Raw genomic sequence first — 109953 nt, 5'->3', positions numbered from 1 at the left:
CACGTCGATCCGGAGCGCGAGGTAGAGTCCCGAGAGACCGAGCGCGAAGGGGGTGTGGGCGTGGACGAGGTCGGCGTCGCGCACCTCGTCGGGCACGCCCGGCAGGCCGAACCGGAACCCGTCGTAGAACGGGAAGCCGACGCTCCGGGTCGCGTACTCGCCCTCACCGGGTTCGTAGTCGGGCGCACCGGGGAACACGACGTCCATGCGGCCGCCGCGGTCGCGCCACCGGTCGCGCCACGACTCCAGCGTGTAGGTCACGCCGTTCACCGTGGGCAGGTACGTGTCGGTGAAGGCGGCGACCGTCTGCATCGTTCCCCCGATTCTGGGAGCGGTGGGTAATGCCTTGCGTCTTCGTCCCGCCGGGAACTCCCGTCCCGTCCGGCGGTCGGTTCAGCCGAGCAGTTCGCGGTAGGTCTCCACGAGTTCCCGCCCGACGCGGTCGAGGCCGTGTTCGGCCGCGGTCTCGCGGGCGTTGCTCCCGAGTCGCTCGCGGAGGTCGGGGTCCGCGTCGAGGCGCTCGATGGCGTCGACGAACTCGTCGCGGTTCGAGCAGAGCAGGCAGTCGTGGCCGTCCTCGAAGTACTCGCGGAAGACCGGGATGTCCCGGAGGACGACGGCCTTCCCGCACGCCATCGCCTCGAGCACGACGATGCCCTGGTTCTCTTCCTTCGTCGGGAAGAAGAACACGTCGCCCGCGCCGAACATCCCCGGCTTGTCCTCGACCCAGCCGGTGAAGGTGACGTTCTCGGGCGGATTCCGCATCCAGCGCGTCACGGTCGGCGACGCCTGCGGGCCGGTGTCGTAGGTGCCGAACCAGGCGAACTCGAGGTCGACGCGCCTCGCGACCTCGCAGAAGTCGGTGAGCCCCTTCCGCTCGAACACGTTTCCGACCGCGAAGGCGACGGTCCCGTCGAGGTCGTACCGATCGCGGTACTCGTCTCGATGCACCTCGTGGTCGGCGACTGAGTCGAGGTCGACGCCGTTGGAGAGCGCCCGAATGGGCGCCTCGACCGGGTACGCTTCCAGCTGGCGTTTCGTGTACTCCGAGGGCGTGAGCACGAGGTCGGCCTGCGAGTAGAACCACCGGAGGTAGCGCCGGAGCGCCGGGGCGACCGCGTTCGACCCGCGGAAGCTCTCCCGGAAGTCCTCGCTCGTGACGTGGCAGTGGAGCACGAGCGGGATGCCGTTCCGCCTCGCGTGGCGGGCGACGGCGACGCTCCCCGGCCCGATGAGGTTGCAGTGGGCGAGGTCGTACTCGCGGAACAGCCCCCTGCCGCGGGCGCCGTTGTAGAGGCCGTCGAGGGGGTCGTCGCCGGTCCAGGGGGTCTCGATCACCTCGACGTCGGCGCCGGACTCGGCGGCGCGGTCGAGCGCCTCGACCTGCTGGTCGTGGGCCGTGCCGATGCCGGCGCGGGCGAGCCGCGATTCGAGTTCGAGGTAGTCGAGGACCTTCACTGCGGGGTCGTTCTCGGCTCCGTTTCTTTAGGCTGCTGGAATCCTTTCCGATCTATCGTGCTGGCGTCCGCCTCCGGAGGGCTGTCCCGAGAGTAACCGGGAGTCCACGTCCATCTCGGGGTGGAAGTCGCTCCGAAACCGCTATCCCCCGTCCACCGCCAACTCCCATCCGAGAGCCGACCCAATGCAGGAGATCGCGGAGGAGCGCATCGAGAAGCTCGAGACCCTCGCGCGCGAGGCGGTCAGAGCCGGCGAACCGGACCGCGCCCGTGAGTACGTCCGACTCGCGCGCCGCCTCGCCGAGCGGCATCGCTGTGGCGTCCCGCGCTCCTTCGAGCGGTTCACCTGCGATCGCTGTGACGCGTTCCTCGTCCCGGGGCGCAACGCCAGGGTTCGACTCCAGGAGGGGAGCCACGTCGTCGTCCGGTGCGACTGCGGCGAGACGGCTCGGTACCCGTACCGCTAGGGAGGTTCACCCCTCGCGTCCACTTCGTCACACGTCCCATCCGTAAAGCAAGGCTTCAAACCCGCCCGTCCGTATCTCGTATCCATGACCGACCACGACCTGCGGAAACAGGCCCACGATCTCGACGTGACCGTCTGGGTCGGGAAGAAGGGGGTGGCGTCAGTCGCCGACGAACTCGCCGACCAGCTCGACGACCGCGATCTGGTGAAGGTGAAGTTCCTCCGGGCCGCCCGCGGCGGGAGTAGCACCGAGGAGCTGGCCGTCGAACTCGCCGACATCGCCGGGGTGGACATCGTCGAGACCCGCGGGAACACGGGGGTCTTCACGCGATGACGCAGGGGTTCCTCCAGGTGACGCCCGACGCCGGCGTGGTGACGGAGCCCTCCACGCTGGTCGCGGACTTCCTGGCGACGTTCCTGCCGGCCAACGTCGCCGGCCTGCTCGGCGCGGTGGTGACCTTCCTCGTCGTCCTGTTCGCGTTCTGGTTCGTCGGCCGGGCGTTCGTCGTCCCGCTCGTCGACCGGATGCTCGACAGGAAGGGGCTCCAGTCCCACGCGCGCAAACCGCTGCGGAAGTTGACGACCCTCGTCGTCGTCTTCGTCGGAATCTCCGTCGCGTTCGGACTCGCCGGCTTCGGCAACTTCCTCCAGTCGCTCGCGACCATCGCGGCGGCCGCGACGCTCGCCATCGGCCTCGCCATGCAGGACGTCATCAAGAACTTCGTCGCCGGCGTGTTCATCTTCACCGACCGGCCGTTCCGCATCGGCGACTGGATCGAGTGGGAGGACCAGTCCGGCATCGTCGAGGACATCTCGTTCCGGGTCACCCGCGTCCGGACGTTCGACAACGAACTGCTCACCGTCCCGAACGCGGTGCTCACCGACGACGTCATCAAGAACCCCGTCGCGAAGGAGACGCTCCGCCTGAAGGTTGACTTCGGCATCGGCTACGACGACGACATCGAACGGGCGACCGAGATCATCGTCGACGAGGCCGAGCGCCACCCCGACATCCTCGCCGCCCCGGCGCCCTCGGTCCGCCTGACGGAACTGGCCGACTCGTCCGTCGGCCTCCAGTCGCGCGTCTGGATCGAGAACCCCTCGCGCGCCGACTTCGTGAAGACCCGCGCCGAGTACGTCAAGCGCGTGAAGGAGCGCTTCGACGACGCGGGGATCTCCATCCCGTTCCCGCAGCGCGAGCTCTCGGGCGGCATCAAGACGCTCGTGCCGACGGAAGCGACGACGGCCGACGACTGAGGGGACGGCCGAATCGGTCCGCGGTACGAAAGACCGGTCTCGATGCTCGAGGCGTCAATTTTCGTGCGAGGTGAGGTTCGTACTGCCGCATCTCTACCTAAACGATCCGCAACTCGACGCAACACAAAACATATCCCACCTCGGTATCCACTATCCAAGTACGAAGGTGGGCAGCGGGTAGGGGTACTCGCAATTCTGCCCTCCCATTATCGACCGGCCAGCGACGCGTCCCGGTTCCGTCGCCCATCGCGCGCTCCGCCTCGGGTATGGCTCGCGTTATCCGCACCGACTGCGACCGCTCGAAACCCGTCGACGTTCACTGACTCGATTGGGTCGGGGATTCCGGCAGGCCCGACGCTTCAGTGATTCCCTCCCGACGGCCCGGCTACTCCTCCAGCACCTGCCTCGCGATCGTGTTCCGGAAAGCCCTCACTCGCTCGCGCCACTTCGTGCCGCTCGCTCGCTCGCCCTTTCCATGTCCACCAGGACGGTGTTCGTGCGTCTTACTCGTCGAGCACCTGGCTCGCGATCGTGTTCCGAAGCACCTCGCTCGTCCCCTCGTAGATCTCGTTCAGCTTCGCGTCGCGGTAGTAGCGCTCGACGGCGAAGTCCTTCGTGTAGCCGTAGCCGCCGTGGATCTGGATGGCCTCGTTGGCCACCTCCCGCGATATCTCGCTGGCGTACAGTTTCGCCTGCGCGGCCTCCTTGATGTAGTCCTCGTCGCGCATCTTCAGGTCGGCGGCCTTGTGCATCAGCAACTTCGCCGCCTGCACCTTCGTGTCCATGTCCGCCAGTTTGTGCTGGATGGCCTGGAAGTCCGAGATGGGGCCGCCGAACTGCTCGCGTTCCCCGCTGTAGTCCCGCGCGTCCTTGAGGGCGGCGCGCGCGATGCCGACGCCCCGGGCGGCGATGGTGATGCGGCCGCCGTTGAGCGTCTTCAGCGCGTGGACGAACCCCCCGCCCTCCTCGCCGAGCAGACGGTCCTCGGGGATGCGCATGTCGTCGAACCGGAGTTCGGCCGTCGGACAGCCCTTGTCGCCGAGCTTGTGCTCCGTCCCCTCGACGATGAACCCGTCGTCCTCCTCGGGTCGGACGACGAGCGAGGAGATGCCCTTGTTGCCCGCCTCGGGGTCCGTCTTGGCGAACAGGGTGACGGTGTCCGCGACCGAGCCGTTCGAGATCCAGAGCTTCCCGCCGTTCACCACGTACTCGTCGCCGTCCTTCTCCGCGGTCGTCGTCATGGCGGGCACGTCCGAACCCGCCTCGGCCTCCGAGAGCGCGAAGGCGCCGATGTCCGTCCCCTCGGAGAGGGGCGTGAGGTACTCGTCCTTCTGGGCCTCGTCGCCGAACTCGTACAGCATGTTGCCGGCGAGGGAGGTGTGGGCGGCGACGACGGTGCCGAGCCCGCCCGACCCGCGGGAGATCTCTTCCAGGCCGATGGCGTAGCTGTGGTAGTCGAGGCCGGCGCCGCCGTACTCGGTCGGGAACGGCATCCCCATGAGTCCGAGGTCGGCCATCTCCTGCACGAGGTCGGCCGGGAACTCGTCGGTCTCGTCGATCTCGGCGGCGCGGGGGGCAACCTCCTCGTCGACGAACTCCGCGACCGTGTCGCGAATCTGTTTCTGCTCGGTGTTCAGGCCGAAGTCCATACGCAACGCTGGCGCGTGCCGGGCTTAATGGTGTTCCGGAGGCGGGAGCGTGCCCACACCACTTTTTATCCCCCCTACCCTATGACCGATACCTGAATGTCCGACGCAGACCGCCCGGCCACGACTGCCCCCGACGCCGACCTCGCCTGGTGTCACGACTCCGTGCAGGGCGTCTCGCGAACCTTCGCGCTCACCGTGGACGTGCTCGACGAACCCATGTCCTCGTACATCTGTCTCGGCTACCTCCTCTGCCGGATCGCCGACACCGTCGAGGACACCGACCGCATCGACCCGGACGAGCAGTCGGCCCTCCTGCGCCTGTACGACGAGGCGCTCGACCCCGCGGCCGACGCGACGGCTGCCGACTTCCGCGACGCCGTCGACGAGCACCTCCCACAGGCCGACGAACGCTCGGCCGACTGGGAGGTCGTCGCCGAGACGGAGCGCGTGTTCGCCACGTTCGGGGAACTCCCCGAAGACGTTCGCGAGGCCATCGTCCCGCCCGTCCGGGAACTCGTCGGCGGGATGGCCGAGTTCGTTGACCGCTACGCCGACGAGGGCGGCCTCCGCATCGGCACCCGCGGCGAGCTCGAGGAGTACTGCTACTACGCCGCCGGCACCGTCGGCAACCTCATCACGAACCTCCTCACGCGCGGCGACATCGCCGAGGAGCGCGCCCGCCGGCTCCACGAGACGGCTGAGGAGTTCGGCCTCCTCCTCCAGCTGGTCAACATCGCCAAGGACGTCCACGACGACTACGAGGAGGAGAACAACGTCTACCTCCCCGAGGAGTGGCTCGCCGCGGAGGACGTCCCGCAGGAGGACCTCACCGACAGCGAGCACCGCGACGGCACCGCGGCCGTCGTCGGGCGGACCACCGCGCTCGCACACACCTTCCTCGACGACGCGGAGTCGTACCTCGAACACCTCCCGCTCGTCGACGGCAACACGGTCGACGCCTGGGCAATCCCGTTCCTGCTCGCGGTCGGGACGCTGCGCGAACTCGCCGCCCAGCCCGAGCGGGCCGTCGACGGCCGCGGCGTGAAGGTCAGCAGGCAGGAGGTGTTCGCCGTGGTCGCGGCCATGTCCGAGCACGGCCGCGACTCGCTGCCCGAACTCCGTCGGGCCATCGCGGTCCAGCCGTTCCACCGGACGCCGTCGGCGGCGGACTGACGGTTCGGATGCGGGCTGGTAGTTCCAGCCGTGGGGATGCTACTGCTGACGATTCCTTCGAACGAGCGAGAACGGTGAGCGACCGCGTCAGTCGGGGTTCCCGTAGCCCCGTTCCTCGCGCCACGCCCGCAGGTGCGAGCGGTCGCGCGTGTCGGGCGGCAGCGTCGAGAACCACCGCGCCTCCGAGATCTCTCCGTCCGGGTCGCACACCGCCGGCTCCTCGGTCACCGCCTCGGCCGCGAACACCGGCAGCGTCCCCCACGTGCGGTAGTCGTCGCAGACGATGTCGACGCGGGTGCGGATCGCCAGCCCCTCGTAGTCGACGTCGACGCCGGCCTCCTCCGAGAGTTCGCGCGCGGCCGCCTCGCGGAACGACTCCCAGTCCCGCACCCCGCCGCCGGGGAGCACCCACCTGTCGACGCCCTCGTGGCGGACGAGCAGCAGGTCGCCGTCCGCACGGTGGACGATGGTGTGGGCGCCGTACGGCGCGCCGGAGCGCTTCACACGCTCGGCGAGCGTCCGGAAGCGGCGCCGCGAGACGCGACGGGTCCGCTCGAAGGTGAGGAAGCCGTCGTGTTCCCGGCCGAGCCGATGGGCCTCCCGCTCGGCGACCCGCCGGGCCTCGTCGGCGAGGAATCGGACCTCGTCGAAGCCCCTCACACGCTGTCCCCCGCCGGAATCGGGTGGTCGGTCCGCGGTACGGTCGTCATGGCGCCGGCTACGTCGGCACGTGAAAAAACGCCTTCGGGGTGCGTCGGCGGTCGCGCGTCGAGCACCAGTGGGGAGTTGCGCCGACTCCCCACGAACCCTCTGGACCGAACCCCCGATGTCTCCACAGGCTCACCCCCGACGGCGACTCGCTTTCAGCGTCCTTTTGTGCGACCCCCTCGAACCGGGTTCCATGAGCGAGTTCGAGAAGGACGACCGCGTGGTTCTGACGGACCAGCACAGCGAGTTCGACGGCGAGACGGGGACGGTCACGCAGGTGATGGAGACGATGTTCGGCGACGCGACCTACACGGTCTCATTCGAGGAGGGTCAGGAGCAGGGCGTCCCCGCCGAACAACTCTCGGCGGCCGACGAGGACGCAGAGGGTTCCGAAGCCGACGACGCCGAGGAGTAACTCGCGGTTCTCCCGCGTCCGCCGACCGGCAAGCGACAGCGCCGTGACGCAGGGGGGTTCCGCTCCGCGAGCACGGACGACGTTCACTCGTCGGGCGGGATACCGGGTCGGCGCCGGCGCGGGAAAATCCAACCCTTTTCACGCCCACGTGCAAACTATCGGTTCATGGCGAGCGTCCCCTTCCACTACGTCGACCTCCGGACGTTCTGTTACGCGACGGAGGACGAGAAGCGCGTCGAGCAGGCGCTCCGGACGTTCCTTCCCGACGAGTTCGACGTGAACCGCGTCGCGAACGAGGGGCACCACGGGGACCGCATCGTCGTCCTCTCGGCGCGAGTCGAGAACGCGGACGACGTGCGACACGTGCTCTCGGTGCTCTCCGAGCTGCCCGACATCGACCGGGTGATCGCGGAGCTTGACGAGCGCGTCGACGACAACAACTCCCTGTTCCTCAGGCTGGACAAGCAGGCGGCGTTCGGCGGCGAGGTCCGACTCGGCCCAGGGATGACCCTTCGGGCCAAGGTCGAGGCATACCCGGCCAAGCGCGAGAAGGCCGTGGAGAACGCCCGCGAGGCGCTCTCGGAACTGGCTGCACAGACGGGAACCACCGGGAGGGATGGAGCGACAGTGGCCGCTGGGGATGGCGACGCGGCCGACCCCATCGAGACCACTGACACGACCGGCGACGCGGAGCGGCCGGACGCGAACGAGGCTGCGGACGCCGGGGACTCCTGACCGACCCCGCGGAGTACCTGTTCAGTCGGTCCGTATGATGCGTTCGGGGCGGTCGTCGGCCCCAACACTACGATAGCAGGCAGACGGCAGATACAAGCCCGTGAGCGTCGGTTAGGTCCGACGTGCTACCTCCCGGAGTGCGGTTCGAACACGTCGTTCCCGCACTCGCAGGATCCGGCGGTCCCGACCGGGCGGAGCGCCCCATTCTCCGTTCTCTGGACGGGATACACGCGGCCGCAGTCGGCACACTGGGCGACGGTCTCGGGAACTCCACCGGTGTGCGGTTCTTCCTCCATCGTCTCCCCGTACTACCGGTACGATATATTACCATTTCGCGTCCGGAGGGACGCGTCTCCGCGTTCGAACGGCCGGGTCGGGGCTCTCGACTCACCCGCGCCACTTGATCGAACACCCGCGGCTGGGGAGGTCGTCGTGCGGGACGTACTCGCCGGCCAGGACGGCATCGATGGTGTCGCGGACGTAGATCCGCTCCGGTTTGTCGTCCGGGTTGAGCGCGTCGTCGAGTCGGCCGTGGTAGGCGAGCACGAACTCACCCTCGGCGTTCCCGAACAGGAACGGGTCCGGCGTGCAGACGGCGCCGTAGACCCGCGCCACCTCCTGTGACTCGTCGCGGAGGTACGCGTCGTAGGCGACGCGGCCGTCGGCGACGAACTCCTCCATCGCCTCGAACGAGTCCTCGGGGTACTCCTCGGCGTCGTTGGGGTTGACGCCGACGACCGCGCAGTCGTCGTACTCGGCCGCCAGGTCGTTCAGCAGGTCGAACTTCGCCTGCGCGTACGGGCAGTGATTGCAGGTGAAGACGAGGAGCAGCGCGTCGAACCCCGCGAAGTCGTCGAGCGAGTACGCCCCCCCGTCGACGGCCGGCAGGTCGAAGTCCGGTGCCACGTCGCCGCGGGCGAGTTCGGAGTCGGATTCGGCGAGTACCATACGCGAGGCTCGGGCGCGGACGCGAAAAAACCAGTCCCCGTCCGGGTAGGCTTCGGTGGCCCCCTACTCGCCGGCGACGAGCACGACCGCGATCACGGCGAACCCGACGCCGGCGACCTTCCGGGCGGTGACCGGCTCCTCGAGCGCAAGCACGCCGACGACAGACGAGGTGACGAAGAACATCGCGAACACCGGCGCGACGATGGACACCTGTCCCATCGAGAGCGCGCGGTAGTACGCGAGGATGCCGACCGCGAGGCAGGCGCCGGCGCCGAGGACGTACCGCATCTTGGGGTCGTCGAGGTAGGGGAGGACGCCCTCGCCGCTGACCGCGATGACGCCGAGCGTCACGACGACGAGCACGGCGTTCGCGACGAGGGCGGCGACGTTGCTGGGGATCGGGTTCGCCCCACTGGTGGCGACGCGCATCAGCGGCGCGACCATCGAGTACGAGAGGAGCGCGAGAACGGCCCAGGGGAGGTAGTTCATGGTGGCGTGGGTCGGTTTTCGCGGGATAAATGGGTTCTGACACGTGGCGATGGGGTGTCGGTCGAGGGCGGGGATTCCTGCACCGTGCGAAACCGCTTTCTCGGGGGCGCGATACTCGCACCCATGGACGACGAGACGCGCGCCCTGCTCGACGTGCTGGTCGCCGACGCACGGGAATCCACCGCCGACATCGCCCGCCAGACCGGCCTCTCCGCGGACGAGGTGGACGCGCGACTCGACGACCTTGAGGCCGCGGGGGTGCTCCGCGGCTACACGGCCGTCGTGGACTGGGACCGCACGGACGCCGACCGCGTCGCCGCAGTCGTCGAGGTGAACGTCGAACTCGATCGCGAGACCGCCTACGAGGAGATCGCCCGCCGCATCGCCGAGTCGCCGACGGTCGACTCGCTCCGTCTCGTCTCGGGCGACTACGACTTCGCGCTCGACGTGAGCGCGAACACGATGCAGGCGGTCTCCCGGTTCGTCGCCGAGGAGGTGGCGCCGCTGCCAGCGGTGACCAAAACGGTCACCCACTACGTGATGGAGACGTACAAGGAGCGCGGCGTCGTCTTCGACGACCGCGACGAGGACGACCGGCTCTCCGTGACGCCATGAGCGACGGGGACGACGAAAGGCGGCGGGACCTCCCGGACGGGGGAACCGACGACGTCGCGAGCGCCGGTGACGACGTCCGCGCCGACGACACTGAACTCGACGATACCGAACTCGACGACGTCCGGGAAGGCGACCGGTTCACCCCCGCCGATCGCGTCGACGCCGTGGCGCCCTCGGGCATCCGCGCGTTCTTCGAGGTCGCCGAGTCGCGCGACGACGTCATCTCGCTCGGCGTCGGCGAACCCGACTTCACGGCGCCGTGGCCCGCACGGTCGGCGGCCATCGCCTCGCTCGAGCGCGGACGGACCAGCTACACCGCGAACCGCGGGACGCCCGAACTCCGGCGAGCCATCGCCCGTCACGTCGAGCGGTACGACCTCTCGTACGACCCCGAGGAGGAGATCCTCGTCACGACGGGCGCCAGCGAGGCGGTCGATCTCGCGTTCCGCGCGCTCGTCGACCCCGGCGACGTTGTGGCGCTCCCGACGCCGACGTACGTCTCGTACGCTCCGGGTGTCACCTTCGCCGGCGGCGAGCCGCTCCCGGTGCCCACGTACCACGAGGACGACTGGTCGCTCACGCCCGAGGCGCTCCGGGCAGCCGGGGCCGACGAGGCCGACGTGCTGGTGCTCTGCTACCCGAACAACCCGACCGGCGCGACGATGTCCCGGGAGGAGCTCTCGGGCGTCGCCGAGTTCTGCCGCGAGCACGACCTGCTGGTCGTCTCGGACGAGATCTACGCCGCGCTCACCTACGGCGACGAGCACACGTCCGTCGCCACCCTGCCGGGGATGCGCGAGCGGACGGTGGTCATCAACGGCTTCTCGAAGGCGTACGCGATGACGGGGCTCCGACTCGGCTACGCGCTCGCGCCCCCGACCGCGTCGGCGGCGATGACGAAGGTCCACCAGTACTCGATGCTGTCGGCGCCCACGACCGCCCAGCACGCCGCTGCCGCGGCGCTCCAGCGGTGCGACGACGAGGTCGGGGAGATGCGGCGCGAGTACGACCGGCGGCGTCGCTACCTGACGGCCCGCCTGCGCGAACTCGGCCTGGACGTGGCCGAACCGGGCGGGGCGTTCTACGCCTTCCCCCGCGTGGCGGACGTCGCGCCCGACGGCGACGACGAGGCGTTCGCGACGGACCTCCTCCGGGAGACCGGCGTGGCGGCCGTCCCGGGCAGCGCGTTCGGCGACGGCGGCGCCGGCCACCTCCGGCTCTCGTACGCGACCGGCATGGACGAACTGAAGGAGGCGACCCGGCGGCTGGAGTCGTACCTCGCGGAGCATTGAGTTCGGTCGGTTCGACGGTCGACGTTCCAGTTTGCTGGTCGACACCCCAGTTCGCCGGTCGACACCTGCCGGTCGTCGCTCGATGTACGGATACACTATCTGTACGCCGGGATGGACGGGGACAAACGCGTCGCCCGATGTCCGGGGTTTGCGGAGCTTTAGGTACTCCCCCCTGTGAGGTCACCGCATGGAGTTCGCGCTCTCTGAGGAACAACGGCAGTTGCGGGACGAGGTCAGGCGGTTCGCGGAGAACGAGATCGCGCCCGTCGCGAGCGAGCACGACCAGGAGGAGTCGTACCCCTACGAGGTCATGGAGAAGGCAGCCGAGATGGGGCTCACCGGCCCGCACATCCCCGTCGAGTACGGCGGCGTCGGCTACGACTCCTTCGAGACAGCCATCATCACCGAGGAACTGTTCGCCGTCGACCCCGGCATCGGGCTCTGCATCACCTCCGCCGCGTTCGGGGGCGAGGCGATCATGGGCTTCGGCACCGACGAGCAGAAGGAGGAGTGCCTGACGCCCATCACCGAGGGCGAGGCGGTCATGGGCGCCGCCATCAGCGAGCCGCAGGCCGGCTCCGATGTGACGGGCATCACCACCAGCGCCGAGAAGGACGGCGACGAGTGGGTCGTCGACGGCAACAAGATGTGGATCACGAACGGGTCGGTCGGCGACTACTTCGTCGTGATGTGCGAGACGGACCCCGACCAGGAGGACCGCTACATGGGCTACTCCCAGATCATCGTCGAGTCCGACCGCGACGGCTTCGACGCCGAGAAGATCACGGGGAAGATGGGCATCCGCGCGAGCGACACCGCCGAACTCATCTTCGACGACGTGCGCGTCCCCGAGGAGAACCTCGTCGGCTCCCGCGGGATGGGCTTCCTCCAGCTCATGCAGTTCTTCGACGAGACGCGGACCGCCGTGGCCGCCCAGGGCGTCGGCATCGCGAAGGGCGCCGCCGAGCGCGCGCTGGAGTACACCCAGGAGCGCGAGCAGTTCGGCCGGTCCATCTCGGAGTTCCAGGCGGTCAAACACGAGCTCGCGGAGGCGTTCACCAACGTCCGGGCCGCCCGGAACCTCACGTACGAGTCGGCCTGGGCCGTCGAGAACGATCCCGACGGGCTGACGAAGCTCGCGTCGATGGCGAAGGAGTTCGCCTCGCGGACCGCCGTCGAGTCGGCCGACACGGCGGTCCAGCTCCACGGCGGGGCCGGCTTCGTGAACGACCACGACGTCGAGCGGCTCTACCGCGACGCGAAGATCACGCAGATCTACGAGGGTACCACGCAGATCCAGAAGAACATCATCGCCCGCGAACTCCTCGACGAGGGGTTCTGACCCCAGCGCCTCGCCGCAGTCACCTTACTTCTCTCGATTCTTCGTTGTCCGACCTCAGAACCCGAAGTCTGTTCCGTCGTCGGCCCGCCCGATGTCGCGGAACGCCCGCTCGAAGTCGTCGTGTCGGTCGAGGTCCTCGAGGCTCTCGTCTAGGTTCTCCCGGAGGTGCTCCAGCCGGGCGTCGAGGTCGCGGTACTCGTCGGACTCCTCGAGGGCCGCCCGACCCTTCTCGGACTCGAGCACCGCCTTCTTCGAGGCGAGCGCGAAGTACTCCTGGACGCCGGTGTCGTACTCGCTGCGTCGGAGCAGGCTCTCGACGGTCTCGGTGAGCGCCTCGCGGGTCACCGGCTTCACGAGGTAGTCGTCGAAGCCCATCGCCACGATGTCGAAGTCGGGCTCGACCGCGGTCACCATGGCGACGCGGCACTCGATACCGTGGTCCCTGACCGCGACGAGCACCTCGTCGCCGGATAGCCCCGGCATCCGCCGGTCGAGGAGGACGATGCTCACGTCCTCGTCGAGCTGTTCGAGGGCCTCTTGACCGCCGTAGGCGGTCCGGACGTCGTAGTCGTCGCCGAGCCACGCGGCGTACAGATCCGCCAGATCGGGCTCGTCTTCCACGACCAGTACGACGGGGGGGTCATCACTCATACTACGGGGCTCCGTGTGTACGTCCACCTCTCACGGACCAGTACTTATCAATATACCCCTTGGTCGTCGGGCGTCCGTGTGCCCCCGAGCCACGTACCCCGAGCGGTGACCGCCGTCGAACCATCGTCTGCGGGTGGCACGTGGTGATACTTAACCGTGTCCCGTGGGGTATCACGGGTGCGAACGCGGGTAGAACAGCTCGTTCACCGTCGAGCAACGTCGCTCCCGTCTCCGGGAGCTACTCGTTCGGGCTGTAGTTCGGCGCCTCGTCCGTGATGGTCACGTCGTGGGGGTGGCCCTCGGTCTGGCCGGCCTGGGAGACGCGGACGAACTCGGACCGCTCCTTGAACTCCGCCAGCGTCCCCGCGCCGACGTAGCCCATGCCGGAGCGCATCCCGCCGACGAGCTGGTGGAGCTCCGAGGCGAGGCTCCCCTTGTACGGCGTCGCCGCCTCGACGCCCTCGGGGACGAACTCCTCGTCCTCTTCGGCCTCCTTGAGGTAGCGGTCGCCGCCGCCCTCGCTCATCGCGCCGACCGAGCCCATGCCGCGGTACTGCTTGTAGCGCTTGCCGTTCATCGTGATGACCCGGCCCGGGGCCTCGTCGGTCCCTGCGAAGTACGAGCCGAGCATCACCGCGTCGGCGCCGGCGGCGATCGCCTTGATCGCGTCGCCGGAGTAGCGGATGCCGCCGTCCGCGATGACCGGGACGTCGTGTTCGGCGGCCACGTCGGCGACCTGTGCGACGGCGGTGATCTGGGGCATGCCGGCGCCCGAGACGACGCGCGTGGTGCAGATGGAGCCGGGGCCGATTCCGACCTTCAGCCCGTCCGCGAACCCGACGGCGGCCTCGGCGGCCTCCCGCGTGCCGACGTTACCGACGACCACGTCGGCGTCGACGGTCTCCTTGATGGCCTCTGCCGAGTCGAGGACGTTGAGGTTGTGCGCGTGCGCGCAGTCGATGAACAGCACGTCGGCGCCGGCCTCGTCGGCCGCGACCGCGCGCTCCTCCTCGAAGGGGCCCACGGCGACGCCGACACGGAGCGCGCCGTCCTCGTCGCGGGCGGCGTCGCCGTGCTCGCGGCGCTGGAGGACGCCCTGCATGGTGACGAGGCCGACGAGCCGGTTCTCGTCGTCGACGACCGGCACGCGCTCGATCTTGTGATCGTACATCAGTTCGAGCGCGTCGCGGGCGGTCACGTCCTCCGGGGCGGTGATGACCTCGTCGGTCATCGCCTCCCGGACGGCGTCAGCCTCGCCCACCTCCAGGTACGGGCGGATGTCGGTTCCGGAGATGATGCCGAGCACGGTGTCGTCGTCGTCGACGACCGGGGCGCCGGAGACGCCCGCACCCTCCATCATTGCGTCCACCTCGCTGACGGTCTGGTCGGGCGCGGCCGTGACGACGTTCTCCCGTCGGATAACGAGTTCGTCGGCGCGCTTCACCCGCTCGACCTCAGCGGCCGTCTCCTCGACAGTCATGTTCCGGTGGAGCACCCCGAGACCGCCCTCGCGGGCCATCGCGGCCGCCAGGCCGCTCTCGGTCACGGTGTCCATCGCAGCGGAGAGGACGGGGATTGTCAGTTCGACGTGCCGCGAGACGTGCGTGGACACGTCGGCCTCGTCGGGTTCGACGCGACTCTCCATCGGTCGGAGCAGCACGTCGTCGAACGTCAGCGCCTCGGGCACGGTCAGTTTCTCGGAGAAGGATCCGCGATCGGAAACGTCGTTCGCCATGTTGTCGGTGGTCGCGCTGGTCTCAAAAGCGTTGCGAGGAAGTGCCCCTTCGTCACGGCGTGTCAGGGCGGAGGCGGGACGTTCGTCGCGTTCCTCGATATCCCTGGAACGCGACTCCTCCATCACGTCAGCCCATCCGTCACGTAGACCTCATCCGTCACGTCCGACGGAGCACGATTCCGGGATACAATCACGACCGGCGTTCCCTGATTCTGTACTCCGTTCCGTCCTGCCCGCAAGGGTTGCCCGAACCGACGGTTCGTACCGACGTTCCGTCGGTGACCGGCGGAAGAATCTAACGAATCGTAAAGTGAGTACATATAGGGTGTCGACGTTCTTCGTGCCCCGTGCGCCCGAATCCCACACAACGCTTATTGCCACATCGTGGGTTTGGTGGGGTATGGACTCCGTGTCCCACCTCGGTGCACGCACTGCCGGTCAGGCGAGCGACGTCTCCACGCTCGCGACATTTTTCCGGCAGGCGAAACCGACAGGGGAACGCGGAGCGACGGGCTTCCGGTGGCTCGCTCGATTCGGGTTCCGTACGCACGCGCACACGGACTCGCCTCCAGGCCACTACCGCGCCCCCGGTGAGGCGCACGACTATCGATAGATGAGCACGTCACGACACCCGATCGCCCTCCGCCTCGAGCAGCGCGTCGGCGGTGCGACGCGTCTGCTCGCGACCGTGATGGGCCTCCCGCTGATCGACGGCATCTTCCCCGCGCTCGTCATCGCGGGGGCGCTGACGGTCCCGTTCGGGATCGTCGAGACGGGGCTCCTCATCTTCGGGGGATCGGCGACGATGGCGGTCGTGCTCGCGGAGATGGAGGGGACGCCCCGACAGAAGGCGTTCTCGATCCTCCTGCTCGGCGCCGTGATCGTCCCGGTCGCCGTCGCCGAAGCAGCGCTTGCACATACCATCCAGAGCCTGCTCTCCGAGACGTTTCACCGCTTCGCTGGACTGGTCATCCTCGCAGTCGCGGCCAAGACGGCGAGCGCGGAGGTCGGCGAGTACCTCCCGCGGCCGGGCGCCATCATCGCGCTCGGCCTGGTGGCGAGCTTCGAACCGAGCGGCGCACAGCTTTCGGTGAGTCTCGACCCCGGCCTGCTCGCGCGGGCAGGGGCCGCGGCGGGGGTCGGCGTCGGCTTCGCGCTGGCGGTGGCGCTCGCGGGGGACCACCTGCGCGACAGGGTCGACATCGACCGCTTCCGCTTCGGCTCGGCGGTCGCGCTGGGAATGCTGTCGCTGTCGGTGCTGGGGCTCCTCCCGACCGATCAGCCCGTCGCGCTGGGCGTGCTCTGCGTGACGGCCGTGTTCTCGTACGATCCGGACGCGTCTGGCGAGTCGAGTTCGACGTCCGAACCCGTGTCCGGGCCGGGTGCCGCGACCACCGACCTCGCCGGGCACACCGGTGCCGCCTCGAACACCGACCTCCGCGGGGATGCGGGTCCCGCCTCGACCGCCGACCTCGGCGGAGATACCGGGGCTGCTTCGGCCACTGACCTCGACGGCGGCACCGGTGCCGCCTCGGCCACGGACGGCGGCGCGGACGGTCTCCCGACCGGCGCCCATCCGGCGGGCGGCGCGTCCGCGGGAGCGGGGACCGGGACGGACGACGAGGACTCCACGGCCAGCATCGACCCCGTCGACGGCGGGGGAACCGGCGACGACGGAACGGACTCGGGGTCCGACTCCGACGAGGGGCCGAACCGGGCGCCCTGGCTGTAGTTCGGCTCGTCGGACGGCGGTCGGCGCCGCGGTCGGTCGACGACGGCGCGGAGGGGGCCGACCGCGGGCTTTACCTCGGGCGCCCGTCTTCCACCCGTATGAGCAATCGCGTCGTCGAGGGTCGCATGGTCACGCCGAAGAAGTTGGCCGAGATCGTCGAGGGCGACTCGGTGATGGAGGCGGAGGATATCGAGGACGCGGACCGACAGTGTCCCGAGTGCGGGGGAGACGTGATCTCGGTGGGGTACATGCCCTCGGTTACCGAGTTCGTGACGGGGTTCAAGTGTCAGGAGTGTCCCTGGCACGAGACCGACCGTTGACGAAATCGAAATCCCTTTACGGGATTCGGGGCAAGAATCGGGTGCGAGGGGTCGTGGCCAAGCCAGGCATGGCGACTGACTCCAGAGGCTGACCGCCCGGTGACGAACTCCAGACTGATATACCGAGCGTCCGACTGATCATCGGCCGCGACGACGACCCTCTGGAGAACCGAGGCGCGAACCGGAGATATCAGTCGATCGGGGGTTCAAATCCCTCCGACCCCATGTTGTTTATATATTGAGCGACAGCGGAACTCCGGAGATTCTCGACTCAGACGGTTCGATGGTGCGATCTGGAAACGCGGCTTAGACCGCGTCTCAATTCTTGCGGGAAATATGAGGGGTACGGGTCATCGAGCCGGTTCGACCCCCGATAATCTTCTCGGAGGTGACGTCCGTTGAGCTCCGGCTCATCGGGCGGGGCCCTCGCACACGCGAAGGCGACCTGCCACGATGTCGAGGAGCTCCAACGGTGGAGGCGACGATTGAGACGGGGGTCGTGATCAGCTGGAACAGGGTCCACTCACCGTCGACGGGTGGGGCAGCGAACCAGCTGACGCCGGTACGGCTCGCCACCAGCACCGCCGCCGGAACACCGAGTTTGAGACGGTTCCCCCGGACCGTCCCAATGCGATATAGAAGGTTACCTGCCATACTAGGCCGAGGGCGAGGTAAGCGAGGGTCAACAGTAGTCCGGTCCGGCTTGCGAACCGACGGAATCCGCCAGTCAGGGAGGAACCGATGTTCAGGGACACACCACATCCACCGCACCCCTACCATCTTGAAGTATCGATAGGTTTCTGACACAGAAAACTGGGACAGCGTATATGTCGGCCGACAGGGCGCGGGTGGACGAACTTGCGATGTAAGTTCACCGAGAAGCGTCCGATAGGTCACGATTTCTGGACTTTGGGACACGGAAGGACGACGGCTCCAGCGCCAGCGCCCGTCCGACAAGTGATGCGAACCCCCGGCGAAGGCGAGCGGAAAACGCCTGGTGGGAGATCCCGAGTTCCGCAGCGACGTCGGTGAGATTCGTTTCGCGTGGGACGCTGAAGTAGCCCAGCCTGTCGGCCAGTTGCATCGCCTCCCACTGTTTGGCCGTAAGCCCGTACTTGGCCCCGGCCTTTCCGTCCACCGCACGGATCGATGTGACGTCGAACGTAATTGCGTCCGCGTGCAGCGCGTCAACAGCGGCTGAAACGTGGCTTCGGGACGGATAGAGGATCCGGAACGACCAACCCTCCCTCGTCCCGGTGAGGTTCAGGAGCGAGCCAGACGTCCGCAGCAGTGACCTGAGTACCACCGGAACAGTCGTGTTCCAGTCAATCCAGTAGAGTGACTCGCTCGCCGATTCACTGAGGAGCGTTGCGCGCTCGACGTCCGGATCGGTCGAAAGCGTCGCCTTCAGCGGTGCGGAGCGCGCTCCACGGACCCAGACGAACGGTAGTTCCCTCTCGGAGCATCTGTGGGCGAGCTGTTCGAACACGAATCGCGCGTCGGGAATCTCCCGGAGCGTCCGGTGGAGGACGAACTCCTCGGGGGGAAGGGCGAGAGTGACGATACTGCTCGCTTCGCTCACCGTCCCCTCGCGAACTCGGTTTCCAGCGTTTCCTCGACGGTCCCGTTTTCCAGCGCACCCATTACTGGTCGAAACCGCCGCTGGTGTCCACGTTCACCCGCTGTGGGCGTCTCGGATTACGGTGCTGGGGCTCGTCCCGACAGCAGTTGCGTTCGGTCGTCGCCGCTGGGTTCGAACTCGGTCTCTCGGCAGATTTGAAAGCAATCGGTGTCGATCGGCTGCGGCTGTCTTCTATCTCGTGGTGTGGAGAGACTAGCTCCTCTGCGAGTCCTTCGCTCGCACCCGTCAGCTCACATCTGGAACGCAACACTCCACGAGCCATTGTCGAGTATCCAGCCGGATTTCAATTAAGCGTTTATGCGATATAACATGTAATTATGACGACCCCTTCCATCGACCCGAATGGTGGGACTGGACTCCGGAGAGCCGCCGTCTACTTCCGATGGCGGCAGGGAGACTCGTTCATGCGTTGTCCCGGCGTATGCGGTTGGCCCAGGTAGTATCGGTGACCTGGCGTCGGTCGCTGTATTCTGCTCCCCGCGCGATTTTCTCGCTTCCGTACTCAGCAATTCCCCGTCGAGATGGTGATGAACGCCAGTGTCGGTAGCTGTACGTCTCCTATCCGGGCTAGTTTGGGAATTTCTTTCCCGTGGTTGTCGTTCCCGCTCGTATCCGCTTTCAACTCCATGCAGACAATCCTCGTCTCGGGCGGTGAGGGAACGATGATCGTATCACTTGGCCAGGCGATGACCAACGTTATGAATCTTCGTGGGATACACCTGGTCAATGAATTACAAAGTCGAGCGCAGCAACCATCGGAATGCGCCGAGCCGTGAAAGCGGCCTCGAGGGGCTGCGCCAGGGCCCGGAGTTCCGGGGCCCGGTCGACTCTCCCGACGACCACGAACACTCGAACGACCATTTCGCGCTCGTCTACGAGAACCGCGAAGAGCAGTTCGCGTCCGCGATCCCGTTCATCCGTCAGGGCCTCGAACGCGGTGAGCGTTGTCTGTACGTCGCCGACGACAACTCCAGGGAGGACGTCCTGAAGGCGATGCGGGACCACGGCATCGACGTGGATGCCGCCATCGAATCGGGTGCGCTCACTGTCTCCACGCCGACGGACACGTACCGTCGAACCGGCGAGTTCGATCGAACGACGATGCTGGAATTCTGGGAGGAGTCACTCGAAGAGGCGAAGGCCGAAGGGGGGCACACGGGGCTCAGGGCGGCCGCCGAGATGACCTGGGCCCTCGACGGGGACACGAGCACCGACGACCTGGTCGAGTACGAGGCCGTACTCAATTCGCTCTACCAGGACGAGGACTACGTCGTCCTGTGCCAGTACAACCGAGAGCGGTTCCCTGCTGCGGTCATCCACGACGTCATCAAGACCCACCCACTCGTCATCTCCGACGGGACAGTCTCGCAGAACTTCTATTACACACCGCCTGAGACGTTCTTCGGTTCCGAGGTAATGGAGACGAAAGTCGAGCGCATGATAGAGACGCTGCAGAAACGGACTGAGGTGAAGGTGGAACTGCAGGAGCGACAGGAGTACCTCGAACGGGTGTTCGAGAGCAGTCACGACGCCATCCTGATCGTCGACCCTGGGGCGGACGAGATCGTCGACGCGAACCCGGCCGCGACCGAGATGTTCGGCTACACGCACGACGAATTGCTGACACTCGGTCCCTCCGACGTTCATCCCGACGAACTGGATCGGTTCCAGGAATTCGTCGAAGAGGTGTTCGCGGAGGGCACTGGATGGATAGATGAACTCACCTGTCGCACCAAAGCCGGAGGTCGGATGCCGGCAGAGATCTCCGCGTCACGGATGGAATACGACGGCAATTCGGTCGTAGTCGCGGTGGTTCGCGACATCAGCGAACGCAGGAAATGGGAACAGGCCCAGCGGAGCCTGTACGAGATCACGTCCGATCCAGACCGTCCGTTCACCGAAAAACTCCATGCGGTCCTCGAGCTAGGCTGTGAGCAGTTCGACCTGGACCTCGGTGGGGTCGCCCGGGTTGACCCCGAGACCGACCGGTTCGAGGTGGAGACGATCAGCGGCGAGCACGACCACCTCGTGCCGAACGAACAGTATCCGCTCTCGGAGACCTACTGTCGGTTGACCCTTGGCGAAGGAGAGACCACAGAGGTAACCGATCCAGTCGGCCGAGGATTCGAAGACAAACTCTGCTACGAACGGTTCGGCGTCCGGGCGTACCTCGGAACCTACTTCGAAGTTGAAGCCGGCGACGGCCGGACGTTCTTCTTCCTCTCGGACCGGCCCCGAGAAGAGCAGTTCTCGGATGCCGAACGCACGTTCCTCCGCCTGATGGGGCAGTGGGTGAAGTACGAGCTCGAGCGCCACCAACGAGAACAGGAACTACGCGAGCGTACGGAACACCTGAGTGCGATTGTCGAGACCACGCCCGAGTGCATCAAGACCGTTGCCGCCGACGGGACGTTGCTTCAGATGAACCCCGCAGGGCTGGAGATGGTGGAGGCGGACTCGGACTCCGACGTGATTGGCAGCTGCGTCTATGACCTGATCGCTCCCGAACACCGCGAGGAGTTCCGCGAGTTCAACGAGCGGATCTGCCGGGGTGAACGCGGAACCCTGGAGTTCGATATCGTCGGTCTGGATGGCACGCGCCGGCACATGGAGACGCACGCGGCCCCCCTGCGCAGCTCCGACGGGACGACCTCACACGTGGCGCTGACGCACGACATCACCGCACAGGTCGAACGTGAACGCGAGCTCGAACGGGCACTTGACTTACTCGAGAAGACCGAGCGTATCGCGGACGTCGGTGGATGGGAGATCGACACTCGGACGATGGAGGTGTTCTGGACCGACCACATCTTCGACCTTCTGGAGGTGTCTGCGGATGAGGAGCCGCCACTGGACGATGCGCTCGACATGTACCACCGGGCGGACAGGCCGATCGTCGAGGAGGCTGTCGAGGAGGCGCTCGACTCCGCCGACCCCTTCGACGTCGAGGCGCGGATTCGTACGGACAGCGGCGACGTGCGCTGGCTTCGCATCCAGGGAGTGCCGGAGACCGTCGACGATGATGTCGTTTCGCTCCGCGGGGCAGCCCAGGATATCACCGAGCGCAAACGGCGCGAGCAACGGTTAGAGGTGGTGATCGATAGGCTCGAAGCCTCGAACAGCCGCCTCGAGCAGTTCGCCTACGCCGCGTCCCACGATCTCCAGGAACCCCTCCGGATGGTTTCGAGTTATCTCAAGCTCGTGAGGCAGCGATACGCCGACGATCTCGACGAGGACGGCGAGGAGTTCATCGAGTTCGCCGTCGACGGCGCCGAGCGTATGCGCGAGATGGTTGAGGGGCTGCTCGCGTATTCGCGGGTCGAGACGCAAGGCGGCCCGCTCGAACCCATCGACCTCGACGCCGCATTCGACGACGTGTTGGCGGACCTCCGGATTCAGATCGAGGAGACCAACGCCGAGATTACTGCCGACGAGCTCCCCTGCGTAACGGGTGACGCCAGCCAACTTCGCCAAGTTTTCCAGAACTTGCTCGAGAACGCGATCACCTACAGCGGCGACGAGCCGCCACGAGTCCACGTGTCTGCCGAACGCGATGGCTCCAAGTGGAAGGTGTCAGTTTCCGACGAAGGAATCGGCATCGAACCGGAACACCGTGAGCGCATCTTCGAGGTGTTCCAACGCCTCCACACGAGCGGTGAGTACGATGGGGCCGGTATCGGCCTCGCGCTCTGCGAACGGATCGTCGAGCGTCACGGCGGCGAGATCTGGGTCGAATCCACCCCCGGCGAGGGGGCGACGTTCTCGTTTACGCTTCCTGCGATACAGAACCCCGATCGGTAAGCAGCGCTGGTTACGGGCCAATCGACTCGCGAGATCGTCCGGGTAATAGCGCACGCTCGAATCACGTCGAAACAGTCGACGGAAGGCCACTGGAGTCGGTGCAGATGCCGACGAACGCAGTTTGGCTACGTGGACGAGTTTCACCCCTCGGTAGGCGGCAGGTGGACGATCTGAATCCAGAACTCGCTGATCGTCCGGACGAGATCGATGAACTCCTCCGCATCGACCGGTTTCGTGAGGTACGCGTTCGCGTTCTCCACGTAACTCCTGACGATGTCCTCGTCGGCAGTCGAACTGGTGAGGACGATCACGGGAATGGGTTTCAACTTCGGGGTCGTCCTGATCTCCTCGAGGACCTCCTTCCCGTTTCTCCCGGGCAGGTTGAGGTCCAGGAGGACGATGTCCGGTCGCGTGGCGTCCTCGAAGTCGCCTCGCTGGTGGAGGAAGTCGAGCGCCTCACCGCCGCGCCTGGCGGTGTGTAACTCGTTCTTCACGCAGGCGTCCTTGAACGCCTCTTCGGTGAGTCTGACGTCACCTGGATTGTCCTCGACCAGGAGAATATCGACCATCTCCTCCGAGGGGGCTCGACCCATGGATTAGCTGTGTTGCTGGACTCAATTATAGGCCGAACAGCGTTGCACACTCTACGGACAGTTGGTCTCACTTTCGCAACGAAAAACACCCGCGCAGTCGTGCGATTTCATCTCTTCGCAGATAATGGCTGCCCACTGTCAGACCGACTTCACGACTATGGCGGTTCTGACGCTGTGAAGTGAACAGCATGGTAGCATCCATGTTCGGGGACTCGGTGGCTCGCGGCGAGGGTCGGACGTTCGTTCATACCAGGTGGTCCACCGAAGGCTAGGATGACTCTTCGCACGTCGTATTCCAGCCGTCTTTCTCAGTCGTCCGCCTCGAGCGCATCGACCAGCGAGCGGAGTTCCGCGACGGCGGCGTCGACGAGCGCCTCCCCCTTCGCTTCGGTCGCGACGGTCGGATCACCGATGTTGCCCGTGTCGGTGAGTTCGGCCATCCGTTCAGCCGTGAGCGCCCAGCCGACCTTGTTGTCGCCGAGTGCGTCGTAGTCGGTTAGCGGGAGCGACTCCTCCGGGGGGTCCACGCGCTCTGCGCGGTCCATGCGAACGAGTTCGGGCAGGAGTTCGAGCATGATGCTGGTCTCGAACTCAGAGGCGTGAAAGGACACCTCGCCGGTCCGGATCTCCTCGGCGACCTCCGCGAACAGCTCCACCAGCGGTGCGTGGAAGGCCTCGATATCGTGTTTCGTCCGGAGTTCGCGGACGACGACCTCCAGTTCGGGGTCCTGGGCGAGGTAGTGGCCGTTGAGCAGGACGACGTTCTCGATCCCCCACTCGCCGGCGGACGCACAGATATCGGTCACGAACCGCTGGAACGTCTCCGTCGACACGGTGAACGTCCCGGGTTTGAACATGTGGTGCGGACTGACGCCGTACCAGATCGGCGGGGCCAGCAGTGCGGGGCTCCGCTCGGCGACTCGCTCCCCGACCGCTTCGGGCATGTAGACGTCGACGCCGAGTGGAAGGTGATGGCCGTGTTGCTCCGTGTTCCCGACCGGGACGAGGAGCGTCGACGTCCGTTCGACAGCCGCGTCGACCTCCTGCCACGTCATCTCGGCGACTCGATACGAATCATCGGTTCTCGATGTCGAAGCCGGGGATTTCTCGGTCATACTGCCCGTCCACCGCGTGGAACCCTAAATCCGCCTGAAGCCGAAGAGACACTCACCATGGCTCAAGGTCGCCGATCGATCGGTTTCGATGTGACGAGTCCGGCAGCACCGGCAGAACGCCTCCTCGTTCGGAACCACGAGTCCCCCGTTGAACGATTCAGGCGAGCAAATGCGCATTCAAGGCTTAAGCGTCGCGAGCGATTACCCTCGGAGAGGCGCCGGTCGGGTTCGAAACGCGTGCAGGCGAGGAGGCGAACTGAGAGGCTAGATCATGTCCCATACTAACTCGAAGAACCATCCCGAGACGATCTCGGTCCGTGACGTCCAGCGGTACTGCTCACAGATCCACGTTCCAGCCGGCGGGTTAGCTGGTAATCCTCACGTCGAGTACCGGTGACGATACTGTACACCATCCTCGGTATCGTCCTTCTCGTCGCAGTAGTCGTCGATATCCTCTGGACGACGCTCTGGGTCGACGGCGGTGCTGGCCCGCTCTCCTCCCGGCTATCCAACGGGATTTGGAACCTCCTTCGAACCGTCAGCAGTCGGCACTCTCGAGGTCTCAGCCTCGCTGGCCCAATCATCCTGATCTCCTCGCTCATGATGTGGATCGGGCTGCTCTGGATCGGCTGGACGTTCGTCTTCGCGGGCGGTGAGAACGCTATCATCGACACCCGCGACGGGGGCCCGGTTACCTGGACTGGACGGCTGTACTACGTCGCCTACACCATGTTCACCGACGGAAACGGTGACTTCACTCCGAACGGGGGCGTCTGGCAGATGGCCTCCTCGTTCACGACGGGCAGCGGGATGCTCTTCGCGACGTTGGGCGTCTCGTACATCCTCTCGATCCTCGGAGCGGTCGCGGATAAGCGGGCGTTCGCGAACAGCGTCACCGGGCTGGGAATGCGAAGCGAGGAGTTCCTCCGGTCGGGATGGAACGGCGAGAACTTCAACGACTTCGACGACGTGCTCGATACGCTCTCCGCGGACCTGAACATGCTCGCGGAACAACACAAATCCTACCCGATCCTCCATTACTACCACAGCGAAGGGGAGGATGAAGCGTCACCGATGGCCGTCGCGATCCTCTCCGAAGCGCTGACGCTCCTCCACTACGGGGTTCCGGACGAGAAGTGTCCGAACGGTGCGCTCGTCGAGACCACGCGATCGAGCACTAAGGACTACCTCCAGACACTCGACAACGCGTTCATCGAGCCAGCCGAACAGGCACCGCCGGCGCCGGATCTCGACCGGCTCCGCGAAACCGACATCCCGACGGTCGCCGACGAGGACTTCGCCGAGGCGATCCAGGAGATGGACGAGTCCAGGCGGAAACTGCTCGCAGCAGTCGAAGCCGACGCGTGGTACTGGCCGTCCGAGAGCGATGAGTGAGACGAGTCCACGGATCTCGGGACGGTGCCGCTCCTCGGGCGGCCGACGATACGCCGCTGGGAGGTGAACGCCCTCCCCGACGACACGACTGCTCGCGAACCGTACTCGGCGTCGGTTCGATCGGGAGACCGTGAACCCGCAATCCCGGCGCCGGCATTCGGAAGTGGTGGGAGCAGGAGCTCTCTTCCACGATCCTGTGTACCACTAACGGTCGGAGAGGGAGTGCAGTATTCTCGGTCGATATAGCGTGAATTTCGGCGTGTTTCCAGTCCCAACAGAGGTAAAGGATGGGGGTGTATCAGGTACCGTAGTGTCCGATACAGCTGGGACGTCGCCCCAGAACCGACTCGTCTTCACCGACGGTGGGGATGACGATGCGGCAGGCGACGGCGACGGGGATACTCCGAGCGATACGATGCGCGGCCGGATCGGGGGAAGCCGGTTGAGGACGTGGGTGCTGTTGAACGCCAGCCGGTGGTTCGTGGCGGCCCTGTTCTCGCTGTCCATCTTCGTGGTGATCGTGGGGGCGAGTTTCCTCGATCTGGCTCCCATGCGCAAGGTCGTCCGGAATCAGACGGCTCTCTGGTGGGTCTTCTCCCCGCTCATCAGCGCCGTCATCACGGGCGTGACGCTCGTGGTCACGTTCACGCAGCTAGTTCTCTCGCAGGAACTCGGCCCACTGGGGGACCAGCGCGACCGGATGAACGGCGCCATCGAGTTCCGCAACGATGTCGAATCGTGGCTCGATGTTTCACCGGCACCCCCGGACCCCTCCTCGTTCATGGAGGCCGTCGTCGACGGAATCCAGGACTACGCCAGGAACCTCCAGACCGCGGCGGACGGGTGCGAGGACGAACCGACACGCGAACAGGTGAACGACCTCGCCGAGAGCCTCATCGAACACGCGGCGGCCGTCGGTGAGGGACTGGAGGACGCTACCTTTGGTGAGTTCGACGTGCTCTACTCGGCGCTCGATTTCAACTACTCCTGGAAGATATACGAGGCGAATCGGCTCCGTACCAAGCGCGCCGACGAACTCGACGAGGATACCACGGAGGCGATCGACGATATCGTCGAGGTCCTGAAGTTCTTCGGACCGGCCCGGGAGCACTTCAAGACCCTCTACTTCCAGTGGGAGCTGATCAACCTCTCCCGGGTCATGCTCTATGCAGCGCTCCCCGCACTCGTCGTTACCTTCCTCGTCCAATTCTACGTCTCACCGCACTCGTTTCCGGGTACGTATCTCGGCGTCGACGGCCTGGTCTGGATCGTCGCCTCGGGGGTGACGGTCGCTCTCGTGCCCTTCTTCCTGCTGACCTCCTACGTCCTCCGTATCGCGACCGTCGCGAAGCGAACGCTCGCGATCGGCCCGTTCATCCTCCGGGACACTGACCGCTCGGAGGACATCGACTGGGAGTGAGCCGATTTCAGCACATCGGGTACACCCGAAAACTGCGGTAGGGTCGTCGTTGATCGATTCCGTCCACTCGTCCGGGTTCGTCGGGATCTCGACCTGCCAGGACAACACTCTTTGTGCCGTCGAAACCAGTTCGAATATGGATTCTGCGGAAGGGGATGGAACTCCAGAGCCGTCCGGCGAGAACTTCGCCAGACGGGTCAGTTCTCGGAATCGGGTTCTCGAATGGGTGCTCGTCGACGGCAATCGACTCGTCGTCACGTTCATAGCCACAGTGCTGTTTCTGGTTCTGCTTCTCGTTTGCTACAGTCTCGGAGTGATCGCGTTCGCGAACGCCAATTCGATCACGCGGATGGCCAGCGGGATGATCGCGGGGACGTTCTCGCTCGTCACGCTCGTCGTCTCGGTCAACCAGCTCATCCTCTCGCAGGAGTTCTCCCCCGCTGGCGAGTTTCGTGACCGACTCGGCGGCGTCATGGACTTCCGACGCGACGTGGAGGGCGTGACCGGGGTTCCCGCGGCCCCGGCAGAGCCCACCCGCCTCCTCGAACTGCTCGTCGCGGCCGTACGCCACCGTGCGGACGTCCTGGCGGATACGGTCGTCGAGCACGACGAGGAGTCCGGTGAGCGGGTCGTCGAGTACGCTACCAGTGTCATCGACAGCACCGAGCGGATCGAAACTGCCCTCGACCAGAAGGGCGTCACCGCGTTCGACGCGCTTTCGGCAGCGATCGAGTACGACAACGATTGGCAGCTCTACGCGGCGAGACACCTGCAGAACGACACGTCCTCGTTCTCGGGGGAAACGGACCACGCGTTCGACGAACTGATCGAGGCCTTACAGCTCTTCAATACGGCGCAGGAGCACTTCAAGACGGTCTATCTTCAGCGAGAACTCACGCGGTTCTCACAGCTGACGATCTATACCGGCGTACTCGCCCTGCTGGCGGCGATCCTCATCATCCCGCTCTACGGGGACCTCGGCGGTGCAACCATCAGCCCCGCGTACCTCCCGTACGTGGTCTCACTCCTCGCTACCGTCGTCTTCGTCCCGCTCGCCCTGCTCGCGTCGTACATCCTTCGGACGACGACCGTCACCCGGCGAACAGCCGCTATCGGGCCGATGCTCCCGCAGAAGGATCCGGAGGAGGGCCCGTTCGAAGTCTCGTATGAGGGGACGGACTGAATTCCGAACATCAGCACCATGGGAGGACCCGGGTTGGCGGCGAGTACGCCCGGTTATCGGTTCTTGCAGTTCTACCCGTGCCTCAGTGGATTGTTCGCCGGCGTCATTTCGAATACGACCGCCTGAAGACCTGATAAATAGGGCGTCGCAGAATGGTACCGAAAACGATCGCGAGTGGAAGGACCGTGTGAAACGTTTCCTGATCGAGCGTGAGTGGTGGTACAATCGGAAGCAGTCGTCGAGGTTCCAATTTCGTCGAGTGGCGATGCACAGCGTTTGTTCGAACACCGAACTGGAAGTCTCGTGCTCTGATTTTTCGGTTAAAGGAACGTGAGCTCAACCGTCATGCGAGACCGTGGTATTTCCTTCAACATAACACTTAGTCCGTCGCCGATTTCAAAAGCAGTAACCGGGGCACATAAATTAAGTATCACTCTAATAGGCAATCCGTATGAAGTATCAGATGAATTCGGGTGAAGCAGTAAGTACTGCAGTCATCCAGGCCGTAAGTACGGCCGAGAACACCCCCGTTCAGTCCCTCCCACCACTAACCGAATCGGTCGACCCCGATGCACTATACAACATATTCTCCCTCCAGAACGGGAAAACCCCCGATCGGTGGGGGTCTACTTCGTTCACGTTCAGCACGTCGCTCGTCACGATAAGCCACAGCGAATACATCGAAGTCACCCCGATGACGAATGCTGCACCAGCAGCGGACGCCGGAACCGAATATAGCGGTACGCAGACGGTCCAGTCGGAGACACGGCGGTAGCACGCAAGGTACTTCATCCAATCAGTGGTGGCTGAACCAACTGCTACGTGAACCTGCTTTCTCCGAACTCGCCCCAGATGATGGCGGCGACGCGCTGACGGTCGAAGAACTGCTCCGCCGGCGGGATCTCGGGATACGCTCCCTCGACGTACGTCGGCCATTCGCCGAAGGTGTCCGGATAGAGCTGCTTGGCGGTCATCTCAAGCTGGAAGAGGTTGAGAACGGGGCCCTGAAAGCGCGCACCTTGCGCGTAGATACGGTCGTTTCCTACCGCGGTGAGTTGCTGTCCGACCGGGTCGTCCCCGAGCGACGTCCGGATGTCCTCCATATCGGTTCCGGGGCGCATCCCCCCGAGGACGAGGAGGACGTCGGGATCGGCTTCCAGCAGCGTCTCCATTTCGATCTGTGTACCGGAGGACACGTCCCCCCTGAACGCGTCGACCGGTCGGAGGGGGCGTGTGTGCGCGGTGAGGAATCCGGGCGTGTTCACGTCGTACACGTACGGCGTCGCCGGGTCGGAGAACTCGCCCATGACGACGGTCGGGCGATCGGACTCGGGCGGCAGATCCGCCTCGATAGTTGCGAGTACGTCGTCGTGAATCGCCGCCAGGGCCTCGTACCGCTCGGATTCTCGGAACACCTGCGCGACCTTGCCGAACTGCTCCCAGAGCGTGTAGTACCGGTATCGGTCGGCGAGATGTGCCTGTTGCTGAAGTGGTTCCCGAACCAGGGGCCGATGGTCTCACGGACCTCCTCGAGGTCGGACGTGCTCCAGTTGCCGAGCGCGAGCACGCTCGACGGGTCGGCGAGGTGAACGTCGCTGTCGAGTTCGTACAGCTTCTCCACGCTCGGCTCCCACGAGGAGTACAGCCCGCTCCAGTCGAGCGAGACGCCCGGGAGGCGTGCGGTGAACTGGTTCCAGAGGTCGTTGTAGTAGTCCGGCGCGTGCATCGCGTTCACGTCGTTGCCGCGCCCGAGCGCGAACGCCATCCCGGCGAGGTGCGTCAGGCGCGTGAAAATTGTCCGCGGTACCACGTCGAACTCCACCTCGCCCATCGGTGCCATCGAGACCGTGTACGAACCATGCGTGGTCGTACGGGCGGATGCCGTCGACGCCGAGGTCGCCGGCGCGGACGTCGTCGAGTCCGCCCCGTCACTGCTCGCACACCCGGAGAGGAGGTTCCCGACGAGAACGGTACCTCCGAGCTTCGCGTAGTTCCGTCGGGTCGTCGTTCTCTCACTCCGATCGTCCCGCTCCATGTGGATTAGGCCAACCTAAAACATAAATGGGTCCTGTCTTTTAGGTGTGCCTAAATCGGGGGCGTTATCGAGAGCCGGGGAGCCTGGACTCGTCAGGGGTTCGCACTTCATAGGTTCGACGAAGCAGGTGAGCCATCTGATCTCTGGAATTGAGACCGAAATCTGTTCGCCGGACTGCCTACTCCATTAATAGCCGTGGAACGGAACAGCAGGCCCCATATGTCCGAAAAACTGTCGGAACTGGAACGGTGGCCGGGGAAAACGGTCGGTGAGATCAGGGATGCGTACGACGAGGAGGAGGCCAGGGGGTTCACCCGGTTCGGCTGGCTCCTCCACCTCGTTACCGGACGTTGGCGTCGGCCGCAGTTCTCCGGAGCGGACGGACGGGTTCTCGACGTGGCATGCGGCACCGGCGTGAACTTCCGGTACGTCCCGGAAACGGCCGACATCGTCGGAATCGACGTCAGCCCCGACATGCTGGAGTTCGCCCGCCAGGAGGCGGCCGACCTCGGGCGGGAGTTGGACCTGGAGCGGATGGACGCCCAACACCTGTCCTTCGAGGACGATTCGTTCGACACGGTGATCTCGTCGTTCTCGACCTGTACGTTCCCCGACCCGATCGAGGCCCTGAACGAGATGGCCAGGGTGTGCAGGCCCGACGGGGACGTTCGACTCCTGGAACACGGGAAGTCGCACTTCGGCCCGTACGCCAGGTTCCAGGAGTGGCGGTCGGAGTCCGAGTACCGGGACGTCGGATGCAGGCTGTTCGACGACCCCACGGAGGTCGTCAAGCGGTCGGAGTTAGCGGTCGAGGTCGAGCGCAAGTGGCATCTCGGCGCGATCACGGGCATCGTCGCTCGTCCACCGAAGGACTGAACGTCACGGGGGCCAGTCCGTCCTCACGCCCGAACTCGTCACCGTCAGTTCGCTATGAATCCAGCGGGAGGTTCGCGGTCGACGTCTCGGCCGGTCCTGATTTTGTGCCCCCAACCGAGTCGACCGACGGTCCATCTTCTCGTTCCACAGAAGAAGTCATCCGGCGAGGAAATCCCGGATCGCGCCGTTGAAGAACTCGGGGTTATCCCAGGGGGAGGCGTGTCCGGCGTCCGGGACCTCCCGAACGGTCGCATCTGGGATCCCGGCAGCCAGCGTCGGGACGTGACGGCTGATGATCGACGATTCGTGTTCGCCGTAGAGGATCAGCGTCGGGACCGTGATCGAGGCGAGGTCGACGTGCGTCCTGTGGAAGGACGTGACGGCCTTCAACGCGTTGACGGCGGCGGCAGTGTCCATATCCGGGAACGCCTCGGGACGGAGACTCGTTGTGTCGTCCCCCTCCAGTTTCCGTCCGAACCACAGCATGAGGGCCTTCGCCCGGACGTATCCCACGAGGCGGACGAATCCGATTAGCGCGTTGACCAGCACGGTCCGCTCGATGCAGTCCCGCAGGCTGACGAACGCCGGAGTGAAGGTATCGGCGAGTACGAGGCCACTGAGCTGATCGGGGTATCGGCTCGCGTAGACCTGGGCGATCATCCCGCCCATCGAGACGCCACAGAGAATCGGACGGTCGAGCCCCGAGGCGTCGACGAACGCGTGGAGGTCCTCGGCCAACTGGTCGATCGAGTACGACGCGTCGTGTGGGTTCGTCGTGTTGCCATGGCCCCGGAGATCGTACGCGACGGCGGTGTACGCGTCGCTGAACGCCTCCAGTTGCCGGTCCGCCGCCGTGCGATCGGAGAGGGCGCCGTGGATGAAGACGATGGGCGGCCCTCCCCTCGCAGTTCGTAGCAGGTCTCCATATCGCCGATCTGAACCGTTGGCATCCGATCGTCCCTACGTCTCTACTCGAAATGAAGTTGCCGTGGCGTAACACGAAAGCGGGTACGACCAATCGAGGGTGACCGTACCGGCAGTTTCCGCGCTACTCCTTCGGATATGGGAGAGGACTGGATGATAGATATGCGAGTCGCGTTCGGAACGGTCGCTCCTGACCTACCCTGTCGCTACTACGGGTCGTCCACGGAATGCAGAGGATGTTTTCGGCATCGCAGCGGCGATATTTCGGCGAGTGGACCTCGAACTAGGCACTTGGAAGAACCTGCGAAGGTAGCGCACGAACTCTCCTGGGGCTTACGAAGTACTGGTTGACGTGGTTGGCATCGTGGTCGACTCGTTCCGTTCGTCTGGGGTCGTGACGGTGTGGCCACCAGCATCCACGTACTCCTCCCTGAAGACGGTATCACACCCCATGAACAAGATGGAGGTTTCTGACACTTCCGCGTAAATGACGATTGGCCGCTCGCCCGTTGGAGCCTCTGACTCTGGACCACACCCCTCCACAGTCAACGTAGCCCGAGATGGTTCCCCGTGTGGGGGTGCCGCCTCGAATCGATACTCCACACCTTGTTCGAAGAGGTCAGGAAACTGGAGGATGACGCCGCCCGGGACCTCGTACCGAGCGTTCACGAGGGTCTCTTGCGGTTTCGAGGTCCGGTAGACGGCGACGTGAATCGCTCTAGTAGTCGAGCCGCTGTGTAGTAACAGGTCTTCGTATCCCGGTTGCCCCCGCTCCGCCGTGTGTGTGGCTGATTGTGTCTCGCCTCCTGACGCTCGTCCTCCTCCGAGACAACCCGAGAGCGTAAGTGAGAGGAGGCCAGCTCCGTGTCCCAAGAAGCGGCGCCGATTCATAGCAGAGAGAGACAGGAATCTGTCAAGTACTTTTTGCCGATCCAGTTCACCTGGTTGTATCTGGCTTCGGTGAATGCTTCACCCATGATGAAAGTCCGGAAGGCCGACGAATCCCGAATGTGAGTGACGAACCGCTCGACGTGAGCAGTCGACTGCCAGGACGTCAGGCACTCCCGGGAACCGCTCGCCGTCTCTCGACGTTCCTGGCCAGCCAGGCGCCGACGATGCCGCCGAGGAACCCCGGCAGCGCGGCGATACCGATGACCACTACACCGGCGAATCCCATCAGGATGGCTCCGGCGACAGGCGACGACCACGCAGTCGCGAACGACGTTCCGAACTCCACCAGCGCGGGGAGAATCCAGACGTATCCCGGCACCCCACCGACCACGCCAGCACCGATTCCCGCGTGCACGGCTCCCGTCGAGTTCCGCTCGGCGAGATAGCCGGCGATGAGGCCCCCGAAGAGGATCATACCTGTCGAGAAGTCCGATCCCATGCCGGACAGCCAGTACTGGCCGACCGTGAGCGGCATCGAGGCGAGGCCACCGACGAGCGCGTACGTCCACGTCGGGGTGAGAGGGGAAGTGGGGAGGGCACGTCGAGACATCGTTCCTAGGTCGATGTGTCGGCCAGAATGATGTAACTGTTCCTACGAATCGGCGGGTAGACCAGAGGTACTGACCGTCGAGGGCGACGAACGACATCCTTCCCGAGAAATCCCGACGCGAACCGAAGCGACGAGCCACGGGAGGGATCAGGACGGCCTGGGAGAACAGTTACCTATTTCACCAGGTCCCGCTCACGCCCCAACGGATGCGCCCCGTCCGAGATTTCGTCGACGATCGCGCGAACCACCTCGGCGTGGTCTTCCTGTTGCTGACCACCGCCCTCGTGTACGAGATGTACGCCCAGTCGTCGTGGGCACTCTCCGGCCTGTTCGCCGCGCTGTTCCTCTTCGTCGCCTGCCTCTACTGCTTCGCCTGGGCCGCGTTCCTCCGATCGATGGACCCGGACAGATCCGTCCTGGACTACATCGCGTAACGCGATCGGTTCCGATCACGTACGTCCCCAAGCCCGCCCGGCGCTTCGTGGTGCGGGCGACGGCTACTGGCCGTGGGTGAAGATGAACGCCTGTCCGTCGTCGACGCCGACGCAGAGGTCGAGCTGCTTCGTGAGGTCGAGGCTGGTCGGGTTCTGCTTGCAGACGACGAGGTCGTCGAACGGCTCCCCGCAGGCCGGGCAGGCGACGGCGACGGTGTTCTGGAACGACTTGATCGCCTGGTTCTCCTCGCGGGGCGTCAGCGACGACAGGAGTTCGTCGGTGTCGAGGTCCATACGGGCGAAACCGACCGGTGCCTAATCAATCTCGCGGGCGTGTGTGTCGCCGTCGAGGTGCAAGAAACGGCGGAGCGCCGAATCGCGGCCCGCCCTCCGGAGCACCTAAGGCCCCCGGCGTGTCGTCGTGGTATCATGACCGCCGTGGAGGACGTATCGACCGACCCCGTCGCCCGCGGCCTCGCCGGCATCTTCGGGGTCGCCGCCCTCCTCGCCGCGATCCACTTCCTCGTGCCGGCGGGCGTCCAGGAGCAGTTCGTCTTCCGGCACGCCGCCCCGAACCCCATCACGTTCCTCACCGCCGCGTACCTCCACGCCTCGGACGCCCACCTCCTCAACAACGTCGTCGGCTTCCTCATCGCCGCGCTCTACACCCTCGGCCTCGCCCTCGCCGCGGACCACCGCCGCTGGTTCTGGCGCGCGTTCATCGCCACGGCCCTGCTCGTCCCCGTGCTGGTGAACGCGACCGAGTGGGTGATCTTCACGCTCCAGTACCCCGATGTGAGCGCGGTGTCGCGGGGCTTCTCCGGCGCGGTCGCGGGCTTCGCCGGCACGCTGCTCGTCGCGCTGTACCTGTTCGTCCGGTCGCGGCACGGCCACCAAGTCGCCTACCTCGCCGGCCTGTCGATTTTCCTGCTTCTGTTCCAGTTGATCGACCTCCGGTACGCTGGCACCGTCCGACCGCTCGTCGCGGGGCTGATCCTCCTCGGAATCGGCCTCGTCGCCGTCTCGACGCTGTACGAGTACAACACCCGACTGAGGGACGTGGCGGTCGGGCGGGAGGAACTGTGGACCGTCGGCGCGGTGCTGTTCGTCGGGGTCGTGGTCGCGTTCGTCGTGCTGGCGCTGTTTCCCGCGCCGGAGAACGTGGTGTCGGACGGGACGTTCGTGAACGTCTATTCGCACGCTGCGGGGTTTCTCTGGGGTCTTGTGATTGCTATTCTCATTTCGGATGCTGGAGTAGTGAAGTTTGCCCGGTCATTCGCAGATTCGATGTCAAGAGGAACTCTGCTAATTATCATCCTCATCTCCGAAATTCTCATATTTTCTCTTTCGATTGATTTGTTAAATGCGAGCGGTATTACACTATTTGGGGTTCTCGGCATCCCCGTGCGGAAGCCAGTCGATGGGACTGTTGCTCTACTTTTTTCGATATTCTTTCTGATCGGATATGTTGGGGCGTATAATAGATACAAGCTTGTACGAACATACACCAAGGGGATCGCTAGGTGTGGTTGGAAGATAACTGCTAGACCAAAGAGAGAAAACTTGACGATTTCAGAACGGCGTGTCTGGGACAAGAAGGAAGAGGGATATCTGAATACAGCTAGTCGACGATTTGGAACGTTTGCATTCCTCTTGATTCTCCCTTGGATTCTGAGCTTTCTATATCTGGGTGAGTTCAATTTCAACGCAATAGCCGCGATCTACGTAATCACGGGTATACTCACCGGACGACTTGAATCCGGTTTTAATCGGCTAATCGTCAGGCGAAACTCTAAAAAACGAGCTGAGAGCGAGGTTGTTAGTATTATTTCGTCTCAACAAGAGGCCTTTCTTCTTATTCTCGGGGCGGCAACCCAAGCAGGTGCTCAATTTTTAGATACAAATGAATTTGTTGGACTTCTCGTTGTTCTCGTGCTTTTGGCAATTCTTTTTGTGATTGCCTATATTCTTGCTGCAAAACTATATTGAGTTGGTTCAATCACGCTATCTTGCCCGTTGCAATTGTAGGATGAGAATTAGGCGAACTCCACAAGCGTCCCCTCGTACCGACAGTCCTCCAGGGCGTGCTTCGCACCGATCCCCGCTTCGTGAGCGGTCGCCCCGCGCCCGACGCCGACCTTCAACTGCACGCCGGCCTCCTCGGCGACGTGGTCGATTGCGTCGTGGTACTCCTCGACGCTTAGGTCCGGGCAGATGGCGATGATGTTGTCGCCGCCGACGAAGAAGGAGAGCGCGCCGTGGGCCTCGCGCATGTAGCGCATGAGGCTCGCGTACCCCTGCTCGATCTCGATGAACGTGTCGAACTCGTTGAGGCGGTCGGTGTACTTCCCCGTCGCGTCGTTCACGTCGAAGTGCGCGATGCGGAGGTCGCCGTCGCCCGAGTCCTCGTGGAACTCGCCGCCGAGCACCTCGGCCCGGTCGGCCGACTGGGCGCTGCCGGCGTCCTGCACGCGCTCGGTGGCGGTCTCCAGCGCCTCGATGGGCACCTCGTCGACGCCGACTCCGAGGCTGATGGTCACGGGGTAGCGGTTCCCGATGGACTCCTGGAGGAGCGCGTGGTCGGTCCGGTCGAGGCCGTTCGTGGCGGCGACCATGTTGTCGAAGCGAGTGAAGAACACGTAGCCGTCGCGGGAGCCGACGAATTGCGCGAGGTCGGCGAACAGCCGCGACTGGAGCGTCTGGAGGTCCATCTCCCTGCGGGGCTCCGGCGTCACTGTCCACGGCCCGTAGTTGTCGATCTGAATGAGCGTCAACTGCGTCGCGGTCACGGTACCGGTGTTCCGACCGCTCGACACATACGCGTTACCCTTCCCGATTTCGAGATACGGGGGTTCCGCCGGCCGAACGGGATAGAATCGGGATTGGAGCCCCGCCGGCCGCGGGGCGCAACGCGGTTTCGGTCACGACGGCTAACTATCGCGGTTGGTATTGTCTGACAAAGGTTTATACCTCAACGCGTGTTACCCTGTAACATGGAAGAACGCGATTCACCGTACGTCTTCCGCGACGAGACCGAAGGCCGCGTCGGCGACCGGGACCCGAACCCGGAGGGCCAGGACGTGGTTATCATCGAGGGTCGCGCGATGACGTACCGAGCGTACCGCGGGGCCGAGTAGGCCCCACTCCGCCGGCCGGCGCTGCTAGACGTGGTTCCTCGAGGATCGAGAACGGCCGAGCGGCGCGACCGCCCGTCGAACGACGCTACTCCACGACTCGACCGGTAGGTTCCGGTCGGAGAGCGCCTCAGAACGCGTCGGCGTGGGCCGTGATGTCGGCGTGGAGCCCCTCGCGGAGCGCCGAGTGCACGTGGCAGATGTCCTCGCCGCGCGCGACGAGGTCGTCGAGCGTGTCGTCGTCGAGGTCGGCCTCGACGTAGAGGTCGAAACTGATGCGGGTGAGGTCGTCGTCGTCGTCGAGGTCGGCCTCCGCGTCGATCTGGACCTTGCCGAGGTCGTCGTGGCCAGCCTTCTGGCCCCCGGCGCGGAACGCCGGCAGGTAGCAGGACGCGTAGTCCGCGACGAGCACCTGGTTGGCCGTCGGGCCCTCATCGCCGGTGGCGTCGACGGTGATGTTGAAGTCGCCCATCTGGCTGTCGCAAACGTACCCCTCTTCACAGACCGTGGTGGTCTCGATGTCGGTCATAATGCGTCCGGTTCGTTGGCACGCGAGGGGCGTAAACCTTGCCGATGCGGTATCGCGGAGTGGACGACGGCGTGACGAACGCGTCCGCAAAAATCGTGCGCGAAGAGGCGGAAGCGCGGCCGTTCGGAGGGGTGTGAACGCCGTCCGGGACGCCGACACGGCTCCCGGTCGTTCGGGGGTCGCTACTCCAGCGTGAACGTCTCGTCGCCCGCGAGCACGTGGACCTCGGCGTGGCTCCCGGTTGCCCGAACCTCGCGTTCGAAGTCCTCCGTGTCGATCTCGATGGGCGGGAACGTGTCGTAGTGCATCGGGAACGCGTGGTCCACGTCGAGCCAGTCGACCGCGATGGCCGCTTGAGTCGGCCCCATCGTGAAGTGGTCGCCGACCGGGACCGCCGCGGCGTCGGGTTCGAGGAACGGCCCGATGACGTCGCGCATCTCGGACATCAGCGAGGTGTCCCCCGCGTGGTAGAACGCGGTCGCCTCCTCGTCGGACTCCTGGGTCGGCTTGCTGTCGGAGATCACGTAGCCGGCGGGCATCCCTCCCGAGGCACCGTAGCTCGTGTCCATGCCGTTCGAGTGGTCGGCGCGCACCATCGTCACGAACGCGTCGCCGAGTTCGACCGTGCCGCCGAGGTTCATGCCCGTGGTGTCGTCGACGCCGTACTCGTCCGAGAGGTAGCTCGTCAACTCGGGCGTGCCGACGAAGTGGGCGCCGCGATAGCGGTCGACGTCGGCGATGTGGTCGGCGTGCCCGTGGGTCAGGAGGACGTGGTCCGGGTCGAGTTCCTCCGGGTCCGTGTCGGTCTTCGGGTTGTCGAAGAAGGGGTCGACGAGCAGGTCGGTGTCGCCGAGCGACACGTGCCAGGTGGAGTGGCCGTACCAGGTGAGTTCGAGTGCAGCCATAACGGGTGCCCGTTCGGGCGATGGACACATAAAATCCGTCGCCGCCGGAGGGTTCCAATCCCCCGTCGCCGGAGGTCGCTACTCGTTTGCCGAGTCGGGGTCCGCGTCCGTCACCTCGACGACCTCGGCTGATTCGACGTACTCGGTCCCCCCGTCGATTCGGAGCTGGATCGTCAACCCCGGTAGCTCGGAGTCCTCGCGGTCGTCGATGGATGGGAGCGAGACGGCCGTGACGCCGTCGCGGGTCACCGAGCGACGCTGGATCGTCCGCCCCCCGTACTCGGTCCGCTCCCACTCCTCGCCGGGCGCGTCGGTCCCGAGGTACGCCTCCTCGTCCCGGTCGGGGGAGACCTCGCCGCCGCTTCGGACGGAGTCGGTCGCGTCGTCCTCGCGGTACTGGTGCAGGTGGACGAGCATGGGATGAAGTCGCACGCCGAGGGCTTAGTCGTGTGGGCCGGCGCGTCGAGATGGTCGTATCGCCGCGCCGGCCGGCCAGCGGAGTGCCGGTACAGGTCGACCTCGCCGGACTCCCAACGACTAACCCCCGACCGCCCGACCACCTACCAATGCGATACGCCCGCATCAGCGACCCGTCAGGCAGCGTCCGACGCGGCCCGTACGAGGATGGTACCGTCGAGACCGCCGGCCGATCCTTCGACGTCGACGACCCCGACGTCGACCTGCTCGCCCCCTGCGAGCCGAGCAAGATCGTCTGCGTCGGTCGGAACTACGCGAAGCACGCCGAGGAGATGGGCAACGACGTTCCCGACCGCCCCCTGCTGTTCCTGAAGACTCCCAATACGATCGCCCCGCCGAACTCGACCGTCCCGCTCCCGGCCGGGAAGGAGCGCATCGACCACGAGGCCGAACTGTGCGTCGTCGTCGGCGAGCAGGCCCGGAACGTCGACGCCGAGGACGCCTGGGACGTCGTCGAGGGGATCACCTGCATGAACGACGTCTCCAACCGCGACGACCAGAACGAGGAGCAGAACTGGGTGCGCGGCAAGTCGTTCGACTCGAGCGCCCCGCTCGGACCGGTCGTCGCCGACGTCGAGCACGTCCCGGACGACGCGTCCGTGAAGCTCCGGGTCAACGGCGAGGAGAAACAGCACGGCAGCCGCGACCAGTTCATCTTCGACGTGCCGACGCTGATCGAGGAGATCACGACGTACCTCACCCTCGAGGAGGGCGACGTCATCGCGACCGGGACGCCCGACGGCGTCGGGCCACTCGAGGACGGCGATCGCGTGGAGGTCGAGGTCGAGGGCGTCGGCGTCCTCGAACACGACGTGGTCGCGGAGTAATCGACGGCGAACCCCCCTCGGGGGAACGTCGCCTCGCTTTCCGACACCCGCGCTCCCGTGAGCGACGCTCAGATCCCGGAGACGAGATCGCGCAGGACAGCCCGGGGGTCGTCGGCCTTCGCGACGCCGCTGGCGAGCAGCACGCCCGAGGCGCCGAGATCCGCGGCGGCCGATACGTCCTCGCCCGAGGAGACGCCGGCGCCACAGAACAGGTCCACGTCGTCGTCGACGGCGGCGACCGCGGCCGCCGAGTCCTCGACGATGGCGGGGTCGGCCGAGGCGACCGAGACATCGCCGCCGATGAGCTCCGGCGGTTCGACGGCCACGGCGTCGGGGCCGAGCGCCGCCGCCGCGGCGGCTTGGTCGGGGTTGTTCGCGCAGACGACCGTCTCCAGGCCCGGCCGGTCGGCTGCGACGAGCGAGCCGTCGATGTCGGCCAGTTTGATGCGGTTCTCCGAGTGGTTGAGGAGCGTGCCGACCGCGCCCGCGTCCGCGACGGCCTCGGCGAGCGTGCTGCCGGTGTGGCTGCCGTGCTCGACGGGCGAGACGTGCTGGGCCCACGTTTCGACGCCGGTGTCGGCGACGGCGGCGAGGTGGGCGGCCTGTGGCGCGACGGCGATCCGCGCGCCTGACTCGTCGGCGACGTCGCGGGCGGCCTCGGCGACGGCGACGGGGTCGCACGGGTACGCCTTCAGGTTGACGAGGACGAACATACAGGAACCGCGTGCGTTCGGAAGAAAGGCGTGGCGGTTGCGGCGCGAACGCGGCTAGTCCTCGTTGCGCTTGACCACGTCGCCGAGGGTCATCGACCCGGAGGACTCGGAGGACCACTCGGACTCCTCGGGGTCCTCGCCCTCGACGAGCGAGATGTCGAGCGCCCGCTCGAGCTTCTTCTGGACGTCGTCGCTGGGGAGGATCTCGCCCCGCTCCAGCTTCCGGATGACGCCCTGCTTCTCGTTGAGCTCCTTCGCCAGCTCCTCCTGGCTCAGGCCGGCGCGCTCGCGCGCGTTCCGGATGCGCTCGTCGTAGTCGGTGGCCATCGTGTCCATCTCGTCGAACATGTCGCGCCGCCGGCGCGTCGACGATGACGACGAGGAGGTGGACGACGACGAGGCCGAGGAGTCGCCGGAGGAGGAGGACGTGGAGTACTTCGTCGACCCCGAGGAGCCGGACGACTCAGTCCGGACCTCGGTCCCGAAGTCCTTGCAGTCGCCGCAGAGCTCCAACTCGGCGCCCTCGACCTTCGTCGTGGTCAGCGAAGATTTCTCCGCGCCGCACATCTCACACTGGGGCATACCGGACGTAGCAGTCACCCGTTGATAAAACGTGCGCCCCACCGGCACGCAGAAGCCGGAGGGGACCGTCGACGCGGACTCGTCTGGTCGATGTCACCGTCTACTGTCCGCATCGATCCCGGAAACTGGTGTTCCTTTTACACGATGCGTATCAGAATTTTTCAAATAGATTCAGTATAAAACGAACAGATGTTGGCCGTGTATGTCCGATACAAACGCGATGGCGGAGTTCCTGGCGGAGCACCCGAAGATGGTCGGCGCGCTGTTCACGATGACGCTACTGCTGTCGCAGGCGGGGAGCGTTATCGCCGGTCCGGGGACTGCGACTGCGGGTCCATAGCGTCGAAGAGTTCGGTAGCTGTCAACTCGGTAGACCAGTAGATTCGGCCAGCCGCGGATAGGGGGAACGACCCGAAGCTGAGCATGTTTTCGAGATCCGTCTTCGTCACACGGAGCTGTCCACACTGCCCGGACCCGACGTGCTGACGTTGAGAATCAGCGAAGACGACCCCCGACATCGAGCCGATTTCGAACGCGGACGTGGGATATCTCCACACGTCGAACTCTATCGCGTCGTCTTCCGGTTCGGAGATCGCATCGACCACGATCGGAGTTCCACTCGCACACTGACACAGCTGCACCCGGGGGTCACCGACGATCGTGTACGAGCTACCGGCGAACGGCCCGCGACCGACGACGTCCAGAGCGGCGTCCAGCGGGAACCCGGCGTCGAACAGGCGGGCCAGGTCACGGCCGACCCGCGTCGCGAGCGAGTTCGGCAGTTCGGTGAGCGAGACGACGCCCCCGAGCGCGCCGGCCTCGACGAGCGCCATCCCCTGCCGGTAGGACGTGCAGGCGTTCAGCAGGAACGCGTCGACGCCCGTGTCCGACTGGCTCCGCAGGTCGAGGAAGCCGTCAGTACACTCCACGCCACGTTGGTCGACGTGGCCGATGTAGTGGAGGAAGTCGTGCTCCCCCCGGAGGAGCTCGCGCAGTTCCTCCACCGTCAGGCCGTCCTTCTGGGTCACCTCGAACACGACGTGGTCGCGGAAGCCGTACACGTCGTCCGCCTCCTCGGTCATCCGCTTGTCGTTGCAGACGACGGTGACGTCGATGGTGAGGTCCGCGGACGGCGTCCGATCGAGCCGCCGCCGGTAGGCCGCAACCGTGGGTTTCGCGGCGCGCATGGGGTAGCCGGGACCCACCCACGCGAGTGACGTGCTCTCTGCCGGGCGGGGCGAGACCACTGCCTCGTCCTCCTCGGTCACGTTCTGGGTCGGGCTCCGGAACGTGTCGGGGGGCGCCGCGTCGCCCGAACCGGCCCGTTCCGCGCCCCTGGTGAACGCCGTCGACCGCTCGTTCCGGACGAACTCGTCGAGGGGGGTCGACCCGCCACCGTTCGGTACCGTCGGCGTGGGCGGCGGCGAGCGAACGGTCGACAGATCGGCAGCGAGGAACGGGAGGATCGACGCGTTCTCGGCGACCGGCTTCACGTCCGTCGTCTGCGGCCAGCCGATCTCGCCCTCCGTCGCCGCCAGTGGGACGTCCAGGTACGCCGCCGTCCGGTCCGCGAGGTCCATCTCGTACCACTCCGACCACGGCGGGTCCAGCCGCGCCGTGAGGGACTCGTGGACCTGCAGGTCGACGTCGTATAACCCGGCCGAGCACGCTCGGGTCGCACAGTCGAGGGTGAAACAGTGCCTCAGGAGCCGCCCGAGTTCGGCCGCCAGGTCCTCGTGTTCCGTCGGGAGCCGGTAGCTTCGCCCGCCCGCTTCGAGGGACGGCCGGTCGCTCTCGTGGATGCTCGCACCGAGGTAGTACGCCGCCGGCGCCGCGGAGAAGAGCGGTCCGTACTCGAACGGAACGGCGAGTTCGACGCCCGTGTCGACGCGTTCGACGAGCGGCGGAACCTCGAAGTCGTCGCCGAGTTCGAGCAGCGGCGGGTGACCGCGGAGCGTCGGGAACGAGCGCTCGGGCGAGGTCGTCGCCAGGGCCGACCCGAACGTCGAGAGCCCCGCCGCGACGTCGGCGGGGTCCTCCGTCACGGTCACCGTCCCTGCCGGGGTCTCGTGGCGCGAGCGCGCCCCGATCTCGATCCGGTCAGCACCCCCGTCGAACGACACCGTCGGGTAGCGGCCGTCGTAGCGGACGAGCGCCGGTCCCTCGAGCGAGAGGTACGTCTTCACCGGCGCGGTGGACAGTTCGAGGACGTGCCGACCGGGGGGAACCGTGGCGGTGCTGTCGGCCGTCGCCGTCGCGACGACGGCGTTGTCCGGCGTACGAACGTACACGTCTGCGGTACAGAGCGGCGTGATGCTCCCCGCGGTGATCCGCCAGCGGGCGTCGACGGGGGTGGGATAGCTCCCGTCGGAGTCGATCCGGCTCGGACAGCCCGTCACGTCGTCGACCCGCAGCGGCATGCGGACCTCCTCGATGTGGTCCGCGATCTCGTAGTCCGCCGGGCCGTCGACCGAGACGAGGGTCAGCGGCTCTACCGGGCGTTCGCGCGGTTCGCTCACGCTGGTCACCCGAGCGGGTGCCAGTCGGTCGACCCCCAGCCGTCGATGTGCCAGCGCTCCTCCGGGACGACCGCCCGGTCCCGGAGCCTGAGTTCGACGACGACGTCCAGCTGTTCGCCGAGCTGGGTCGCAACCGCGTCGACCGTCGAGTCCGACCGGGGGTCGCCCTCCTCCGCGGGGCGGCGCGGGAGGTGGAAGTGTGCCATCCCGCCGCGCTCGCGCGTCGTCGTCGCTGCGTCCCGGAGGAGTCGCCCCGCGTCCTCCGCACCGAGCGCCGCACGGAGCCCGTCGACGCGGAACAGGCCCACCCGGAGGGCCATCCCGTCGGGGCCCTCCTCGTCTCCCACGTCGACGATCGCCTCGAGGAACCGCCGACGGAACGAATCGTCCACCCCCGGCGAGAAGCCGCCGTCACCCGCCGGCGATTCGTCGACGGCCGCCGGGTCCCGCAGCGCGTCGTCCATGCAGACGATCTCGGCGTGGTCGTCCTCGCCGTTCACGGCGCCCGGAAGCCACGCGTCCGGTCGGGGCGTGTCGTGTGTCAGCCCCAGCACCCGGCGGCGTTCGTTCGACGGGTTGCCGAAGTACCGCGCGGCGGCGACCCGGTGTGCGTCGGTCGGCACGTCCCCCGTCACGAGCAGGCTGCACCCCTCGCCCAGTACGGCGAGCGCCTCCTGCAGCGACGGCCCGGGGCCTCGGGCGCCCGCCCCAGCCGCACCGACGCGCTTCGCGCCAGCCCGGTTTCGCTTCATGAATCTATCATCTAAGGGGGGCAACAAAAACGTTCGGCCCACTCCGCCCAGTACACCTCCGATTCCGGGGCGCACGTCGGGGTCAGTCGATATCGGACCACGCGCCCCAGAACCGCTGGAGTGCGGTGAGGTGGCCGACGACCGCGAGGAGGCCGAGCAGTAGCGCGACGACGCCGTAGTCGGCGACGAGCGCGCCGGGGACCACGGCGGCGACGACGCCGACGATGCCGACCAGCGCGAGTCGGTCCGCGCGTCCGAGCAGGCCGCCGTACTCCCGCCCGATGCCGACCGCCTGGATCTGCGTGCCGAGGTACGACGTCATCAGCACGCCGGTAACGGCGGCGAGTCCGAGCCCGTACCGCTCGATGCCGGCCGCGAGGCCGACGAGTATCACGATGTCGGCGTAGCGGTCGAGCACGTGGTCGAGCAGGTCGCCGCCGGAGGAGGCCACGCCCTGCTCCCGGGCCAGCGCGCCGTCCACGAGGTCGAGCCATCCGTTGAGCAGCACGAGCACCGATCCGGCGACGTACCAGATCGGCTCGGCGATCCCGAACGCGACGCCCGCGGCGACCGCGAACAGGAAGGCGACGACGCTCACGCCGTCGGGAGAGAGGCCGAGCGCGTCGGCGACGCGAACGAACGGCGAGAGGCCGCGGTCGGCGACGTGGCGGAACTGGTCGAGCGTCATCGGTACGCGAGGAAGTCGACCTCGCCGGCGGAGGGTTCGCGCTCTCCGGCCGCGACCGCGGCCAGTTCGGCGGCGACCTCCTCGGGGGTCCGGTCTGTCGTGTCGATCTCGTACACCGCCTCCTCGCCGTGCTCGGCGACCGCATCGCCGAGCACGACGTCGAGCGCCTCGCTCTCGCGGTTCTCCGCGGCCTTCGCCGCGGGTTCCCCGCGGTCCAGGAGGCGCCGTTCGAGTTCGTCCGGTCGGCAGCGGAGGACGGCCACCCGGTCGGCCTCGAAGTGGTGGGCGAGGTGGGACTCGAGGACGCCCTCCCAGTCGCCGAGGTGCTCGCGGCAGGCGTCGAGGTCGACGACGAGGGTGTCGCGCTCCTCGTCGCGCTCGCTCCACAGGCCCTCATCGCGGACGACGTCGTTCAGGTGGACGACCGGCAGGTCGAGCGCCTCGGTCGCGCTCGTCTTGCCCGTCCCGGGGGTGCCCGTGACCGCCAGCCTCACGGTTCCACCTCCGCCTCGGCCTCCGTCTGCTCGTTCTCCTCCCGCTCCGTCTCCCCGTCCCCCTCGCCGCTCGCCTCGGAGTTCACCTCGGCGACGACCTCGTTCAGCGTCTCGACCGCACGCCTCGTCTCCGCCTCGGTCCCGCAGGAGACCCGGACGCAGCCGGGGAGCCCGAACGAGGACGTGTCGCGGACGATGACGCCCCGCTCCTGGGCGCGCTCGGCGACGGCCGTCCCGTCGCCCACCTCGGCGAGCACGAAGTTACCCGCGCTCTCGAAGGTGTGGGCGTCGAGGTTCTCGGCGACGTACTCGCGAGCCCAGCGCGCCGACTCGACCGACCGCTCGACGTGTTCCTCGTCGTCGAGCGCCGCGAGGGCGGCGGCGAGGCCGACGGCGCTGGCGGCGAACGGCGTGTTCACCCGCGCGTACGCGTCGGCCCACGCCGACGGGACGACCGCGTAGCCGATGCGGAGTCCCGCAAGGCCGTACGCCTTCGAGAACGTCCGCGTGACGGCGAGGTCGTCGCGCTCGTCGAGCAACTCGACCGCCGAGGGCGACTCGGAGAACTCCGCGTACGCCTCGTCGACGACGACGAGCGTGTGGTCGTCGACACCGTCGAGCAGCGCCAGCAGTTCCTCGCGCGGGAGTTCCGAGCCTGTGGGGTTGTGTGGCGTCGTCACGTGGACGATCCGTTCGCCGTCGTAGGCCTCGAGCACGCGGTCGGCGGTCTGTGCGAAGCCGGCGTCCTTCTCGAGGGGGTACGAGGCGGCGTCGCCGTGGTGGTAGCGCGCGCTCATCGAGTAGTAGGAGAAGCCGGGTTCGGGGACGAGCACCCTGTCGCCGGGGTCGAGCATCGCGCGCGAGAGGTAGTCAAGCGCGCCGTCGGCGCCGGGGGTCACCCACACCTGCTCCGACGCGACGTCCCAGCGGTCGGCCAGTTTCTCGGTGAGGTCGGTGTGGGCGGCCTTCGGGTAGACGTGGATCGAGTCGGCGGCGCCCCGGACGGCCGCGGCGGCCTCCGGCGAGGGGCCGTGCGGGTTCTCGTTCGAGGAGAGCTTCACCAGGTCGTCGGGGTCGAGTCCCAGCTCCCTGGCCACCTCCTCGATCCCGCGCCCCGGGACGTAGGGGGCGTTCGCGGAGAGGTCTCGCGGTCGCATACGCGTGGGGAGAGGCCGGCGCTTCTTAAGGATGCTCACATGCCAGCAGTGCGAGCGAACGGAGGCTCGCGCGAGCCGATCGTCGAAATACGGCGACGAAACTGCCGCCACGTGACCTGACCGACCGTCCGGTCAGGCCACGCTACCGACGGGTCGAGTAGTTACTAGACGACTTCGTGCCGATACATGTAGTGTGGGATAAAGTTTTTTCAACACCAGCTGAGTCAGAAACAGCACTGCATGGCAGAACACAGCAGACGACGATTTCTCACGGTAGCCGGAAGCGCGCTCGCCGGGGCGACGCTCGCGAGCGGGTCGGCCGCGGGCGAGTCGGGCGAGTCGACGCGGTTCGTGATCGACCTGCGGGAGGTCGATCGGGCCGACGTCCCCGGGGACGTGGAGATAATCCACGACCTCTCGCGGATCGACCTCCTCGGCGCGCGAGGCGACCCGGACTCGGTTCCGGGGACCGCGTCGACGACCGTCGATATCGAGATGCACCGCCACGAGACCACCGGGTCCGCCCATCACGCCGACGGATCGGTCGGCGCCGAAGGGGACGACGGTCCCGTCGCGGAGGAGGACGAGGACGAGGAGGACGAGACCGCGACACCCTCCCGGCGCGACCTCCAGTGGGACAAGGCTGTCCACGAACTGGAGGCCGACGTCCACGAGTACACCCGCGGGGCGGGAAGTCGCGTCGCGGTCATCGACTCGGGCGTGTACGACGGACATCCGGACCTCGCGGACGTCGTGAACGGGGAGCTGTCGCGTAACTTCACGACCGACTCCGACGACTTCCGACCGAACGGCGCGGGGGACCACGGGACGCACGTCGCCGGTATCGTCGCGGCGACGAACGCCGCGGGCGGGACCAGCGAGGGCCGCGACGGCGACGACGAACCGACGGGCGTGCTCGGGACCGCACCCGAGACCGACTTGCTCTCGCTCCGAGTGTTCTCGGACACCGGCGGCGCGACGTTCACCGACACCGTCGCGGCCATCCTGTACGCCGCCGACGTGGGCTGTGACGCCGCGAACCTCAGCCTCGGCTACCCCGTCCCGTACATCGACCCCGAGGAGTACCCCGAGCTGCTGACCATCGCGGAGTACTACGAGCGCGGCGTCGCCTACGCCCGCGAGCGGGGGACCGTCGTCGTGAACTCGACCGGCAACGACTCGCTCGACATGTCCCCGGAGGACGTGCTGAGCCTCCCCACCGAGGTCGATGGGATGTTCGGCGTCTCCGCGACCGGCCCCATCGGCTACCTCTGGGACGACGATATCGACGACGACATCGAGGCCGAAGAGGCGCTGGAGGACCTCCGGAGACCGACGAGCTACCCCGCGAGCTACACGAACTACGGGACCGGAACCGACGTGAGCGCCGCCGGCGGGAACTACGACCCCCGGTTCCCCGAGAACTACTTCTACGACCTCGTGTTCTCGACCATCGTCGAGGACGACGGGGCGGACCCGTCGCCGGGCTACGGCTGGAAGGGCGGGACCTCGATGGCGGCGCCGCAGGTCGCCGGTGCCGTCGCTCTCGTCAGGTCGATGTACCCCGAGGCCTCCGCCGACGAGGTGGAGGCGCTCGTCCGAGAGACGGCCGACGACCTCGGGGAGACGCTCCACGGATCGGGACACCTCGACCTGGAGGCGCTCGTCGAGGCGACGGAGGAGGCCGCAGACGAGTTCGAGGACGAGGAGGAAGCGGAATAAGAGGAAGAAGAGACGGAAGCGGAGGAGGACGACTGACGCCCCCTTCGCGAGGGTCGATTCGACGAGCAGTGACGGGGGAACGCCGTCAGGAACTCACTCTCGCGACTCGACGACGTAGTGGTCTTCGCCCTGGGCGACCAGATCCGCCGCCTCGCGGAGCTTCACGATGTACCCCGTGGGTCCCCGTTCGAGGACGTGCTCGGCCGACACCCGGACGAGGTTCCCGATCACCTGGGCGGACGGCGGTTTCTGTGCGGCCCCGCAGTCGTAGACGGTGAGCAGTTCGCCCCCGTCCTCCGCCTCGTAGACGATGACGTGCGCGTGGGGCGCGAGGTGCCACCGATCCTCGCCGGCCGACGGGAGTTTGAGGGTCATTCCGGCTCGGCCAGCTCGGCCCTGACCTCGATCTCGGCGACGACCTCGGCGAGTTCCTGCCCCTGGACGTTGCCGCCGTACACCCGGTCGACCAGGTCGGGGAGCGCGTACGCGTACTCGCCGCGGGAGCGGTGTTCGACGACGCCGGCCCGGCGGAGCGCCCTGTTCCGGCTGTATGCGTACCGGCGATCGCCCGATCCGCCGGACGCGAGGTGGGCCTCCTCGGCCGTCGCGCGGCCGGCGGTGCGGTAGTAGGCGAGCATCGCGTGGGTCACGTCGTCCAGCGACTCGATCGCCCGGGCGAACCCCTCGACGACCGCCTCGCGGCGCCTGAGTTCGGTGCCGTCGGCGAAGGAGGCCAGCCCGGACTGCTCCTCGAAGCCGGACCGGGAGCGCGCGTCCGCGATGTCGACCCCGTCGGTCGTCGGCACCTCCTCCGGCGTGGCTGCCGACACCTCCGAGTCGCTCGCGCCAACCCGCGCGTCGGCGGTCTCGCCGTCGGTTCCAGCCTCGCCCGCGGCGTTCGCCGGTTTCGAATCGGGTTCGGTCGTCTTCGCAGCGCCGTTCGTGGCTGCCCCCGCGACGACGGCTCCACCGGCCGCTTCGCTCCCGTTCGTGCTCGGCGCGGAGCCGTTGCGCTCCTCGCCGCCCCCTGTTTGGGACGACAGCGTGGCCTGTTTCGGGCCGGTCCGCCCCCGTTCGGCGTCCGCTGCCTCCCGTCCGAGGTGCCGACCGCTTCCCCCGTGGTAGGGCGCCTCGGCCTTCTGGAGCAGCGCCTGCGCGAAGGTGTCCGCCATCGAGGACATGTCCTTCGCCTCCTCGAGCTCCCGTTCGAGCTGCGAGATGCGCTGGCGCTTCTTGTCGAGTTCCTGCCGGAGGTCGGCGATCTCCGACTCGCGGCGCTCGCGCTCGTCGGTGATGCCCTGCAGTTCGGAGACGAGGTCGCCGGAGACCGACTTGAGGTCGGGCCGCTCGAAGTCCTCGAGTCCGGGCGTGGCGCCAGCGTCGAACGTCTCCTTGCGGTGGAACTGCACACGGCGAATGGACTCGGCCCAGTCGGTCATCATGAACGCCTCGCCGTCGCCCATGTCCTCGATGGCCTCGCCGTACTCGCTCCCGAGGATGCGCGAGACGACCTTGGTGTCGTTGTCCCAGGTGAGCCGGTGCCAGCAGAGCCAGTCGCACTGGGTGATGAAGTCCTTCTTCACGTCGGCCGGGCGCTGGGAGATGCCGACGATGCCGAGCCCGTGTTTCCGCCCGCGCTTGCCGATCTTGATGAGCGTCTTGCCCGTCTCGTCCATGCCGGCGCCCTCGGGGATGTACTCGTGGCACTCCTCGACGAGCATCAGGAACGGCTTCTTCAGCTTCTTCTCTTTGGCGAACAGCTGTCTGGCGGTCTCCTTGATGATCGCGGACGCCTCGTCCTCGTCGAGGTAGCCGGACACGTCGAGGATGATGGGGACGTTCTGTTCGAGCGCGAGGCTCGCGAGTTTGCTCGCGTGCTCCTCGGACACCTGGATGTCGCACTCCTCGTCGGCGCCGGCGTGGAGGATCTCGAACTCCTGTTTCAGCCCGTAGTACTCGCCGTCGGAGTCGACGATGAGCACGGGGAAGTTGTTCGAGAGGAGGTTCTCGATGACCACGCTGGCCGTGTTCGACTTCCCGCTGCCGGACTTGCCCGTGATGAACCCCCGCCCGGTCAGGATCTCGACGACGGGCAGGGAGATCGGCGTGCCGGCCGCGAGGTCGGACTCGCCGCCGGGCCCGTCGCTGACGTCCGCGACGGTGATAGTCTCCTCGCTCATTACGCCTATCGACCTGCCCTCCGGGCATAAGTCCCTCCCTCGCGTCTGACAGACGTCACGCGCCGACGCTCCGGGGAAGCGTGCTCTGCCGGATACCCCCCAGTTCGCTATCCGGCCGAACCCGACTCGCAACCTCCCGAGAAACGTTGAACAGTCAGCGTGTGCAGAGTTCACTATGGACACGAGCGCCCAGCTGTACGAGGCGGATGCGACTGGATGGTGTGAGGGGCTGTACGCCGACATCAGACAGGTCGTTCGCGCGCCGTTCGTCAACTGGATCTTCCGGACCGCGACGGCGAACCACCCCAACTGACTCGTCACCTGTGGGCGCAGGTGAAGCCGGCGTTCCAGACCCGCGCGTTTGCGGAGGCCTCGGTCGCCTACCGGGACGCAGTGCTCTCGGGACTCGACGACCTCCCCGCGTATCGACGGGGAACGCTCGATCTCCCGCCGGCCGAGGACCGCGAACTCCGCGTGCAGGTCGAGACGTTCGACGTCGTCGCCCCGCGGCTCGCGGTGCTGTTCGAACTGGTGGACCGGTCGATGAACGGCGGGGACGTCGGGTCGGCTACCCCGGACGAGCGCGCCGCGACGGCGCCGTTCCCGGGTCACCTCGACGCCGCCCGCGGCGCGGAGCCGTCGATGATCTCGGCCGAGGACGTGGCCGCGGAGGCAGCCGACGCCGTCGACGGCATCCGGTCGTTTCACGGCTTCGACGACGGGCTTCCGAGCATCTACCGGTGTCTCGCGCAGTGGCCGGGCTTCCTCGTGCGCCTCTGGGACGACCTCGAACCGAGCCTCGACTCGTCGGAGTTCGACGCTGCCGTCGATGCAGCGGACGACGTGGTCGGGAAGTACGTCGACGAACTGGCGTACCGCCCCGCGCTTTCGCCGGACGCGCTGACGGCAACAGGCTTCGATCCGGACGCGGTCGACGAGGTCGCCGGACTCTTCCGCGAGTTCAACACCGGTCCCGTCGAGACGGTGCTGCCGGCGCTCCCGGCGTTCGCCGACACGCTCGGTGTCGCGGGTGAACGGCGCATCTGACGATCCGTCACGGCCCGACGTTCCTCACTCGCCCGCGGCCGGGACCGACCCGAGCGCCCGGCGCCACTCGACCGCTCACTCGAAGTCGCCGAGCGACACCTGGCCGTCTCGGGACCGTCGGCGCGCCTCCCGTTCCTCGGCCTCCAGGACGCCCGCCTCCTCGGCCCAGTCGTCGAGGGTCCCCCCAGTCGCGGTTTCGGGGACGTCCCCCTGCTGTTCGTCGTTGCTTGTCGCCTGCGGCATCGATCCCGCCGCCTCGCTGGTCTCGGTAGCCTCGCTGACCTCGATCGATTCGACCGATCCGTCTCCGTCGACTGGGTCGGCCGACCCGCCGTCCCCTGCCGTCCGTCCGACGCCCTCGTACCCGCCGAGCGTCGCCTGTTCGCCCGCTCCGAACGACAGGTTCGAGACGCGGACGCCGAGCTTTCGGACGGTCTCGTCGGCGAACTCCGCGAGGAGGTCGAGCGCCACCTCCCGCACGAGGTCCGGGTCGTCGACCGGTCCCGAGAGCGACTCCGCGCGTGTGTTCACGTCGTACGGCGGCGTGACGGCCTTGATGCCGATGGTTCGGTACATCGCGTCCCGGGAGCGGGCGCGCTCGGCGACGTCGGCCGCGAGCGCGTGGACCACCTCCGCGTGCTCCTCGGGGTCGTCCGTCGGTTCGGCGAACGCCGACTCCCGGGAAAGGCTCTTCGGGCGCCCCGTCGGCGTCACCTCCCGGTCGTCGCGGCCGCGCGCACGGTCGTACAGCTCCCGGCCGCGGTCGCCGAACCGGTCGGTCAGGTCGTTCGGGTCCGCTTCCGCGAGGTCGCCCGCGGTCTCGATCCCGTGGTTCCCGAGTTCGCGCGCGGTCACGGGGCCAACGCCGTGGATGTCCTCGACCGGAAGCGGCGCGAGGAACGACTCGATCTCGCCCGGGCGGACGACGGTGAGGCCGTCGGGCTTGTCGAAGTCGGACGCGATCTTCGCGGTCGCCATGTTCGGCGCGACGCCGACGCTCGCGACCACGCCGACCTCCCGGTCGATGCGACCCTTCACGTGACGGGCGAACCCCTCGGCGAGCGTCCGGTCCCCATTCGGCGCGTCGGTCCAGGCGGTCCGTTCGGTGACGTCGAGGTACGCCTCGTCGATGCTCACCTCCCGGACCACGTCCGCGCAGTCGTGGAGCACCTCCTTCACCGCCGCCGCGACCGACTTGTAGAACTCCATGTTCACCGGTCGGTAGAACCCCGCCTCCGCCGGGTCCGGGGCGTCGGGGTCGTCGGCGTCCGCGTCGACCATCCGGGGAAGCCGTTCCAACGCGCCCGAGATCGGCTGGGCGGACTCGACACCGAACTCTCGGGCCTCGTAGCTCGCGGTGGCCACGGCGCCGATAGTCTCGCCCGCCTCGTATCCCATGCCCACGACCACCGGTTCGCCCCGGAGCGCCGGTTCGCGCAGGCGCTCGCACGAGGCGTAGAAGCAGTCCATGTCCACGTGCAGCACCACGCGCTCCCCGCCGTCGTCGGTCGGCGCACCGGGGAGCGTCCCGTCCATACGTCTTGGTTGTCACCTGCCCATGCTTAAGCTTCGCCACGTGGGGCGGAAGTGGTTCGGGACGAAGGCAGTTCGCGCCAGCGTCCGGTACCCCCTGCCTACCTGGGCGTTCGCGGGGGGGCCTGTCGGTCCAGCGGTATTTATGTCGTCGCGCGGAGAGCATCCGATATGGCCCTCCTTCACGCCTTCAGAGCGTCGCTCGGTGCTATCGGGCGGAATCCCGCGATCCTCCTCGTCACCGGGCTCATCGCGCTGGTCCAGCTTCCGCAACTCGTCGCACAGACGTTCAGCCCCGTCGTCGGGGCGGTCGTCTCGATCGTCTTCTCGCTCGTGTACGTCGTCGCGATCCCGTACGTCCAGGGCGGGCTGATCGGGATGGCCGACGAGGCGCTGGACGGCCGGACGAGCCTCGGAACGTTCCATCGGGCGGGAACCGAGCACTACGTGTCCGTCCTCGTCGCGTACCTGCTCGTGCTCGCAGTGAACCTCGTCGTCGGTGGAGGGTTGTTCTTCGTCGGCTTCATCGCGCTGGTGTTCGCGCTCGGCGCGAATCTAAGCACGGCCGCCATGATCGGCATCGGCGTCGTCGCGGTCGCCCTCCTCGTCGTCTACGTCGTCGCCTTCGCGTTCGTGCAGTTCTACGGGCAGGCGATCGTCCTCGAGGACCTCGGCGGCGTCGACGGGCTGAAGCGGAGCATCGGAACCGTCAGGGCGAACCTGCTCCCGGTGTTCCTCTACACCGTCGTCGTCGGCGTGATCGGCGGGGTTTTCGGCCTGATCGCGGGGGCCTCCTCGTTGCTCACCTCCCCGCAGTCCACGCCCGGCCTCCCGCTGCCCGACCCGTCCCTCCCGCTCGTCGTCGGCGCCTCGGTCGTCATGATCGTCTCGACGACGCTGTTCACCGCCCTCTTCCTCACCTTCTCCGTCGCGTTCTACCGCGACCTGCGGGCGGGGGAGACGGCCGGGAGCGCCGGTCGCGACGGCGCGGCGAGTCCATCGCTGTAGGGACGTCCCGTTTCGAGTGACTCCGAGGTTCCCGTCACGATACTCCCTCACCAGCGACGGCTAGCCGCAGTCTACTTCACTTTACTCGAAAGGTCAGTCGAACCTCGAGGTCACAAGAAACAGACCGACGCGCCGAGCGCTCGCTCGCGGCTCATCGGCTCCGAGAGAGGGTTGACCCCTCGCTGAGGTCAGCGATCGTTCATCCGAGTCGCGACCTCGTACCCGCAGCGGGTACAGGTCGCGACGCGGTAGGGCTCCCGTGAGAACGCCTCGTTCTCCCCGGAGCCCTCCGTCCGGATCTCGATACCGACCTGGTGAGGAGTGTCCGTCCCGCACTGCTCACACGATTCGGTCAACGTCCCGTCATCGCGTAGCGCGTGTGACACGGTCTTGAACCCTTTTCGACCTACAGCGGCGGACGTAATAAGAGCAGGTGGTCCGGGAAGACGCCGCCTACTTCAGCCGTTCCTGGAGCACCGACGGGTGTGCGGCCGTGACCCCCTCGACCGCGCCGATCTCCTCGCTGATCACCCGGCCGAGTTCGTCGCCGTCAGCCGAGCGCACCTCGGCCATGAACATGTGGTCCCCGGAGGAGGTGTACAGCGACTCGACGGCGTCGATGTCCTTCAGCTCTCGCGTCGCCTCCACGTAGCGCTCGCTGTCCACGTCGATGCCGACGAGCGCGATGGTCCTGCCGGAGAGCTTCTTCGGGTCCACGTCCGCGGAGTAGCCGACGATGACGCCGTCGTCCTCGAGCTGGTTGATGTACTTGCGGACCGTGGGCTTGGACACCCCCGCCCTGTCGGCGATCTCGGCGTAGGAGGCCTGCGCATCCTGCTCCAGGACTTCGAGGATGCGGTCGGCCGTGGAGGTCGTACTCATTACCACCTACTTTTGCGTCGATGAAAAAAGACCTTCCGAATCGGAAAGCCGTTCTTCACGTCCCCGATGGGTGTGAAGAGAAGCGCTCCGGACGGGTGAGGAGTGCTCCCGAGGGCCGGAGGCGTTAGCGGTGTTTGTCGATGAAGTTGTCGTACGAGCGCTCCCACTCGTAGTCGTCGTCGAAGTAGCGCTCCGCGAGCGGCTCCTCGGGAAGCTCGCCGAGTTCGCGCTTCTCCTCCTGGTAGGACGGCCGGTCGTCCTCGCGGTAGTAGATGCCCGTGAGGACCTCGCCCTCGTACAGCTTGTCCTCGGTCTGGCGCATCAACTCCTGGGCGTCGGCCCGGTTCGTCGGGTCGAAGTCGTAGTCCTCGGAGTCGTTGATGTCCGTGTAGGGGACGTACTGGCGCGCGTCCTTGTTCCACGTCGGACACTGGGTGAGGAAGTCGACGTGCGCGAAGCCGTCGTGCTCCATCGCCTCGACGAGGATGTCCCGCGCCTGGTTCGGGTTCACCGCGGCCGTCCGGGCCACGAACGACGCGCCCGAGGTGAGCGCGAGCGACAGCGGCCGGATCGGCGTCTTGGCGGACCCGTGGGGCTGGGTCTTCGACTTGTGACCCTTCGGGCTCGTGGGTGAGGTCTGGCCCTTGGTGAGCCCGAAGATCTCGTTGTTGAACACGATGTAGGTCATGTCGTGGTTCTCCCGGGCGGTGTGCATGAAGTGGTTCCCGCCGATGCCGTAGCCGTCGCCGTCGCCGCCGGCGGCGATGACCTCCAGCTCGGGGTTCGCCAGCGCGGCCGCACGGGCTACGGGCAGCGAGCGCCCGTGGATCGTGTGGAACCCGTAGCTGTCGAGGTAGCTGTTCAACTTGCCCGAGCAGCCGATCCCCGTCACGAGCAGCGTCTCGTCGGGGGTGCGGCCGATCTCGGGCAGCGCCTGTTTCAGGGACTTGAGTACGCCGAAGTCACCGCAGCCCGGACACCACGTCGCCTGGGGCTCGATGGCCGGGGTGTACTCGTCCCGGTCGATATCTCGTTCCTCGCCGATCGCACTGAATGCGCTCATTGGTCAGTCACCTGCCGCGGGCACGAACTTGGTCTCGGGACCGGGGAGCTCCCCGTCCTCGACGATGCTGGTCTCGAAGCCCTCGACGATCTCGGCGGGCTCGAAGGGGTTGCCGTTGTACTTCAGCAGCGAGTGCAGCTTCTCGCCGTAGCGGCCCAACTCCTTCTGGGTCAGCCCGCGGAACTGCGCGGAGGCGTTCATCTCCACGACGAGCACCTCGTCGACGCTCTCGACGAAGGCCTCGACGTCGTCGACCGGGAACGGCGCGAGTTCGCCGACGGACAGCATCCGCACGGAGGTGCCGTTCTCGTTGAGCCGGTCGACTGCCTCCTCGACGGTGCCCTGCTGGCTCCCGAACGTGAGGATGCCGTACTCGGTATCCTCGGGACCGTAGCGCCTGAGCAGCGACCGCTCGTCCAGGTCCGCACGGATCGCGTCCATCTTCTGGAACCGGCGGTTCACCTGCGCGATGCGGTTGTCGGGGTCCTCGCTGATGTGGCCCTCGGGGTTGTGCTCGTTGCCGGTGACGAGGTGGCGTCCACCCTTCTGCCCCGGGATGGAGCGGGGCGAGACGCCGTCCTCGACGTCGTGCTGGAAGCGGTGGAACTTCCCCTCGGTGTGGGGTTCGTTCGCGATCTCCTGCTCGGTGAGCGTCTTGCCCATCGAGGGGTTCGGGTCGCGGTCGAAGTGCGAGGCCGGGACGTTCGTCAGTTCGCCCGACAACTTCTGGTCGTACAGCACGATGGACGGGATCTGGTAGTCGTACGCCAGCCGGAACGCGGTCCGGGAGTGGTCGTACGCCTCCTGCACCGTTCCCGGTGCGAGCACGACGCGATGGGAGTCACCCTGCGACGTGTACAGGACGTGCTCGAGGTCTGCCTGCTCTGGCTTCGTCGGCATCCCCGTCGAGGGGCCGGCGCGCATGGCCTCGACGAGCACGACTGGCGTCTCCGACATCTCCGCGAGCCCGAGCGGCTCGGACATCAGCGCGAAGCCGCCGCCGGAGGAGCCGGACATCGCCTTCGTCCCCGCGTGGGAGGCGCCGACCGCGAGCGCGGCCGCGGCGATCTCGTCCTCCACCTGCTCGGAGATCCCCCCGAGTTCGGGGAGGTTCTGGGTCATGATGGTGAACACCTCGGTCCACGGCGTCATGGGGTAGCCGGCGATGAACCGGCAGCCCTCGTCGATGGCGCCGTAGGCGATTGCGTCCGACCCGGACATGAGGAGCTGTTCCTCCTCGTGTTCGCCCTCGGGCACGCTGATGTCCGGGGCGTCCACGTCGTACTCCTCGGACACCTGTTCGTAGGCGGTCTCGAGGATCTCGAGGTTCGGCTCGAGGATCTTGTCCGGCATCGCGTCGGTCATCAGCTCCTCGATCCACTCGAGTTCGATTCCGGTGATGGCGCAGGTGGCGCCGACCCCGGCGGTGTTCCGCATGACCTCGCGCCCCTGCTCGCGAGCGAGACCGCGGAGGTCGAGCGGGAACACGTGCCAGTCGTTCTCCTCGGCGCGCTCCTCGAAGTCGGGGATGTCGGACGCGTCGAGCAGCCCCTCGTCGTAGATGATGACGCCGCCCTCGCGGAGTTCGTCCAGGTTCTCCGAGAGCGGTTTTACCTCCTCGTTGCCGTAGTACGCCTCCTCCTGCGGGTTGCGGGCGAACGAGTCGCCTAGCGCAAGGAGGAAGTTGTACCCGTCACCGCGGGACTTCACCGGGTCGGCCGAGGCGCGCACCTCGACGTAGGTGTGGCCGCCCCGGATCCGCGACGGATAGTGACGGTGCGTGAATACGTGGAGCCCCGCACGCATCAGGGCTTTCGCGAAGTTCTGGCTCGTCGAGGCGATGCCGTCTCCGGATCCGCCCGCGATTCGCCAGATGAGTTCATCGTCTGCCATAGTGATCTGGGCCCTCCAGAGGCCTAGTGTTCGTGACTAGCTTTGCCCCAGTGAAATGCCTTGCTATGGGTTCGCAAGGAACGTTCGTGAGGGATTGGGGTCAGATTCATAAGGTAACAAGAGAATGCCAGATTATGCTGCAATCTTTCATAGAATTGATTAATGGGAATGGGGTCACTGGAACGATTGGCATTCTACTTGGAATTGTTGTCTCTGTTGCAATATATGAGTACAAAAGGTATCGGAATAATCAATCTAGAGCCTCTGATAACGTCACTGAGTGGTATGATGAAGCTAAAAATTTGGTTTCGCGGGTAACAGTGGAAGGGATTCGACAGACTCAGTCCTATTCTCTTGATCCTGATGAAATCAGTGATACGATTACACCCTTGGCAAATAGATTATTTACTCATGCAAAAACCGCACCCGATGGAGTAGATTCGCAATCAATTGAATTACTAGAGGCTTTGGCTGAAGTTTGTATCCGAACTCGTATTTTCGCTGAAATTGCTTGTGATGACGAGAAATCTCTCCTGAATTTCGTCTCGAAAAAGGTACAGCGTGGAGAAGTTGAAGATGTAGATTTAGATGAGATGACCAAATTTCTCGCGGAAGTTGACGCTGAGGATGTGAATATCCCTAGCCTTGATTTGGAAGAGGATCACATTAATCTAGATGCCTGAGGACTTTGTCTCAGATTTGGATACAAAAGTTATCCAAGAGAACGAGGAAGCGTTTGAAAAAGTAGTTGGTTCAATTAATATAGGGGACTTTTTTCAGAATGCTGCTGAAAGTGATTTCGACTTCATAGAGATTGCAAAATCATTCGATGGTGACTTACTATCGCAATCTTTTGAGGATGAATTCATAAACAATTACGAAAGGAAACTTGCCCGCCAATTTCTTGAGGTGAGTTTTTATCGACACCTGCGATTTAGTCTTCACGCAGCTAGATGGAATAAAAATTAATGTAATTCACAGGAGCTCAAACGCTATTCGTTCTCAGGACTACTCGGGTGGTAGTCCGTATCGTACTCCCCGACCTTCCCGTCCAGCCGATCGGGATTGATCCGTCCACCGAGCAGCATGAAGTCCAACACCGTACACCACAGCACCGCCTCGACCACCGGCACGCCGCGCGGCGGGAGCACCGGATCGTGGCGACCGACGACCTGGATCTCCTTCTCCTCGCCCGTCTCCCAGTCGACGGTCGTCTGCGTCTTCGGGATCGACGTCGGGGCGTGGAACGACACCTCGCCGTAGATCGGTTCGCCGGTGGTGATGCCGCCCTGGAGGCCGCCGTGGTCGTTGCCGACCGGGACCGGCTCGCCCTCCTCGCTGACGGTCTCCTCGTTCGCGTTGCCCTCGTCGAACTCCCAGTTCTCGTTCCGGTCGTGGCCCGTCACCTCGCGGGCGTCGCGGCCGAGTCCGAACTCGAACGCGGTCGTCGCCGGAACGGCCATCATCATCCGACCGAGGCGGGACGGGATCGAGTCGAACCGCGGCGCGCCGAGCCCACGCGGGACGCCGCGGGTCTCGAAGTAGATGGCGCCGCCGATGGAGTCCCCTGCCTGCTGGTACTCGTCGATGCGGTCCCGCATCCGTTCTGCCGTCTCGGGGTGGCCACACCGGACCTCGTTCTCCTCCGAGTGCTCCAGCATCTCGTCGAAGGACACCTCCGGCGCCTCGATGTCGCCGATCTGGTTCACGTGGGCCTTGATCTCGACGTCGTACTCGCTCTGATCGAGGACTGCCTTGGCGACGGCGCCCGCAGCGACCCAGTTCACCGTCTCGCGCGCGGAGGAGCGACCCCCGCCGCCCCAGTTCCGCGTGCCGAACTTGGCCGAGTAGGTGAAGTCGCCGTGTGAGGGGCGGGGGGCGGTGACGAACGGCTCGTACTTGCCCGACCTGGCGTCCTTGTTCTGGATGACCATTCCGACGGGCGTGCCGGTGGTGTAGCCATCCTGGAGCCCGGAGTTGATCTCGACCGCGTCGGGTTCGTCGCGGCTCGTCGTGATCATCGACTGGCCGGGCTTCCGGCGATCCAGTTCGTGCTGGACCGTCTCCTCGTCCAGTTCGACGCCCGCTGGCACCCCCGACACCGTACACCCCATCGCGTCGCCGTGGCTCTCCCCGTAGGTGGTGACCCGGAAGAGCCGGCCGAACTCGTTCCCGTTCATGCCCGGAGGGTGGGCGACTCGGCGTATAAAGTCCGGCGAAGGTGGCGGGAACCGCGAGGTCGGTCACTCCTCGGCCGGGACGTTCCCGTCAGCGCGGTCGCCGTGGGTCGCCGCCTCGCCGTCGGCTCGCTCGTGTATTCGCATCCGAACCGGGTTCTTCGGCCGCGAGGTGATGCTCGCCAGCAGGTCGAGGTCGGCCGGTTCGACGAGTTCGAGGCGGTACTCCTGCAGCATCGTCGCCAGCACGAGCTTCGCCTCGAGCATCGCGAACCGGTCGCCGATACACCGACGCGGTCCGGCGGAGAAGGGGAAGTAGCCGAGGCGGGGGAGGTCGGCCTCCATCTCGTCGGTCCAGCGCTCGGGCCGGAACGACTCCGGATCGTCGTAGATGTCGCCGTCGCGGTGGACGACCCACTGGCTGATGGACAGCGTCGAACCGGCGGGGATCCGAACGCCGCCCAGCGTCACGTCCTCGGTCGGCTCCCGGAGGATACCGTGTACGGGCGGGAGCACACGCATCGACTCCGTGACGACCTTCTCCAGGTAGGACAACTCCCCGACGTCGGCCAGCGTCGGCCGGTCGCCGCCGAGTACGTCGTCGAGTTCGCCGAGGAGTTCTCGCTCCACCTCCGGATGACGGGCGAGCAGGTGGAGGGTGAACGTGAGCGCCAGTGCGGTCGTCTCGTGGCCCGCGAGCAGCAGCGTCTTCACCTCGTCGCGGATCTGCTCGTCGCTCATCCCCTCACCAGACTCGTCCTCCGCGCGGAGGAGCGCCGACACCACGTCCTCGCCCGGGTCGGCGCGCTTCTCCGCGATGATCTCGTCGACGATCCGGTCCAGCGTTGCGACGGCCTCGTCGACGGCCTGTCGCTCGGGCGTCGGCACCCAGGCTGGCAGGAGATCGACCAGCGACCCGACCGACGCCTCCATCACGGTGTCGAGCACGGCGCCGACGGCCGGGGTGCGGTCGCGGATGTCCACGCCCATGAGCGCCGTGGCGACGATGTCGAGCGTCAGCGCCATCATCTCCCCGTGAACGTCCCGCACCTCGCCGTCGCGCCAGCCGGCGGTCGCGTCTGCCGTGCTCTCGGTCATCATCCCGGCGTACTCCGCGATACGGTCGGGGGTGAACGCCGGCTGGATGAGGTGACGCTGTCGGCGCCAGAACTCCCCCTCGCTGTTGAGGAGCCCGTTGCCGAGCACGGGCCCGAGCGACTGCTGGAACAGGTCGCCCTTCACGTACCGCTGGTTGTCGTGGACGAGCACCTGTTCGACGAGTGCCGGGTCGGTGACGAGGAACACGTCCGTGCCGAGCACCGTGTACCTGGCCAGCCCGCCGTACTCGTCCGCGACGCGCTCCCGGAAGCCGAAGGAGTCGCGCCGGAGGTCCAGAAACGAGCCCAGGAAGGGGATCCCGTCGGGCCCCCCGACGCTCTCGGGCGGCCGCGCGCTCTCGTGACTCATGCTCGACCGTACGCCGTCGGCCCGGAAAGCCGTTCGTCAACCCCGAGTTCGTTTCGCGCGGTTTCTCCCATCGCTCGCAGAATCCATCATCAGCGGGCACCCGCGGGATCGATCACAGCGGGCGGAACTCCAGCCGCGCACCGCCGTCCGCGCCCTCGCCTGCCTCGACCGTCCAGCCGTGTGCCTCCGCGATCTCGGCGACGATCGCCAGGCCGAACCCGGTCCCGTTCTCCCGCGTGGTGAACCGGTTCTCGAACACCCTGTCGTAGTGGTCGGGCGGGATGCCGACGCCGTCGTCCTCCATGTAGAACCCGCCGTCCTCGAGCGGTCTGACGCGGATCGTGACGTCGTTCCCCCCGTGCTCGACGCTGTTCCCGAAACAGTTCTCGAACAGCTGCGTGAGTCGGTTCCGGTTTCCCTCTATCTCCGGGAGTGACTCGTGTTCGAGGACGGCGTCGCGCGTGTCTACGTGCGCCCAGGCCTGCCGGACGACCTCGTCGAGTTCAACCGGCTCCGACGGCTCGTCGTCCGCGTTCCGTGCCAGCGTGAGGAGCTCCCCGACGAGCCCGTCCATCCGGTCGAGCGCGCCCTGGACCCGTCCGAAGTGCTCCGGGTCGCCGGTCTCCTCGGCCAGTTCGAGGAACCCCTCGGCGACCGAGAGGGGGTTCCGGAGGTCGTGTGCGACGACGTCCGCGAAGCGGTCGAGCCGCTCGTTCTGGCGCTCGAGTCGCGCCTCGCGGTCGCTCCGGACGAGCGCAGCCTCGACGGCCGCCGCGAGCGTTCGGAACATGTCGACGGTCGCCTCGTCGAACGACCGCTCCGTCAGCGACCCGGTTATCATCACCCCCTGTTCGCCCAGCGGCGCGATGAGCTCCGACCGGACGGGCGTCTCGGCGTTGTATCGACGCTCGGCCTCGTGGACGTGACTGTAGATCCGGTACTCGCCGGATTCGAACGCCTCCCACGCGAGCCCGGATCCGGCGGGGAACACCGGCGGCCCGCCGAACGCCTCCTCGGTATCGGGGCTCCCGGCGAGCGGGACGAGGGCGTCCCGGTCGGCGTCGTACCGCCAGACGGCGGTCAGTTCCAGGTCGAGCACGTCGACGGCGGCCGTGACGGCCTCGCGTGCGACCTCCTCGGTAGACGAGGCCAGGTTCAGCGAGTTGCTCACCTCCTGGAGCGCGCGGAGCTGTCGCTCCCGACGCTTCCGCTCGGTGACGTCCTCGAGTATCGCGATGACCTCCGTCCTCGAGTTCTCCTCCGCGTCGTCGTAGGTGAACGGAGCCGTCGACAGCCTGAGTTCGAGCTCCCGGCCGTCCTTCGTCACCCGCGTCACCTCCCGTCCACGGATCGGTTCCCCCGTGAGCGCTTGCTGGAGGTTCGCCTCGAAGGCCTCGCGACTCCCCTCCGGGACGATGGGGTGGTACCGGCCGACCGCCTCGTCGGCCGTCCAGCCGAACGTCTCCTCCGCTGCCCCGTTCCAGAGGGTGACGGTGCCGCCGTCGTCGAGCGCGACGACGCTCAACGGCATCGCATCGACGACGACGGCGAGCCAGTCGTCCGGACGCCCGCCGATCCCAGTGGGTCTCTCCGCGGCCTCGTCCGCGGGTCGAAGAGCGTCTCGAACGCGGACGTGGATTTCGATCCCGTCCCCCTCGGGGTAGACGTGGCACTCGACCGGCGTGCCGTCCGTCGGCCACTCGACGTCGACCGTCCGCTCCTCACCGGTGGCCATCGCGTCCTCCAGCGTCGCCTCCAGTTCGTCCCCGACTGCCTCAGGGAGCACGTGTTGTAGGGGCGTTCCCAGCGCGGACGCCGCCGGGACGTCGGTCAACTCGACAACCTGCCGGTTCCAGATCGTGACGCGCCAGTCCTCGTCGACCGTCCAAACGGCCTCGGACACGCGTTCGAGCGCACGTCGGGCACCTGGGAGGGACCCGTCCGACACCGCTCGCACTCGACGACACGTCTCGGCTCCGTCGGCGTCGGGTTCGGACCAGAGTACCGGGAGGCCCGGCGCAACGTCCGCGACGCGTCCGGCGAACTCGGTCACGTCCGCGGCGTCGTCGGCTCGAACGACCATACAGTCGAACGTCCCTTCGCGAAGCCGCTCCTCGGTTTCGTCGTCCGTCGCGACGGGAACGAATCGGACCCCGAACTCGGCCCCCTTGGCCGGTTCGGCGTCCCCATCGGCGAGAAAGAGGGCGTGTACCGGCCGCCCCGTCGCGCTCATACCCCCTTATGCGGCACATCACGTATGTACCTCACGGAGGGGGGGCGTCGGCAGTGTCGGAGGTGACGTGGTGAATGCGGTCCTATCGCCCGGAAGGGCTCCGACGTATCCGTGTCGATGTCGATCGTGATGCAGGTTGCCGTGCGTCAGTCACCGCGAATCGACTGTTCCTCGTCTCGCCGCTGGTCCGGGGGTACGTCTCCTGAGAACGTTTTTGTGAACCGGATGCGGAACTGAACGGACGATGTACTCTACGATCACTCGGTTCTCTGGCCTCTTACTCGGAAGTAACAAGAAAACCGTTGGAGCGGCGGTGCTCGTCGCTCTCGGTGGAGCACTCGTCACGAGTCGACCACTGGTTGCACGTGATCCACCGCTGTTTGTCATCGTCCTCGCTCTGTTCTTTGCCGCCGCTGTCTTCACCTCGTCACTTGGAGGAGGACTCCCAGAATCGCTTGCCCTATTACTTGGTCCCGCTCTTGGGTTCTACTCCTACAATTGTTCGGCGTCGTGGGGTGGTGAGGAGTACATCCTCCCGTTCCCTGAGCTGCTATCCACTTGCCCAGTAGCGAACGTTCCTCCGCCAGCGCTTGGTGTGGTCGCCACTATCTCGGCAGGAATCGCGATCCCACTAGGTGTCGCATCGCTCGTGATCGGGAGACTCGTTCGTGATCGGCGCCGCGTCGATCGATGAACCCTGAGCTGGAATCCGTGTCTGCTAGCGAGGATGATTCGTCGCATCGACCGCGAGCTCGCAGTAGACCCGACCGACGTTCCTCTCCCAGCTACCAGGCCGCGTCGAGGAGCCGCCGCGCGTCCGCCTCCGTGAGTTCGTACCCTTCCGGTGCGTTCGCCAGTAATCGGTCCGTCGCCGTCACCTCGGCCGCCTCGTCCAGCCCGTCGCGGGAGGTCCCGTTCACGTCCCCGAGCCGCTCCGGGAGTCCGAGCCGGTCCCGAAGTTCGGTCACCCCGTCAACCACGCCGTCGTCGCCGTGAGCGTCGAACGCGTCGGAGAGCGCCTCGGTGTCGGCCTCGGAGTCGAGCAGGTCGTCGAGGACGTGGGGCGCCACGACGGCATGTGCGACCCCCTGCTGCATCCCGAACGCGTCCCGGAGCCCGTGGCCGAACGCGTGGACGACGTTCAGCGTCATGGCGCCCGGGCGGGAGACGCCGTACTGGGCGAGCACGATGCCGGCGACGGCGCGGTCCATGGCCGCCTCGGAGTCGAACATGGAGGGGAGCCCGTCGAGGAGGAAGCGGACCGCCCGGGTCGCCGTCGCGTCCGTGATCGCCGAGCGATTCCGCGTGTAGAGCGTCTCGACTGCCTTGTCGAACCCGTTCATCGCGGAGCCGGCGAGCACGCCCCGGGGCGTCGTCTCGAACAGCGCCGGGTCGTAACAGAACGCGGCCGGCATGAGCGCCTCGCCGCCGACGCCGGTGCTGACCACCTCGTCGCCCAGATCGACGGTGATGCCGGCGATGACCGACATGTCGGCGCCGGCGAGCGTCGTGGGGACGGGGACGAGCGGCGTGAGCGCGGACTCGTCGTCCGGCATCGAGATACCGCCCGTCTCGCGCACCTCCGACCGGACGTCGGCGACGCCCCTGCCGTCCGCCCGGAGCGCGCTCGCCACCGTCGCCACGTCGAGGCTGGACCCGCCGCCGACCGGGACGAATGCGTCCGCGTCGAGTTCGTCGGCCCGCTCGGCGGCGCGGACGGCCGTCTCAGCGCGCTTGTCGGGCGTCGTCCCGTCGAACACGCCGACCAGCCTGTCGCCCAGTCCCGCCTCGACCGGGTCCATCAGGTCCCTGTTCGCCCCGACGTTCGAACCGCAGACGACGAGCGCCCGGTCGAGCCCCTCGTCCGCGAGCGCCGCGCCGAGGTCGGCGACGCGGCCCCGGCCGTAGTGGATCGCTCCCGGCTGGAAGTCGAAGGTGAAGGGATCGGTGTCCATACGCCACGTCTCGGGCGGGATCCCGAAAACGATGCTGGGTGGGAACGCGAGGGGGAGGGTCGGTTACTCCACTCCGACCGAGGCGCCGAGGTCCTCCAGGGTGTCGAAGAACCCCGGGAAGGAGACCTCCACGTGTTCGGCGCCCCGGACGGTCGTCTCGCCGTCGGCGACGAGGCCGGCGACGGCGAGCGCCATCACGAGGCGGTGGTCCCCGCGCCCGTCGACGGTCGCGCCCCGGAGGTCCGTCCGATCGCCGTGGACGGCGAGCGAGTCGGGTTCCTCCGTCACCGACGCGCCCATCGACTCGAGCTCCTCGGCCATCGCGCTCACCCGGTCGGTCTCCTTGTAGCGGACGTGCTCGGCGTTCACGATTCGGGTGTCGCCGTCGGCGACCGCGCCGAGGACCGCGATCGTCGGGAGGAGGTCCGGCGTGTCGCCAACGTCGACCTCGACGCCGGAGAGGTGCGACCGGGAGACGGTGATCTCGCCCGCCTCGCGGTCCCAGTCGACGTCGGCGCCCATCCGCTCGAGGATCTCCACGATCGCGGAATCACCCTGCGCGCTCGGTCGGGCGCCCTCCACGACGACCGCCTCGCCGTCGGCGGCCGCGACGGCGCCGGCGGCGAGCAGGTAGGACATCGAGGAGAAGTCGCCGGGGACCGCGTACTCGTCGGCGCGGTAGGACTGGTCGCCGGGGACACGGAACCCCGCGTCGGTTCGCTCGGTCTCGACGTCGAAGTCGGCCAGCACCTCGCGGGTGATCTCGACGTACGGCGCCGACTTGAGTTCGGTCTCGAGTTCCACGGCGACGCCCTCGTCGGTCACGGCGCCGGCCATGAGAAGCGCGGTGACGAACTGCGAGGAGACGTCGCCGGGGATGGCGACGGTCCCCCCGGTCATTCCGTCGCCGACGACGAGCGGCGCCCGCCCGTTTCGCCGGGTCGACTCGGCCCGGCCGCCCAGCGACTCGACGGCGTCGAGGAGCGGCCCCTGCGGTCGGGAGCGGAGCGACGAGTCGCCCGTGAACACGACGAGGTCCTCGGCGAGGCCGGCGGCGGCGGTAACCAGCCGCATCGTCGTCCCGGAGTTCCCGCAGTCGACGACGTCCTCGGGCGTCCCGGGCCGGCCGTCGAACCCCTCGACGCGGGCGACGTTCGCATCGTCGTCCCACTCGACAGCGCCGCCGAAGGCAGTCACGGCCCGGCCGGTCGCTCTCGGGTCAGCGCTGTCGAGTGGGTCGCTGACGACGGTTCCGTCGCCGTAGCCCGCGGCGAGGAGTGCCCGGTGCGTGTAACTCTTCGACGGCGGTGCGCGCGCCCGTCCCCGAACCCGGGACGGAGTAACGTGTGCGTCCATGTGGCGTGGCACCGCTCCCGCCGGCAAGTGTGTACCGATGGCGGCGACGTCTCCGGCCACGCGTGGACGCGGCGTTCCGGGTCACAAGGTGGTCGAACTGACCCGACCGTTCGCTCCGATATCGGCCTCCTCAGCCACCGGTTCGCCGACCGTGATCGTCCCTTCCGTGTCGACGCTGATATCCCGCTCGTAGTAGCGGAAACTGACGCTCGCCTCGTTTCCGACCCGGCTCGCGCCGGACGAGAGGAGCGCGTCGAGCGCCTCCAGGTCGACGCTCTCCCCGAGGGAGACGAGATCCTCCGGCGCCTCGTCGAGCAGGAGCGACATCGCGCCGATCACGGCGATGGACGGGGGAACCGTCTGCTCGTCGTATCGCGCCTCGTAGCTGTTGGTCTTCGGCCGGTACTCGAACTCCGCGAACGAACAGAGCCCGAACCCGGAAGCGTCGTCGGTATCATCGGTTGGCCCGCGTTGATGCTGGTCCATCCTAACGCCAGTGACGGGGACGCGGCGTATCCGTGTGGCCACTGACTATGTAGTTCACTTTTCCCTCCGTGCTCCCGTTCGAACGTGCTCCCCACAGCCCGGATCCGAAATCACGGACACAGCATCGTGATCGTACCACACCGGTCACGCTCCGACACTGTATCGTCGTGCACGTGCGCCGACGGAACGACCGGCCGACGCTTACGAGACTCGTGAGTTCACCAACGGAGTTCTGCGTCGGCGACGAGTGGGATCGTCAGACCACAGAAATCGGATAGTTAACCGAGCGCTGGCTCCCGGGAACGGTAGTGAAGGGGAACGCTACAGCAGGGCGACGTCGATCAGGGTCCGGTGACCCCGTCGGAGGCGAGCCGCGAACGACTGCCGGGTGATGTCGAGTTCCGCCGCAAGTTCCTCAAGCGTCGCTCGCCTCGGCGTGTCAAAGTACCCCCGTTCGTAGGCGAGCAGCAACGCCTCGCGCTGGAGGTCGGTCAGGCCGTCGACCGCTCGTCGATCGGACGGTGTGAGCCGTTGCACGCTCGTCAGCGTGATGGGAACGTCGTGCTCCAGGCAGTACGCCTGGAACCGCGCGACCGCCTCCCGGTCGTCGCCGCGGATCTCGAACGTCCAGTGCTCGCTGTTTCCCACCCCGGAGAGGAGCGTCACGCCGGTCTCCTCGATGGCGAGCAGCATTCCCAGCTGCGCCGGGTCCCAGGTACACCGGAGGAGCTGTTCGTCGCCGACGCTGTCGATCAGTTCGACGTTCCCTGCCCCCGGGTGCACCCGGAAGCTCCGGACGACGTCCGACTCGTCGGCGTTGCGGACCCAGAAGTATGGGACGACCGCGTCGCTCGTCGGGACGACCCGTTCCAGTTCGACGGTGACTCCCGGAAGGTCCTCGAACACCGCCCCCAGCGGGAACTCGTCGGCGCCCACAGTGAACGCCGCCACCGTTGCCATCACCGCCCAGTGGGACCCCCGTCGCCTCAACGTGAGGCATGATACGTCAGGCCGCACGCACCGTTTGCCGTCGATCACGGCCCGGTTACCCACGATCAATTCCCGATTGGTACGGGTCGCTGGATCGCGCCCATCCTCTCCACCTCCCCGCGCCGTTCCGGATGGACAACGGCTTTCACCGACGGCTGACTCTCGCCGGTATGGATCCTGATCTCTCGCAGCTCGACTCGCTTCTCGCGGAGACGGGTGCGGACGCCTACTGCATCGACGCCGACAGCGCGGACTCGAACCAGCTCTACCTCTCCGGGTTCGACGCGCCGGACCCGTTCTTCACCGCCTACACCGGCGACTCGCTCGCGGTGCTCGTCTCGGGGCTGGAGTACGGCCGGGCGAGCAAGGAGTCACGGGCCGACACGGTCGCCCGCCTCGCGGAGTACGACCACTACGAGCGCGTCGACGAGTACGGCGAGGCCGAGGGGACCGCGCGGACCTACGCCACGTTCCTCGCCGACCTCGACGCCGAGTCGGTACTGGTCCCGGACCGCTTCCCGGTCGGCGTCGCCGACGGCCTGCGAGACCGGGGGGTCGACGTCGGCGTCGACCACGACGACGTCGTGGAGATGGTCCGGGCGACCAAGACGCCGGAGGAGGTCGACCACGTCAAACGTGCCCAGGACGCGAACGAGGCCGCGATGGGGGCCGCCGAGGAGCTCATTCGCGCGGCCGACGTCGACGCCGACGGGACGCTGGTGGTCGAGGGCGACCCGCTCACGAGCGAGCGCGTCCAGGAGGAGATCGAGGTGACGTTGCTCCGGCACGGCTGCTCGCTCGACGAGACCATCGTCGCCTGCGGCGCCGACGCGGCCGACCCCCACGACCGGGGGAGCGGGCCGCTCTCGGCGAACGAGACGATCATCATCGACATCTTCCCGCGCGGGAAGGCGTCGAAGTACCACGCCGACATGACCCGGACGTTCGTGAAGGGCGAGGCGAGCGAGGAGGTCCGGCGCCGCTTCGAGGTGACCCACCGGGCGCTGGAGGCCGCGTTCGACGCGCTCGAACCGGGCGCCACCGGAGCCGACGTCCACGACGCGGTCTGTGACCTGTACGAGGAGGAGGGGTACGAGACGCTCCGCTCGGACTCCACGACCGAGACAGGGTTTATCCACTCGACGGGACACGGCGTCGGCCTCGACGTGCACGAGGCCCCCGGCCTGAACCCCCGCGGCGGCGAACTGAAGCCGGGCCACGTCGTCACCATCGAACCCGGCCTGTACGACCCCGAGGTGGGCGGCGTCCGCATCGAGGACATCGCCGTCGTCACCGAGGACGGCTACGAGAACTTCACCGACTACCCGGTCGAACTGGAACTGGAGTAGGCGGCGGCCCCGACCCGAGTCGGGTTCCTCCTCACCGTCGGCCCCGACAGCGACGGTCGTCGTCCTCGGGGGTCGTCAGTTCGACGAGCACGTCCGTCGGCGCTTCCGTCCCGTTCAGCCGCCACAGGTCGAGGACGACGTACCACCGACCGTCGCCCATCGACGGCGGTTCCGACGCGAGGGGCAGGTTGAACGTGAACGTCCCTCCCGAGACTGACGATTCGGGGCACCAGCCCTTCCCCACCCCGGAGGGCGTGATGGCCCGGCTGGACTGAAACACCGCGAGGAACTCCTCGTCGTAGTCGATCTCGGCGAGCCACTGCCGGATTCCCTCGGAGACCCGGTCGGGTCGGAGTCCCCGCTCCGCGTCGGCCGCGTCGCCGAGTACGGCGGCGTCGTACGCGGGCGGCCGGTCCGATTCGGTCTCGACGACGAGCGGGCCGTTCGATTCGCCGTTGTACCGACTCTCGAATTCGGCGGAGTCCAGCGCCGTACAACCCGAAGTCGAAAGGGTCGTCGCCGCAACGCTCCCGAGAAACGTTCGGCGCGAGGTGGAGGGCATCACACGTTTCACGATCGTGGTGGGCGTAAAGAACGTTTGGAAACGGCAGGTTGCTCGGCCGGACATCGAGTCGACCGATACCCGTCCGATGGCGCTCCGTCGTCTTCGGAGCATCGAACTGCTCGTCGTCGGCACCGGAGAGACGGTCCGTTGGCCGGCACGGACGTCCCACTCGACGGACAGGTGCCCAGAAGCGTTTCCGGTCTCGCAGTCCAATCGGCACCGTATGGGCGCAGGTAACGACCCCGGTACCGACGACGCGTACGAGGACGATCGAGTCGACGAACGCCGATCGTTCGGTTGGCTGGGGCGGGGACTGTCGATCGGATACGGGTGGCCGCCGGTGTCCCGTCGGCGGGACACGGACGAGACCGCTCCCGGCGACGAGCGGTACGACGCGGCGGACGAGGCCGAGGGGGGCGACGTCGTTCCGGAGGGTGAGGACGGCGGGAGCTGGTGGGACGAGGCGCTGATCTCGATCCTCCTCGTCGCCGGGGTCGTGCTGTTCATCTTCCCCGAACCGGCCACGTCGATGCTGGGGATCGTCCTGATCGCGGTCGGCGTCGTCGCCTGGCTGATCGACGCGTTCACCTAGCCGACACCCTCGCCGACGCTCCGAGGGGACGGACCGACACGTTTTCACGCCGCCTCCGGGTAGCGGGAGCCATGCGACTGTTCGTCGTCGGCGCCGGGGAGATGGGCCGCTGGCTGGCGCGGACGCTCCGGCCGGCGGTCGACCGCGTCGCGTTCGCCGACACGAACCCCCAGGTGGCGATGGACGCCGCCGACGAGATGGTCGACGGGCGGGTCGTCCCCCTCGACACCGACGAGGCGTTCGACTGCGTCGCGCTCGCGGTCCCCATCCCGGCCGTCCCGGAGGCCGTGGAGGCGCACGCACCCAACGCGGCGACCGGGGCGCTGGTGGACGTCTCCGGCGCGATGACCGAGCCGCTGGCCGCGATGGCCGAGCACGCGGAGGCCGAGTACGCGAGCTTCCACCCGCTGTTCGCGCCGCCGCGCGCACCGGGCCGCGTGGCCTACGTCCCCGGGGAATCCGGATCCGTCGTCGAGCGGGTCCGCGAGACCATGCGGGAGGCGGACAACGACGTGTTCGAGACGACCGCAGCCGAGCACGACGAGGCAATGCGGACGGTCCAGACGGGCGCCCACACCGCGGTGCTCGCGTACGCGCTCGCGGCCGAAGACGTGCCCAAGGAGTTCCACACCCCCGTCTCCGAGCCGCTCTCGGAGCTCGCAGGGACGGTGACCGCCGGCGACGCGGCGGTGTACGGCGACATACGCGAGGCGTTCGGCGGCGCCGACGCGATCGCCGAGGCGGCCGCCGAACTCGCCGAGGCGGATAGCGACTCGTTCTCGGAGCTGTTCGCCGAGGCCCGCGAGCGGGTGGGGAGCGACCCCCGCGAGGGGGCCGGCCGGCGACGCGGCGGTGGCGAAACCGAGGGAAGTCGATCCGGGGACGGCGAATGAGCGTCGACCGCGAGGCCCTCCGGGACACGGCGAAGTACCTCCGGCACGCCCGCCCGGTCGACCCCGAGGAGGTCTTCGAGTACCTCCCCGACCAGCCCCACCCGGCCGTCGTCCGGCAGGCGCTCCGGGAGGAGGCGTTCGACCTCGGGCTGTTCGAGCGGGAGGACGGCGCGTTCGTCCCTGCGAACGACGAGCCGGCCGACCCGCCGGGCTGGGAGCCGGCGGCATTCCCCGACCGCTACGCGGACGTCCTCGAGGACCTGCTGGTCGAACGATACGGGCCGGACTGGCACGATGGGGAGAGCGGTGAGCGGCTTCGCGAGGTCGTGAGTCGGCTGAAGGAGGACTACTACCGAGGCCGCGACGTCGACTACGACGCGGACGCCGCGCTCGGCTACGCGATCTACCACCTGCCCGATTTCTACGCCGCCGTCGGGTACGTCCTCGACACCCTCGCCGAGCGCCGCCTGCTCCCCCGTCGGCTCCGCGTGCTCGACGTCGGCGCGGGCACCGGCGGGCCGACGCTTGGCCTGCACGACTACCTCCCCGACGACGCGCTGGTGGACTACCACGCCGTCGAGCCGAGCGCGAACGCCGACGTGCTGGAGCGCCTGCTCGCCGAGACGCGCCGCAACTTCCGGTCGACCGTCCACCGCACGACCGCCGAGGCGTTCGACCCCGCCTCGGTCGGCGAGGCGGACCTGGTCCTGTTCGGGAACGTCCTCTCGGAACTCGCCGACCCCGAGGCGGTCGTCCGGGAGTACCTCGGCGCGCTCGCCGAGGACGGCGCCTGCGTCCTGCTCGCGCCCGCGGACCTCGAGACGTCCACCGGGATGCGCGAGGTCGAGCGCGCGGTGGCGACGCCCGACTCGGACGTGACCGTCTACGCGCCCGACCTCCGGCTGTGGCCCGGCGAGGCGCCGTCGGACCGCGGCTGGTCGTTCGACGAGCGCCCGGATCTCGCGGTACCGGGGTTCCAGCGGCGACTCGACGACGCGGCCCGGCGCGGCCCCGAGGACGACCCGGGCGAGTTCGTGAACGTGGACGTGAAGTTCTCCTACGCGGTCCTGCGGACGGACGGCGAACGGCGCGTCCCGGTCGTCGCCAGCCGCGAACGACACGCCCGGATGGCCGACTCCGAGGACCACGTCACCGACCGGGTGAACCTCCTCGCGGTGAAGCTCTCGGCGAACCTCGCCGGACCGGACGCCAACCCGCTGTTCAAGGTCGGCGACGGCTCCGAGCGGCTTGAGCACTACGCCGTGCTCACCGGCGAGTCGGCGATGAACAGCGACCTGCGGGCGGCGCCCTACGGCGCCGTGCTCTCGTTCGAGAACGTCCTCGTCCTCTGGAACGACGACGAGGGCGCCTACAACCTGGTGTGCGAGAAGGAGACGGTCGTCGAGACGCTCGCTCGCTAGGCGGCGTACCGGCCGACCGCGACTCGCGCCCCGGCGAGCGCGACGATTCCCGCCACGACCAGTCCGCCGACCGCGAGGAACGTCGCCGCGTCCACCGTGCCGACCGCCAGCCGCGCGGCGACGTTCGCCGGGTTGACGGGCGAGAGCGCCGCGGCGCCGAACAGGCCGAGTGTGCCGAGCGAGTACACCGTCTGTGCGGACCGTCGGTCCGGCGCGAGGAGCGCGAGCGCGGCGCCCATCGACGCGACGACGGCGGCCGTGGCGGCGACGAGCGCGAGCAGGCTGGCGACGCCGATAGCCGTCTCGAACGCGGACCCCGCCGGCGCGATGGCGGTGCCGTTGAACGCCAGCAGGCCCAGCCAGAGGCCGGCCTGCAGCGGCGCCAGCCCCGCGGCAGCGAGCAGTTTCCCCTCGACGATGTCGGTCATCGTTACCGGCGCGACGCGGAGCAGTTCGAGCGTCCCGCGGTCAAGTTCCTCGGTGATCGAGTCCACCGTCACCGAGCCGGCGATGAACACCGGGAGGAACAGTAGGAGCGGCACGAGCACCGTGTAGGTGAACCCGAAGTACGGCGACGCGTCCCCGCGCGGCGGGAGCGCAAGCGTCCTCGATTCGAGGGACGCCTCGCGCTCGCCCCGCTCGGCGCGCTCGAACGCCCGGAGCGCCTGACGGGCCTGCGTCACGACGACCGTCGTACCGACGTTGCCCTCCGGCACGAGCACCCTGACCTCGTAGCGTCCCTGCTGCGTCCCGGTCACGAGCAGCGCGGCGTCCACCCGCCGATCGGCGAACGCGTCCGCGGCGGCCTCGGTGGACGGGTACAGCCTCCCCTCCATCGCGTCGACCTCCCCGACCGCCGCGAGCAGGTCCTCGGCGTCGTCGCCGGCGACCGCCGTCTCGACCGTGAACCCGTCGCCCGCGCCGGGGTCGTACAGCGACACCAGCCCGACGACGAGGAACGAGGAGAACGCCGCGACGAACAGCTGGATGAGCAGCGCGAGCACGATGGTCTTCTCGCTCCTGAGCGACGCGAGCTCCCGGCGGGCGATGGTGATCCGCGGGTCCCGACCCGCGGCGTCGCCGCGGCCGTCACCCCCGTCCGCGCCGGCGTCGCGGGCGGACGGCTCGGGCCTCGGTCGCTCACCCAAGGGTGCTCACCACCAGGTAGTCGTAGGCGAAGTGGATCGCCATCGCGACCGCGAGCGTCGCGGCGTAGGCCCGTCTCCCCCGCGTCGCGCCGAGCGCCGCGACGACGGCGGTGACGACGTGGAGGACGAGCGGCGCGGCGAGCAGCCCGATCGCGCCGACGACGCCGACCCCGCCCGTGGCGAACGCGGCCTGGCCGACGGGGACGGTGTCGAGGCCGACGAGCTGGACGATCGCTGTCGCCTTCTCCGCGAGGAAGAAGCCGAGTCCGGCGAGCGCCCCCAGTTGCAGCGCGGTCCGGACGTCCGGCCGGAACCGGGACTGGTGGAAGCCCGCGAAGATGGCGACGCTCTTGGCTACCTCCTCGACGACCGCGACGGCGAGCAGCAGCGCGACGATCGCGAGCTCCTCGGGGAGCACGAACAGGACCGCGACCGCGAGCAGTTCGAGCACGAAGACGAACGGGAGCGAGAGCGCGGCCAGCACGGCGACGTCGCGCGGGCGGTGGAGGCGGACGGCGAGCGCGTCGAGGAACTTCAGCGGGACCGCCCGCTGGGTGAACATGTCCTCCTCGCGGTAGACGCCGGTCCCGATCAGGAACAGGATCCCCGAGGTGACGTAGAACGGGCCGGCGGAGAACAGGTACTCGCCGAGCCCCGTCGGAGGCGCACCCGCCTGGAGGTCGCGCACGACAAGCGTGAGCGGCGAGATGAGCGCGATGGGCGTGACGTTCGTGAAGATGGCCGGGACGAACGCGTACGTCGTGAGGAACACCGAGACGGTGACGGTGACGAACGTGAGCTCCTTGAACGACCGCGCGAACATCGCGCCGACGAACGTCGCCGCGAGGAACGCCAGTGCGATGGGGAACACCGCGGCGACCGAGAGGGCACCGCCGCCGACCGCGAGCGCGATGACCGTCGTCGCCGCGAGCGAGACGGCCGCGTACGGGAGCGTCTTGCCGGCGACGATGTCGAACCGGGTGACCGGCGCGACGAGCAGCAGTTCGCCCCTGCGGTTGATGCGCTCGTTCAGCACGCTGGATCCGTACGCCTGGATGACGAAGTTCATCGGCACGAGGAAGGCGAACGCGAGTACCAGCGAGCCGAAGGGGAACGGCGGGGAGATCTCGGCGGGCGACCCGGTGGGCTGACCGCCGAACAGGCCGCCGCCGGTGACGTCTGGGATGCCGAACCCGCCGCCGGTTCCGTCTGCCTCGCCGTTCGAGCCGTCCCCTGTGCCGTCGGAGCTGTCGCCGCCGGAACCGGCTCCACCGGCGCCGTCCGACCCCTCGCCCGCGCTCCCGGTTCCGCCCCCGCCGCCGACGCGCTCGGAGTCGCGTTCGACGTACGACAGCGTGACCGAGACGGGGAACGCCGCGGACTGGTTCGCCTCGGCGAACATCAGGCGGTCGTTGTGCGCCTCGACGGCGTCCCGGAACGTCGCCAGCGCGGCGCTGGCGCGGGGCGTGTCCGCGACCCCGATGGTCACGCGAGCGTCCGTCGGGTCGGGGTCGTGCACGAATAGGTCGGCGTCCGGGTCGTCCGGCGCGACCGCTTCGAGCGGCGTGGAGTCAGCGACCGGTTCGTAGTACGGGCTGTCGGCCGGGACGGCGACGCGGTAGATGTCCCGGTCGAGCGCGACGCCGCCGCCAGCCGCCGCGGCGCTGGCCACGCCGCCGGCGAGGAGCAGCGCGACGAGTCCGAGGACGGCGGTCCGACGGTCGAGGACGCCCGCGGTCCGGGACACCTCCCACCGTGCGATGCGGAGGACGGCGCGCGGGTCCGGCCTCACTTCGCCGCCTCCGACGCTTCCTCCCGTTTCTCGGCCCCTGTCGCGGGTCGTCCAGTCGCGTCCGACCGGGAGTCGTCGCCGGGGCCGACCCGGCGACTTCCGGGCATCGGCCGGCCGGCCATGTCGAGGAAGATCTCCTCCAGCGTGGACTCGCGGGTCCGGATGTCCGCGACCTCGCCGCCCGCCTCGGTCGCGCGCTCGCGGACCGCCTCGACGGCGTCCATCGACCCGACGGCGACGACGTGCCGGTCGCCGTCCGGGTCGCTCCCCGCGACGGGAACGGTCGTGAACACGCGGTAGGTCGTCTCGCCGTGCTCGGCGCGGATCTCCTCGACGGTGCCGCGGGCGACGATCTCGCCCTCGTTCATGATGACGACCCGATCGCAGATCGACTCGACGTGGTAGAGGTTGTGGGCGGAGAACAGCACCGTCTTGCCGGACTCCGCGAGTTCGCGGGTGAACTCCAGCACGTAGTTCGTCGTCAGCGGGTCGAGCCCGGACGCCGGTTCGTCGTACACCAGGACGTCGGGGTCGTTGACGAGCGAGCGGGCGATGGCGACCTTCCGCTTCATCCCCTTCGAGGTGTCCCCGAGGCGTCGCTCCCGGTGCTCGAGTTCGAGGTCATCGAGCGCGGACTCGATGCGCTCGTCGGCGACCTCGCGGGGCACGTCGTACAGGTCCGCGAAGAAGCGGAGGTACGACCGTGCGGTCATGTCCTCGTACAGCGGCGACTCCTCCGGGAGGAAGCCCAGCGCGGACCGGGTCGCCGGGTCGTCGGCGGGCGACCCCGCCACGGTCGCCGATCCCTCCGTCGGCTCGATGAGTCCCGCGACGCTCTTGAGCGTCGTCGTCTTCCCCGCACCGTTCGGTCCGACGACACCGAAGATCTCCCCCGGTTCCACCGTGAACGTGCTCCCCTGTACGGCGGCGAAGTCCCCGTACACCTTCCGCAACCCTTCGACCCGAATCATACGTGTCGCTCGACGTACCCCCGGTAAAGGCCGTCGCCGCGGCTATCGGGGATGAAAATCACGCTCCGGTCGCGCGCCTCGTGAAGGCGGGGCTCCGTGGACGTTCGAAACGCGAGGAACGGTCGTTCTCGGCCGGTCAGTCGTCGGTCAGTGGCCGGTCAGTCGTCGGCGGGTGCGGGGCTGGACCCCTCTGCTTCGGAGTCGATGCTCGGTCCCTCCTCTCCGCCTCGTTTCCAGACGTCCGCCGCGGACACGTCGTTCGGGGGTGTGTGACTCACGTCCTTCATGGTTCGCTCTGTCATGGTAGAATCGGCTACCAACCGACCGTATTTGAGCCTTGCTTAGGATGTACCTTAGACACTGTATAGCATATTAGGATATTAATATTGTGCTGGCGGTGGAGCGTACGTTCTCACATCCAAGTTCCTTCGGGAACTACCGCGACGGTGCCCACCGCAGCTATTTGGTCGCCCCTCCCGAAACGGCGGCCGTGCCGAACCCGCCCGCTAGGACGGACGCCGCGGGCACGCTCGTCGAGCGGCGGTACCACCTCGTCGCGCTCGCGATCGTCGTCGTCGCGTTCGCCGTCGCGGCGCTGGTCGGGACGCGGGTGGCGTACTACGCGGCGGCGCTCGTCTCCTTCTCCGTCTGGATGGCCTGGTTCGTCCAGACGGTCGTCGACTGGCTCCGTCACGCCGAACACTGACCTGCCTCGCGAGGTGCCCACCAGTTCACGGCGACTCCAGCGTCAGCGGCACAAGCGTGTCCGAGAACACCACTTCGTCGCTGAGGGGACATCACCTCCCGCTCCCTTTCGGGAGCACCGCCGAGTCACAACCGCTAAGGTCGGATTCCGTCAACCCCGTACTCATGCCAGGACCGGCGTTTCTCACGGGCGAGGACGTGTCCCTCCACACGGTCGAGGAGGAGGACGCTGCGTTCCTCCACGAGTCGATCAACTCGCCCGAGATCCGGAAACCGATGCAGCCGTCGAGACCGTACTCCCTGACCGATGTACGCGCGCTCCTCGAACCGGATTCCGACTCGTCCGCCGTTCGCCTCCTCGTCGCCGCCGGGACGGAACCCGTCGGACTGGTCGGGTACTCCGACGTGGACGAGACAGCGGGGACGGCGGAGATCAGCTGCTGGATCCGCCCCGAGTACTGGGGCGAGGGGTACGGAACCGAGGCGGTCGAACTCCTCGTCGAGTACGGGTTCGACCAGCGGCGGCTCCACAAGTTCGTCGCGGAGGTGGTCGAGTTCAACGGGGCGTCGAAACGGCTCGTGGAGAAAATCGGGTTCGTCGAGGAGGGGAGACAGCGGGAGCAGGACTTCGTCGACGGCGAGTACCACGACTGTCTCCTGTACGGACTACTCGCAGCGGAGTGGCGTGACGCGAGGAACGAGTGAAACCAATGAATTCAGTTGTCGGGGCGTGTCATCGCACCCATGCACCGGACGGTACTCGAGTTACTGCGGAACAACGCTGAACACGCTGCGGAGTTCCAGTCCCGGTTCGACGGGGTACAGGACTCACAACACCCGGACGCTGTCACCGTCTGCTGCTCGGACTCCCGCGTCCTCCAGGACCACATCTGGGGGAACGACGAGCCCGGGCGGCTCTTCACGTGTGGGAACATCGGCAATCGCGTCGTACAGCGGACCGACTCGGGGGAGGCGGTCTCGGGGGACGTCCTCTACCCGATCGAACACGCGGGGACGGACACCGTCGTCGTCGTGGGGCACACGGGGTGCGGGGCCGTCACGGCGACCTACGAGGACCTCACGGAGGGGAGCTCCGAGCCGGCCGGGATCGACCACTGCCTCGACCTGCTGAGGCCGCACATCGGGGCCGGTCTGGAGTCGCTGCCCCCGGACGTGGACGGCGCCGAGGCCGTCAACCGCCTCGTCGAGTACAACGTCGACCGGCAGGTCGAGTTCCTCGTCGAAAGCGACGAGGTCCCCCCGGGCGTCGACGTCGTCGGCGTCGTGTACGACTTCCAGGACGTGTACCCCGGGCGGCGTGGCGAGGTGCACGTGATCAACGTCGGCGGCGAGACCGGCGTCGAGGAACTGCGAAACGAGCACCCCGGCATCGAGTCCCGGATCGACCGGCTCTGGGAGTACTGAGTCGGCGGGGGCGCACGCCGGAACGGGGGTATTCCACAGTTCGAGGTGTGCGCCGTCTCCAGGGTCCGTGAACCGATCCCCGGCATTCGGCGATCGAAGTGGTGGTCCGGGGAACGGTCCGGACCCCGAGGGTTCACCGGTTGTACAACCGGCGAACGTTACACCGGTTCGAGCGTGTCTCCGACGTGGATCGTCCCGCTCTCGACGACGTCGGCACGGAGCCCACCCCGGTGGGTCAGGGCGTCGTCGATCCCTTCGACGGTCAACCGCCGCAGGTGGTCGCACGGCTCGCAGAGCCGGATCCCCTCACAGACCGTGTCGCCGACGCGGAACTGTTCACCGACCAGGTGGTTGAGTGCCGCGTCGCGGGTCGTGATGTTCCGGCGGTGTTCGTCGAACCCGAGCGTGATTCCCGCTTCGCGTTCGATCGCCTCGATCGCTTCCGCCTCCGTCAGGGTGACCTCGAGGCCGCCCCTCGGCGAGTCGGAGAACGTTCCGATCCCCTCGAAGTACCGGTCGCCCCGGAGCCCCTCTCCGGCGACTGCCCGAACCTCGTCTACCGATTCCATCGGAGCTTCCGCTTCGGGTGCGAGGTGGACTGCCTCGACCGTTCCGCTTCCTCTCATTGTCGGAAGGTACCAGTCTCCAGGTATAGGTCTGTGGGGTGAAGCAACCGCCCTTCGGCGTCAGTCTCTTCGGCAACAGATCCACAGTCGACTGCTACGACCGGAACAGCGGGACGGTCCGGGTGTCGATCGATACTGGTCCGTCGGGCGTCCGTGGGAGGTGGAACGGGTAGTCCATGCTTGCAGTCGGTGACCTCGATTCACCGGCTGCACACGTGTCACCGGCTGAACGAACGCCACTAGTTGCCTACATGCGTTCCTGGACCGTATCCCGTCCCGCTGGAAGGAGAATCAATCATGACCACCAACGAACAGGCTGACGAGGGTATCACGGCCCTGCAGGTAGCGTGCGACACCGAAGTCTCGGGATGCGTGTTCCTCATGCGGACCGAGGAGGACGACAGGGACCGGTTGCTGGAGATCACACGCGACCACGTTCGAGAACAGCACGGGAAGGAGTACACCATCGACGAGATCGAGGAACGACACGTGACCGAGGTCGAGGTGTGAACCCGAACGGAACCGGAACTGGAACTTACCAACCATGAGCACAGAAAAAGCGAGCATCGAGCAGCACGGGGCCGACTACGTCCCGGGGCGTGGGGTGCGAACCGGATCGCTCCTGATGGCGCTCGCGGGCGTCGCCTTCGTCGGCTACGGAGTAGTTTTCCTCGTGAGGACGTTCCTCGGCACCGGCTTCGAACTCGGCGTCGCGACCCTGAACGGGGTCACCCCCGCGGATCTCGACGCGATCGATCCGGCCATCATGCACTACATCAACCACCTCCACGTGGCCACCGCGGCGTTCATCATCGCCACCGGCGTCGCCGTCGCCGCGCTGGCGTGGTACGGGGTCCGCGGCGGCCTGCTCTGGGCGTGGGCGACGGCGGTCGTCGCCGCCGTGATCGGCCTGGCGCTCGCGCTGCCGATGCACTACATGGATCTCTTCACCCACAACTGGATGACGCATCTCGGACCCATCTACCTCGCCACGATCGTGTTCGTGGTGGGAGCCCTCCTCTCGTACCGGGGACTGCGACCCGGACCCCAGTCGGCGGACCGCGTCGAGGATCCAGGGGCCTAGCGGTCCTCGACGGTTCTCAGAGATCCGCCCCGTGTAGCCACGCTCCCAGAACGATCAGGACTACCCCCGTCAGGGGCCACCCGGCGAGTCTCGCCACGGTGTCGGCCAGCGCCTCGGTGCTTCCGCCGGCCACCGACTGGTACAGCTGGACCGCCGCGACGCCGACTGCCAGCAGGCCGGTCCCGTAAGCTCCGGCCGCTAGCGTATCCTGGGCCGTCCCGCGCGTGTAGAGGAACGCTCCCAGCACCGCGGCGGCGACGAGCGGGAGGATTCCCAGGTTCGCCGCCAGTTCGACCACCAGCCAGAACAGGAACGGGACGCCGACGACCACGGCCACGCGGCGACGCTCGCTGACGCGAACCGAGTCGACGACGCGACCCGCCGCGGCCCGCATCGGACCCGCCCTGGGCCGGGACGCCCCCGACGTGTCGCTCACGGGCGCGGCCCCATCGGCTCCTCAGCCAAATGGGGAGAGTCGGGTTCGCTCACAGTCGTGACTTCCCACATCGCATCGACCCTCTCCGGACCGGCCTGAATCCTTTGCCCTGCAGTCCCCCGCCCCTTGCCGGTCGCCACCGGCCGAATCCCAGCAGGCTCGCCCCGACGGAGCGGATCTAGCGGTCCTGATTCGGGGGTACGTCGCGACGTTTCCTGGAATAGTTCGTTCCGTCAATCTGTTCGCTGTGAAAGTCCGTTCCCGACTGTTCTTCGACGCGACTCCGTCGACCGCTGGTTTCGGGCATCGATCGAACCACGCTCGACTGCAGGAATCCTGAATAGCTACCGTGCGGTAACTACGAGTATGACCTCCGCTGCCGAACGGACCAAACAGGTCGCTCGCAGGTACGTCGCGGAAGTGTGGAACGAGGGGAACGTCGACGGAATGGACGAGATTCTCACGACGGACCAACTGTATCACGACCCGACGCTCGACGGCGCGGAGGACCTCGAGGAGTTCAAGCAGTTCGTTCGAGGCTACCGGGAGGCGTTCCCCGACCTTCGGTACGAGGTCGAGGAGTACATCGCTGAAGGGGACAAGGCGGCGTTCTGGGGGCGGGTTACGGGGACGCACGAGGGTTCGTTCATGGGATTCGAACCGACCGAGAACGAGATCGACATCATGGGGATCGGAGTCGTCAGGGTGGAAGACGGTAAAGTCGCGGAACGCTGGGCGAACTTCGATCTGTTCGGGATGTTCCAACAGCTCGACATCAGTCCCGCGTAGGTGGGATCGGAAACGGACTGACCAGTGACATCGCCGTGGTGATGTCTCCGAAGCTATCTCCGCTCTGGCCGGTTCATGAGTGCCCTGTATAGGCCTCGATACCACACGGCTTCTAGACTTCTCTGTACGGGGAGGGTCCACACGGTTGTAACGAACGGAGTCGCGGACACTCAGTTCTCCGTGCTCTGTCGTGTCGCTGGTTATGTGAACGGGGGTCGTTGGCATTTGTATGACCGACTCAGACAGCGATGAGTTCGACCCGACAGCACGTGAACAGCGCGAAATCGGGCGCGAGATGGTCGACCAGAGTACGGGCCTCGGCTCGGTGATGGCGCACGCCTACCGGGGCGAGATGGACGAGGCAACTACGTGGCGGCAACGTCTCGACCAGGCGACCACGTGGGCGGTGACGGTCATTGCAGCAATTCTCACGTGGGCGTTCTCGAATACGGAAAACCCTCATTACATTCTGCTCATCGGAATCGTGATCGTCACCATCTTCCTCGGCATCGAAGCCCGACGGTACCGGAACTACGACGTCTACCGCTCGCGCGTTCGATTGCTCCAGCAGAACCTGTTCGCGAACGCCCTCGATCCATCACAGGGCGTCGAACATCCCAACTGGCGAGCGGAACTCAGTGGGGACTACCGGAGGCCGACGCTGAAAGTCACCTTCGGCGAGGCTCTGGCAAACCGACTTCGACGCATCTACCTCGCCCTGATCGGGGTGCTCCTCGCCGCTTGGACCTTCCGGATTACAGCATTTACTCCCCGGCAAGACTGGCTTGTGACTGCTGGAATCGCTGCCGTTCCTGGTCCCGTTGTGGTCGTCGCTGTCGCGACGTTCACCGTGGCCGCGTTCGGAATCGCGTTCTGGCCCCGTGAACGACATGCGAAGGGGGAATTTCGTGAAGGTGACCCGGAGACGTGGAAAGATTCCGAGAGTGAATAGCATCACGTCAACGCTCAACGACGCCCTCTCGGTGATCACTGATACCCGATGTTAGACTGTCGAAGACGACTGATGGATATATCCTCTGTACGCGGCACGTGAATCCTGTCAGATGACGTATCGTGGACGCTGATTCTCGTGACACGTCGACCGGGTAGCGATTCCCGCCGAAAGACTGGCTCGTGAGCGGATGCCCTCGAATATTTCGTCATCACCCCATGATCCTCTTCGATGCAGTGCCCATGGCGGCTATGGGACGGCGGTATCGTTCACCGATCGCGGGACGAAACGCAGCTATCGGAAGACGATTCCACTCCCCTCCTATCGATAAACGCCCTGAAACGCCCGAATTCGACTACCGAGACTCCCTTCGCCCCACCTCGTTCAGGTATCGGACTGATGTAACAGATTTTGTCTACTTTGCCGCATTCACTACGTCTGTCCCGACGAGGCTGACTTGTTCATCGAGTAGTCCCCAATCTTTAGGATTCGTTCTCTTCCCACTGAATCAACTGTTCGTGCCAGTCAACGAACTCCTGAATCGTTCCTGCCGTCGTTTGTCTAACGTCCGCATCTTCCATCGTTATAACGACGGTCTCGGCTAACTCTGCGACTGCCTTGTATAGTGTCTTCGGCTGAACGCGATACTGATGGGCTCCGATTGGATTTCCGATTAAATCTTCCATAATCAGTCTCGTCTCCGAATCTACCGTTTCGAGTCGCCATTCAAGGTACGCACATCCTCTATCCCCACAAACACAACAAAACGGATTCGCGCTCGCGGAGCCAATCCTCTCGAACTCACTACTCATCTCGAACATCGCTTTCGCGGTATCCGACACGTCGAAATCGCTCGGGATTCTCCGCTCTACACGTAGCTCATCCCCGTTCAGATAGAGGTGGATTCGGCCAACTATCGCAGACTCATACAGTCGTGTGCCCCCTCGAAAATCCTCTCCTACTTCAACGCAATCTAGTTTCTCTGTTTCGAATCGAATTCTTCTGAGAATGGGTATGTTGTTCATTTCATGAGCAGTTACTAGAATAGGGGAAAACCTTGTTAGTAGTTAGACAGTAGTGTTCAATATCCCATCGTGGAGTGCTAAATGCTACCGATTCTCACGCTGGTGTACTTTGTTCAGTTCGATGAGCAGCCGGAAGATCGCCTTCACGAGGTTCGCGTCCACGTCGAACCGTCCGGCGTTCTCGCCGGCGCGGTCCATCACGCGCTGCTCCTGCTCCTCGTCGGTCGTCGGCAGGTCGCGCTGCTCCTTCACGTTCGCGATGGTGTCGGCGACGTAGGTCCGCCGCGCGATGAGTTCGACCAGTTCGCGGTCGATGTCCTCGATCTCTTGTCGCAGTTCGTCCAGTTCCATCTCCGCCGGGTCGGGTGTGTCGCTCATGTGATTCGGGCTCCTGTGTTCCGTGTTCGGGTCCGGATCGTCTCGCCGTCGCGCTCGTCCCATCGCTCTCGGACGCGTTCGAGGTCGTCGGCCGTCCCGACCGCGACCACGCTCGGGCCGGTCCCGGACAGCGAGACGCCGGCGCAGTCGGGCATCGCCTCGACCGCCGGGTCGGTCGGGAAGCCGAGCGCGGCCGAGAAGGCGAGGCCGTTGACGGTCATCGCGCGGGTGTGGTCCCCCTCGAGCGCGAGGTCGGCGGCGAGTTCGGCCATCGGGGCGACCTGTCTGCACCGGTCCACGTCCGCGTCCGCGCTGTAGGCGCGCACCGGCGGCGTCCAGACGAGCGCTTCGTGATCGAACGGGTCGCGGGCCAGCAGTTCGTCCTCGGCGTTGTCGGTGACGGTCGCGCCGCCGAGCATGCTCGCGGAGGCGTCGTCGAACGCGCCGGTGACGGCCACGCCGGTGTCGCGCGCGGCTTCCACGCCGACCCGGCACGCGTCCGTCTTCGTCACGTCGGCGTCGGGATCGTTCGCCACCTCCAGTCCGAGCGCGTCGAGCGCCGCGAGCACCGTCGCGTTCGCGGCGGCGCTGGACGATTTCAGCCCCGCGGCCGTCGGCACGTCGCTCTCCGTTCGGACCGTGCCGCCCTCGTCCCCGCCGTACTCGTCGACGACGCGCTCGACGCACCGCTCGACGAGACTCGTGTCGCCGTCGGGATCGCCGTCGATCTCGCCCGTCACCGCGTCGACGTCGGGGTCGAGACGGACCTCGGCGCTCGTCTCGATGTCCAGCGCGAACGCCGAGCCGACGCCGGTGGCGAGCGCGTTCACGACGGTCCCGGCCCCGGGTGCGGCTGCACGACCCTCCATGGGGAATGGGGTGCGCGGGGCGGGTTTGAGTGTGGCGGTCGTCACACCGTTCGCCGCCGACCCAATCCGACGCCGCGGGCTACCGGAACGAGATGCGGCGGTACGCGAACTCGACGTCGTACCGGCGGTCGTCGGTCGACCGACTCGTGCTCCCGTCGCGGGCGAAGCGGAGCAGCCCGTCGACCCGTCGCGTCTCGCCCGGCGCGAAGCCGCCGTCGGACTCGTCGAAGAAGGTCCGCGTCCCGTAGCTGCTGGCGACGCGCCGCTGCTCGCCGCCGATCGGGGTGAAGAGGAGGTCGAACCTGAGTTCGAGCACCTCGTACGTCACCGGCGTCGGCCCGCCGCGGTTCTCCAGGGTCACGTACGCGTCCGCCTCGACGTCCCCGCCGTCGCGCGAGACGCTGACGTCGGCGTCGACGAGTTCCAGGGAGCCCTTCGGAGGCACCGGCGCCTCCGTCATCGTCCCTGTGGGGGCCGACGTCCCCGTCGGACTCGGCGTCCCCGCTCGGGCTTCCGTCGCGGTCCCCGAACTGTTACCTCCCGGAGTCGTCGCCGGAGGTGGCGACCCCTGCACCTCGCCCGGCGTGAGCTCCTGGTTGCCGCCGCCACAGCCCGCACCGACCGCGAGGCCGGAGAGCCCCGCCAGCGAGGCGAGTACCCGCCGACGGCTCCGACTCGGTATCACGTCCTCGGCGTGTCGGCCAGATATCATAAATTTATCCCGTCTCATCGAACCACCGAGGCCGCGAGCGCGCCGCACCCGCCCGCTGCGAGCGCGGCACCCACCGCCGCGACGAGTAGCGGAACGAGGGCCGTCTCGGCTGCGTACACCTGCGTCGCGCCGTCCCCCCCGACGCCGGCCAGCACGCCCGCGACCGCCAGCGTTCCCGCGAGCACCGACCCGACGAACGCCCCGCCGGCGGTCACCGCGAGCGCGCGTTCGGGCGCCGCGTACCGCGAGCCGACCAGCGACCCGAGAACGCCGCCGAGGACGACCGTTCCGATCGTCGCCGCACCGGTGACGGAGAGCGCGGCGGCCGCGAGGAACACGGGCCCGAACGTCCCCGCTGCCTCCCCACTCGCGCCGGTAACGAACTGCGCCCGGGCCCAGTCGGCGGTCGCGAACCCTGCGAGTGCGAGACCGACCCCGACCGCGCCGTACGAGCCGACCACGACGGACAGCGCCCGCGCGTCCTCTCCGTCCATCAGTCCCCCGCGAGCCACATCCGCAGGTGGGTGCGGTCCCAGTCGACGCGCTCCTCCCAGGCGGTCTCTCCGGCGCCTGTCGCGAGGATGAACTCGCCCGCCCGGCAGCAGAGGGCGTACGTCACGTCGCCGGCGCGTCGATAGTACACCCGCCGCCACGTCGTGTCGCCGAGGTCGTAGCTCCCCTCCCGCACGACTCGCGAGTCCACCCGCGAGAGGGCGTCGGCCGCCGTCCGGGCGTCGGCGTACCGCTGGAGGCGGACGGTCCGGATCGGCGCCACCTCCGGCCGACGGGTCGGGAACGTCGACCCGTCGGAGCGATCGACCCGGTGGAACGCCAGCGTCGCCGCGGCGGTCCTGTCGGTCGGTTCCTCGAGCGGTCCGTACCAGTCGTCGACCCGCGCGGAGTCCTCCCCCGTGACCGGCGGACGGAACAACTGGCTCCGCTGACCCTCGTAGGCGTACGTCTCGAACCGCGTCCCTTCGGCCGGGTCGCGGGCGAGTTGCCAGAGCAGCGTCCGCTCCTCGTCGAACCCGCCGTTCCGGAGGAATCGGACGAGGTGGTTCTGGACCGGGTTCCGGGAGAGCGACTGCTCGGCGTACAGCGAGGTCCCGAAGCCGCCTGCGAACGACGCCAGCCTGCCGAGTTCCTCGTCGGTCCGGTCGCGGTCGTCCCGCCGGGCGAACTTGCGGACGACCGAGAGGTGGTACTCGACGCGCCGTTCGATGCCGGCGACGACGCGGAAGTGCCCGTCGAGGGCCTCCCGGGCGTCCGCGAAGGTGGTCGCGTACGTCGCCCCGAGGTCGTCGACGTCCCCCTCGCCCACGTCGTCGGCGTCCCTGAGGGCGCGCGTCGCCCGCACGGACCGCTGGATCGCCGCCCGGAAGCGGACGATCGCGTCGGGATAGGCCTCGGCGAACCAGCGGAGTTCGTCGTCGACGCGTCGCGTCCGCTCGGCCAGCACTGGGTTCGAGGGCTCCGGTTCGGCCCCGGCCCGGAGGCCCTCGTCTGGACCGCCGTCGTACCCCGCGTCGTCGACGGTCGCACCGGACGCGTCGGCCGCGTCCGTCGGTGGGTACCGGACGCTCGACCTGCTGGCGAGACACCCCCCGAAGAGGACCGGGAGACCGGACCCGAACCCGCGGAGGAGCGTACGTCGTCCGTGTGTCATGTCTCCCGGCTCGACGGGGGAGGGGATAAAGTTCCGGGAGTTGACGTGAGGGCGCTCTCGGACGGGGCCCCGACGGGGACGCCGGCCTGTCGCGGGGCTTATTCCCCCGCCGCGAGAACGTCGGCGTATGAGCGCGCCGAACCGGAGCGACGTCGCCCCAGCGACCGTGTCGGTCGCCCTCCGCGAGGAGGGGGTCGAGGTCGAGTACCTCGACGGCAGGGTCACCTTCTACCACGGCGTCCCGAGGGCGGTCGAGGGGTCGCTCACGACCCCACCGGGTAAGCAGACGCACGTCCTCGTCACGGACCCGACCGAGACGGAGGGCGTCCTGCTGTACGTGAACGACCTGAAGACCCACGACGACATCCTCGCGGACACCGGCGTCGGCCGGGTTATCCTCGGCGAGGGCGAGGAGGAGGAGCTGTTTCCCGGCGTCACCGTCCGGCGGCCGGGCGGCCAGCGCACGGAACTGGAAGCCGACCCGGAGGTCGCCCGGGGGCGCGTGTTCGCGTTCGTCGAGGACGACTGGGGCGAGCAGAGCTACGAGTTCGTCGCGGGCGACGACTCCGACCCGGACGGGGCGTCCGACGACGACGGAACGTCGGAACGTGCGGGGGCCGGGGAGGAATGAGCCTCCGCAGACAGTGGCGTAAGTTCGACCGCAGTGCAGTCGGGGCGGCCCCGGAACGCTACGGCGTCTACGAACTCGGCGACGAGGAGGGCGACTCGCTCGGCTACGGCGTCGGCGTTCTCCGGGACGAGTTGAAGGAGGAACTCGCGTACGGCGAGGCGGCGAAGGTCCGGTGGATCGCCGCCGAGTCGGAGGACCACGCCGAGCGACTCGCCGACGAGCACTTTTGAGACGCGGGCGGCGCCGCCGGCTCCCTGGTGACGCGTTCGATCGACACCGTCCCGAGAGCCGAAGCGGGCAAGTGCGGGCCGGTCCAAGGTCGACCCATGTACGATGAGATCCTCCTGCCGACCGACGGGAGCGACGGGACCGAGACGGCGCTCGCGCACGCCGAGGCAATCGGGATGGCGTTCGACGCGACGATCCACGTCCTCTTCGTCGCCGACACGAACCGGGACAGCGTGACCAGGCTCGCGGGCGACACGACGACGGACGTGCTCACGGAGAGGGGGACGGGTATCGTCGAGGAGACGTCGGCCGCGCTCGACCCCGCGGTGGACCGCCGGACCGAGGTGCTACAGGGCGATCCCCGCGAGACGATCGTGGACTACGCCGAGGAGTACGGTATCGACCTCGTCGTGATGGCGACCCACGGACGGCGGGGGCTGGACCGGTTCCTGCTCGGGAGCGTCACGGAGCGCGTCGTCCGAACGTCGAACGTCCCCGTGATGACGGTCCGGCTGGAAGGGGAGTAGCGGACGCGGTCCTGACGTCCCCGAGTCCGCCCGACCGCGAGGACCACGGGGTCCGACCTACTGGAGGTACGACGGCTCCTCGGCGTCGCAGTTCTCCTCGTGCTGACGGGCGTCGTCGGGGTCGTCCAGGAGGAGTCCGCACCGCTCGCACTGGTACCACGTCATGTCGTCCCGTTCCGTCTCCGTGACCATGTGGTACTGGTGTGCACGGGGCGGTAAATCGCTACCGGCGGTTCAGAAGTCCGGGAGGTCGTCGGGCGCCTCGAACTCGCTCTCCCAATCGACGTACTCCTCCTTCAGTACCTCGCAGACGATCTGCCCGAACTCGGTCAGCCCGGCGTTGATGGCCGACACCTGCGACCACGAGTCGAGCGCCGGGTGGAGCTCCCGTTCCTTCCAGTCCTCGGGGAGGCCGGGGGCGTGGTACCCGACCCTGTCCGCGAAGTCGTCCCAGAAGAAGTCGAACCGGGACACGAGGTCGAGGTCGGTCACGACGCCCCACTCCACCTCGCTCAGGTCGGCGTGGGCGGCCCACTGGTCGAACGCCTCGTCCCACGCACCGTCGCGGAGGAACGCCTCCAGTTCATCCCGGCGGTAGTCGTCACCGCCGACCTCCGTGTCGTCGTAGCTGCTCGGGTCCACTGCGTCCAGTTCGGGAGGGTCGGGGGGCTCGACGTCGAGGCTCATGCAGGGGCGTTCCCCGTGGCGGGGCAAAGACCTGCCGCCGACGGCGGAGGCGGCGCCGGAGTTAACAGACCGCACACCAGACGTTAGGTATGCCGACACGACGCGACGTCCTCGCCGGTGGCGGGACCGTAGCGGCCGGCGCGTTCGCGGGCTGCGTGCAGGTCGGAAGCTCCCGCGGACAGCAGAGCGAAGGCGGCCAGAGTGGCGGCCAGGACGACCCCGCCGGCGGGACGACGACGGTGTATCAGGAGACGCTCCCCTCTGTGGTCGGCGTGCTCGTCTACGGGCGGAGCGGCCCCGCCTCGCAGGGCTCGGGCTTCGTCGGCCCCGACGGGTCCGTCCTCACCAACGAACACGTCGTGGCGAACGCGAGCGATGTGAAACTCCGGTTCGACGACAACGAGTGGCGCGACGCGACGGTCTCCGGGACGGACCCCTACAGCGACCTCGCGGTCCTGGAACCGAATGGAACCCCCTCCGAGGCGACGCCGCTGTCGTTCGTCGACACGGACCCCGAACCGCCGGTTGGGACGCCGGTGCTCGCGATCGGGTCGCCGTACGGCTTCACCGGGTCGGCCTCCGAGGGCATCGTCAGCGGTATCGACCGGCTCCTCCCTGCGCCGAACGACTTCCAGATTGCCGACGCCGTCCAGACCGACGCCGCCCTCAACCCCGGAAACAGCGGCGGCCCGCTCGTCACCTTCGAGGGCGACGTGGTCGGCGTCGTCAGTTCGGCGGGCGGGGAGAACGTCGGCTTCGCCATCTCGGCGGCGCTCGCGAAGCGCGTCGTCCCCGCGCTGGCCGAGGACGGGAGCTACGACCACCCGTTCATGGGGACGAGCCTCCTCGAGGTCACCCCGGCGGTCGCGGAGACGTACGGCCTCGAGAACGTCGGCGGCGTCGTCGTCGCGGACGTGCTGCCCGACGGCCCGGCACAGGGAGTCCTCCGACCGGCAGGGGACACGACCGTCACGAACGGCGTCAGCGTGCCGACCGGCGGCGACGTCGTCCGCGGGATGGGGGGTACCGAAGTGGAGACGATGGCGGACCTCTCGAACGTGCTCGCGCTCGACACGAGCCCGGGCGACACGATCCCCGTCACCGTGATCCGCGACGGCGCGGAGACGACAGTCGATCTCACGCTCGGCGCCCGCCCGGACCCATGAGGGGAGGCGTCCGGACGCGGGCGTCCTGTTCGCGTAGTAGTTGAAGAAACAACGGTCGGTCGTCCAGCCCGGTTCGTCGCCGTCGACGGGTTCCGACGGTCACCCGGTGTGACCGTTCTGGTCTTGTCGCTCCGTCGGTCAGTCGTCGTCGGTGGACGCGACGCTCCGGGAGGAGTCGAACGAGAAGCTCGACTCGGTCCCGTCGGTCCCGTCAGTTCCGTCGATCCCGGACCCGTCGACGGGGCCGCCGGTAGCGACCCGATCGGCGTCGGACGCGTCCGCCTCGAACGCGGCGGTGAGGTCGATGAGCTCCGCCGCGCGCTCCGAGAGACGCGAGACCTCCGAGCTCACCTGGTTCAGCGAGGCGGTCTGTTCCTCGGCGGCCGCCGAGACGTTCCCGGCCTCCGCCGCGGTCTGCTCGCTCACCGTCGCTACCTCGTCGGCCATCGCCACGACCTCCTCGGCAGAGGTCGCCTGGTCGTCGGCCGTGGCGCTGATGGACTGGACGCCGTCGTTCGCCCGCTCGATCGCGTCGACCACCTCGCCCATCGAGCCGAGGCCGGCCTCGATCGTGTCTGTACCGTCCTCGACACGCCCGCGCATGCGCTCGATGTCCGTCACCGCGTCGTCAGTCGACGCCTGGACGCGCTCGATCCGGCTCGAGATCCGCTTCGTCGCCTCGCGCGTGTCCGTCGCCAGCGACTTCACCTCGTCGGCGACGACCGCGAAGCCGTCACCCTCGGCGCCGGCGCGGGCGGCCTCGATGCTCGCGTTGAGCGCCAGCGTGTTCGTCTGCTCCGCGATTCCGTCGATGAGTTCGACGATCTCGCCGATCTCCTGGACCTCCTCCTCCAGCCCGCGGACGACCTCCGCGGTCTCCTCGCTGGCGTCCTCGATGGCCGCCATCTCGGCGACCGCCTCGTCGGCCAGCGCGACCCCGCGCTCGCCGGTCTGTGCCGCGGTCTCGGACTGCTCCGCGACCTCGTCGGCCGTCGCGGCGACCTCCTCGACCGCGGCCGAGAGCGTCGCCATCTCGCCGCTCACCTCCGCGAGGTGGTCGGACTGCTCGGCCGCCCCGGCGGAGATCTCCTCGGTCGACTCGGCCACCTCCCGGCTCGCGCGCTCGACCTCCGCCGTCCCGTCGCGGGCGTCGGTGCTCGAGTCGGCGACGTCGTGGGCGACCGTGTCCACCCGCCCGACCGTCGATTCGAGGTCCGCGAGCGTGGCGTTCACCGCGGTGGCGACGTCGCGCATCGCCTCGTTGTCGGCGTCCTCCGCGAGTCGGACGGTCAGGTCGCCGTCGGCGGCCCGCTCCAGTTTCGCGCTGTACGACTCCGCGCTCCGTTCGAGTTCCTCGGTCGTCGCCTCCATCTCGGTGATGAGGCGGTCGAGGTCGGCGCGCATGGCGGCGAGTGATTCGCCCAGCGACCCGGGGACGTCCTCGTCGAGAACCGCGGCGTCGAACTCGCTTCGGGCCACCGCGTCGGCCTGCGACGCCGCGGTCGAGAGGTACTCGCTCACGTCCACGACGGCGTCGTGGACCTGGCCGACCTCGTCGACGCGGTCCGTGCGCTCGATGTCGTCGTCCTCGCCGCGGGCGAGCGCCGTCGCCCGATCCGCGAGATCGCTGAGCGTCCGGCCGGTCGAGCGCCCCATCGTGGCGCCGATGACGAGGAAGCCGGCCATCGCGAGCCCCACGAGCACGTACATGTCGCGTCGCACGTCCGACGCCAGCGCGTACGCCTTCGACTGCGGGACCGTCGTGACGACGACCCAGTCGGTCCCCTCGACGGGCGCGTACGCCATCACGGTACCCCGTTCGTCCATGTCGTGTGCGCCGGATTCGCCGGCGGCGGCGTGCTGCATGGCGGAGGAGTCCAGCCCCATCCCGTACGACGAGCCGAGGAGCGACTCGTCGGACGCGAGGTGGATCGCCCCGTCGTGCCGGTCGACGACCCGGGTGACCGTCCCGTCGTCGCCGCCGAGGAGGACGTCCGTCTGCGAGGACGCGCGCACAGTCACCACGATCGACTCCTTCGTGCCCGGCACCCAGCTTCCGAACGCGACGAGCGTCCGCCCGTCGGACTCGTACGCCTTGGAGGTAATCGCGCCGGTGGGCGAGACGCTCGTCAGCCCGCCGGCGTCGCCCTCGTCGGCGTTCTCCCACGCCTCGACGTCGAGGGTCGTCCCGACCGCCGTCTCGCTGGAACTCTCGAGCACCTCCATCGTCGAACTGTCGACGTAGTGGAGCGCGACGACGTCGTCGGGGAGGCGTCCCTGCTCCATGCTCAGCATCGTCTTCACCTCGACGTCGTCGTAGTTCGCCGCGCGCTCGGAGAGCAACCGGGCCGTCTCCTCGTGCATCTCGGCCCACCCGCTCACCTCCGCGGCGTTCTGTTCGACCGACGTGCGGTACTGGTCGTGGGTGTTCTCGCGGAGGTCGGCCGCCACCTGCCCCTGTAGGACGACACCCGCGCCCGCCACGACGACGAGCGTCGCGAGCGTCATCACCGCGAACTTCCGCAGGTATGAACCGCGTATCGAATCTGGGAGAGCTACCATCTACGACACCGCTCCGGTCGTGCGTATTTAAGAGAAACCTGCCGCGTATCAGTCGGGATATTCGCAGTGGGGTGGGCAGTGAGAACAACCCGCTCAGCCGAACCGCTCGGCGACGTTCGCCAACTGCTCCCGCCGCTCCTCGACGGCCTCCTCGCGCAGCGCCTCCTCCTCGGCCGTGGGACACGACAGTTCCGGAACGGGCGTCGGTCGACCGTCCCCGTCCAGCGCGACGAAGGTGAAGAAGGAGGACGTGGTCTCGCGCTCCTCGCCGGTCCGCGGGTTCTCCGCCCGCACGTCGACCTTCACGTCCACGCTCGTCCGGCCGGTGTTGAACACGTAGCCCTCCACGACGGCCACCTCCCCGAGGTCGATGGGCGAGATGAAGTCCACGTGGTCCATCGACGCCGTCACCACCTGTTGGGAGGCGAACCGCATCCCGGCGATGGCGCCGCAGATGTCCATCCAGTGGAGCACGGCGCCCCCCAGCGCGCGGCCGAGGTTGTTGGTGTCGTTCGGCAGGAGGAGTTCGGTCATCTCGGTGTACGACTCCGCGAGCGGCACGGGGTCTCGGTCGCTCTCGTCGGTCACGGGCCGGCGTTGGTCCGCGACGATATCAAGCCCGGCGGTCCGGGCTGCCGGACGTCACTCCGCCCGCAGTTCCTCGACGCTCGCCTCGACCTCGCGGACCCGCTGTCTGCCGTCGGCGGCCGTCTCGGCGACCGCGTCGAGTCGCCCCTCGAGCGTCTCGATCTCCTCGACGGCCGTCTCGACCATCGCGGCGACCTCCTCGGCCGAGGCGGCCTGGTCGTCGGTCGCCTCCGCGACCTGCGCGGCGCCCCCGGCCGTCTCGTCGACCGCCTCCGAGATGCTCGCGAGCGCCTCGGTCACGCCGCCGATCCGGTCGATGGCGGTCGCCACCTCGTCGGTCGTCGCGTCGAGCAGGCGGGCCGTCTCGTGGCTTCGGTCCTGCATGTCCCCGATGAGGGTCTCGATGCGCTCGGCGTGGTCGCTGCTCTCCTCTGCCAGCGATTTCACCTCGTCTGCGACGACCGCGAACCCCTCACCCGCCTCGCCCGCACGGGCGGCCTCGATGCTGGCGTTGAGCGCGAGCATGTTCGTCTGGTCGGCGATGCCGTCGATGAGTTCGACCACCTCGCCGACCTCGTCGGCGCGGTCCGTGAGGTCGTCGACCGCCGCGGCGACCTCGTCGGTCGCCTCGTCGACGCCGTCCATCGCCTCGTTCGCCTCGGTCGCGGCGTCGTCGCCGTCGTCCACGAGCGCGCGCGTCCGGTCGCTCGCCCCGCTCACCTGCTCGGCGCTCGCCGCGATCTCCTGGACCGTCGCGCTCTGCGCGGTCATCTCGTCGGCGACCTCGCGCATCCGGTCGGCCTGCTCGGCGGCGAACTGGTCGGCGTCGTCGGTGAACGCCGCGACCTCGTCGACCGCCTCCGCGAGTTCCTCGGTTCGAGCGTGCACCTCCCCGCTCACCCTGGTCTGGAGCCGTTCGAGGTCGCGCTGGCGGCGGACGTGGTCGGTGACGTCCGCGGCGACGGAGAACGCCCCCGCCGATCTCCCGTCGGGCGCCTGGAGCGGCACAGCGTACACCTGGAGCGCCTTGTCGCTCCCGGGTATCTCGCGGACGTCGTCCTCGGCGATCGTCTCGCCGATCCGCGCGACCTCCTCGGCGAGCGTCTCCTCGGCACCCTCCGTGCCGAGCACCTCGTGGGCGTTGTTGCCGACGGCCTCCTCCTCGGCGATCCCCACCATCTCCTCGTGGGCCCGATTCCAGTGGGTGATCCGCCCGCCCCCGTCGACGACGAGCGCGCTCTCCGGCAGCTCCGCGACCAGGCCGTCGAACAGCGTCCGCCAGAACTCGGCCTCGAGCCGGTGCCGTTCGGTCTCCCCGTCCGGGTCGGCGCGGTCGATGTACTCCTCCGCGAGTCGTTCGGCGCCGTCGGCTGTCGGTCCCCGTTCACCGCGGGGTCCCTCCGCCGACGCTCCCCGTTGCGTATCGGACATCGCTTGTCGGGCGATGCCGGTCGTCGCGTTTATACCTACCCGCGAAATTATTCGTCGTGATTCTGGCGGCGAACTGACATCGGCGGTGGGTCGACCACCGACGCAGATGGCGCAGCGATCGACTGTTCCGAGGACGGGTCGACCCTTTACGGCGGGACGGAGGAGCGGGGGATCGGGGACTGGGGGCTCGGTACTGGGGCCTGGCTACAGCCCCGGGTCGTCGTCGCCGAATTCGTCGGGGCCGCTCATCTCGATGGACTCGGGCGACTGGCCCGCCGCGTCGACCACCTCGTCGCTCACGAGGATGGGGCACTCGAACCGCGTCGCCAGCGCGATGGCGTCGCTCGGCCGCGCGTCGAAGACGAACTTCTCCGGTTCCCCGTCCTCGTAGCGTTCGGCGTCCACCTTGCCGTAGAACGTCCCGTCGGTGATGTCGTCGATGCGGACCGAGTCGACGGCGCCGCCGAACTCGGTGAGTATCTCCACGAGCAGGTCGTGCGTGAGCGGTCGCTCGAAGGTGCCGCCGTCCATGGCGAGACGGATCGACTGCGCCTGGTCGCGCGTCACGAAGATCGGGAGGTACTCCCCGCGTACCTTGAGGACGACCGCGGGAACCTCCTCGCCGTCCGGGCCCACGCCCACGCCGATGCCGGCGACCTCCGCCTCGTGGTTCATACGTGGCGTTCGGGCGGCGGGTAGGAATACCTACCGCGTACCCGTCCGGGATCCGTCGCCGGTTCCCCCGTCCGCGTCGCCCTCGACTACCCACGCACGGAGGTCGTTCACGTTCGTCCCAGTCGGGCCGGTTCGGAGCGCGCCGCGCTCCTCGAGGTAGCCCAGGGCGTCGTTGTCCGCGAGCGCGTCGTGGGCCGCGTCCGGGTCGTCCACGGTCGTCCCATCCACGAGGGCGCCTGCCGCGTCGCTGGACCCGTCGAGGCCGTCCGTGTCGACGGCAGCGACCGCTACCCGTTCGCCGGGAACCTGGTCGCCGGCGGCCGTGTCGTCTTCGACCTCCGCGAGGTGGATGGCCCCGGCCAGCGCGTACTCGCAGTTCGGCCCGCCGCGCCCGTTGCCGCGGACGGTCACGGTCGTCTCGCCGCCCGAGAGCAGCACGGCGGGACCGTCGCCGCACGCGAGGACGTCCAGCGCGAGCGCCGACCCCTCGCGACCTCGGTCGCTCGACTCGCCGGTGACGTCCGGGGAGACGATTCGAGAATCGTACCCACGCTCGACGGCGGTCTCCCGCGCGGCCTCAAGCGCGGTCGTTGCGTCCGCGAGGACGACCGTGCGGACGCGGTCGAACGCCAGGTCGTCGGGAACCGGCCCGGGTTCGGCGTCGGAGAGGAACTCGCGGATCTCGTCGGCCGCGACGCCGTACTCGTTCAGCACCCAGCGCGCCTCCCCGGGCGTCGACTCTGCGGCCACGGTCGGCCCGCTAGCGACGACGGCCGGGTCGTCGCCGACCACGTCGCTCAGCAGGAGGCCGACCACGGTCGCCGGCGCCGCCTCGGCCGCGAGTCGGCCGCCCTTCACCGCCGAGACGGCCGTCCGGACCGCGTTCACCTCGTCGATGGCGGCGCCGGCGTCGAGGAGGTCCCGCGTGACCGACTGCACGGCCGCGAGCGACACGCCCGGCGCCGGCGCGGCGAACAGCGCGCTCCCGCCGCCGGTGACGGGCGCGAGGACGAGCGTCCGCTCGTCGGCGTCTCGGACGAGGTCGAGCGCCCGGCGGGTTGCGGCCACGCCCTCCTCGGTCGGCGTCGGGTGGCCCCCGGCTCCGAGGGTGACGGGGCCGGCCGCGCCGGCGTCGGATTCGGGCACGAGCACCACGCCGTCGTCGATTCTGTCGCCGAGCAGGTCGACGAGCGCCCCGGTGAGCCGTGCCGACGCCTTGCCGCCGCCGACCACGAGGACCCGGTCGAACGAGGAGAGGTCGTAGGTCGCGTCGGCGACGTGGAGCGTGTCGCCCGACAGCGAGAGGGCGCGCTCGACCGCCCGGTCGGGCATCGCCGCGCGGATTCCGGCCTCGACGCAGGCGAGGGCCGTCTCCCGGGCCGGCGTCGTCGCGTACGCGTCGCGGTTCTGGATCATCGATTTCCGCTACCTGCGTGTCCCTTCGGGTTAAGCGAACCGACCATCCTGCGGAGTTCTCGGCCGCCATAGTATATGTGGGATCTCCCGAGGGAAGCAGCGTGGCGGCGACCTCGAAAGCCCCCACGGCTCTCGGCTCGGGGGAATCGCTGCGGTCCTCAGTCGCTCGGCTACTCCTCACTCCTTGCGGTCCTAGCGTCGCCCGCCTTCCCCGATAGCCGCGGCCCCTTTCAGTCCCACCCGAGGCACGGACGGGCCAGCGTCGTCCCGGACTGCCGACCGTGAACGCGCCGGGAAGTCGGCGGAGTGGCGAGGTCTCCTCCCTCGGCGAGCGCACACGGGTCATCCCTCGGCCGTCGCCCCACCGACTACCGACGGCGTTCACTGGGTAGTCGGGTCGCTGCGCTCGGCTGGAAACCAGCGGGTGGGACTGAAAGGGGCCGGGCGCTCGCTGAGCCCGGACGAAGCAAGCACCGCAGCCGAACGAGTGAAACGAGTGAGGCGAGGAGCGCAGCGAGGCCCGGCCAGCGAGCGCCCGGGGGCTTTCGGGGCGGGAACCTCGCCGGCGGTACCGTCCCTACGACATCAGAGGCACGCTACACCGCCCCACGAGAACACCCGAACGAACCACTCCGACACACGTAAACGGGGTCGGGGGAAACACGCGGCCGATGAACGACGACTCCGACGACGGCGTTCCCGGACCGCCCCAGCCCTCCGGGGCCCGGGGCGACGGGAGCGTCCGCGTCGTCGGGACCGCCCACGTCTCCGCCGAGTCGGTCGACGAGGTCGAGGCGGTCATCGACGAGGAGCGGCCCGACGTCGTCGCCGTTGAACTCGACGAGGGTCGCTACCGGCAGATGAAGGGCGAGACGCCCGACGACCTCGACCCGGGCGACCTGCTGCAGGGCAACACGGTCTTCCAGTTCCTTGCCTACTGGATGCTGTCGTACGTGCAGACGCGGATGGGCGATCGGTTCGACATCGAACCCGGCGCCGAGATGCTGGCCGCAGTCGAGGCCGCCGAGGACCTCGGACTCGACGTGGCGCTGGTCGACCGCGACATCCAGACCACCATCCAGCGGTTCTGGGCGCGGATGTCCCTCATGGAGAAGGCGCGGATGGTCGGCGCCCTGGCGTTCGGCGTCACCGACCCGCGCATCGCCGGGGTGGCGGTCGGGGTGATCGCGGGCGTCCTGCTCGGCCCGGCGATCGCGCTCTTCGGCGGCGCGGTCGGGATCACCGACGCGATCCTCGCCAGGGTGACGACCGGCGCACTGGTCGGCGTCTCCGTCGGGGCGCTGGTCAGCACCCTCGCCGCGGAGTCCGACCTGCGTTCGGTCTCGGGCACAGCCGGCGGGGCGCTCGTCGGCTCGGTCGCCGGGTCGGCGGTCTTCCTCACCGGCGTCGGCGTCGGGACGGTCACCGGGTTCCTCTCCCCGTTCGTCGTCGGCGCGGTCGGGAGCCTCGTACTGGGGCTGCTCGTCGGCGTCGGCATCGGGCTGCTCGCCGCGCTGGTCATGGGTGCGACGGGAATCGGGCTCGCCAGCGAGGCGGACGTCGACGATCTCGAGGGGTTCGACCCGGCCGAACTCACCGACGCCGACGTCGTGACCGCGATGATGGAGGAGTTCCGGCAGTTCTCCCCCGGCGGCGCGGAGGCGCTCATCGACGAACGCGACGCCTTCATCGCCCACCAGCTCGTGAGCCTCCGCGAGGCCGGCTTCTCGGTCGTCGCAGTCGTCGGCGCCGGCCACCGCGAGGGCATCGAGCGATACCTCGCCGATCCGGCGAGCCTCCCCCCGATGGAGTCGCTCACCGGGACCGCGAAGTCGGGCGGCGTCCCCTGGGGGAAGGTGATCGGCTACGGCGTCACCGTCGCGTTCCTCGGCTTCTTCCTCCTGCTGGCGATGGCTGGCGTGCGGAACGAACAGCTCCTGACGCTGTTCGCCGCGTGGTTCCTCATCAACGGCGCCTTCGCGGCCGGGCTCGCCAGGCTGGCGGGCGCCCGCTGGACGTCCGCGGGCGTCGGCGGGCTGGTTGCCTGGATGACCTCCATCAACCCGGCGCTCGCGCCGGGGTGGTTCACCGGCTACATGGAACTTCGCCACCTGACGGTGAACGTCGCGGACATCGGCCGGCTGAACGAGCTGCTCGACGACGAGACGCGCCCCGTCGGCGACATCCTGGCCGACATGCTCGACGTGCCGCTGTTCAAGCTCATCGTGATCGTCGCGGCGACCAACATCGGGAGCATCGTCGCCACCGTCCTGTTCGGGCTGTACGTGCTGCCGCAGTTCTTCGGCGCCTCGGACGCGAGCGTCACGCAGCTCATGCTGGAGGGCGCCCGAGAGAGCGCCCGCATCCTGTGGGCGACCGCCCGGGGGGTCCTCGCGTGAGCCGGCTCTCCTTCTCGCCGACCGAGGGGCGCGACCTCCTGTTCGCCTGGCTCGCGCTCGGCGTCGCCTTCGCGCTGTTCTTCGAGGGCGGCGGCCAGTCGGTCGTCGACGACCTGTCCTCGGGGAACGTCGGCCCGCTCGTGACGGCGTTCGTCGTGAGCCTGGTCACGGCCGGCGTGGGGTTCCTGCTCCACGAACTCGCGCACAAGGTCGTCGCCGTTCGGTTCGGCCAGCAGGCGGCGTTCCGCGCGGACTACGGGATGCTCTTCCTCGCGGTGGTGTCGGCGATGGCGGGCTTCCTCTTCGCGGCCCCCGGCGCGGTCCACCACCGGGGCCGCATCACGCCCCGCGAACACGGCCTCATCGCGCTCGCTGGCCCCGCCGTCAACGTCGTGCTCGGCGCGCTGTTCCTCCCCGTGCTGATCGTCAGCACGGGGATGGGGCTCCCGACGCTCTCGCGCGTCGGCTCGTACGGGGTCGCGGTGAACTTCTTCCTCGCGGCGTTCAACCTGATCCCGTTCGGGCCGCTCGACGGCGCGACCGTCCGGAAGTGGAGCACCCCGATCTGGCTGGTCTGTTTCCTCGTCAGCGCCGCCCTCGCGGTGTTCCTGGGCCTCGGCGCGCTGTAACGGGCCCGCCGTGACACATTCTGGAACCTTCGTCGGTCGCGAGTGGCGCCGGCGTGATACGACCGAGCCGTATTCCGTCCCGCCGAGCGGCCGGCCAGACATTTATGGCTCGTCGCCGAACGGCCGGTATGCGAGTCGCCGTCGCCGGCACGTTCGGCCCGCTTCACGACGGGCACCGGGCGCTGTTCAGAGCGGCACTGGAACGCGGCGACGAGGGTGTGGTCGTCGGGCTCAGTAGCGACGAGTTCGCGCGGGAGTCACGGCGGCCCAATCCACGACCGATCCCCCCGTACGAGGAGCGCGAACGGCGCGTGGAGTCGGTGCTCGAGGAACTCGACGAGCGGAACCGGATGGTCGAGATTCGGCGATTCACCGACGGACACGGGTTCGCGGACGACGACCCCTCGCTGGACGCGCTGGTCGTCTCGCCCGAGACCGACGACGAGGTCGCCGCGATCAATCGCCAGCGGACCGACCGGGGGATGGAACCGCTCGAACCGATCGTCGTTCCGCACGAGTACGCCGAGGACGGCGAGCCCATCTCGTCGACGCGCATCGTGAACGGGGAGATCGACGAACACGGAAACCTGCGCGAGTAACCCGCGCGCTGGGCTCGGCCATCCGACTCGCTCCCAGCAGCGCGCCCGACTTCAGGTTCGTCGGGCGGAACGGAGGTCAGTAGCCGAACACTACACCGTTAGCACGGGTCACACCTTTGGGACTCCCCTGCGTATCCCGGTGCATGGAGAGTGTGAACCCCGCGACTGGCGAGACGCTCGAAACCTACGAGGAGCCGACCGGCGCCGACGTGGACGCAGCGCTCGAGGCGGCGACCGACGCGTTCGGCTCGTGGTCGGAAACCCCCATCCAGCACCGACGAACGCTGCTCGCCGACGCGGCCGACGTCCTCCGCGACCGGGTCGACGAGTACGCCGACCTCATGGTGCGCGAGATGGGCAAACCAGTGGCGCAGGCGCGCTCCGAGGTCGAGAAATGCGCGTGGGTCTGCGACTACTACGCCGAACGTGCGGAGGAACAGCTCTCGGACGAGGTCATCGGCAGCGACGCGGCCGCCCACACGCTCGTCTCTTACGAGCCCATCGGGCCGGTGCTCGCCATCATGCCGTGGAACTTCCCGTTCTGGCAGGTGTTCCGCTTCGCCGCGCCGAACCTCGCCGCCGGCAACGTCGGCCTGCTGAAACACGCCTCGAACGTCCCGGGCTGCGCGCTCGCGATCGAGGAGGTGTTCCGCGACGCGGGCTTCCCGGAGGACACCTTCCAGAGCCTGCTCGTCGGGTCGGACACGGTCGAGGACGTGATCGCCGACGACCGCCTCCGCGGGGTCACGCTCACCGGGAGCGAGGGCGCCGGTCGCGCCGTCGCGGGGCAGGCGGGGGGCGAACTGAAGAAGACCGTGCTCGAACTCGGCGGGAGCGACCCGTTCGTCGTCCTCGACGACGCGCCGATGGAGCACACCCTGGAGAAGGCGGTCCAGGCGCGGACCCAGAACAACGGCCAGTCGTGCATCGCGGCGAAGCGGTTCATCGTCCACGACGACGCCTACGACGAGTTCGTCGACGGCTTCGTCGACCGGATGGACGACCTGTCGGTCGGCGACCCGGCCGACGAGGACACCGACGTCGGCCCGCAGGCGAGGCAGGGGCTCATGGAGGACCTGCACGACCAGGTCGAGCGCTCGGTCGACGCCGGCGCCGAGGTCGCGACCGGCGGCGAACCCCTCGACCTGGAGGGCCCGTTCTACCCGCCGACGGTGCTGATCGACGTCCCGCGCGACGCGGCGGCGGCCACCGAGGAGACGTTCGGGCCGGTCGCAGCGGTGTTCCGCGTCGAGGACGAGGCGGAGGCGATCGAACTCGCGAACGACACCGACTTCGGACTGGGGGCGAGCGTCTGGACCGAGAACCTCGAACGTGGCGAGCGCGTCGCCCGCGAGTTCGAGGCGGGCTGTTGTTTCGTCAACGAGCTCGTGAAGTCGGACCCGCGGCTCCCGTTCGGCGGCGTGAAGAACTCCGGGTACGGACGCGAGCTCTCCGAGCACGGCATCAGGGAGTTCGTGAACCGGAAGACCGTCTGGGTCCAGCACGGGGAGGGGAGCTCGGACCTCGGCTCCGTCCAGGAATGACCGGGACCGTCGCGGAGCTCCTCGTGAGCTGTCTGGAGTCGGAGGGCGTCGAGAACGTGTTCGGGGTCCCCGGCGAGGAACTGGAGGACCTGCTGTTCGCGCTGCGGGACTCATCCGTGACGTTCGTCCCGGTCCGCCACGAGCAGGGCGCCGCGTTCATGGCGAACGTCCACGGTCGGCTGACCGGCGAGGCCGGCGTCTGTCTCGCCACGCTCGGCCCGGGCGCGACGAACCTCATCACCGGCGTCGCCGACGCCCAGCTCGACAAGGCGCCGCTCGTCGCCGTCACCGGGCAGGGCGGGCGCGAACGGCTCCACAAGGAGAGCCACCAGAAGCTCGACGTCGTCCACGCGTTCGGGCCGCTCGTGAAGTGGAACGCCCAGCTCTCGGACGCCGAGGCGACGGCCGAGACGGTCAGGAAGGCGTTCAAGGTGGCCCAGCACGAGAAGCCCGGCGCGACCCACGTCGAGGTGCCCGAGGACGTGGCGGCCGAGGAGGTCGAGGGCGAGCCGTTGCCCGACTACGGACCGGTCGCACGACCCGCGCCCGACGACGAGGCGCTCGCCGCGGCCGTGGAGACGATCGAGTCCGCCGAGCGCCCGCTCGTACTCGCCGGCAACGGCGCAGTCCGAACGGACGCGGCGGCCGCGCTCCGGTCGTTCGTCGACGAGACGGGGATGCCCGTCGTGGGAACCTACATGGGGAAAGGGGCGCTGTCGGACCGCGACGAGCGGTCGCTGATGACGCTCGACTCGGGGCCGGACGACGAGGCGGCGCGTGCGGTCGAACGCGCCGACTGCGTGCTCGCGATCGGCTACGACATCGCCGAGCACGACCCTGCCGGCTGGAACCCGGACCGCGACAAGCGCGTCGTCCACCTCGACGTCGAACCGGCGGAGGTGTACGCCCACTACACCCCGGACGTCGAGGTCGTCTCCGACCCCTCGGCGGGGCTCGAACGCCTCGCGGACGCGGTCGACGGCGAGTGGGACGTCTGGTGTGCCGACGCTCACGAGCGCGTGTACGAGCACGCGACGCGAACCCCCCGTCCGGACGACCCGGTCACGGTGAGCAACACGCTCCCGCTCCTCCGGGAGGCGATGGCGGACGCGGACGTGCTGATCTCGGACGTCGGGAGCCACAAGCTCGCCATCGCGCGCGACTTCCCGACGTACGAACCCGGCCGCTGCGTCATCTCGAACGGCCTCGCGAGCATGGGAATCGGCGTCCCGGGCGGGCTGGCGGCGGACCTCGCGCTGGAGGACGACGTCGTGGTGGCGACGGGCGACGGCGGGTTCCTGATGAACGCCGCCGAACTGGAGACGGCGACCCGTCTTGGCTGCTCGTTCACGGTCGTCGTCTACCGCGACGACGAGTACGGCGTCATCACGGAGCACCAGGAGGAGCACCGCGGCGAGTCGTTCGGCACCCGGTTCACCAACCCCGACCTCGTCGCCTTCGCGGAGAGCTTCGGCGTCCCGGCCCGTCGGGTGGAGTCGCTCGCGGAGTTCGGCGAGGCGCTCGATGCCGTCGACTCCGACGAGCTATCGCTCGTCGAGGTCGTGCTGGACGGCTGACGGTCGCGGCTTCCGGCGCAGGCTCGCCGCGTCCGACTTTCCTCCACCCACCCCGGCCGTCGAGCGTCCACGTCACGCGGCGGGGTCGGAGGGCTTTTCCCCCGTCCCGTCGCCCCCGCGAGCATGGGAGACGACGGCGCGACCGGGGACGCCGGGGACGCCACCGACACCGACGCCGAGGAGCTCACCTACGCCGACGCCGGCGTGGACATCGACGCGAGCGAGGCCGCCACCGCGGCGCTCGTCGGCGCGGCGGGTGCCGGCGGCGAGGGGGCGAGCGGGAGCGACTACGCCGGCATGCTCGACATCGGCGACCGCTACCTCGCGCTCGCGACCGACGGCGTCGGGACGAAGTTGCTCGTGGCCGAGGCGCTCGAGGACTACTCGACGGTCGGCATCGACTGCATCGCCATGAACGCGAACGACCTCGTCGCCGCGGGCGTCAGGCCCGTCGCGTTCGTCGACTACCTCGCGGTGGACGAACCCGACGAGACGTTCGCCGAGCAGGTCGGCGAGGGGCTGCGAGCCGGCGCCGAGGAGGCCGACGTCGCGCTGGTCGGCGGCGAGACGGCGGTGATGCCGGAGGTCGTGAAGGGGCTCGACCTCGCGGGTACGTGCGCGGGCCTGGCGCGGAAGGACGCGGTGTTCGAGGGCGAGGCGGAACCTGGCAACGCGCTCGTCGGCTGGGCGTCCTCGGGCATCCACTCGAACGGGCTCACGCTCGCCCGGGAGGCAGTCACGCGCGACGGCGACTACGCGGACCCGTGTCCGTTCGAGGGGTACGACACGCTCGGCGAGGCGCTGCTGGAGCCGACGCGGCTCTACACCGGCCTGCTCGACCCGATGCGCGAGCGCGGCGTCCGCGCCGCGGCGCATATCACGGGCGGCGGCTGGACGAACCTCGACCGGCTCGGGGAGTTCCGCTACGTGGTCGACGACCCGTGGCCGATCCAGCCCGTCTTCGAGTTCGTGCGGAAGCGCGGGAACGTGAGCGACGAGGAGATGCACCGGACCTTCAACACGGGCACCGGATTCGTCGCTGCGCTGGACCCGGAGGACGCCGAGCGGCTGGCCTCGGAGACCGACGGACGAGTCATCGGACGCGTCGAGGAGGGCGAGGGCGTGGCGATCCGCGGAATGGAACTGTAGCGAGGGAGTGAGCTCAGACTTGTCGATTCAGGGCGTGATCACGAGCTTCCCGACGCTCTCGCGCTCCTGCATCGCCTCGAACGCGGCGCCCGTCTCGTCGAGGGGGTACGTCTCGTCCACGACGGGCGACAGGTCGCCCGCGGCGACGAGGTCGACGAGCCGCCGAAGGTCGTTCTGCGTTCCCATCGTGCTGCCGACGACGCGCTTGTGTCGGAGGAACAGGTCGGCGACCTTGATCGTGGACTCGCCGCCGGCCGTCCGCCCGCAGATCACCATCGTGCCGCCGCGGCGGAGGACCGACTGGCCGAGTCCGGTGAACTCGCCGCCGAGGTGGTTGACGACGGCGTCGACCTTTCCCTCCTCCTCGACGCGCTCGCGGATCTCGTCCGTGTCGGTCGACCGGATGCCGCGGTCGAGTCCGAGTTCGCGGACGCGCTCGAGCTTCGACGCCGACGAGGAGGTGCCGACCGTCCGCGCCCCGAGGACGTCACAGAGCTGGATTGCCGCCACGCCGACGCCCCCTGTCGCACCGGGGACGAACACGCGGTCTCCCGGACCGACGTCGGCCCGCTGGAGCATCCGGAACGCGGTCACGTACGCCGTCGGCAACGCGGCCGCGTCCGTCGTCGGAACGCCGTCGGGGAGGGGGACGAGCCGGTCGGCCCGAACGCGGGCCGCCTCCGCGAGCCCGCCGTGGTACAGCGAGAACTGCTCGCACAGGTTCTCGGGCCCCTCCCGACAGAAGCGACAGGTGCCGCACGTCTCGTTCGGACAGAGGAGCACCCTGTCGCCGGGGGCGACGTCGGAGACGCCCTCGCCCACGTCGCTGACGACGCCCGCGACGTCGAGACCCGTGACGAACGGCAGGTCGGCGGCGTCGACCATCGCGGAGTCGCCCTCGAGAATCCAGAGGTCGTGCCGGTTGATCGAGCAGGCCTCGACGTCGACGACCGCCTCTCCCGGCTCGGGTTCGGGTGTCGGTCGATCGATTACGCTAACCCCGTCCGGGCCGATTAGGTCGGTGAATGCTGCTGCGCGCATCGGTCAGTTCACGGGGCCTGTGACCGAAGTCAGTATCGGCCGCACTTACTCCGGTGGCCCGTCCCACTCCTCGCCGTTGTCCCGCGGGTCGTACCCGATGACCGTCCGGGAGCGGTCGAGGTCGTCGAGCCACCGCCGGTCGTTCGCGCTCACGCCGTAGAAGTGGTCCCACTCGACCGAGTCGTCCTGCAGACAGCAATCGACGAGGTGCGCCAGATCCCGTCGCGACTGCCAGAGCCCCTTCATGCGGGCGACCTGCTCCTCGTACTCGTCGCTCCCCCGTTCCCACTTGCCGTCGTCGACGCCCCGCTCGGCGTCGCCGTACGGGTGGTCGTACTCCGGGGACCGGACGGCGCCGATGCGCAGCCCGTAGCACTGGATTCCGTGGGCCTCCGCGGCGAGACGGCCGAGGTCCTCCCCGTACGTCTTCGTGACGCCGTAGAGCGAGTCGGGACGGTGGGGCTCCTCGTGGCCGATCCTGATTCCGGTGTCGTGGTAGACCTCGGGTTCGTTCCGCACCTCGACCATCCCGACCGCGTGGTTCGACGATGCGTAGACGACCGAGTCGAGGTCCGCGTCGATCGCCGCTTCGTACACGTTGGTGATCGCCTCGAGTTCGCCGGCGAGCGGGTCCGACCAGCCGACCGCCCGGGAGTCCGGGCCGTCCAGCCCCGGGATCCGCGCCAGGTGGACCACCGCGTCCTGATCATCGAAATGGGGGCGGAGCTCCTCGTACTCGAGAACGTCCGCGACGACGGTCTCGCCGGGACCGTCCCCCTCCTCGACGTCGAGGAGCGTGAAGTCGTACCGGTCGTCGTCGCCGAGGTAGTCCGTGATGGCCGTGCCGACGACGCCGTGCGCGCCGGTTACGAGAACGTCCATACGCCTGAACGGTCGCTCGACCATTTAGTTCGTCTGCAGGACGTCGCCGGGAGGGCCCGCTCGCTTGCCGGTTCCGTGACGAAGGACGACCGGAAATAGGGAAGGGGGGAGGGCTGATCGTCCGCGCGTCGGGCTCTTGGTGCCGGGGTCAGGACAACTGCGCCGCGAGGTCGGCCTCGGTGATGATGCCGACCGCCTCGCCGCCGTCGGTGACCATCACGGCCTTGTAGTGGTCAAGCAGGTTCCGGATCTCGTCCACCGTCGCGTCGGGGCCGACGGTCGGGAACGACTCCGACATCACCTCGCTCACGGGGAGGTCCCCGGCGTCCTCGCCGGCGTGGATGACGTCGGACTGTGAGATCGAGCCCACCGGGATGCCGCCCTGGAGCACCGGGAGCTGGGAGTACGCCTCGGCGTCCATCTCCGCGACCGCCTCGCGGACGCTGTCGTCGGGAGCGACGCTGATGATCTCCTCGTGCATCAGGTCCCGCGCGCGGACGACGTCGCCCTCCACCTCCTCCAGCGCCTCGACGATCCCCCGGAGGGTGGAGAGGCGCGGGTCGACGTCGCCGCCCTCGATGCGGGCGATGAGCGGCTGGGAGACCCCGGCGCGCTCGGCCAGCGCGGCCTGGGTGAGATCGAGGGACGTGCGCCGTTCGCGCAGGTCCTGTGGCGTCGGGAGGTCCATATCGGTCGAATAACCCGGGGTAATTAAAAATCGTTCGGTCCATCGCGCGGACCAGCCGTCGTCCTCCTCTCCCCGATTAACGGCCTCGGGTTCGCCCGGCCAACGCCCCCGGTCCGCGGGGTTTTCGTCGGCTGTAGCCGCGATAGCATCGGCTCGGCGGCCGCGGCGGTTTCCCCTCCGTCGCCTCAGCGGTCCGTGTCGTCGTCCTCCTCGGTCTCGATGACCTCGATGACGTCGAGGGGGACGTCCCGGAGCGCGCCGCCGACCTCGCTCTTGGCGATGCGGCTGGCGTGCTCCTCGCTGTCGGCGTTGAAGATGTTGATCTCGAGGAGGAGTCCGACCAGCGCCGTGTTGGCGGCGATGAACGCGGAGTCGAACGGCTCGCCGCAGGCGGGACAGCCCGTCGCCCCGACGTCGACCTCGACGTACTCCTTGTCCTGCTGGTTCAGCCGCTTCCCCGCCTCGCTGACCGCGACGCCGATGGCGTCGTCGATGTCCTCGACGTCACGTACCAACCATGCCGCTTCGAGCGCGACGAGGTAGTTGCTCATACGGGGAAGAGGGTCGGCGGGGTTTCGACTCTTGTGGTTCGCCCCGCACACCGCGGCGAGACCCGCTCGTCCGCCTGACGTGGGAACGCGCACCCCACCCGAGCCTTCCCCATAAGTTACGGCGATAACGCGCGTTGGCGTCAGGAAAGCACCGGTTCTCGCGACCCGGTATCGGCCGACCGGCCGCTCGTAGGGCGATTTCCGAAAACCGCAGGACGGCGGAGCCTCAGAACGGATACTCGGGACACAAGAGTTATATATACGGCCGGGTTGCCAACCGAGCACGCAATGACCGCGACCGATTCTGTCCGCCGCGCTGGGCTGTTCACCCTGCACCAGTTCACCGTCCTCACCGGGATCCTCCTGTTCCCGCTCGTCCTCGCTACGCGCCGCGTCGGGGTCCGCCTCGGCTTCGACAACGTGCTGACGCGCATCTCGCACGCCTACGCCGCACAGCGCGAGGACGAAGAGTAGATCGACCGCCCCTCCGAGAAGACTTACTTTCCGTTCGGAGGTACGCCGTCGGTAGCTCCGCAACCGAGTAGCCCCACTCACTTCCGGGCGCGGGCTGCTACGTGTTTTCCCTCCAGCAGCGGACCCGTCTCGCTCTCTCCGGGGGCCGTTTCGACCGCACGGCCCGCCTTCGGGAAGGAATGACTTTATCAGCGGCCCGGACATACCGCGTGGTAATGCGACCAACCGACGACCTCGGTGATCTCAACCCGCGTCGTGGCGACGAGACCGTCTTCGGTCCGGAACTCGGGGAGTTCCCCAACGCCGACCAGCGCGCCCAGTCGGCCGAGAAGGGCGAGGGGATGAAGACCGGGACGACGACCGTCGGCCTCAAGACCGACGACGGCGTCGTGCTGGCGACCGACATGCGCGCCTCCCTCGGCCGCATGGTCTCCTCGAA

Annotated in this window: 114 protein-coding genes, 1 tRNA gene and 2 pseudogenes (2 of these 117 cut by a window edge); 53 read left to right on the top strand and 64 right to left on the bottom strand. The window is 67.8% G+C overall.

What is annotated here, in order from left to right; translation table 11 throughout:
• Together HUG10_RS06075 and HUG10_RS06070 are read right to left on the bottom strand one after the other, a co-directional pair.
• Window positions 1-312: the beginning of a glycosyltransferase gene (locus HUG10_RS06075; protein ID WP_179168712.1), read on the bottom strand. Its footprint begins 786 nt before the window's first position; only the first 312 of its 1098 coding nucleotides appear in the window; it begins with the start codon at window positions 310-312; its stop codon lies beyond the left edge, outside the window.
• An 81-nt stretch (window positions 313-393) separates the two neighbouring features.
• Window positions 394-1458, bottom strand: a complete 1065-nt coding sequence (locus HUG10_RS06070; RefSeq protein ID WP_179168711.1) for a glycosyltransferase family 4 protein — start codon at window positions 1456-1458, stop codon at window positions 394-396.
• 184 nt (window positions 1459-1642) lie between these two features.
• Between HUG10_RS06070 and HUG10_RS06065 the strand changes: the two genes are divergently transcribed.
• From HUG10_RS06065 to HUG10_RS06055, 3 genes are all read left to right on the top strand, one after another.
• Window positions 1643-1924, top strand: a complete 282-nt coding sequence (locus HUG10_RS06065) for a ribonuclease P protein component 4 (RefSeq protein ID WP_179168710.1) — start codon at window positions 1643-1645, stop codon at window positions 1922-1924.
• Window positions 1925-2008: 84 nt separating this feature from the next.
• The gene (locus HUG10_RS06060; protein ID WP_179168709.1) at window positions 2009-2257 is read left to right on the top strand and encodes a YhbY family RNA-binding protein; all 249 of its coding nucleotides are present in this window, start codon (window positions 2009-2011) and stop codon (window positions 2255-2257) included.
• On the top strand, window positions 2254-3180 hold the full coding sequence (locus tag HUG10_RS06055) for a mechanosensitive ion channel family protein (RefSeq protein WP_179168708.1): 927 nt from the start codon (window positions 2254-2256) through the stop codon (window positions 3178-3180). The genes HUG10_RS06060 and HUG10_RS06055 overlap by 4 nt, the downstream gene beginning before the upstream one ends.
• A 503-nt stretch (window positions 3181-3683) precedes the next feature.
• Here the strand turns inward: HUG10_RS06055 and HUG10_RS06050 are convergent.
• A complete protein-coding gene (locus tag HUG10_RS06050; RefSeq protein ID WP_179168707.1) occupies window positions 3684-4829 on the bottom strand; it encodes an acyl-CoA dehydrogenase in 1146 nt (381 codons plus the stop codon).
• Between the two features lie 96 nt (window positions 4830-4925).
• Between HUG10_RS06050 and HUG10_RS06045 the strand changes: the two genes are divergently transcribed.
• A complete protein-coding gene (locus HUG10_RS06045; protein WP_179168706.1) occupies window positions 4926-6002 on the top strand; it encodes a phytoene/squalene synthase family protein in 1077 nt (358 codons plus the stop codon).
• A gap of 87 nt (window positions 6003-6089) precedes the next feature.
• Here the strand turns inward: HUG10_RS06045 and HUG10_RS06040 are convergent, their stop codons facing one another.
• Entirely contained in the window at window positions 6090-6662 is a 573-nt protein-coding gene (locus tag HUG10_RS06040; RefSeq protein ID WP_179168705.1) for an NUDIX hydrolase, read from the bottom strand.
• Window positions 6663-6903: 241 nt separating this feature from the next.
• Between HUG10_RS06040 and HUG10_RS06035 the strand changes: the two genes are divergently transcribed.
• Window positions 6904-7125: a DUF1918 domain-containing protein gene (locus tag HUG10_RS06035; protein ID WP_179168704.1), complete on the top strand. Its 222-nt coding sequence runs from the start codon at window positions 6904-6906 to the stop codon at window positions 7123-7125.
• A 165-nt stretch (window positions 7126-7290) separates the two neighbouring features.
• Window positions 7291-7713: pseudogene (locus tag HUG10_RS06030) on the top strand (RNA-binding protein); the annotation flags it as partial.
• A 534-nt stretch (window positions 7714-8247) separates the two neighbouring features.
• Here HUG10_RS06030 and HUG10_RS06025 read toward each other — a convergent pair.
• Both HUG10_RS06025 and HUG10_RS06020 read right to left on the bottom strand, forming a co-directional pair.
• Complete coding sequence (locus HUG10_RS06025) at window positions 8248-8808, bottom strand: thioredoxin family protein (protein WP_179168702.1); 561 nt, start codon at window positions 8806-8808, stop codon at window positions 8248-8250.
• A 63-nt stretch (window positions 8809-8871) separates the two neighbouring features.
• A complete protein-coding gene (locus HUG10_RS06020) occupies window positions 8872-9297 on the bottom strand; it encodes an EamA family transporter (protein ID WP_179168701.1) in 426 nt (141 codons plus the stop codon).
• A 123-nt stretch (window positions 9298-9420) separates the two neighbouring features.
• Between HUG10_RS06020 and HUG10_RS06015 the strand changes: the two genes are divergently transcribed.
• The 3 genes from HUG10_RS06015 (at window position 9421) to HUG10_RS06005 (ending at window position 12546) form a co-directional block, all read left to right on the top strand.
• Window positions 9421-9912 carry an Lrp/AsnC family transcriptional regulator gene (locus HUG10_RS06015; protein WP_179168700.1) on the top strand — a complete coding sequence of 164 codons (492 nt, stop codon included), beginning with the start codon at window positions 9421-9423 and terminating at the stop codon, window positions 9910-9912.
• Entirely contained in the window at window positions 9909-11204 is a 1296-nt protein-coding gene (locus HUG10_RS06010) for a pyridoxal phosphate-dependent aminotransferase (protein ID WP_179168699.1), read from the top strand. The genes HUG10_RS06015 and HUG10_RS06010 overlap by 4 nt, the downstream gene beginning before the upstream one ends.
• A 187-nt stretch (window positions 11205-11391) precedes the next feature.
• Window positions 11392-12546 carry an acyl-CoA dehydrogenase family protein gene (locus HUG10_RS06005; protein WP_179168698.1) on the top strand — a complete coding sequence of 385 codons (1155 nt, stop codon included), beginning with the start codon at window positions 11392-11394 and terminating at the stop codon, window positions 12544-12546.
• A 54-nt stretch (window positions 12547-12600) separates the two neighbouring features.
• Here the strand turns inward: HUG10_RS06005 and HUG10_RS06000 are convergent, their stop codons facing one another.
• A complete protein-coding gene (locus HUG10_RS06000) occupies window positions 12601-13197 on the bottom strand; it encodes a HalX domain-containing protein (RefSeq protein WP_179168697.1) in 597 nt (198 codons plus the stop codon).
• A gap of 238 nt (window positions 13198-13435) precedes the next feature.
• Window positions 13436-14932, bottom strand: a complete 1497-nt coding sequence (guaB, locus tag HUG10_RS05995; RefSeq protein ID WP_179168696.1) for an IMP dehydrogenase — start codon at window positions 14930-14932, stop codon at window positions 13436-13438.
• A 613-nt stretch (window positions 14933-15545) separates the two neighbouring features.
• Between guaB and HUG10_RS05990 the strand changes: the two genes are divergently transcribed.
• The 3 genes from HUG10_RS05990 to HUG10_RS05980 all read left to right on the top strand — a co-directional run bounded on the left by HUG10_RS05990 (window position 15546) and on the right by HUG10_RS05980 (window position 17209).
• A complete protein-coding gene (locus HUG10_RS05990) occupies window positions 15546-16664 on the top strand; it encodes a DUF5794 domain-containing protein (RefSeq protein WP_179168695.1) in 1119 nt (372 codons plus the stop codon).
• 98 nt (window positions 16665-16762) lie between these two features.
• Window positions 16763-16984 carry a DUF5795 family protein gene (locus HUG10_RS05985; RefSeq protein ID WP_179168694.1) on the top strand — a complete coding sequence of 74 codons (222 nt, stop codon included), beginning with the start codon at window positions 16763-16765 and terminating at the stop codon, window positions 16982-16984.
• Window positions 16985-17031: 47 nt separating this feature from the next.
• Window positions 17032-17209: transfer RNA gene (locus tag HUG10_RS05980), tRNA-Trp, on the top strand.
• Between the two features lie 646 nt (window positions 17210-17855).
• On the opposite strand, the gene HUG10_RS05975 is transcribed toward HUG10_RS05980, so the two are convergent.
• Window positions 17856-18566 carry a helix-turn-helix domain-containing protein gene (locus tag HUG10_RS05975; RefSeq protein ID WP_179168693.1) on the bottom strand — a complete coding sequence of 237 codons (711 nt, stop codon included), beginning with the start codon at window positions 18564-18566 and terminating at the stop codon, window positions 17856-17858.
• A 786-nt stretch (window positions 18567-19352) separates the two neighbouring features.
• Here HUG10_RS05975 and HUG10_RS05970 point away from each other — a divergent pair.
• Window positions 19353-22427: an MEDS domain-containing protein gene (locus tag HUG10_RS05970; protein WP_179168692.1), complete on the top strand. Its 3075-nt coding sequence runs from the start codon at window positions 19353-19355 to the stop codon at window positions 22425-22427.
• A gap of 140 nt (window positions 22428-22567) precedes the next feature.
• Here HUG10_RS05970 and HUG10_RS05965 read toward each other — a convergent pair whose 3' ends face one another.
• On the bottom strand, window positions 22568-23020 hold the full coding sequence (locus HUG10_RS05965) for a response regulator (RefSeq protein WP_179168691.1): 453 nt from the start codon (window positions 23018-23020) through the stop codon (window positions 22568-22570).
• Window positions 23021-23328: 308 nt separating this feature from the next.
• Window positions 23329-24075, bottom strand: coding sequence for a creatininase family protein (locus HUG10_RS05960; RefSeq protein WP_246310221.1), 747 nt, complete (start codon window positions 24073-24075; stop codon window positions 23329-23331).
• Window positions 24076-24528: 453 nt separating this feature from the next.
• On the opposite strand from HUG10_RS05960, the gene HUG10_RS05955 reads away from it, so the two are divergent.
• The 4 genes from HUG10_RS05955 (at window position 24529) to HUG10_RS05940 (ending at window position 28908) form a co-directional block, all read left to right on the top strand.
• Window positions 24529-25530 (top strand): two pore domain potassium channel family protein, encoded by a 1002-nt coding sequence (locus tag HUG10_RS05955; protein ID WP_179168689.1) that lies wholly within the window; start codon window positions 24529-24531, stop codon window positions 25528-25530.
• A 310-nt stretch (window positions 25531-25840) separates the two neighbouring features.
• Window positions 25841-26950 (top strand): hypothetical protein, encoded by a 1110-nt coding sequence (locus HUG10_RS05950; protein WP_218780651.1) that lies wholly within the window; start codon window positions 25841-25843, stop codon window positions 26948-26950.
• A 136-nt stretch (window positions 26951-27086) separates the two neighbouring features.
• Entirely contained in the window at window positions 27087-28133 is a 1047-nt protein-coding gene (locus HUG10_RS05945; RefSeq protein ID WP_179168688.1) for a hypothetical protein, read from the top strand.
• Window positions 28134-28584: 451 nt separating this feature from the next.
• Window positions 28585-28908: a HalOD1 output domain-containing protein gene (locus HUG10_RS05940; RefSeq protein ID WP_179168687.1), complete on the top strand. Its 324-nt coding sequence runs from the start codon at window positions 28585-28587 to the stop codon at window positions 28906-28908.
• A gap of 43 nt (window positions 28909-28951) precedes the next feature.
• Here HUG10_RS05940 and HUG10_RS05935 read toward each other — a convergent pair.
• Window positions 28952-30168, bottom strand: a pseudogene (locus HUG10_RS05935) (ABC transporter substrate-binding protein).
• Window positions 30169-30387: 219 nt separating this feature from the next.
• Here HUG10_RS05935 and HUG10_RS05930 point away from each other — a divergent pair.
• Window positions 30388-31044, top strand: a complete 657-nt coding sequence (locus HUG10_RS05930; protein ID WP_179168686.1) for a class I SAM-dependent methyltransferase — start codon at window positions 30388-30390, stop codon at window positions 31042-31044.
• Window positions 31045-31200: 156 nt separating this feature from the next.
• Here HUG10_RS05930 and HUG10_RS05925 read toward each other — a convergent pair whose 3' ends face one another.
• Together HUG10_RS05925 and HUG10_RS05920 are read right to left on the bottom strand one after the other, a co-directional pair.
• Window positions 31201-31881, bottom strand: a complete 681-nt coding sequence (locus HUG10_RS05925; RefSeq protein ID WP_246310249.1) for an alpha/beta fold hydrolase — start codon at window positions 31879-31881, stop codon at window positions 31201-31203.
• A 1141-nt stretch (window positions 31882-33022) separates the two neighbouring features.
• A complete protein-coding gene (locus HUG10_RS05920) occupies window positions 33023-33469 on the bottom strand; it encodes a DUF5518 domain-containing protein (protein WP_281375708.1) in 447 nt (148 codons plus the stop codon).
• A 206-nt stretch (window positions 33470-33675) separates the two neighbouring features.
• Between HUG10_RS05920 and HUG10_RS05915 the strand changes: the two genes are divergently transcribed.
• Entirely contained in the window at window positions 33676-33903 is a 228-nt protein-coding gene (locus HUG10_RS05915; RefSeq protein WP_179168684.1) for a hypothetical protein, read from the top strand.
• 63 nt (window positions 33904-33966) lie between these two features.
• Here the strand turns inward: HUG10_RS05915 and HUG10_RS05910 are convergent, their stop codons facing one another.
• The gene (locus tag HUG10_RS05910) at window positions 33967-34197 is read right to left on the bottom strand and encodes a DUF7385 family protein (protein ID WP_179168683.1); all 231 of its coding nucleotides are present in this window, start codon (window positions 34195-34197) and stop codon (window positions 33967-33969) included.
• A gap of 135 nt (window positions 34198-34332) precedes the next feature.
• On the opposite strand from HUG10_RS05910, the gene HUG10_RS05905 reads away from it, so the two are divergent.
• A complete protein-coding gene (locus tag HUG10_RS05905) occupies window positions 34333-35892 on the top strand; it encodes a hypothetical protein (protein WP_179168682.1) in 1560 nt (519 codons plus the stop codon).
• Window positions 35893-35939: 47 nt separating this feature from the next.
• On the opposite strand, the gene HUG10_RS05900 is transcribed toward HUG10_RS05905, so the two are convergent.
• A complete protein-coding gene (locus HUG10_RS05900) occupies window positions 35940-36692 on the bottom strand; it encodes a GTP cyclohydrolase III (RefSeq protein ID WP_179168681.1) in 753 nt (250 codons plus the stop codon).
• 204 nt (window positions 36693-36896) lie between these two features.
• Between HUG10_RS05900 and HUG10_RS05895 the strand changes: the two genes are divergently transcribed.
• Entirely contained in the window at window positions 36897-37040 is a 144-nt protein-coding gene (locus HUG10_RS05895) for a hypothetical protein (protein ID WP_179168680.1), read from the top strand.
• 127 nt (window positions 37041-37167) lie between these two features.
• On the opposite strand, the gene HUG10_RS05890 is transcribed toward HUG10_RS05895, so the two are convergent.
• The 3 genes from HUG10_RS05890 to HUG10_RS05880 form a co-directional block, all read right to left on the bottom strand.
• Window positions 37168-37566, bottom strand: a complete 399-nt coding sequence (locus HUG10_RS05890; protein WP_179168679.1) for an OsmC family protein — start codon at window positions 37564-37566, stop codon at window positions 37168-37170.
• Window positions 37567-37748: 182 nt separating this feature from the next.
• Window positions 37749-38471 (bottom strand): metal-dependent hydrolase, encoded by a 723-nt coding sequence (locus HUG10_RS05885; protein ID WP_179168678.1) that lies wholly within the window; start codon window positions 38469-38471, stop codon window positions 37749-37751.
• A 78-nt stretch (window positions 38472-38549) separates the two neighbouring features.
• Entirely contained in the window at window positions 38550-38888 is a 339-nt protein-coding gene (locus HUG10_RS05880) for a hypothetical protein (RefSeq protein ID WP_179168677.1), read from the bottom strand.
• Window positions 38889-39037: 149 nt separating this feature from the next.
• Here HUG10_RS05880 and HUG10_RS05875 point away from each other — a divergent pair, with 149 nt between their 5' ends.
• The gene (locus HUG10_RS05875) at window positions 39038-39775 is read left to right on the top strand and encodes a fumarylacetoacetate hydrolase family protein (RefSeq protein ID WP_179168676.1); all 738 of its coding nucleotides are present in this window, start codon (window positions 39038-39040) and stop codon (window positions 39773-39775) included.
• Between the two features lie 68 nt (window positions 39776-39843).
• On the opposite strand, the gene tpiA is transcribed toward HUG10_RS05875, so the two are convergent.
• Both tpiA and HUG10_RS05865 read right to left on the bottom strand, forming a co-directional pair.
• Window positions 39844-40488 carry a triose-phosphate isomerase gene (gene tpiA, locus HUG10_RS05870; protein ID WP_179168675.1) on the bottom strand — a complete coding sequence of 215 codons (645 nt, stop codon included), beginning with the start codon at window positions 40486-40488 and terminating at the stop codon, window positions 39844-39846.
• Window positions 40489-40542: 54 nt separating this feature from the next.
• Window positions 40543-41070: a multiprotein bridging factor aMBF1 gene (locus HUG10_RS05865; protein WP_179168674.1), complete on the bottom strand. Its 528-nt coding sequence runs from the start codon at window positions 41068-41070 to the stop codon at window positions 40543-40545.
• Between the two features lie 202 nt (window positions 41071-41272).
• On the opposite strand from HUG10_RS05865, the gene HUG10_RS05860 reads away from it, so the two are divergent.
• Window positions 41273-41410 (top strand): DUF7503 family protein, encoded by a 138-nt coding sequence (locus tag HUG10_RS05860; protein WP_179168673.1) that lies wholly within the window; start codon window positions 41273-41275, stop codon window positions 41408-41410.
• Here HUG10_RS05860 and HUG10_RS05855 read toward each other — a convergent pair.
• From HUG10_RS05855 to hisC, 5 genes are all read right to left on the bottom strand, one after another.
• The gene (locus HUG10_RS05855) at window positions 41373-43589 is read right to left on the bottom strand and encodes a hypothetical protein (RefSeq protein WP_179168672.1); all 2217 of its coding nucleotides are present in this window, start codon (window positions 43587-43589) and stop codon (window positions 41373-41375) included. The two genes, HUG10_RS05860 and HUG10_RS05855, sit on opposite strands and share 38 nt — an antisense overlap.
• A 5-nt stretch (window positions 43590-43594) precedes the next feature.
• The gene (locus tag HUG10_RS05850) at window positions 43595-44341 is read right to left on the bottom strand and encodes a DUF7504 family protein (protein ID WP_179168671.1); all 747 of its coding nucleotides are present in this window, start codon (window positions 44339-44341) and stop codon (window positions 43595-43597) included.
• Between the two features lie 82 nt (window positions 44342-44423).
• Complete coding sequence (locus HUG10_RS05845; protein WP_179168670.1) at window positions 44424-45029, bottom strand: CDP-alcohol phosphatidyltransferase family protein; 606 nt, start codon at window positions 45027-45029, stop codon at window positions 44424-44426.
• Window positions 45026-45523 carry an adenylate kinase family protein gene (locus HUG10_RS05840; protein ID WP_179168669.1) on the bottom strand — a complete coding sequence of 166 codons (498 nt, stop codon included), beginning with the start codon at window positions 45521-45523 and terminating at the stop codon, window positions 45026-45028. The genes HUG10_RS05845 and HUG10_RS05840 overlap by 4 nt, the downstream gene beginning before the upstream one ends.
• Window positions 45520-46680, bottom strand: coding sequence for a histidinol-phosphate transaminase (gene hisC, locus HUG10_RS05835; RefSeq protein WP_179168668.1), 1161 nt, complete (start codon window positions 46678-46680; stop codon window positions 45520-45522). The genes HUG10_RS05840 and hisC overlap by 4 nt, the downstream gene beginning before the upstream one ends.
• Before the next feature lie 240 nt (window positions 46681-46920).
• Between hisC and HUG10_RS05830 the strand changes: the two genes are divergently transcribed.
• The gene (locus HUG10_RS05830; RefSeq protein WP_179168667.1) at window positions 46921-48402 is read left to right on the top strand and encodes a S8 family peptidase; all 1482 of its coding nucleotides are present in this window, start codon (window positions 46921-46923) and stop codon (window positions 48400-48402) included.
• Window positions 48403-48495: 93 nt separating this feature from the next.
• Here the strand turns inward: HUG10_RS05830 and HUG10_RS05825 are convergent, their stop codons facing one another.
• Together HUG10_RS05825 and HUG10_RS05820 are read right to left on the bottom strand one after the other, a co-directional pair.
• On the bottom strand, window positions 48496-48777 hold the full coding sequence (locus HUG10_RS05825) for a hypothetical protein (RefSeq protein WP_179168666.1): 282 nt from the start codon (window positions 48775-48777) through the stop codon (window positions 48496-48498).
• On the bottom strand, window positions 48774-50582 hold the full coding sequence (locus HUG10_RS05820; protein WP_179168665.1) for an ATP-binding protein: 1809 nt from the start codon (window positions 50580-50582) through the stop codon (window positions 48774-48776). The genes HUG10_RS05825 and HUG10_RS05820 overlap by 4 nt, the downstream gene beginning before the upstream one ends.
• 175 nt (window positions 50583-50757) lie before the next feature.
• Here HUG10_RS05820 and HUG10_RS21620 point away from each other — a divergent pair, with 175 nt between their 5' ends.
• On the top strand, window positions 50758-50895 hold the full coding sequence (locus HUG10_RS21620) for a hypothetical protein (RefSeq protein ID WP_218780650.1): 138 nt from the start codon (window positions 50758-50760) through the stop codon (window positions 50893-50895).
• 20 nt (window positions 50896-50915) lie between these two features.
• Window positions 50916-51629, top strand: coding sequence for a halocarboxylic acid dehydrogenase DehI family protein (locus HUG10_RS05815; protein WP_218780649.1), 714 nt, complete (start codon window positions 50916-50918; stop codon window positions 51627-51629).
• Window positions 51630-51704: 75 nt separating this feature from the next.
• Here HUG10_RS05815 and dinB read toward each other — a convergent pair whose 3' ends face one another.
• Window positions 51705-53165, bottom strand: a complete 1461-nt coding sequence (gene dinB / locus HUG10_RS05810) for a DNA polymerase IV (RefSeq protein ID WP_179168664.1) — start codon at window positions 53163-53165, stop codon at window positions 51705-51707.
• A gap of 168 nt (window positions 53166-53333) precedes the next feature.
• Between dinB and HUG10_RS05805 the strand changes: the two genes are divergently transcribed.
• The gene (locus tag HUG10_RS05805) at window positions 53334-54170 is read left to right on the top strand and encodes a DUF7847 domain-containing protein (protein WP_179168663.1); all 837 of its coding nucleotides are present in this window, start codon (window positions 53334-53336) and stop codon (window positions 54168-54170) included.
• 188 nt (window positions 54171-54358) lie between these two features.
• On the opposite strand, the gene HUG10_RS22260 is transcribed toward HUG10_RS05805, so the two are convergent.
• The 4 genes from HUG10_RS22260 to HUG10_RS05790 all read right to left on the bottom strand — a co-directional run bounded on the left by HUG10_RS22260 (window position 54359) and on the right by HUG10_RS05790 (window position 58008).
• Window positions 54359-54556, bottom strand: a complete 198-nt coding sequence (locus HUG10_RS22260; RefSeq protein ID WP_449272358.1) for a DUF7835 family putative zinc beta-ribbon protein — start codon at window positions 54554-54556, stop codon at window positions 54359-54361.
• A 67-nt stretch (window positions 54557-54623) separates the two neighbouring features.
• Complete coding sequence (gene lrpA1 / locus HUG10_RS05800; RefSeq protein ID WP_179168662.1) at window positions 54624-55052, bottom strand: HTH-type transcriptional regulator LrpA1; 429 nt, start codon at window positions 55050-55052, stop codon at window positions 54624-54626.
• Between the two features lie 124 nt (window positions 55053-55176).
• Window positions 55177-56115 (bottom strand): thiamine pyrophosphate-dependent enzyme, encoded by a 939-nt coding sequence (locus HUG10_RS05795; protein ID WP_179168661.1) that lies wholly within the window; start codon window positions 56113-56115, stop codon window positions 55177-55179.
• Between the two features lie 3 nt (window positions 56116-56118).
• Entirely contained in the window at window positions 56119-58008 is a 1890-nt protein-coding gene (locus HUG10_RS05790; protein WP_179168660.1) for a 2-oxoacid:acceptor oxidoreductase subunit alpha, read from the bottom strand.
• Window positions 58009-58142: 134 nt separating this feature from the next.
• Here HUG10_RS05790 and HUG10_RS05785 point away from each other — a divergent pair, with 134 nt between their 5' ends.
• The gene (locus tag HUG10_RS05785) at window positions 58143-58691 is read left to right on the top strand and encodes a hypothetical protein (protein ID WP_179168659.1); all 549 of its coding nucleotides are present in this window, start codon (window positions 58143-58145) and stop codon (window positions 58689-58691) included.
• Entirely contained in the window at window positions 58684-58977 is a 294-nt protein-coding gene (locus HUG10_RS05780; protein WP_179168658.1) for a hypothetical protein, read from the top strand. The genes HUG10_RS05785 and HUG10_RS05780 overlap by 8 nt, the downstream gene beginning before the upstream one ends.
• A 23-nt stretch (window positions 58978-59000) precedes the next feature.
• Here the strand turns inward: HUG10_RS05780 and aroC are convergent, their stop codons facing one another.
• The 3 genes from aroC to HUG10_RS05765 form a co-directional block, all read right to left on the bottom strand.
• Complete coding sequence (aroC, locus tag HUG10_RS05775) at window positions 59001-60188, bottom strand: chorismate synthase (protein WP_179168657.1); 1188 nt, start codon at window positions 60186-60188, stop codon at window positions 59001-59003.
• A 63-nt stretch (window positions 60189-60251) separates the two neighbouring features.
• A complete protein-coding gene (locus HUG10_RS05770) occupies window positions 60252-61652 on the bottom strand; it encodes a cytochrome P450 (protein WP_179168656.1) in 1401 nt (466 codons plus the stop codon).
• Window positions 61653-61764: 112 nt separating this feature from the next.
• On the bottom strand, window positions 61765-63885 hold the full coding sequence (locus tag HUG10_RS05765) for a PAS domain-containing sensor histidine kinase (protein WP_179168655.1): 2121 nt from the start codon (window positions 63883-63885) through the stop codon (window positions 61765-61767).
• Window positions 63886-64129: 244 nt separating this feature from the next.
• On the opposite strand from HUG10_RS05765, the gene HUG10_RS05760 reads away from it, so the two are divergent.
• Window positions 64130-64579 (top strand): hypothetical protein, encoded by a 450-nt coding sequence (locus HUG10_RS05760; protein WP_179168654.1) that lies wholly within the window; start codon window positions 64130-64132, stop codon window positions 64577-64579.
• Window positions 64580-64670: 91 nt separating this feature from the next.
• On the opposite strand, the gene HUG10_RS05755 is transcribed toward HUG10_RS05760, so the two are convergent.
• The 4 genes from HUG10_RS05755 to HUG10_RS05740 form a co-directional block, all read right to left on the bottom strand.
• Window positions 64671-65840 (bottom strand): iron-containing alcohol dehydrogenase family protein, encoded by a 1170-nt coding sequence (locus HUG10_RS05755; RefSeq protein ID WP_179168653.1) that lies wholly within the window; start codon window positions 65838-65840, stop codon window positions 64671-64673.
• Between the two features lie 63 nt (window positions 65841-65903).
• Window positions 65904-67196 (bottom strand): 3-phosphoshikimate 1-carboxyvinyltransferase, encoded by a 1293-nt coding sequence (gene aroA / locus HUG10_RS05750; RefSeq protein ID WP_179168652.1) that lies wholly within the window; start codon window positions 67194-67196, stop codon window positions 65904-65906.
• A gap of 81 nt (window positions 67197-67277) precedes the next feature.
• Window positions 67278-67682: a HalOD1 output domain-containing protein gene (locus tag HUG10_RS05745; RefSeq protein ID WP_179168651.1), complete on the bottom strand. Its 405-nt coding sequence runs from the start codon at window positions 67680-67682 to the stop codon at window positions 67278-67280.
• Window positions 67683-68003: 321 nt separating this feature from the next.
• Window positions 68004-68642 (bottom strand): helix-turn-helix domain-containing protein, encoded by a 639-nt coding sequence (locus HUG10_RS05740; RefSeq protein WP_179168650.1) that lies wholly within the window; start codon window positions 68640-68642, stop codon window positions 68004-68006.
• 200 nt (window positions 68643-68842) lie between these two features.
• Between HUG10_RS05740 and HUG10_RS05735 the strand changes: the two genes are divergently transcribed.
• Entirely contained in the window at window positions 68843-70021 is a 1179-nt protein-coding gene (locus tag HUG10_RS05735) for a M24 family metallopeptidase (protein WP_179168649.1), read from the top strand.
• Between the two features lie 31 nt (window positions 70022-70052).
• Here HUG10_RS05735 and HUG10_RS05730 read toward each other — a convergent pair whose 3' ends face one another.
• Window positions 70053-70583 (bottom strand): hypothetical protein, encoded by a 531-nt coding sequence (locus HUG10_RS05730; RefSeq protein WP_179168648.1) that lies wholly within the window; start codon window positions 70581-70583, stop codon window positions 70053-70055.
• A gap of 226 nt (window positions 70584-70809) precedes the next feature.
• Here HUG10_RS05730 and HUG10_RS05725 point away from each other — a divergent pair, with 226 nt between their 5' ends.
• The 3 genes from HUG10_RS05725 (at window position 70810) to HUG10_RS05715 (ending at window position 73492) form a co-directional block, all read left to right on the top strand.
• Entirely contained in the window at window positions 70810-71178 is a 369-nt protein-coding gene (locus HUG10_RS05725) for a hypothetical protein (protein WP_179167591.1), read from the top strand.
• A 71-nt stretch (window positions 71179-71249) separates the two neighbouring features.
• Entirely contained in the window at window positions 71250-72071 is an 822-nt protein-coding gene (locus HUG10_RS05720; RefSeq protein ID WP_179168647.1) for a prephenate dehydrogenase/arogenate dehydrogenase family protein, read from the top strand.
• Entirely contained in the window at window positions 72068-73492 is a 1425-nt protein-coding gene (locus HUG10_RS05715; protein WP_179168646.1) for a small ribosomal subunit Rsm22 family protein, read from the top strand. Before HUG10_RS05720 ends, HUG10_RS05715 begins: the two co-directional genes overlap by 4 nt.
• Here HUG10_RS05715 and HUG10_RS05710 read toward each other — a convergent pair.
• The 4 genes from HUG10_RS05710 to HUG10_RS05695 form a co-directional block, all read right to left on the bottom strand.
• Entirely contained in the window at window positions 73489-74547 is a 1059-nt protein-coding gene (locus HUG10_RS05710; RefSeq protein ID WP_246310248.1) for an ABC transporter permease, read from the bottom strand. The two genes, HUG10_RS05715 and HUG10_RS05710, sit on opposite strands and share 4 nt — an antisense overlap.
• Window positions 74548-74632: 85 nt before the next feature.
• Window positions 74633-76432 carry an ABC transporter permease gene (locus HUG10_RS05705; RefSeq protein WP_179168644.1) on the bottom strand — a complete coding sequence of 600 codons (1800 nt, stop codon included), beginning with the start codon at window positions 76430-76432 and terminating at the stop codon, window positions 74633-74635.
• A complete protein-coding gene (locus tag HUG10_RS05700; protein ID WP_179168643.1) occupies window positions 76429-77403 on the bottom strand; it encodes an ABC transporter ATP-binding protein in 975 nt (324 codons plus the stop codon). The genes HUG10_RS05705 and HUG10_RS05700 overlap by 4 nt, the downstream gene beginning before the upstream one ends.
• Window positions 77404-77561: 158 nt before the next feature.
• Window positions 77562-77705: a hypothetical protein gene (locus HUG10_RS05695; RefSeq protein ID WP_179168642.1), complete on the bottom strand. Its 144-nt coding sequence runs from the start codon at window positions 77703-77705 to the stop codon at window positions 77562-77564.
• Window positions 77706-77893: 188 nt separating this feature from the next.
• Between HUG10_RS05695 and HUG10_RS05690 the strand changes: the two genes are divergently transcribed.
• The 3 genes from HUG10_RS05690 to HUG10_RS05680 all read left to right on the top strand — a co-directional run bounded on the left by HUG10_RS05690 (window position 77894) and on the right by HUG10_RS05680 (window position 79533).
• A complete protein-coding gene (locus tag HUG10_RS05690) occupies window positions 77894-78109 on the top strand; it encodes a hypothetical protein (protein ID WP_179168641.1) in 216 nt (71 codons plus the stop codon).
• A gap of 164 nt (window positions 78110-78273) precedes the next feature.
• Complete coding sequence (locus HUG10_RS05685; protein WP_179168640.1) at window positions 78274-78813, top strand: GNAT family N-acetyltransferase; 540 nt, start codon at window positions 78274-78276, stop codon at window positions 78811-78813.
• A gap of 39 nt (window positions 78814-78852) precedes the next feature.
• Entirely contained in the window at window positions 78853-79533 is a 681-nt protein-coding gene (locus tag HUG10_RS05680) for a carbonic anhydrase (protein ID WP_179168639.1), read from the top strand.
• A 158-nt stretch (window positions 79534-79691) separates the two neighbouring features.
• Here the strand turns inward: HUG10_RS05680 and HUG10_RS05675 are convergent, their stop codons facing one another.
• The gene (locus HUG10_RS05675) at window positions 79692-80159 is read right to left on the bottom strand and encodes an MOSC domain-containing protein (protein ID WP_179168638.1); all 468 of its coding nucleotides are present in this window, start codon (window positions 80157-80159) and stop codon (window positions 79692-79694) included.
• 297 nt (window positions 80160-80456) lie between these two features.
• Here HUG10_RS05675 and HUG10_RS05670 point away from each other — a divergent pair, with 297 nt between their 5' ends.
• Together HUG10_RS05670 and HUG10_RS05665 are read left to right on the top strand one after the other, a co-directional pair.
• Window positions 80457-80669 carry a hypothetical protein gene (locus HUG10_RS05670; protein ID WP_179168637.1) on the top strand — a complete coding sequence of 71 codons (213 nt, stop codon included), beginning with the start codon at window positions 80457-80459 and terminating at the stop codon, window positions 80667-80669.
• A 34-nt stretch (window positions 80670-80703) separates the two neighbouring features.
• Window positions 80704-81243 carry a hypothetical protein gene (locus tag HUG10_RS05665; protein WP_179168636.1) on the top strand — a complete coding sequence of 180 codons (540 nt, stop codon included), beginning with the start codon at window positions 80704-80706 and terminating at the stop codon, window positions 81241-81243.
• Window positions 81244-81259: 16 nt separating this feature from the next.
• Here HUG10_RS05665 and HUG10_RS05660 read toward each other — a convergent pair whose 3' ends face one another.
• Entirely contained in the window at window positions 81260-81679 is a 420-nt protein-coding gene (locus tag HUG10_RS05660; protein WP_246310220.1) for a hypothetical protein, read from the bottom strand.
• Between the two features lie 366 nt (window positions 81680-82045).
• Here HUG10_RS05660 and HUG10_RS05655 point away from each other — a divergent pair, with 366 nt between their 5' ends.
• Together HUG10_RS05655 and HUG10_RS05650 are read left to right on the top strand one after the other, a co-directional pair.
• Entirely contained in the window at window positions 82046-82468 is a 423-nt protein-coding gene (locus HUG10_RS05655; protein WP_179168635.1) for an ester cyclase, read from the top strand.
• 229 nt (window positions 82469-82697) lie between these two features.
• Window positions 82698-83420 carry a DUF2270 domain-containing protein gene (locus tag HUG10_RS05650; protein ID WP_179168634.1) on the top strand — a complete coding sequence of 241 codons (723 nt, stop codon included), beginning with the start codon at window positions 82698-82700 and terminating at the stop codon, window positions 83418-83420.
• A 482-nt stretch (window positions 83421-83902) separates the two neighbouring features.
• Here the strand turns inward: HUG10_RS05650 and HUG10_RS05645 are convergent, their stop codons facing one another.
• The 6 genes from HUG10_RS05645 to HUG10_RS05620 all read right to left on the bottom strand — a co-directional run bounded on the left by HUG10_RS05645 (window position 83903) and on the right by HUG10_RS05620 (window position 88070).
• A complete protein-coding gene (locus tag HUG10_RS05645) occupies window positions 83903-84445 on the bottom strand; it encodes a hypothetical protein (protein WP_179168633.1) in 543 nt (180 codons plus the stop codon).
• Window positions 84446-84529: 84 nt separating this feature from the next.
• Window positions 84530-84823: a chorismate mutase gene (locus HUG10_RS05640; protein WP_179168632.1), complete on the bottom strand. Its 294-nt coding sequence runs from the start codon at window positions 84821-84823 to the stop codon at window positions 84530-84532.
• On the bottom strand, window positions 84820-85692 hold the full coding sequence (locus HUG10_RS05635; protein ID WP_179168631.1) for a shikimate kinase: 873 nt from the start codon (window positions 85690-85692) through the stop codon (window positions 84820-84822). Before HUG10_RS05635 ends, HUG10_RS05640 begins: the two co-directional genes overlap by 4 nt.
• Before the next feature lie 79 nt (window positions 85693-85771).
• Window positions 85772-86377: a hypothetical protein gene (locus tag HUG10_RS05630; protein ID WP_179168630.1), complete on the bottom strand. Its 606-nt coding sequence runs from the start codon at window positions 86375-86377 to the stop codon at window positions 85772-85774.
• Window positions 86378-86418: 41 nt separating this feature from the next.
• Window positions 86419-86898 (bottom strand): hypothetical protein, encoded by a 480-nt coding sequence (locus HUG10_RS05625; RefSeq protein ID WP_179168629.1) that lies wholly within the window; start codon window positions 86896-86898, stop codon window positions 86419-86421.
• Entirely contained in the window at window positions 86898-88070 is a 1173-nt protein-coding gene (locus HUG10_RS05620; RefSeq protein WP_179168628.1) for a hypothetical protein, read from the bottom strand. Before HUG10_RS05620 ends, HUG10_RS05625 begins: the two co-directional genes overlap by 1 nt.
• 127 nt (window positions 88071-88197) lie before the next feature.
• Here HUG10_RS05620 and HUG10_RS05615 point away from each other — a divergent pair, with 127 nt between their 5' ends.
• The 3 genes from HUG10_RS05615 to HUG10_RS05605 all read left to right on the top strand — a co-directional run bounded on the left by HUG10_RS05615 (window position 88198) and on the right by HUG10_RS05605 (window position 89456).
• Window positions 88198-88701, top strand: coding sequence for a DUF5796 family protein (locus HUG10_RS05615; RefSeq protein ID WP_179168627.1), 504 nt, complete (start codon window positions 88198-88200; stop codon window positions 88699-88701).
• The gene (locus HUG10_RS05610) at window positions 88698-88931 is read left to right on the top strand and encodes a DUF7508 domain-containing protein (RefSeq protein ID WP_179168626.1); all 234 of its coding nucleotides are present in this window, start codon (window positions 88698-88700) and stop codon (window positions 88929-88931) included. The genes HUG10_RS05615 and HUG10_RS05610 overlap by 4 nt, the downstream gene beginning before the upstream one ends.
• A gap of 96 nt (window positions 88932-89027) precedes the next feature.
• Entirely contained in the window at window positions 89028-89456 is a 429-nt protein-coding gene (locus HUG10_RS05605) for a universal stress protein (RefSeq protein ID WP_179168625.1), read from the top strand.
• Between the two features lie 57 nt (window positions 89457-89513).
• Here HUG10_RS05605 and HUG10_RS21985 read toward each other — a convergent pair whose 3' ends face one another.
• Window positions 89514-89648: a DUF7128 family protein gene (locus HUG10_RS21985; RefSeq protein WP_281375706.1), complete on the bottom strand. Its 135-nt coding sequence runs from the start codon at window positions 89646-89648 to the stop codon at window positions 89514-89516.
• Between the two features lie 42 nt (window positions 89649-89690).
• Complete coding sequence (locus HUG10_RS05600; RefSeq protein WP_179168624.1) at window positions 89691-90143, bottom strand: hypothetical protein; 453 nt, start codon at window positions 90141-90143, stop codon at window positions 89691-89693.
• An 89-nt stretch (window positions 90144-90232) separates the two neighbouring features.
• Here HUG10_RS05600 and HUG10_RS05595 point away from each other — a divergent pair, with 89 nt between their 5' ends.
• Window positions 90233-91309: a S1C family serine protease gene (locus HUG10_RS05595; protein ID WP_179168623.1), complete on the top strand. Its 1077-nt coding sequence runs from the start codon at window positions 90233-90235 to the stop codon at window positions 91307-91309.
• A gap of 138 nt (window positions 91310-91447) precedes the next feature.
• On the opposite strand, the gene HUG10_RS05590 is transcribed toward HUG10_RS05595, so the two are convergent.
• From HUG10_RS05590 to HUG10_RS05570, 5 genes are all read right to left on the bottom strand, one after another.
• Window positions 91448-93871, bottom strand: coding sequence for a methyl-accepting chemotaxis protein (locus tag HUG10_RS05590; protein WP_179168622.1), 2424 nt, complete (start codon window positions 93869-93871; stop codon window positions 91448-91450).
• Window positions 93872-93964: 93 nt separating this feature from the next.
• Window positions 93965-94405, bottom strand: a complete 441-nt coding sequence (locus tag HUG10_RS05585; RefSeq protein ID WP_179171003.1) for an acyl-CoA thioesterase — start codon at window positions 94403-94405, stop codon at window positions 93965-93967.
• Between the two features lie 108 nt (window positions 94406-94513).
• Complete coding sequence (locus HUG10_RS05580) at window positions 94514-95890, bottom strand: methyl-accepting chemotaxis protein (RefSeq protein ID WP_179168621.1); 1377 nt, start codon at window positions 95888-95890, stop codon at window positions 94514-94516.
• A gap of 204 nt (window positions 95891-96094) precedes the next feature.
• On the bottom strand, window positions 96095-96565 hold the full coding sequence (locus HUG10_RS05575) for a bifunctional nuclease family protein (RefSeq protein ID WP_179168620.1): 471 nt from the start codon (window positions 96563-96565) through the stop codon (window positions 96095-96097).
• Between the two features lie 30 nt (window positions 96566-96595).
• Complete coding sequence (locus HUG10_RS05570) at window positions 96596-97981, bottom strand: glycerate kinase type-2 family protein (RefSeq protein ID WP_179168619.1); 1386 nt, start codon at window positions 97979-97981, stop codon at window positions 96596-96598.
• A 671-nt stretch (window positions 97982-98652) separates the two neighbouring features.
• On the opposite strand from HUG10_RS05570, the gene HUG10_RS05565 reads away from it, so the two are divergent.
• From HUG10_RS05565 to purM, 6 genes are all read left to right on the top strand, one after another.
• A complete protein-coding gene (locus tag HUG10_RS05565; RefSeq protein ID WP_179168618.1) occupies window positions 98653-100380 on the top strand; it encodes a TraB/GumN family protein in 1728 nt (575 codons plus the stop codon).
• The gene (locus HUG10_RS05560) at window positions 100377-101009 is read left to right on the top strand and encodes a zinc metalloprotease (RefSeq protein ID WP_179168617.1); all 633 of its coding nucleotides are present in this window, start codon (window positions 100377-100379) and stop codon (window positions 101007-101009) included. Before HUG10_RS05565 ends, HUG10_RS05560 begins: the two co-directional genes overlap by 4 nt.
• A gap of 128 nt (window positions 101010-101137) precedes the next feature.
• Window positions 101138-101608: a phosphopantetheine adenylyltransferase gene (locus HUG10_RS05555; protein ID WP_179168616.1), complete on the top strand. Its 471-nt coding sequence runs from the start codon at window positions 101138-101140 to the stop codon at window positions 101606-101608.
• Between the two features lie 143 nt (window positions 101609-101751).
• Window positions 101752-103152: an NAD-dependent succinate-semialdehyde dehydrogenase gene (locus tag HUG10_RS05550; RefSeq protein ID WP_179168615.1), complete on the top strand. Its 1401-nt coding sequence runs from the start codon at window positions 101752-101754 to the stop codon at window positions 103150-103152.
• The gene (locus HUG10_RS05545) at window positions 103149-104729 is read left to right on the top strand and encodes an acetolactate synthase large subunit (protein ID WP_179168614.1); all 1581 of its coding nucleotides are present in this window, start codon (window positions 103149-103151) and stop codon (window positions 104727-104729) included. Before HUG10_RS05550 ends, HUG10_RS05545 begins: the two co-directional genes overlap by 4 nt.
• Before the next feature lie 123 nt (window positions 104730-104852).
• On the top strand, window positions 104853-105878 hold the full coding sequence (gene purM, locus HUG10_RS05540) for a phosphoribosylformylglycinamidine cyclo-ligase (protein WP_179168613.1): 1026 nt from the start codon (window positions 104853-104855) through the stop codon (window positions 105876-105878).
• A gap of 27 nt (window positions 105879-105905) precedes the next feature.
• On the opposite strand, the gene HUG10_RS05535 is transcribed toward purM, so the two are convergent.
• The 4 genes from HUG10_RS05535 to HUG10_RS05520 form a co-directional block, all read right to left on the bottom strand.
• Complete coding sequence (locus HUG10_RS05535; protein ID WP_179168612.1) at window positions 105906-106919, bottom strand: alcohol dehydrogenase catalytic domain-containing protein; 1014 nt, start codon at window positions 106917-106919, stop codon at window positions 105906-105908.
• 45 nt (window positions 106920-106964) lie between these two features.
• A complete protein-coding gene (locus HUG10_RS05530; RefSeq protein WP_179168611.1) occupies window positions 106965-107801 on the bottom strand; it encodes an NAD-dependent epimerase/dehydratase family protein in 837 nt (278 codons plus the stop codon).
• A gap of 148 nt (window positions 107802-107949) precedes the next feature.
• A complete protein-coding gene (locus HUG10_RS05525) occupies window positions 107950-108489 on the bottom strand; it encodes a CBS domain-containing protein (RefSeq protein WP_179168610.1) in 540 nt (179 codons plus the stop codon).
• A gap of 185 nt (window positions 108490-108674) precedes the next feature.
• Window positions 108675-109040 carry a DUF555 domain-containing protein gene (locus HUG10_RS05520; protein ID WP_179168609.1) on the bottom strand — a complete coding sequence of 122 codons (366 nt, stop codon included), beginning with the start codon at window positions 109038-109040 and terminating at the stop codon, window positions 108675-108677.
• A gap of 288 nt (window positions 109041-109328) precedes the next feature.
• Between HUG10_RS05520 and HUG10_RS05515 the strand changes: the two genes are divergently transcribed.
• The gene (locus HUG10_RS05515; protein WP_179168608.1) at window positions 109329-109514 is read left to right on the top strand and encodes a hypothetical protein; all 186 of its coding nucleotides are present in this window, start codon (window positions 109329-109331) and stop codon (window positions 109512-109514) included.
• A gap of 215 nt (window positions 109515-109729) precedes the next feature.
• A protein-coding gene (gene psmB, locus HUG10_RS05510) for an archaeal proteasome endopeptidase complex subunit beta (RefSeq protein ID WP_179168607.1) crosses the window boundary here: on the top strand, window positions 109730-109953 show its 5' portion. It continues 511 nt past the right edge of the window; 224 of the gene's 735 nt are visible here — the first part of the coding sequence; it begins with the start codon at window positions 109730-109732; its stop codon lies off the right edge, out of view.

The sequence above is a fragment of the Halorarum halophilum genome, from assembly GCF_013401515.1.
Taxonomy (GTDB): Archaea; Halobacteriota; Halobacteria; order Halobacteriales; family Haloferacaceae; genus Halorarum; species Halorarum halophilum.
This window is presented reverse-complemented; position numbering and strand designations above follow the sequence as displayed.

Coding starts and splice junctions, on each gene's coding strand:
- HUG10_RS05735 (WP_179168649.1), top strand. CDS start 68,843: ATGGATCCTGATCTCTCGCAGCTCGACTCGCTTCTCGCGGAGACGGGT.
- HUG10_RS05825 (WP_179168666.1), bottom strand. CDS start 48,777: ATGACCCTCAAACTCCCGTCGGCCGGCGAGGATCGGTGGCACCTCGCG.
- HUG10_RS05850 (WP_179168671.1), bottom strand. CDS start 44,341: ATGAAGCGAAACCGGGCTGGCGCGAAGCGCGTCGGTGCGGCTGGGGCG.
- HUG10_RS21985 (WP_281375706.1), bottom strand. CDS start 89,648: ATGGTCACGGAGACGGAACGGGACGACATGACGTGGTACCAGTGCGAG.
- HUG10_RS05895 (WP_179168680.1), top strand. CDS start 36,897: ATGGAAGAACGCGATTCACCGTACGTCTTCCGCGACGAGACCGAAGGC.
- HUG10_RS06035 (WP_179168704.1), top strand. CDS start 6,904: ATGAGCGAGTTCGAGAAGGACGACCGCGTGGTTCTGACGGACCAGCAC.
- HUG10_RS05650 (WP_179168634.1), top strand. CDS start 82,698: ATGACCGACTCAGACAGCGATGAGTTCGACCCGACAGCACGTGAACAG.
- HUG10_RS05890 (WP_179168679.1), bottom strand. CDS start 37,566: ATGACCGACATCGAGACCACCACGGTCTGTGAAGAGGGGTACGTTTGC.
- HUG10_RS05745 (WP_179168651.1), bottom strand. CDS start 67,682: ATGGACCAGCATCAACGCGGGCCAACCGATGATACCGACGACGCTTCC.
- HUG10_RS05565 (WP_179168618.1), top strand. CDS start 98,653: ATGAACGACGACTCCGACGACGGCGTTCCCGGACCGCCCCAGCCCTCC.
- HUG10_RS05525 (WP_179168610.1), bottom strand. CDS start 108,489: ATGGACCTCCCGACGCCACAGGACCTGCGCGAACGGCGCACGTCCCTC.
- HUG10_RS06025 (WP_179168702.1), bottom strand. CDS start 8,808: ATGGTACTCGCCGAATCCGACTCCGAACTCGCCCGCGGCGACGTGGCA.
- HUG10_RS06005 (WP_179168698.1), top strand. CDS start 11,392: ATGGAGTTCGCGCTCTCTGAGGAACAACGGCAGTTGCGGGACGAGGTC.
- HUG10_RS05595 (WP_179168623.1), top strand. CDS start 90,233: ATGCCGACACGACGCGACGTCCTCGCCGGTGGCGGGACCGTAGCGGCC.
- HUG10_RS06000 (WP_179168697.1), bottom strand. CDS start 13,197: ATGAGTGATGACCCCCCCGTCGTACTGGTCGTGGAAGACGAGCCCGAT.
- HUG10_RS05965 (WP_179168691.1), bottom strand. CDS start 23,020: ATGGGTCGAGCCCCCTCGGAGGAGATGGTCGATATTCTCCTGGTCGAG.
- HUG10_RS05985 (WP_179168694.1), top strand. CDS start 16,763: ATGAGCAATCGCGTCGTCGAGGGTCGCATGGTCACGCCGAAGAAGTTG.
- HUG10_RS05635 (WP_179168631.1), bottom strand. CDS start 85,692: ATGGAGGGTCGTGCAGCCGCACCCGGGGCCGGGACCGTCGTGAACGCG.
- HUG10_RS05765 (WP_179168655.1), bottom strand. CDS start 63,885: ATGAGCGCGACGGGGCGGCCGGTACACGCCCTCTTTCTCGCCGATGGG.
- HUG10_RS05720 (WP_179168647.1), top strand. CDS start 71,250: ATGCGACTGTTCGTCGTCGGCGCCGGGGAGATGGGCCGCTGGCTGGCG.
- HUG10_RS06060 (WP_179168709.1), top strand. CDS start 2,009: ATGACCGACCACGACCTGCGGAAACAGGCCCACGATCTCGACGTGACC.
- HUG10_RS05770 (WP_179168656.1), bottom strand. CDS start 61,652: ATGAGTCACGAGAGCGCGCGGCCGCCCGAGAGCGTCGGGGGGCCCGAC.
- HUG10_RS05920 (WP_281375708.1), bottom strand. CDS start 33,469: ATGTCTCGACGTGCCCTCCCCACTTCCCCTCTCACCCCGACGTGGACG.
- HUG10_RS05570 (WP_179168619.1), bottom strand. CDS start 97,981: ATGATCCAGAACCGCGACGCGTACGCGACGACGCCGGCCCGGGAGACG.
- HUG10_RS06045 (WP_179168706.1), top strand. CDS start 4,926: ATGTCCGACGCAGACCGCCCGGCCACGACTGCCCCCGACGCCGACCTC.
- HUG10_RS05970 (WP_179168692.1), top strand. CDS start 19,353: ATGAATTACAAAGTCGAGCGCAGCAACCATCGGAATGCGCCGAGCCGT.
- HUG10_RS05865 (WP_179168674.1), bottom strand. CDS start 41,070: ATGCCCCAGTGTGAGATGTGCGGCGCGGAGAAATCTTCGCTGACCACG.
- HUG10_RS05640 (WP_179168632.1), bottom strand. CDS start 84,823: ATGAGCGACACACCCGACCCGGCGGAGATGGAACTGGACGAACTGCGA.
- HUG10_RS05600 (WP_179168624.1), bottom strand. CDS start 90,143: ATGAGCCTCGACGTCGAGCCCCCCGACCCTCCCGAACTGGACGCAGTG.
- HUG10_RS05740 (WP_179168650.1), bottom strand. CDS start 68,642: ATGGCAACGGTGGCGGCGTTCACTGTGGGCGCCGACGAGTTCCCGCTG.
- HUG10_RS06055 (WP_179168708.1), top strand. CDS start 2,254: ATGACGCAGGGGTTCCTCCAGGTGACGCCCGACGCCGGCGTGGTGACG.
- HUG10_RS05680 (WP_179168639.1), top strand. CDS start 78,853: ATGCACCGGACGGTACTCGAGTTACTGCGGAACAACGCTGAACACGCT.
- HUG10_RS05885 (WP_179168678.1), bottom strand. CDS start 38,471: ATGGCTGCACTCGAACTCACCTGGTACGGCCACTCCACCTGGCACGTG.
- HUG10_RS05915 (WP_179168684.1), top strand. CDS start 33,676: ATGCGCCCCGTCCGAGATTTCGTCGACGATCGCGCGAACCACCTCGGC.
- HUG10_RS05755 (WP_179168653.1), bottom strand. CDS start 65,840: ATGGACACCGATCCCTTCACCTTCGACTTCCAGCCGGGAGCGATCCAC.
- HUG10_RS05665 (WP_179168636.1), top strand. CDS start 80,704: ATGAGCACAGAAAAAGCGAGCATCGAGCAGCACGGGGCCGACTACGTC.
- HUG10_RS05575 (WP_179168620.1), bottom strand. CDS start 96,565: ATGAACCACGAGGCGGAGGTCGCCGGCATCGGCGTGGGCGTGGGCCCG.
- HUG10_RS05760 (WP_179168654.1), top strand. CDS start 64,130: ATGTACTCTACGATCACTCGGTTCTCTGGCCTCTTACTCGGAAGTAAC.
- HUG10_RS05780 (WP_179168658.1), top strand. CDS start 58,684: ATGCCTGAGGACTTTGTCTCAGATTTGGATACAAAAGTTATCCAAGAG.
- HUG10_RS05695 (WP_179168642.1), bottom strand. CDS start 77,705: ATGACAGAGCGAACCATGAAGGACGTGAGTCACACACCCCCGAACGAC.
- aroC (WP_179168657.1), bottom strand. CDS start 60,188: ATGAACGGGAACGAGTTCGGCCGGCTCTTCCGGGTCACCACCTACGGG.
- HUG10_RS05990 (WP_179168695.1), top strand. CDS start 15,546: ATGAGCACGTCACGACACCCGATCGCCCTCCGCCTCGAGCAGCGCGTC.
- HUG10_RS05580 (WP_179168621.1), bottom strand. CDS start 95,890: ATGTCCGATACGCAACGGGGAGCGTCGGCGGAGGGACCCCGCGGTGAA.
- HUG10_RS05530 (WP_179168611.1), bottom strand. CDS start 107,801: ATGGACGTTCTCGTAACCGGCGCGCACGGCGTCGTCGGCACGGCCATC.
- HUG10_RS05860 (WP_179168673.1), top strand. CDS start 41,273: ATGTCCGATACAAACGCGATGGCGGAGTTCCTGGCGGAGCACCCGAAG.
- HUG10_RS06020 (WP_179168701.1), bottom strand. CDS start 9,297: ATGAACTACCTCCCCTGGGCCGTTCTCGCGCTCCTCTCGTACTCGATG.
- HUG10_RS05875 (WP_179168676.1), top strand. CDS start 39,038: ATGCGATACGCCCGCATCAGCGACCCGTCAGGCAGCGTCCGACGCGGC.
- HUG10_RS05655 (WP_179168635.1), top strand. CDS start 82,046: ATGACCTCCGCTGCCGAACGGACCAAACAGGTCGCTCGCAGGTACGTC.
- HUG10_RS05785 (WP_179168659.1), top strand. CDS start 58,143: ATGCTGCAATCTTTCATAGAATTGATTAATGGGAATGGGGTCACTGGA.
- tpiA (WP_179168675.1), bottom strand. CDS start 40,488: ATGTTCGTCCTCGTCAACCTGAAGGCGTACCCGTGCGACCCCGTCGCC.
- HUG10_RS05645 (WP_179168633.1), bottom strand. CDS start 84,445: ATGAACAACATACCCATTCTCAGAAGAATTCGATTCGAAACAGAGAAA.
- HUG10_RS05685 (WP_179168640.1), top strand. CDS start 78,274: ATGCCAGGACCGGCGTTTCTCACGGGCGAGGACGTGTCCCTCCACACG.
- HUG10_RS05945 (WP_179168688.1), top strand. CDS start 27,087: ATGGATTCTGCGGAAGGGGATGGAACTCCAGAGCCGTCCGGCGAGAAC.
- HUG10_RS05715 (WP_179168646.1), top strand. CDS start 72,068: ATGAGCGTCGACCGCGAGGCCCTCCGGGACACGGCGAAGTACCTCCGG.
- HUG10_RS05620 (WP_179168628.1), bottom strand. CDS start 88,070: ATGACACACGGACGACGTACGCTCCTCCGCGGGTTCGGGTCCGGTCTC.
- HUG10_RS05910 (WP_179168683.1), bottom strand. CDS start 34,197: ATGGACCTCGACACCGACGAACTCCTGTCGTCGCTGACGCCCCGCGAG.
- HUG10_RS05725 (WP_179167591.1), top strand. CDS start 70,810: ATGGGCGCAGGTAACGACCCCGGTACCGACGACGCGTACGAGGACGAT.
- HUG10_RS05585 (WP_179171003.1), bottom strand. CDS start 94,405: ATGACCGAACTCCTCCTGCCGAACGACACCAACAACCTCGGCCGCGCG.
- HUG10_RS05590 (WP_179168622.1), bottom strand. CDS start 93,871: ATGGTAGCTCTCCCAGATTCGATACGCGGTTCATACCTGCGGAAGTTC.
- aroA (WP_179168652.1), bottom strand. CDS start 67,196: ATGGACGCACACGTTACTCCGTCCCGGGTTCGGGGACGGGCGCGCGCA.
- HUG10_RS05520 (WP_179168609.1), bottom strand. CDS start 109,040: ATGAGCAACTACCTCGTCGCGCTCGAAGCGGCATGGTTGGTACGTGAC.
- HUG10_RS21620 (WP_218780650.1), top strand. CDS start 50,758: ATGGACACGAGCGCCCAGCTGTACGAGGCGGATGCGACTGGATGGTGT.
- HUG10_RS05605 (WP_179168625.1), top strand. CDS start 89,028: ATGTACGATGAGATCCTCCTGCCGACCGACGGGAGCGACGGGACCGAG.
- HUG10_RS05940 (WP_179168687.1), top strand. CDS start 28,585: ATGAAGTATCAGATGAATTCGGGTGAAGCAGTAAGTACTGCAGTCATC.
- HUG10_RS05545 (WP_179168614.1), top strand. CDS start 103,149: ATGACCGGGACCGTCGCGGAGCTCCTCGTGAGCTGTCTGGAGTCGGAG.
- HUG10_RS06065 (WP_179168710.1), top strand. CDS start 1,643: ATGCAGGAGATCGCGGAGGAGCGCATCGAGAAGCTCGAGACCCTCGCG.
- HUG10_RS06015 (WP_179168700.1), top strand. CDS start 9,421: ATGGACGACGAGACGCGCGCCCTGCTCGACGTGCTGGTCGCCGACGCA.
- lrpA1 (WP_179168662.1), bottom strand. CDS start 55,052: ATGAGTACGACCTCCACGGCCGACCGCATCCTCGAAGTCCTGGAGCAG.
- HUG10_RS05830 (WP_179168667.1), top strand. CDS start 46,921: ATGGCAGAACACAGCAGACGACGATTTCTCACGGTAGCCGGAAGCGCG.
- HUG10_RS05790 (WP_179168660.1), bottom strand. CDS start 58,008: ATGGCAGACGATGAACTCATCTGGCGAATCGCGGGCGGATCCGGAGAC.
- HUG10_RS05845 (WP_179168670.1), bottom strand. CDS start 45,029: ATGACGCTCGACCAGTTCCGCCACGTCGCCGACCGCGGCCTCTCGCCG.
- HUG10_RS05930 (WP_179168686.1), top strand. CDS start 30,388: ATGTCCGAAAAACTGTCGGAACTGGAACGGTGGCCGGGGAAAACGGTC.
- HUG10_RS05670 (WP_179168637.1), top strand. CDS start 80,457: ATGACCACCAACGAACAGGCTGACGAGGGTATCACGGCCCTGCAGGTA.
- HUG10_RS05625 (WP_179168629.1), bottom strand. CDS start 86,898: ATGGACGGAGAGGACGCGCGGGCGCTGTCCGTCGTGGTCGGCTCGTAC.
- HUG10_RS06050 (WP_179168707.1), bottom strand. CDS start 4,829: ATGGACTTCGGCCTGAACACCGAGCAGAAACAGATTCGCGACACGGTC.
- HUG10_RS05795 (WP_179168661.1), bottom strand. CDS start 56,115: ATGAGCGCATTCAGTGCGATCGGCGAGGAACGAGATATCGACCGGGAC.
- HUG10_RS05675 (WP_179168638.1), bottom strand. CDS start 80,159: ATGAGAGGAAGCGGAACGGTCGAGGCAGTCCACCTCGCACCCGAAGCG.
- HUG10_RS05820 (WP_179168665.1), bottom strand. CDS start 50,582: ATGAGCGAGGAGACTATCACCGTCGCGGACGTCAGCGACGGGCCCGGC.
- HUG10_RS05515 (WP_179168608.1), top strand. CDS start 109,329: ATGACCGCGACCGATTCTGTCCGCCGCGCTGGGCTGTTCACCCTGCAC.
- HUG10_RS05700 (WP_179168643.1), bottom strand. CDS start 77,403: ATGATTCGGGTCGAAGGGTTGCGGAAGGTGTACGGGGACTTCGCCGCC.
- hisC (WP_179168668.1), bottom strand. CDS start 46,680: ATGCGACCGCGAGACCTCTCCGCGAACGCCCCCTACGTCCCGGGGCGC.
- guaB (WP_179168696.1), bottom strand. CDS start 14,932: ATGGCGAACGACGTTTCCGATCGCGGATCCTTCTCCGAGAAACTGACC.
- HUG10_RS05805 (WP_179168663.1), top strand. CDS start 53,334: ATGGCCCTCCTTCACGCCTTCAGAGCGTCGCTCGGTGCTATCGGGCGG.
- HUG10_RS05610 (WP_179168626.1), top strand. CDS start 88,698: ATGAGCCTCCGCAGACAGTGGCGTAAGTTCGACCGCAGTGCAGTCGGG.
- HUG10_RS06010 (WP_179168699.1), top strand. CDS start 9,909: ATGAGCGACGGGGACGACGAAAGGCGGCGGGACCTCCCGGACGGGGGA.
- dinB (WP_179168664.1), bottom strand. CDS start 53,165: ATGGACGGGACGCTCCCCGGTGCGCCGACCGACGACGGCGGGGAGCGC.
- HUG10_RS05555 (WP_179168616.1), top strand. CDS start 101,138: ATGCGAGTCGCCGTCGCCGGCACGTTCGGCCCGCTTCACGACGGGCAC.
- HUG10_RS05615 (WP_179168627.1), top strand. CDS start 88,198: ATGAGCGCGCCGAACCGGAGCGACGTCGCCCCAGCGACCGTGTCGGTC.
- HUG10_RS05535 (WP_179168612.1), bottom strand. CDS start 106,919: ATGCGCGCAGCAGCATTCACCGACCTAATCGGCCCGGACGGGGTTAGC.
- HUG10_RS05960 (WP_246310221.1), bottom strand. CDS start 24,075: ATGACGTGGCAGGAGGTCGACGCGGCTGTCGAACGGACGTCGACGCTC.
- HUG10_RS05730 (WP_179168648.1), bottom strand. CDS start 70,583: ATGCCCTCCACCTCGCGCCGAACGTTTCTCGGGAGCGTTGCGGCGACG.
- HUG10_RS05880 (WP_179168677.1), bottom strand. CDS start 38,888: ATGCTCGTCCACCTGCACCAGTACCGCGAGGACGACGCGACCGACTCC.
- HUG10_RS05550 (WP_179168615.1), top strand. CDS start 101,752: ATGGAGAGTGTGAACCCCGCGACTGGCGAGACGCTCGAAACCTACGAG.
- purM (WP_179168613.1), top strand. CDS start 104,853: ATGGGAGACGACGGCGCGACCGGGGACGCCGGGGACGCCACCGACACC.
- HUG10_RS05905 (WP_179168682.1), top strand. CDS start 34,333: ATGACCGCCGTGGAGGACGTATCGACCGACCCCGTCGCCCGCGGCCTC.